This is a genomic window from Sporolactobacillus spathodeae (genome assembly GCF_016908935.1).
Classification (GTDB): domain Bacteria; phylum Bacillota; class Bacilli; order Bacillales; family Sporolactobacillaceae; genus Sporolactobacillus; species Sporolactobacillus spathodeae.
On record NZ_JAFBEV010000002.1, the window covers coordinates 1 to 115,343 of the forward strand.

At 44.4% G+C, this 115,343-nt stretch carries 96 protein-coding genes, 4 tRNA genes, 1 riboswitch and 1 other annotated feature (1 of these 102 running past the window's edge); of the genes, 66 read left to right on the forward strand and 34 right to left on the reverse strand.

The window, feature by feature from the left end:
* Nucleotides 1-112: 112 nt before the first annotated feature.
* Nucleotides 113-329 (reverse strand) — a binding site (T-box leader).
* Nucleotides 330-377: 48 nt separating this feature from the next.
* The 12 genes from pdxT to dnaA all read right to left on the reverse strand — a co-directional run bounded on the left by pdxT (nucleotide 378) and on the right by dnaA (nucleotide 15,881).
* On the reverse strand, nucleotides 378-950 hold the full coding sequence (gene pdxT / locus JOC27_RS01025; RefSeq protein ID WP_338062755.1) for a pyridoxal 5'-phosphate synthase glutaminase subunit PdxT: 573 nt from the start codon (nucleotides 948-950) through the stop codon (nucleotides 378-380).
* A gap of 19 nt (nucleotides 951-969) precedes the next feature.
* On the reverse strand, nucleotides 970-1,854 hold the full coding sequence (pdxS, locus tag JOC27_RS01030) for a pyridoxal 5'-phosphate synthase lyase subunit PdxS (RefSeq protein ID WP_205005144.1): 885 nt from the start codon (nucleotides 1,852-1,854) through the stop codon (nucleotides 970-972).
* Nucleotides 1,855-2,250: 396 nt separating this feature from the next.
* Nucleotides 2,251-3,591 (reverse strand): D-alanyl-D-alanine carboxypeptidase family protein, encoded by a 1,341-nt coding sequence (locus tag JOC27_RS01035; protein ID WP_205005145.1) that lies wholly within the window; start codon nucleotides 3,589-3,591, stop codon nucleotides 2,251-2,253.
* 121 nt (nucleotides 3,592-3,712) lie between these two features.
* Complete coding sequence (gene guaB / locus JOC27_RS01040) at nucleotides 3,713-5,179, reverse strand: IMP dehydrogenase (RefSeq protein ID WP_205005146.1); 1,467 nt, start codon at nucleotides 5,177-5,179, stop codon at nucleotides 3,713-3,715.
* Nucleotides 5,180-5,450: 271 nt separating this feature from the next.
* A complete protein-coding gene (locus JOC27_RS01045; RefSeq protein WP_205005147.1) occupies nucleotides 5,451-6,536 on the reverse strand; it encodes an HD-GYP domain-containing protein in 1,086 nt (361 codons plus the stop codon).
* A 39-nt stretch (nucleotides 6,537-6,575) separates the two neighbouring features.
* Nucleotides 6,576-9,050 carry a DNA gyrase subunit A gene (gyrA, locus tag JOC27_RS01050; RefSeq protein WP_205005148.1) on the reverse strand — a complete coding sequence of 825 codons (2,475 nt, stop codon included), beginning with the start codon at nucleotides 9,048-9,050 and terminating at the stop codon, nucleotides 6,576-6,578.
* A gap of 244 nt (nucleotides 9,051-9,294) precedes the next feature.
* Nucleotides 9,295-11,220 carry a DNA topoisomerase (ATP-hydrolyzing) subunit B gene (gene gyrB / locus JOC27_RS01055; RefSeq protein WP_205005149.1) on the reverse strand — a complete coding sequence of 642 codons (1,926 nt, stop codon included), beginning with the start codon at nucleotides 11,218-11,220 and terminating at the stop codon, nucleotides 9,295-9,297.
* A 222-nt stretch (nucleotides 11,221-11,442) separates the two neighbouring features.
* Nucleotides 11,443-11,691, reverse strand: coding sequence for an extracellular matrix regulator RemB (gene remB, locus JOC27_RS01060; protein ID WP_205005150.1), 249 nt, complete (start codon nucleotides 11,689-11,691; stop codon nucleotides 11,443-11,445).
* Between the two features lie 4 nt (nucleotides 11,692-11,695).
* Complete coding sequence (gene recF / locus JOC27_RS01065; RefSeq protein ID WP_205005151.1) at nucleotides 11,696-12,820, reverse strand: DNA replication/repair protein RecF; 1,125 nt, start codon at nucleotides 12,818-12,820, stop codon at nucleotides 11,696-11,698.
* A 16-nt stretch (nucleotides 12,821-12,836) separates the two neighbouring features.
* The gene (gene yaaA, locus JOC27_RS01070) at nucleotides 12,837-13,061 is read right to left on the reverse strand and encodes a S4 domain-containing protein YaaA (protein WP_205005152.1); all 225 of its coding nucleotides are present in this window, start codon (nucleotides 13,059-13,061) and stop codon (nucleotides 12,837-12,839) included.
* A gap of 45 nt (nucleotides 13,062-13,106) precedes the next feature.
* Complete coding sequence (gene dnaN / locus JOC27_RS01075) at nucleotides 13,107-14,288, reverse strand: DNA polymerase III subunit beta (protein ID WP_239529273.1); 1,182 nt, start codon at nucleotides 14,286-14,288, stop codon at nucleotides 13,107-13,109.
* A 171-nt stretch (nucleotides 14,289-14,459) separates the two neighbouring features.
* A complete protein-coding gene (dnaA, locus tag JOC27_RS01080) occupies nucleotides 14,460-15,881 on the reverse strand; it encodes a chromosomal replication initiator protein DnaA (RefSeq protein WP_205005153.1) in 1,422 nt (473 codons plus the stop codon).
* 1,118 nt (nucleotides 15,882-16,999) lie between these two features.
* Here dnaA and rpmH point away from each other — a divergent pair.
* The 11 genes from rpmH (at nucleotide 17,000) to JOC27_RS01135 (ending at nucleotide 26,741) form a co-directional block, all read left to right on the forward strand.
* Nucleotides 17,000-17,134: a 50S ribosomal protein L34 gene (gene rpmH, locus JOC27_RS01085; protein ID WP_010630846.1), complete on the forward strand. Its 135-nt coding sequence runs from the start codon at nucleotides 17,000-17,002 to the stop codon at nucleotides 17,132-17,134.
* 169 nt (nucleotides 17,135-17,303) lie between these two features.
* Complete coding sequence (gene rnpA, locus JOC27_RS01090) at nucleotides 17,304-17,645, forward strand: ribonuclease P protein component (protein ID WP_205005154.1); 342 nt, start codon at nucleotides 17,304-17,306, stop codon at nucleotides 17,643-17,645.
* Nucleotides 17,646-17,663: 18 nt separating this feature from the next.
* Nucleotides 17,664-17,933: a membrane protein insertion efficiency factor YidD gene (gene yidD / locus JOC27_RS01095; RefSeq protein WP_205005155.1), complete on the forward strand. Its 270-nt coding sequence runs from the start codon at nucleotides 17,664-17,666 to the stop codon at nucleotides 17,931-17,933.
* A gap of 4 nt (nucleotides 17,934-17,937) precedes the next feature.
* Nucleotides 17,938-18,708, forward strand: a complete 771-nt coding sequence (gene spoIIIJ, locus JOC27_RS01100; protein ID WP_205005156.1) for a YidC family membrane integrase SpoIIIJ — start codon at nucleotides 17,938-17,940, stop codon at nucleotides 18,706-18,708.
* On the forward strand, nucleotides 18,705-19,343 hold the full coding sequence (gene jag / locus JOC27_RS01105; protein WP_205005157.1) for an RNA-binding cell elongation regulator Jag/EloR: 639 nt from the start codon (nucleotides 18,705-18,707) through the stop codon (nucleotides 19,341-19,343). The genes spoIIIJ and jag overlap by 4 nt, the downstream gene beginning before the upstream one ends.
* Nucleotides 19,344-19,520: 177 nt before the next feature.
* Nucleotides 19,521-20,900: a tRNA uridine-5-carboxymethylaminomethyl(34) synthesis GTPase MnmE gene (gene mnmE / locus JOC27_RS01110; RefSeq protein WP_205005158.1), complete on the forward strand. Its 1,380-nt coding sequence runs from the start codon at nucleotides 19,521-19,523 to the stop codon at nucleotides 20,898-20,900.
* 34 nt (nucleotides 20,901-20,934) lie between these two features.
* Entirely contained in the window at nucleotides 20,935-22,827 is a 1,893-nt protein-coding gene (gene mnmG / locus JOC27_RS01115) for a tRNA uridine-5-carboxymethylaminomethyl(34) synthesis enzyme MnmG (protein ID WP_205005159.1), read from the forward strand.
* Nucleotides 22,828-22,848: 21 nt separating this feature from the next.
* The gene (gene rsmG / locus JOC27_RS01120) at nucleotides 22,849-23,559 is read left to right on the forward strand and encodes a 16S rRNA (guanine(527)-N(7))-methyltransferase RsmG (protein WP_205005160.1); all 711 of its coding nucleotides are present in this window, start codon (nucleotides 22,849-22,851) and stop codon (nucleotides 23,557-23,559) included.
* Between the two features lie 123 nt (nucleotides 23,560-23,682).
* A complete protein-coding gene (noc, locus tag JOC27_RS01125; protein WP_205005289.1) occupies nucleotides 23,683-24,540 on the forward strand; it encodes a nucleoid occlusion protein in 858 nt (285 codons plus the stop codon).
* A 583-nt stretch (nucleotides 24,541-25,123) separates the two neighbouring features.
* Nucleotides 25,124-25,885, forward strand: a complete 762-nt coding sequence (locus JOC27_RS01130; RefSeq protein WP_205005161.1) for a ParA family protein — start codon at nucleotides 25,124-25,126, stop codon at nucleotides 25,883-25,885.
* On the forward strand, nucleotides 25,878-26,741 hold the full coding sequence (locus JOC27_RS01135) for a ParB/RepB/Spo0J family partition protein (RefSeq protein ID WP_205005162.1): 864 nt from the start codon (nucleotides 25,878-25,880) through the stop codon (nucleotides 26,739-26,741). Before JOC27_RS01130 ends, JOC27_RS01135 begins: the two co-directional genes overlap by 8 nt.
* A 35-nt stretch (nucleotides 26,742-26,776) precedes the next feature.
* Here the strand turns inward: JOC27_RS01135 and yyaC are convergent, their stop codons facing one another.
* Nucleotides 26,777-27,373 (reverse strand): spore protease YyaC, encoded by a 597-nt coding sequence (gene yyaC / locus JOC27_RS01140; protein WP_205005163.1) that lies wholly within the window; start codon nucleotides 27,371-27,373, stop codon nucleotides 26,777-26,779.
* 609 nt (nucleotides 27,374-27,982) lie between these two features.
* Here yyaC and JOC27_RS01145 point away from each other — a divergent pair.
* From JOC27_RS01145 to rpsR, 6 genes are all read left to right on the forward strand, one after another.
* Nucleotides 27,983-29,365, forward strand: a complete 1,383-nt coding sequence (locus JOC27_RS01145) for a glycine--tRNA ligase (RefSeq protein ID WP_205005164.1) — start codon at nucleotides 27,983-27,985, stop codon at nucleotides 29,363-29,365.
* Nucleotides 29,366-29,398: 33 nt separating this feature from the next.
* Nucleotides 29,399-29,611, forward strand: coding sequence for a DUF951 domain-containing protein (locus tag JOC27_RS01150; RefSeq protein WP_338062751.1), 213 nt, complete (start codon nucleotides 29,399-29,401; stop codon nucleotides 29,609-29,611).
* Nucleotides 29,612-29,680: 69 nt separating this feature from the next.
* On the forward strand, nucleotides 29,681-30,781 hold the full coding sequence (gene ychF / locus JOC27_RS01155) for a redox-regulated ATPase YchF (protein WP_205005165.1): 1,101 nt from the start codon (nucleotides 29,681-29,683) through the stop codon (nucleotides 30,779-30,781).
* Between the two features lie 162 nt (nucleotides 30,782-30,943).
* Nucleotides 30,944-31,249, forward strand: coding sequence for a 30S ribosomal protein S6 (rpsF, locus tag JOC27_RS01160; RefSeq protein ID WP_205005166.1), 306 nt, complete (start codon nucleotides 30,944-30,946; stop codon nucleotides 31,247-31,249).
* A gap of 21 nt (nucleotides 31,250-31,270) precedes the next feature.
* Complete coding sequence (ssb, locus tag JOC27_RS01165; RefSeq protein ID WP_205005167.1) at nucleotides 31,271-31,789, forward strand: single-stranded DNA-binding protein; 519 nt, start codon at nucleotides 31,271-31,273, stop codon at nucleotides 31,787-31,789.
* Between the two features lie 31 nt (nucleotides 31,790-31,820).
* Nucleotides 31,821-32,051, forward strand: coding sequence for a 30S ribosomal protein S18 (gene rpsR, locus JOC27_RS01170; protein ID WP_205005168.1), 231 nt, complete (start codon nucleotides 31,821-31,823; stop codon nucleotides 32,049-32,051).
* Between the two features lie 248 nt (nucleotides 32,052-32,299).
* Here the strand turns inward: rpsR and JOC27_RS01175 are convergent, their stop codons facing one another.
* From JOC27_RS01175 to JOC27_RS01190, 4 genes are all read right to left on the reverse strand, one after another.
* The gene (locus JOC27_RS01175; RefSeq protein WP_338062752.1) at nucleotides 32,300-32,872 is read right to left on the reverse strand and encodes a DUF420 domain-containing protein; all 573 of its coding nucleotides are present in this window, start codon (nucleotides 32,870-32,872) and stop codon (nucleotides 32,300-32,302) included.
* A 74-nt stretch (nucleotides 32,873-32,946) separates the two neighbouring features.
* Complete coding sequence (locus JOC27_RS01180) at nucleotides 32,947-33,597, reverse strand: HD domain-containing protein (RefSeq protein ID WP_205005170.1); 651 nt, start codon at nucleotides 33,595-33,597, stop codon at nucleotides 32,947-32,949.
* A 113-nt stretch (nucleotides 33,598-33,710) separates the two neighbouring features.
* Nucleotides 33,711-34,193 (reverse strand): chemotaxis protein CheW, encoded by a 483-nt coding sequence (locus JOC27_RS01185; RefSeq protein WP_205005171.1) that lies wholly within the window; start codon nucleotides 34,191-34,193, stop codon nucleotides 33,711-33,713.
* A gap of 45 nt (nucleotides 34,194-34,238) precedes the next feature.
* Nucleotides 34,239-35,192 carry a cation diffusion facilitator family transporter gene (locus JOC27_RS01190; protein WP_205005172.1) on the reverse strand — a complete coding sequence of 318 codons (954 nt, stop codon included), beginning with the start codon at nucleotides 35,190-35,192 and terminating at the stop codon, nucleotides 34,239-34,241.
* Nucleotides 35,193-35,861: 669 nt separating this feature from the next.
* Between JOC27_RS01190 and JOC27_RS01195 the strand changes: the two genes are divergently transcribed.
* The 29 genes from JOC27_RS01195 (at nucleotide 35,862) to JOC27_RS01335 (ending at nucleotide 69,978) form a co-directional block, all read left to right on the forward strand.
* The gene (locus JOC27_RS01195; RefSeq protein WP_205005173.1) at nucleotides 35,862-36,794 is read left to right on the forward strand and encodes a YybS family protein; all 933 of its coding nucleotides are present in this window, start codon (nucleotides 35,862-35,864) and stop codon (nucleotides 36,792-36,794) included.
* Between the two features lie 78 nt (nucleotides 36,795-36,872).
* Nucleotides 36,873-38,849 carry a DHH family phosphoesterase gene (locus tag JOC27_RS01200; protein WP_205005174.1) on the forward strand — a complete coding sequence of 659 codons (1,977 nt, stop codon included), beginning with the start codon at nucleotides 36,873-36,875 and terminating at the stop codon, nucleotides 38,847-38,849.
* Nucleotides 38,849-39,292 carry a 50S ribosomal protein L9 gene (gene rplI, locus JOC27_RS01205; RefSeq protein ID WP_205005175.1) on the forward strand — a complete coding sequence of 148 codons (444 nt, stop codon included), beginning with the start codon at nucleotides 38,849-38,851 and terminating at the stop codon, nucleotides 39,290-39,292. The genes JOC27_RS01200 and rplI overlap by 1 nt, the downstream gene beginning before the upstream one ends.
* 39 nt (nucleotides 39,293-39,331) lie before the next feature.
* The gene (dnaB, locus tag JOC27_RS01210; protein WP_205005176.1) at nucleotides 39,332-40,699 is read left to right on the forward strand and encodes a replicative DNA helicase; all 1,368 of its coding nucleotides are present in this window, start codon (nucleotides 39,332-39,334) and stop codon (nucleotides 40,697-40,699) included.
* A 296-nt stretch (nucleotides 40,700-40,995) separates the two neighbouring features.
* Nucleotides 40,996-42,282 carry an adenylosuccinate synthase gene (locus JOC27_RS01215; protein WP_205005177.1) on the forward strand — a complete coding sequence of 429 codons (1,287 nt, stop codon included), beginning with the start codon at nucleotides 40,996-40,998 and terminating at the stop codon, nucleotides 42,280-42,282.
* A gap of 377 nt (nucleotides 42,283-42,659) precedes the next feature.
* Nucleotides 42,660-44,213 (forward strand): ABC transporter substrate-binding protein, encoded by a 1,554-nt coding sequence (locus JOC27_RS01220; protein ID WP_205005178.1) that lies wholly within the window; start codon nucleotides 42,660-42,662, stop codon nucleotides 44,211-44,213.
* Nucleotides 44,197-45,216, forward strand: coding sequence for an ABC transporter permease (locus JOC27_RS01225; RefSeq protein ID WP_239529299.1), 1,020 nt, complete (start codon nucleotides 44,197-44,199; stop codon nucleotides 45,214-45,216). The genes JOC27_RS01220 and JOC27_RS01225 overlap by 17 nt, the downstream gene beginning before the upstream one ends.
* Nucleotides 45,217-45,219: 3 nt before the next feature.
* Nucleotides 45,220-46,044, forward strand: coding sequence for an ABC transporter permease (locus tag JOC27_RS01230; RefSeq protein WP_338062753.1), 825 nt, complete (start codon nucleotides 45,220-45,222; stop codon nucleotides 46,042-46,044).
* Nucleotides 46,045-46,049: 5 nt separating this feature from the next.
* Nucleotides 46,050-46,805, forward strand: coding sequence for an ATP-binding cassette domain-containing protein (locus JOC27_RS01235; RefSeq protein WP_239529275.1), 756 nt, complete (start codon nucleotides 46,050-46,052; stop codon nucleotides 46,803-46,805).
* Nucleotides 46,798-47,556 carry an ATP-binding cassette domain-containing protein gene (locus JOC27_RS01240; RefSeq protein WP_205005181.1) on the forward strand — a complete coding sequence of 253 codons (759 nt, stop codon included), beginning with the start codon at nucleotides 46,798-46,800 and terminating at the stop codon, nucleotides 47,554-47,556. Before JOC27_RS01235 ends, JOC27_RS01240 begins: the two co-directional genes overlap by 8 nt.
* Nucleotides 47,557-47,573: 17 nt before the next feature.
* Nucleotides 47,574-48,626: an aminotransferase class V-fold PLP-dependent enzyme gene (locus JOC27_RS01245; RefSeq protein WP_205005182.1), complete on the forward strand. Its 1,053-nt coding sequence runs from the start codon at nucleotides 47,574-47,576 to the stop codon at nucleotides 48,624-48,626.
* Nucleotides 48,616-49,767, forward strand: a complete 1,152-nt coding sequence (locus JOC27_RS01250; protein ID WP_205005183.1) for an amidohydrolase family protein — start codon at nucleotides 48,616-48,618, stop codon at nucleotides 49,765-49,767. Before JOC27_RS01245 ends, JOC27_RS01250 begins: the two co-directional genes overlap by 11 nt.
* A gap of 99 nt (nucleotides 49,768-49,866) precedes the next feature.
* Nucleotides 49,867-49,943: transfer RNA gene (locus tag JOC27_RS01255), tRNA-Met, on the forward strand.
* Nucleotides 49,944-49,945: 2 nt separating this feature from the next.
* Nucleotides 49,946-50,021, forward strand: a tRNA-Asp gene (locus tag JOC27_RS01260).
* Between the two features lie 8 nt (nucleotides 50,022-50,029).
* Nucleotides 50,030-50,102: transfer RNA gene (locus JOC27_RS01265), tRNA-Phe, on the forward strand.
* 522 nt (nucleotides 50,103-50,624) lie between these two features.
* Nucleotides 50,625-51,341, forward strand: a complete 717-nt coding sequence (gene yycF, locus JOC27_RS01270) for a response regulator YycF (protein ID WP_205005184.1) — start codon at nucleotides 50,625-50,627, stop codon at nucleotides 51,339-51,341.
* Complete coding sequence (gene walK, locus JOC27_RS01275; protein ID WP_205005185.1) at nucleotides 51,338-53,185, forward strand: cell wall metabolism sensor histidine kinase WalK; 1,848 nt, start codon at nucleotides 51,338-51,340, stop codon at nucleotides 53,183-53,185. The genes yycF and walK overlap by 4 nt, the downstream gene beginning before the upstream one ends.
* Nucleotides 53,166-54,509, forward strand: a complete 1,344-nt coding sequence (locus JOC27_RS01280; protein WP_205005186.1) for a YycH family regulatory protein — start codon at nucleotides 53,166-53,168, stop codon at nucleotides 54,507-54,509. The genes walK and JOC27_RS01280 overlap by 20 nt, the downstream gene beginning before the upstream one ends.
* Nucleotides 54,506-55,318 (forward strand): two-component system regulatory protein YycI, encoded by an 813-nt coding sequence (gene yycI / locus JOC27_RS01285; protein ID WP_205005187.1) that lies wholly within the window; start codon nucleotides 54,506-54,508, stop codon nucleotides 55,316-55,318. Before JOC27_RS01280 ends, yycI begins: the two co-directional genes overlap by 4 nt.
* A 27-nt stretch (nucleotides 55,319-55,345) precedes the next feature.
* The gene (locus JOC27_RS01290; protein WP_205005188.1) at nucleotides 55,346-56,140 is read left to right on the forward strand and encodes an MBL fold metallo-hydrolase; all 795 of its coding nucleotides are present in this window, start codon (nucleotides 55,346-55,348) and stop codon (nucleotides 56,138-56,140) included.
* A 273-nt stretch (nucleotides 56,141-56,413) separates the two neighbouring features.
* Nucleotides 56,414-57,658 carry a S1C family serine protease gene (locus tag JOC27_RS01295; protein WP_205005189.1) on the forward strand — a complete coding sequence of 415 codons (1,245 nt, stop codon included), beginning with the start codon at nucleotides 56,414-56,416 and terminating at the stop codon, nucleotides 57,656-57,658.
* Between the two features lie 535 nt (nucleotides 57,659-58,193).
* Nucleotides 58,194-58,673 carry a 23S rRNA (pseudouridine(1915)-N(3))-methyltransferase RlmH gene (gene rlmH / locus JOC27_RS01300; protein ID WP_205005190.1) on the forward strand — a complete coding sequence of 160 codons (480 nt, stop codon included), beginning with the start codon at nucleotides 58,194-58,196 and terminating at the stop codon, nucleotides 58,671-58,673.
* A 497-nt stretch (nucleotides 58,674-59,170) separates the two neighbouring features.
* The gene (locus JOC27_RS01305) at nucleotides 59,171-59,986 is read left to right on the forward strand and encodes a response regulator transcription factor (protein WP_205005191.1); all 816 of its coding nucleotides are present in this window, start codon (nucleotides 59,171-59,173) and stop codon (nucleotides 59,984-59,986) included.
* Between the two features lie 100 nt (nucleotides 59,987-60,086).
* Nucleotides 60,087-61,016, forward strand: coding sequence for a HEAT repeat domain-containing protein (locus tag JOC27_RS01310; RefSeq protein ID WP_205005192.1), 930 nt, complete (start codon nucleotides 60,087-60,089; stop codon nucleotides 61,014-61,016).
* On the forward strand, nucleotides 61,013-62,452 hold the full coding sequence (locus tag JOC27_RS01315) for a glycosyltransferase family 2 protein (protein ID WP_205005292.1): 1,440 nt from the start codon (nucleotides 61,013-61,015) through the stop codon (nucleotides 62,450-62,452). Before JOC27_RS01310 ends, JOC27_RS01315 begins: the two co-directional genes overlap by 4 nt.
* Before the next feature lie 5 nt (nucleotides 62,453-62,457).
* On the forward strand, nucleotides 62,458-65,682 hold the full coding sequence (locus JOC27_RS01320; protein ID WP_205005193.1) for a hypothetical protein: 3,225 nt from the start codon (nucleotides 62,458-62,460) through the stop codon (nucleotides 65,680-65,682).
* Nucleotides 65,683-65,796: 114 nt separating this feature from the next.
* Nucleotides 65,797-66,996, forward strand: coding sequence for a sensor histidine kinase (locus JOC27_RS01325; protein ID WP_205005194.1), 1,200 nt, complete (start codon nucleotides 65,797-65,799; stop codon nucleotides 66,994-66,996).
* A gap of 15 nt (nucleotides 66,997-67,011) precedes the next feature.
* A complete protein-coding gene (locus tag JOC27_RS01330; protein WP_205005195.1) occupies nucleotides 67,012-67,653 on the forward strand; it encodes a response regulator in 642 nt (213 codons plus the stop codon).
* Between the two features lie 138 nt (nucleotides 67,654-67,791).
* Nucleotides 67,792-69,978: an MMPL family transporter gene (locus JOC27_RS01335; RefSeq protein ID WP_205005196.1), complete on the forward strand. Its 2,187-nt coding sequence runs from the start codon at nucleotides 67,792-67,794 to the stop codon at nucleotides 69,976-69,978.
* 340 nt (nucleotides 69,979-70,318) lie between these two features.
* Here the strand turns inward: JOC27_RS01335 and JOC27_RS01340 are convergent, their stop codons facing one another.
* The 3 genes from JOC27_RS01340 to JOC27_RS01350 form a co-directional block, all read right to left on the reverse strand.
* Nucleotides 70,319-71,014 carry an ABC transporter ATP-binding protein gene (locus JOC27_RS01340; protein WP_205005197.1) on the reverse strand — a complete coding sequence of 232 codons (696 nt, stop codon included), beginning with the start codon at nucleotides 71,012-71,014 and terminating at the stop codon, nucleotides 70,319-70,321.
* A 4-nt stretch (nucleotides 71,015-71,018) separates the two neighbouring features.
* Nucleotides 71,019-72,092, reverse strand: coding sequence for an ABC transporter permease (locus JOC27_RS01345; RefSeq protein ID WP_205005198.1), 1,074 nt, complete (start codon nucleotides 72,090-72,092; stop codon nucleotides 71,019-71,021).
* 99 nt (nucleotides 72,093-72,191) lie between these two features.
* On the reverse strand, nucleotides 72,192-72,797 hold the full coding sequence (locus JOC27_RS01350) for a TetR/AcrR family transcriptional regulator (protein WP_205005199.1): 606 nt from the start codon (nucleotides 72,795-72,797) through the stop codon (nucleotides 72,192-72,194).
* A gap of 252 nt (nucleotides 72,798-73,049) precedes the next feature.
* Here JOC27_RS01350 and JOC27_RS01355 point away from each other — a divergent pair, with 252 nt between their 5' ends.
* Nucleotides 73,050-74,429: an MATE family efflux transporter gene (locus JOC27_RS01355; protein WP_205005200.1), complete on the forward strand. Its 1,380-nt coding sequence runs from the start codon at nucleotides 73,050-73,052 to the stop codon at nucleotides 74,427-74,429.
* A 261-nt stretch (nucleotides 74,430-74,690) separates the two neighbouring features.
* Here JOC27_RS01355 and nrdG read toward each other — a convergent pair whose 3' ends face one another.
* Together nrdG and nrdD are read right to left on the reverse strand one after the other, a co-directional pair.
* Nucleotides 74,691-75,281, reverse strand: coding sequence for an anaerobic ribonucleoside-triphosphate reductase activating protein (nrdG, locus tag JOC27_RS01360; protein ID WP_205005201.1), 591 nt, complete (start codon nucleotides 75,279-75,281; stop codon nucleotides 74,691-74,693).
* 15 nt (nucleotides 75,282-75,296) lie between these two features.
* Nucleotides 75,297-77,504, reverse strand: a complete 2,208-nt coding sequence (gene nrdD, locus JOC27_RS01365) for an anaerobic ribonucleoside-triphosphate reductase (protein WP_205005202.1) — start codon at nucleotides 77,502-77,504, stop codon at nucleotides 75,297-75,299.
* 631 nt (nucleotides 77,505-78,135) lie between these two features.
* On the opposite strand from nrdD, the gene JOC27_RS01370 reads away from it, so the two are divergent.
* Entirely contained in the window at nucleotides 78,136-79,632 is a 1,497-nt protein-coding gene (locus tag JOC27_RS01370; protein WP_275587756.1) for a malate:quinone oxidoreductase, read from the forward strand.
* Nucleotides 79,633-79,941: 309 nt separating this feature from the next.
* Here JOC27_RS01370 and JOC27_RS01375 read toward each other — a convergent pair whose 3' ends face one another.
* From JOC27_RS01375 to JOC27_RS01400, 6 genes are read right to left on the reverse strand one after another with little or no spacing between them, the layout of a single operon-like run.
* Nucleotides 79,942-80,466, reverse strand: coding sequence for a shikimate kinase (locus tag JOC27_RS01375; RefSeq protein WP_205005204.1), 525 nt, complete (start codon nucleotides 80,464-80,466; stop codon nucleotides 79,942-79,944).
* A gap of 3 nt (nucleotides 80,467-80,469) precedes the next feature.
* Entirely contained in the window at nucleotides 80,470-81,582 is a 1,113-nt protein-coding gene (locus tag JOC27_RS01380; RefSeq protein WP_239529277.1) for a prephenate dehydrogenase, read from the reverse strand.
* Nucleotides 81,579-82,880 (reverse strand): 3-phosphoshikimate 1-carboxyvinyltransferase, encoded by a 1,302-nt coding sequence (gene aroA / locus JOC27_RS01385; RefSeq protein ID WP_205005294.1) that lies wholly within the window; start codon nucleotides 82,878-82,880, stop codon nucleotides 81,579-81,581. The genes JOC27_RS01380 and aroA overlap by 4 nt, the downstream gene beginning before the upstream one ends.
* The gene (locus JOC27_RS01390; RefSeq protein ID WP_205005205.1) at nucleotides 82,880-83,434 is read right to left on the reverse strand and encodes a hypothetical protein; all 555 of its coding nucleotides are present in this window, start codon (nucleotides 83,432-83,434) and stop codon (nucleotides 82,880-82,882) included. Before JOC27_RS01390 ends, aroA begins: the two co-directional genes overlap by 1 nt.
* A gap of 13 nt (nucleotides 83,435-83,447) precedes the next feature.
* A complete protein-coding gene (gene aroC / locus JOC27_RS01395) occupies nucleotides 83,448-84,614 on the reverse strand; it encodes a chorismate synthase (RefSeq protein ID WP_205005206.1) in 1,167 nt (388 codons plus the stop codon).
* Nucleotides 84,611-86,071 carry an MFS transporter gene (locus JOC27_RS01400; protein ID WP_205005207.1) on the reverse strand — a complete coding sequence of 487 codons (1,461 nt, stop codon included), beginning with the start codon at nucleotides 86,069-86,071 and terminating at the stop codon, nucleotides 84,611-84,613. Before JOC27_RS01400 ends, aroC begins: the two co-directional genes overlap by 4 nt.
* Before the next feature lie 543 nt (nucleotides 86,072-86,614).
* Between JOC27_RS01400 and JOC27_RS01405 the strand changes: the two genes are divergently transcribed.
* Complete coding sequence (locus JOC27_RS01405) at nucleotides 86,615-87,913, forward strand: L-cysteine desulfidase family protein (RefSeq protein ID WP_205005208.1); 1,299 nt, start codon at nucleotides 86,615-86,617, stop codon at nucleotides 87,911-87,913.
* A 683-nt stretch (nucleotides 87,914-88,596) separates the two neighbouring features.
* Nucleotides 88,597-89,694 (forward strand): PTS sugar transporter subunit IIC, encoded by a 1,098-nt coding sequence (locus JOC27_RS01410; protein ID WP_205005209.1) that lies wholly within the window; start codon nucleotides 88,597-88,599, stop codon nucleotides 89,692-89,694.
* Nucleotides 89,695-89,941: 247 nt separating this feature from the next.
* Here the strand turns inward: JOC27_RS01410 and JOC27_RS01415 are convergent, their stop codons facing one another.
* On the reverse strand, nucleotides 89,942-90,436 hold the full coding sequence (locus JOC27_RS01415; RefSeq protein ID WP_205005295.1) for a hypothetical protein: 495 nt from the start codon (nucleotides 90,434-90,436) through the stop codon (nucleotides 89,942-89,944).
* A 259-nt stretch (nucleotides 90,437-90,695) separates the two neighbouring features.
* On the opposite strand from JOC27_RS01415, the gene JOC27_RS01420 reads away from it, so the two are divergent.
* The 3 genes from JOC27_RS01420 to JOC27_RS01430 all read left to right on the forward strand — a co-directional run bounded on the left by JOC27_RS01420 (nucleotide 90,696) and on the right by JOC27_RS01430 (nucleotide 95,902).
* On the forward strand, nucleotides 90,696-91,961 hold the full coding sequence (locus JOC27_RS01420; RefSeq protein ID WP_239529323.1) for an EAL domain-containing protein: 1,266 nt from the start codon (nucleotides 90,696-90,698) through the stop codon (nucleotides 91,959-91,961).
* 749 nt (nucleotides 91,962-92,710) lie between these two features.
* On the forward strand, nucleotides 92,711-94,645 hold the full coding sequence (locus tag JOC27_RS01425) for a fructose-1,6-bisphosphatase (RefSeq protein WP_205005211.1): 1,935 nt from the start codon (nucleotides 92,711-92,713) through the stop codon (nucleotides 94,643-94,645).
* Between the two features lie 387 nt (nucleotides 94,646-95,032).
* Nucleotides 95,033-95,902, forward strand: a complete 870-nt coding sequence (locus JOC27_RS01430) for an EamA family transporter (RefSeq protein ID WP_205005212.1) — start codon at nucleotides 95,033-95,035, stop codon at nucleotides 95,900-95,902.
* 188 nt (nucleotides 95,903-96,090) lie between these two features.
* Here the strand turns inward: JOC27_RS01430 and JOC27_RS01435 are convergent, their stop codons facing one another.
* The gene (locus JOC27_RS01435; RefSeq protein ID WP_205005213.1) at nucleotides 96,091-96,492 is read right to left on the reverse strand and encodes a DoxX family protein; all 402 of its coding nucleotides are present in this window, start codon (nucleotides 96,490-96,492) and stop codon (nucleotides 96,091-96,093) included.
* Between the two features lie 85 nt (nucleotides 96,493-96,577).
* On the reverse strand, nucleotides 96,578-97,033 hold the full coding sequence (locus tag JOC27_RS01440) for a MarR family winged helix-turn-helix transcriptional regulator (RefSeq protein WP_205005214.1): 456 nt from the start codon (nucleotides 97,031-97,033) through the stop codon (nucleotides 96,578-96,580).
* 273 nt (nucleotides 97,034-97,306) lie between these two features.
* Between JOC27_RS01440 and JOC27_RS01445 the strand changes: the two genes are divergently transcribed.
* The 9 genes from JOC27_RS01445 (at nucleotide 97,307) to JOC27_RS01485 (ending at nucleotide 108,209) form a co-directional block, all read left to right on the forward strand.
* The gene (locus JOC27_RS01445; RefSeq protein ID WP_205005215.1) at nucleotides 97,307-98,491 is read left to right on the forward strand and encodes a pyridoxal phosphate-dependent aminotransferase; all 1,185 of its coding nucleotides are present in this window, start codon (nucleotides 97,307-97,309) and stop codon (nucleotides 98,489-98,491) included.
* 354 nt (nucleotides 98,492-98,845) lie between these two features.
* Nucleotides 98,846-99,640, forward strand: coding sequence for a hypothetical protein (locus JOC27_RS01450; protein WP_205005216.1), 795 nt, complete (start codon nucleotides 98,846-98,848; stop codon nucleotides 99,638-99,640).
* Between the two features lie 478 nt (nucleotides 99,641-100,118).
* Nucleotides 100,119-101,144: an NAD(P)-dependent oxidoreductase gene (locus JOC27_RS01455; protein WP_205005217.1), complete on the forward strand. Its 1,026-nt coding sequence runs from the start codon at nucleotides 100,119-100,121 to the stop codon at nucleotides 101,142-101,144.
* A gap of 508 nt (nucleotides 101,145-101,652) precedes the next feature.
* Complete coding sequence (locus JOC27_RS01460; RefSeq protein ID WP_205005218.1) at nucleotides 101,653-102,606, forward strand: ketopantoate reductase family protein; 954 nt, start codon at nucleotides 101,653-101,655, stop codon at nucleotides 102,604-102,606.
* Nucleotides 102,607-102,901: 295 nt separating this feature from the next.
* Nucleotides 102,902-104,101 (forward strand): phosphopentomutase, encoded by a 1,200-nt coding sequence (locus JOC27_RS01465; protein ID WP_205005219.1) that lies wholly within the window; start codon nucleotides 102,902-102,904, stop codon nucleotides 104,099-104,101.
* Nucleotides 104,102-104,107: 6 nt separating this feature from the next.
* Nucleotides 104,108-105,409 carry a pyrimidine-nucleoside phosphorylase gene (locus JOC27_RS01470; protein ID WP_205005220.1) on the forward strand — a complete coding sequence of 434 codons (1,302 nt, stop codon included), beginning with the start codon at nucleotides 104,108-104,110 and terminating at the stop codon, nucleotides 105,407-105,409.
* 11 nt (nucleotides 105,410-105,420) lie between these two features.
* Nucleotides 105,421-106,071, forward strand: coding sequence for a deoxyribose-phosphate aldolase (gene deoC / locus JOC27_RS01475; protein ID WP_205005221.1), 651 nt, complete (start codon nucleotides 105,421-105,423; stop codon nucleotides 106,069-106,071).
* A gap of 387 nt (nucleotides 106,072-106,458) precedes the next feature.
* Nucleotides 106,459-106,530: transfer RNA gene (locus JOC27_RS01480), tRNA-Glu, on the forward strand.
* A gap of 476 nt (nucleotides 106,531-107,006) precedes the next feature.
* Nucleotides 107,007-108,209 carry an NAD(P)/FAD-dependent oxidoreductase gene (locus tag JOC27_RS01485; protein ID WP_205005222.1) on the forward strand — a complete coding sequence of 401 codons (1,203 nt, stop codon included), beginning with the start codon at nucleotides 107,007-107,009 and terminating at the stop codon, nucleotides 108,207-108,209.
* A gap of 133 nt (nucleotides 108,210-108,342) precedes the next feature.
* Here JOC27_RS01485 and JOC27_RS01490 read toward each other — a convergent pair whose 3' ends face one another.
* From JOC27_RS01490 to rpiA, 3 genes are all read right to left on the reverse strand, one after another.
* The gene (locus JOC27_RS01490) at nucleotides 108,343-109,644 is read right to left on the reverse strand and encodes an O-acetylhomoserine aminocarboxypropyltransferase/cysteine synthase family protein (protein WP_205005223.1); all 1,302 of its coding nucleotides are present in this window, start codon (nucleotides 109,642-109,644) and stop codon (nucleotides 108,343-108,345) included.
* 130 nt (nucleotides 109,645-109,774) lie between these two features.
* Nucleotides 109,775-109,881: riboswitch (SAM riboswitch) on the reverse strand.
* Between the two features lie 229 nt (nucleotides 109,882-110,110).
* Complete coding sequence (locus JOC27_RS01495; RefSeq protein ID WP_205005224.1) at nucleotides 110,111-111,607, reverse strand: aldehyde dehydrogenase family protein; 1,497 nt, start codon at nucleotides 111,605-111,607, stop codon at nucleotides 110,111-110,113.
* Between the two features lie 232 nt (nucleotides 111,608-111,839).
* Nucleotides 111,840-112,517: a ribose 5-phosphate isomerase A gene (rpiA, locus tag JOC27_RS01500; protein ID WP_205005225.1), complete on the reverse strand. Its 678-nt coding sequence runs from the start codon at nucleotides 112,515-112,517 to the stop codon at nucleotides 111,840-111,842.
* A 132-nt stretch (nucleotides 112,518-112,649) separates the two neighbouring features.
* Between rpiA and JOC27_RS01505 the strand changes: the two genes are divergently transcribed.
* The 4 genes from JOC27_RS01505 to JOC27_RS01520 all read left to right on the forward strand — a co-directional run.
* Entirely contained in the window at nucleotides 112,650-113,609 is a 960-nt protein-coding gene (locus tag JOC27_RS01505; RefSeq protein ID WP_205005226.1) for a sugar-binding transcriptional regulator, read from the forward strand.
* Nucleotides 113,610-113,738: 129 nt separating this feature from the next.
* A complete protein-coding gene (locus tag JOC27_RS01510) occupies nucleotides 113,739-114,524 on the forward strand; it encodes a transporter substrate-binding domain-containing protein (protein WP_205005227.1) in 786 nt (261 codons plus the stop codon).
* Nucleotides 114,525-115,220, forward strand: a complete 696-nt coding sequence (locus JOC27_RS01515) for an amino acid ABC transporter permease (protein WP_205005228.1) — start codon at nucleotides 114,525-114,527, stop codon at nucleotides 115,218-115,220.
* 18 nt (nucleotides 115,221-115,238) lie between these two features.
* Nucleotides 115,239-115,343, forward strand: partial view of an amino acid ABC transporter ATP-binding protein gene (locus tag JOC27_RS01520; protein WP_205005229.1) — the 5' end (the start) only. 642 nt of this gene lie beyond the right edge of the window; the window shows 105 of its 747 coding nt (coding positions 1-105); its start codon is at nucleotides 115,239-115,241; the stop codon falls past the right edge of the window.

Below are 115,343 nucleotides of genomic sequence, written 5' to 3' on the forward strand. Positions count from 1 at the left end.
GCAGACACCCTTGTCCTCAGCTAACAGTTCCTACTGCCAAGCCTGTAGCGGACTTTCACCGCCTAGCTGTCACCCATGCCGGGCGCACTAAAAAATCCCGTCCCTTAAAAAAATAAGGGACGAGATTGAACCCGCGTTGCCACCCAAATTGCTCCCGGCGCTTCAACCGGTAGCCTCTTGAACATTCTTTAACGGAAATGAACCGTTTATGCCGAATCAGACATTTCTCTCAAGGATTGGATTCATGCCACACGACATCGCCGCTTCGCACCCCCAGCGGCTCTCTGTGCAGGCCTTGCAGCATTACTGTTTCCCGTCATCAAGCTTGTTTTGCATTTAATAAGAATTTACTATAACCATCCAGAAAATGCAAGTTGTCAGCGATATTCTGTAACCATTTCCACAAAATAACGATGCAAGCGCCAGTCTGTCGTCAGTTCAGGATGAAAAGCTGAAACAAGAAAGCGGTCCTGGCGACAGGCAACAATATGGTCCTCATACGTTGCAAGCACATCAACATTTTTAGCTACACGGTTAATATAAGGTGCGCGAATAAAGACCCCGTTATAAGGTTCTGCAAAAGGCTTGAGTTCAAGCGAAGCCTCAAAGCTATCGACCTGTTTGCCAAACGCATTCCGTTTCACATCAATATCCATCAGCTGGAGATGTGGTGAAGGTTCGCCATCAATACTTTTTGCCATCAAGATTAATCCGGCGCATGTCCCAAAGATTGGATGTCCTTGCTCAGCGAAAACCCGGATTGTGTCTATCAACCCATACTTTTCCATCAGGCGCCGCATCGTTGTACTTTCGCCGCCCGGAAGAACAATGCCGTCTAAACCGACCAATTCTTCAGGCCTCTTCACAATTGCCGTCTCAGCCCCTGATTCTTGAAGCGCGCGCACATGCTCGCTGACTGCTCCCTGAACCGCTAAAACACCAATTTTCACAGTCATTTCAGCACACTCCTCACTCGCCGCGATCTTGCATGCGATCAGCAGCTGAGAGCGTACCCATATCGATGCCCTTCATCGGTGTACCAAGACCCTTAGACAATTCAGCAATTCGCTCATAGTCTTGATAATAGGTCGTTGCTTCTACAATGGCACGAGCAAATTTTGCTGGGTTCTCTGATTTAAATATTCCAGATCCAACAAATACGCCATCGGCGCCCAATTCCATCATCAGCGCAGCATCAGCGGGTGTTGCCACACCGCCTGCAGCAAAATTAACAACTGGGAGGCGTCCTGCTTCTTTAATCTGCAATAGTATTTCGTATGGTGCGCCCAATTCCTTTGCGAAAACCATCAATTCGTCCGGAGACATGCTAATGGCTTTGCGTACCTGGCTGTTCACAAGCCTCATATGACGAACGGCTTCAACGATATTTCCAGTTCCCGGCTCACCTTTTGTTCGCAGCATGGCTGCGCCTTCGCCAATACGGCGTGCAGCCTCGCCAAGATCGCGACAACCGCAAACGAAAGGAACGGTAAATGCTTTTTTATCAATATGATAGATATCATCTGCCGGCGTCAAAACTTCACTCTCATCAATATAGTCAACTTTCATGGCTTCAAGCACCCGCGCCTCGACAATATGACCGATACGCGCTTTCGCCATGACCGGAATGCTGACGGCTTTCTGTACAGCCTCAACAATCGTTGGGTCAGCCATACGAGCAACGCCGCCTGCTTTTCGAATATCCGAAGGCACACGTTCCAGCGCCATAACCGCTGTCGCACCCGCTTCTTCAGCAACTTTCGCTTGTTCTGCATTGACAACGTCCATAATGACGCCGCCTTTTTGCATCTCGGCCATACCGCGTTTTACTCTCTCAGTTCCTGTCTGTGCCATTTCAATCCCCCATTACTCGGTTGGAATTAGTCTACTACAAGTAAATCTAGTTTACACCAAAGCCCAGTAAACGGATAGATATTATTCAAATAAAATAATTTTTTGAAGATAAGTATTGAATATTTTGAAATTTTTTTCTGAAAAAAAGAGCCGAAAACTAAAATTCGGACTCTTTTTTGATTAAAGCATTGTTAAAACTTAATGTTTAATTGATCCATAGGCAATGTGTGCTTGCACCATGCGGGAACAGCGTGCCGGACGGACCTCGCAGACTTTTGTCTGTACGAGGAGGCTCGCGGGAAGCGTCCGCGGCAAGCGAACACAGGGTAATAAACCATTAAAAACAACAAGATATATTAAAAGCCATGATTTAAAAAAACAGGATAACTGATTGGATTAGAACAGGCCAGCAATCCAATGGAAAAGACCAGAGAACAGGCCGCCAATTGCTTGAAACATCCTAACAAACCAATTGTTTTTATCAACTTGATCAGCAGCAACAACAGGTACTTTATCGATATTCGGATAAAGCGAACCGTAAGCGCCATTTGATGTTTTCAATACAGCATAACCAATTTTTTCACCTTTTTTAACAGGTGCTTCAATGGACCCATCTTTATTCAGCTTACTGTGATCCAATACAACTTTATAGGTTGCATGAACTTTTTCGCCATTCGTCACCGTTGTCTTCACTGGCTGACCAAATGCAAGACCGACCGAAGACTGCTTGCCATTGTGAACCGCAACGGTTTTCTGATCTTTTAATTTTTGTCCTTTTTTGGCAATCGTTTTTAGCGAATACGTCTGATAACCAAAGTCGAATAATGCACGCGTTTGTTCAAAGCGCTGCGAATCCGATGTTGTTCCCATGACGACGCTGACTAGACGATGGCCATCACGGTTAACAGTACCGGTAAAGCAATAACCTGCAAGATCGGTGTGGCCTGTTTTCAGTCCATCAACACCTGGATAAGTAAATTTAGCCATATCCGCGCCGAATCCAGGTAACATATAATCCCAGTTAACCATTTGAATCGGCGTCTTCACGCCAGCAGTAAAGTTCTTGAGTGGAATTTTCGAAATCTGGAGTGCTTCAGGATAATCTTTAATCACGTGATAAGCCAGCTTAGCAAGATCACGCGCAGCTAATTCATTCGAATCATTCTTGCTGCCATATGGCGCATATTTGCCAAGATCAACATTATCAAGGCCACTGCTGTTAATATAGTGCGCCGTCGTCATGCCCAGCTTCTTAGCTGTTTGATTCATCATATCAACGAAATGTTTTTCCGTACCGCCGACCTTTTCGGCAAGCGCGATCGTCGCACCGTTTGCTGAGTAAATCGCCATGGCTTCATACAGGTCGCGAACCGTATACTGATAGTCCTTACGAAGAGGTACGTTGGAGAATGAACGGTTTTGAGAAATTGTATACGCATAATCGCTGATTGAAACTTTTGTATTCCAAGTTAATCGCTTCTGGTTCAGCGCCTGCATCACCAGATATTCGGTCATCATTTTTGTCATGCTAGCTGGCGGATACACCTGATCAGCATTTTTCTCGTATAATACTTTTCCACTGTTAAAATCAACAAGAATCGCTGATTTTGCCTTTAGACCAAGCGTATTTGCGGCTTCTGCATTTTTGGCGAAGGGTGCCTGGAAAGAGACCGCTAATGCCAAAGTAAAAATGAGACCGAATGCTGCCAGATGCCGCAGCCTTTTCTTGAAATTCAATCCTTACACCCCCGAATAAATTAATGCGGGCATTGCCCGCATTCACAGAAAAACAAGGCGAACTAATTCGCCTCAAAAAAACCATTCATTTCTCTCAGTGCCTGCATAAACACTCAATAAATTATTTAATAGAATAATTCGGTGCTTCTTTTGTTATTTGAACGTCATGCGGATGACTTTCCAATAATCCAGCATTGGTAATTCTTGTAAACCGAGCATTTTGACGCAAGTCCTCAATGGAGCCTGCACCGCAGTAGCCCATACCTGAACGTAAGCCACCAATGAGTTGGTAAATAGTATCTACCAGTCTGCCCTTATAAGGCACACGTCCCTCAATGCCTTCTGGAACAAGCTTCTTCTGATTTTCCTGGAAATAGCGGTCTTTACTACCGTGTTCCATTGCGCTTACCGAACCCATGCCACGGTAAACTTTGAATTGCCTTCCTTGATAAATTTCTTTTTCACCTGGTGTTTCATCAACGCCAGCAAGCAACCCGCCAAGCATCACAGCGCTTCCGCCGGCTGCCAATGCCTTGACAATATCCCCGGAGTATTTAATCCCGCCATCGGCAATAATTGCGACACCATGCTTGTCTGCTTCATTGGCACAATCATAGACAGCCGTGATTTGCGGCACACCAACGCCAGCAACCACACGCGTCGTACAAATTGAACCCGGTCCGATACCCACTTTGACAACATCAACCCCAGCGTCAATTAACGCTTTCGTGCCTTCAGCCGTTGCCACGTTGCCGGCGATCAGGCTGACCTTCGGGAACTGTTTCCGGATTTCGGCGACTTTTTGTAAAACGCCTTTTGAATGACCATGCGCTGTATCAATAACAAGTGCATCGGCTCCCGCGTCTACAAGTTTCTCAACGCGAACCATCGCATCAGATGTGACACCAACGGCGGCAGCTACGAGCAATCGGCCATGTTCATCTTTTGCTGAATTAGGGAATTCGACGACTTTCTCAATATCCTTCGTCGTGATGAGACCTTTTAAAACGCCATTGTCATCAACAAGCGGCAGTTTCTCAATACGATTACGATTCAGAATTTCTTCCGCTTCTTTCAGGCTAGTTCCTACCGATGCGGTTACAAGATTATCTTTCGTCATCATCTCGCCAATCTTTGCCGAGTAATCTTTGACGAAACGCATATCACGGTTAGTCAGAATGCCAACCAGATGCTGATCCTTTACGTTATCGACAATCGGGACACCAGAAATACGGTATTTATTCATCAAATGTTCGGCATCGAAAATCTGATTCTCTGGAGTCAAAAAGAAAGGATTTGTAATGACGCCGCTCTCAGAGCGCTTGACCTTGTCCACTTGCTCTGCCTGTTCTTCAATCGACATGTTCTTATGGATGACACCCATGCCGCCTTGCCTAGCCATAGCAATTGCCATGGCTGCCTCTGTTACCGTATCCATGCCGGCGCTGATAATCGGAATATTAAGATGCAATGCCTTTGTCAGCGACGTGGCAACCGATACATCTCGCGGCAGAATATCCGACGCTGCGGGAATTAATAATACATCATCAAATGTCAATGATTCTTTGGCGAACTTATCTTCTCTCATCAACGCTTATTTCCCCCTATAATAAGGTTTATCCGAAAATTTTATTGCTAGCTTATCAACTGGTCTGCAGAGTGTCAAGGTAACCTGCCAAAATAACACTATTCTAAAAATAACTGCTTTTTTGGCTATTTATACTTAACAAAAAAGTTGAGAAATATTGCCGAAATAATCTGTCCATAAACAACCGTCTTGATTATTATAAAAGCTTTTTCTCATTTGTTGAAGAATGATTTTATTTCCATTCCTTAAGCAACTGCATTCATTACATTGATTACAAGGTGGAAATAATTTTGATAGAACGATTCATCGATAAGGCAATCACCTGATTGTTCGCTAGACTCACCATCGGCCGTGTTGGACTGTCCGCCATGACAAAAGTAATTCTGCCTGATTGACCATTCGATAATTTAACATCGGTCCCAATGAACAGCGTCATCAATTCTGTTTCAAGTTTCTTAAAAACGACTCTGGGAAGCCTTTGGAACTCGTTGATCGACAGCCAATCAAGCGCTGGAATAATCGCACCGGGAACTTTAATTTTTACCAATTGATTCAACAGATTGGCACAGGCAATCAAATATTTTCCAAAGGTATTAATTTGATTACCTGTCAGGTGGAGGGGGTAACCACTGCCATCTTCGTATTCATGATGCTGCGTCAGCGCAATAATGAATTCTTCTCTGAAGGCTGGCACATTCTTAATCATATTATAGCTGTCTGCCACATGTCGTTCATAAAGGGATTCTTCATGACCGATAAAATTGCCTTCACGATCCAGCAGTGAAGGTGCAAGTTTGGCAAGCCCGGAATCAGCGAGCATTCCGATTAAGCCTATCTGATAGACATCACCCTGAGGTTCCTTCATCTTTTTCGCAAGAAATGCCGACAGAAGACCCAAAGTGACCGAGCGATCAGAACGGCTCCGGCAAGGCAAGGTGCCTAGCAGAAATTGAGCTAGCCATTTCGGGTCATTCAGCGCATCAATTAACATGGGGAGCATCACTTTGCGAAACGAAGAAATATCCAGAGCTGTGCCCGCTTGCCAGTTTTTAAAAAATTGCGTATAGTGGCTAACTGCCCAACGATATTTCTCATCCGTCGTCTCTGGAGCTATTTCTTTGATAGTCGCTCTATTTGACTGTACATCTCTGCTTTTATCCGCTTTTTTTGCGTTTACGCGTTGGCCGTTTGATAAATGCGATTCAACTTCAATTTTTTCTATCTGAAAAGCTTTTAAAAATTCGATGTGCCGCTCAGTCAACTCTGTTCCAGCAGCTATCAGCGGATCGACAGCCTTGGCGAAAACATCCTTTTTTACAATGTACCCAGCCTGCAGCATCGGCGTTTCAACAAGCATCGTTCTCCCCCCCCTTGAGTTAATTCGCGATGATGTCGCTCAATTATTCTCTTCCGGCTCTATGTCTGATTGTATCTCTTCGTCTTCCTCATTCCGTTGAATCCTAGCTATTGTTGCCAAACTATCCTTATCATCGATTCGGATTAATGTCACACCCATGGTGTTTCTACCGAGTCTCGAAATGCCCGATACAGGGGTACGAATAATCACGCCGTTCGCTGTAATGATCATCAAATCTTCGTCTTCTTCAACGGTCCGCATTGCAATCATTTCACCGTTCTTTTCAGTGATATTACAGGTTTTCAAACCTTTTCCGCCGCGTGTTTGCAGGCGGTATTCACTGCAGGCTGTCCGCTTGCCAAACCCTTTCTCCGTGACGATCAGTACGTCTTTCGCGTCATCAGCTATACCCATGCCAACCACTTCATCGCCTGGATCTAATGTGATCGCTTTGACGCCGGCTGCGGTTCGCCCCATGGCCCGTACATCGGTTTCATGGTAGCGGATAGCCATGCCTTTCTTTGTGCCGACGATGAGATCCTGGCTTCCGTCTGTCAGACGTACGCCCATTAATTCATCTTCTTCACGTACTGTTATGGCAAATAAGCCGCCTTTACGAATATTCGAGAAATCAGAAAGTGGCGATCGCTTCGTAATTCCTTTCTTGGTCAAGAAGACGAGAAAATGCTTGTCATCAAATTCAGTAACTGGGAAGAATGCTGTAATATATTCGTTCTTCTCAATCTGAATTAAATTGATGATCGGGATTCCTTTGGCTGTTCTACCAAGCTCTGGAATCTCATAGCCTTTCAACTGATAAACACGTCCCTTGTTGGTGAAAAAGAGGACATGATCATGCGTGTTGGTCTGAAAAAGATGCTCAACAAAATCATCTTCATTCGTCCCCATTCCTTGAATCCCGCGGCCACCCCTGTTCTGAGTTTTATAGGTGTTTACTGGCATCCGCTTCACATAGCCATTGTGAGAAACCGTAATAACGATATCTTCTTTCTCAATTAAATCCTCATCTTCTAACAGATCGAATCCGACTGTGATTTCCGTACGACGCGTATCGTTGTACTTCTCTTTAATTTCACTCAGTTCTTTACGGATGATATGCAGCACTTTCTGCTCATCGGCAAGAATCGATTTGAGTTCAGCAATTCTTTGAACAAGCTCTGCATACTCCTGTTCAATTTTTTCTCGTTCCAGACCAGTCAAGCGTTGAAGACGCATATCCAGAATGGCCTGTGCCTGAATCTCTGTCAGATTGAAATTTTCCATCAGTCCGGCGCGGGCAATATCCGCAGTCTTGGACTGGCGAATTAAAGCGATAACCGCATCCAGATGATCAAGAGCCACACGCAAACCTTCAAGAATATGTGCCCGAGCTTCTGCTTTCTTCAAATCGAAAGCTGTCCTGCGTCTGATGACTTCCTCCTGATGTTTCAGGTAGTAGTCCAAACATTCTTTGAGTGTCAGAATCCGCGGTGTTTTATCGACAAGTGCGAGCATGTTGATCCCGAAACTCGTCTGTAGCGCAGTATGCTTATAAAGATTATTCAACAAGACATTGGCGTTGGCATCGCGGCGTAGTTCAATGACCAGACGCATCCCTTCGCGGTCTGATTCATCGCGTAGATCAGTAATGCCATCCAGTCTTTTTTCCTTAACCAACTCTGCGATTCGTTCAATTAATTTTGCTTTGTTAACCTGGTAAGGTATTTCTGTCACGACAATATCTTGCTTGCCGTTGGCTTTTTCTTCAATCTGGACTTTGGCGCGGACAATTATCGATCCACGTCCCGTGCGGTAGGCACGCTTGATGCCATCACGACCGAGAATCAATCCTCCAGTCGGAAAATCAGGACCCGGGATATAGCGCATCAAGTCATCTACAGTGAGATCCGGATTTTTGCTGAGCTCAAGCAACGCATCAATGACTTCCCCGAGCTGATGCGGCGGAATATTCGTTGCCATACCGACCGCGATACCAGCGGCACCGTTGACAAGCAAATTAGGAAAACGGGCAGGCAGAACAACCGGTTCTTGCTCCGATTCATCGTAGTTATTGACGAAATCGATGGTATCTTTGCGAATATCGCGCACCATTTCCATCGATATTTTTGACATTCTTGCTTCCGTATAGCGCATCGCTGCCGCCGGGTCGCCGTCGACCGAACCGAAGTTGCCATGACCGTCGACCAATTCATAGCGATAGCTGAAGTCTTGAGCCATGCGCACCATCGTTTCATACACAGCGGAATCACCGTGCGGATGGTATTTACCGATGACCTCACCGACAATTCGCGCTGATTTCTTATGCGGCTTATCTGATGTGATGCCAAGTTCATTCATCGCATACATAATCCGCCTGTGCACCGGCTTCAATCCGTCGCGGACATCCGGAAGCGCGCGGCTGACGATAACACTCATTGCGTATTCAAGAAATGAATCGCGCATCTGTTTGCCTAAGTCGACCGGCTGAATTCTTGATTCGTCTTGTTCTGCCATCTTGCATCCTCCTTAAGAAAAACTTGGCGTCGCCAAGTCTTTTTTGTAACATTGCGCTTCGGCTGCTCGCCGCGGCCGCCGCGCATCCCCTCAGTCAGGCGCGATCCTGCATGGTGGGGCTCACTTGGCTCGCTTTTCACGCAAGACGCCAGAGCGCCTTCGCTGCATTTTTTGCGCCAATTTTATACATTCTTATCCTTTTAAAAAAATCAGTGACTGCTCTATCGATTCAGCAAATCCCAGATCAAAAATCAAGTTTATCCGGATTCACATACTGTGCGTTTTCTTGGATGAAATCACGACGCGGCTCGACGTGATCGCCCATTAACATCTCAAAAATCTGATCGGCTTCAATAGCATCTTCCAAATTCACTTGAAGCACCAGACGATTTTCCGGATCCATTGTTGTTTCCCACAACTGCTCGGGATCCATTTCACCAAGACCTTTGTAACGCTGTACCGTTGCCTTTGCATTCTGCGGTACCTCATCCATCAGCTGCTTCAATTCATTTTCGCGATAGGCATATTTCAGTGTCTTGCCGTACTGTACGCGAAAAAGGGGAGGCTGCGCAATATAGACATAGCCATTTTCAAGCAGTGGACGCATAAAACGATAGAAAAAAGTCAATAACAAAGTACGAATATGAGCACCGTCAACATCAGCATCAGTCATAATAATAATCTTGTGATAACGTGCTTTTTCTAATGTGAACTCTTCGCCAACGCCTGTACCCATGGCTGTGATCATCGCCCGTATTTCCGCATTGGAAAGAATCTTATCGAGGCGGGCCTTCTCAACGTTCAGAATTTTGCCACGCAACGGCAGAATCGCCTGATAAAGCCGATCGCGCCCCTGTTTTGCCGAACCACCGGCAGAATCACCCTCGACGATATAAAGCTCGGAAATACTGGCATCCTTTGAGGAACAATCGGCAAGTTTCCCCGGAAGTGAGGAGCTTTCTAGGCTATTCTTGCGCCGCGTCAATTCGCGCGCCTTTTTCGCCGCCGTACGTGCTCTTGCCGCAATAATCCCTTTTTCTACGACCAGTCGGGCAATATCCGGATTTTCATAAAGAAAGCGCGTAAAGGAATCCGAAAATAAATTATCCGTTATTGTTCGTACTTCTGGGTTGCCCAGTTTTGTCTTAGTCTGGCCCTCAAACTGCGGATCGGGGTGCTTAATTGAAACGATCGCTGTCAGACCTTCGCGCACATCTTCACCGGATAAATTCTGATCATTGCTTTTGATGATCTGATTTTTCCGTGCATAATCATTTATTACCCGTGTCAGTGCAACTTTAAAGCCGTATTCATGAGTGCCGCCTTCATGGGTATGAATATTATTCGCAAACGAGTAGAGTTGACTTGAAAATCCTGTATTATACTGCATCGCAATTTCAACTTTAATGCCGTCTCGTTCACCTTCAAGATCGATCGGGTCATGGAGGTTTTCTTTGGAGCGGTTCAAGTATTCGACATAGGAGCGAATACCGCCTTCATAGTGGAACGTTTCCTTTTTGTCTGGCTCACGTTTGTCTTCGATTGAGATGCGGATATTTTTATTTAGAAACGCAAGTTCTCTGACGCGTACACGCAGCGTATCATAATCAAAGGTTGTGGTTTCTTTAAAGATTTCCGGATCAGGAATAAAGTGGGTAACCGTGCCGGTTTCTTCAGCTTTACCAATAATTTTGATATCTTCAGCGGGCTTGCCGCGATGGTATTCTTGATAGTAAACATTTCCATTACGGCTAACCTTAACCCACATTTCCGTTGATAAGGCATTAACAACGGACGCGCCGACGCCATGCAGACCGCCAGAAACTTTGTATCCGCCACCGCCGAACTTTCCGCCGGCATGCAGCACAGTCATGATCACTTCAAGCGCAGGACGCCCAACTTTCTTCTGGATATCCACGGGAATACCGCGGCCATTATCTTTTACCGTAATGCCGCCGTCCGTATCAATACTGACCTGTATATGGTCGCAAAATCCCGCCAGTGCCTCATCAATGGAATTATCAACAATTTCCCAGACGAGATGATGCAATCCCTTCTCACCCGTTGTTCCGATATACATGCCTGGTCTTTTTCGTACGGCTTCAAGCCCCTCTAAGACTTGAATCTGGCTCGCATTATAGGATTGTTTGGCTTGCTGTTCTTCACTCATACTACCCCACCTAACTTCGTGTCAATGGACACATAATCAAACAGACTTGCTTTCTGTTTTTTTCTGCACATTGAAACAGAAAAAAGAGGTTTCTGCATCGCTAAGTCAACCGTGCGAGACATTCAAACAGCATGATGATCATCAAGCTGTCCACATTGCCAAAACTTTCAGCTGCCCGTCTGGTCTGTCAGCACGAACGCCATTTTCTTCGAACCTGCAACTCTAGAAAATGGGGCGGCCAATGCCTGCGTGTGTTCGTTTTTTTATTGTCTCACAGCTGAATGTGCTGAGATACCATCCGTTATCTGTCACTATAATTGACTTTAGCAGTTGTCCGCCCCTATCTATCCAGACGACTTCGCGTCTTAATTCGTCTGAGCCGAGACCACTGTTTTTCGCCTTCTGATAATCCAGCACGGCAATAAATTGATTAGAATCAATGATCATTTCCTTGCCTATATGGACAAACATGGCCTCAATCCTTTAGTGAAACTGCAGTTCCCCGCTCGATTTTAAACAATGTTGCACGATTCACTAGCTGTGCATCAAGTCCATCAATCGATGTCGTCGTCACGAACGTCTGCACTTTATCCTTAAACGCGGCAAGTAAATGCGTTTTCCGGATGTCGTCAAGTTCGCTCAGCACATCGTCCAAGAGCAAAATGGGGTAGTCGCCGACTTCGTATTTAATCAATTCAATTTCTGCAAGTTTGACAGAAAGTGCGGCTGTACGCTGCTGTCCCTGTGAGCCAAAGGTCTGTACGTCATAACCGTTGACAACAAATTGCAGATCATCGCGATGCGGACCAATCAAAGTCGTGCCCCTATCAATTTCGCGCTGTCTCAGTTTTTCGTAACTTTTCTCATAAGCTTCTACTATTTTTAACGGATCCTGGCTTTCTAATACCTCTTGAACCGCCGATTGGTAGTTCAGGACAAGTTTCTCTCTTCCTTGGCTGATCTCCGCATGAATCGGCCCTGCCCAATCATTCAATTGCTGAATAAACCTCAGCCTTCTACTGACTATTTCTGCCGCTAAGGCAAACAATTTTTCTGTTAGAATATCAAGGAATGAGTCAAGCCCTGACTTTCTTCGATCAAATTCCCGCAATAAAGCGTTTCTTTGCTGAAGCACTTTCTGATACTCGCTGAGACTATGGATATAGACGGGAGCTATCTGTCCCAGTTCCATATCGATAAATTTGCGGCGCAACAAAGGACCGCCTTTAACCAGACCCAAATCTTCCGGAGCGAACATCACGGCATTGCAAAGCCCGATATATTCACTAAGCCGGCGCTTCTCTAAATGATTGGCTTTTGCTTTTTTCCCTTTTCGAGAAATAGTGATTTCAAGTGGCAGCGAATGGGTAGGTTTCACCAGTCTACCACTTATTTTACCATAATCTTGATCCCATTTGATTAAATCTTTGTCATGGTTTGTCCGTGCGGATTTGGCCAGAGACAGCACATAAATAGCTTCAAGAAGGTTGGTTTTTCCCTGTGCATTTTCTCCTAGAAAAATATTGACCGAATTTGAAAAAGACAGCTTCAAGCTGTCGTAATTTCTGTAATTGGTCAATTCAATCGATTCGAGATACAAAAAGCAGGGACTCCTCTCATGACCCAATTATAGAAAAGCTGTCTTGGTCATTAATCAGAATTTTATCTCCCACATGCAATTTCCGTCCTCGGCGTGACTCAAGTTCTCCATTAACGAAGATAGTTGCTTCGTTTAAGAAATGTTTGGCCTCGCCCCCGGTTTGAATCAACCCAGCAAACTTTAGAAATTGACCAAGGGTTATGTATGTTTCACCCTGGTTTAATCGAATCTTTTTCTCCATGCTTGGTCCTCTTTTACTCTGAGATTCTGTTTTTCTTCAAATTGATCAAAACGTACGAACAGGCAAAATCAGCATGAGTATGTGTTCATCTCCGATAGGGCGGATGATAATCGGACGCATCGGTCCAACAAAATGGATGCGTACGCTCTGTGCATCGATCCGGCTCAGTGCTTCCATCATAAATTTTGCGCTGAAAGAAATTCGCTGATTCTCGCCTTCAAATTTATCGATTGGAATCGTCTCGAACACACGCCCAAGTTCAAGCGACTGTGAAGATATTTCGGCTTGATCGCCTTCAGTCACCAATTTGACGACATTGTTTTTTTCTTCTTTTGCCAAGAGTGATGCACGTTCAATCGCTCGATACAATTCCTTGGTGCTGATTGTGATTGTTGTTTTGCTTTCGCTTGGAATCAGACGGCTCGTATCCGGGTAGTTTCCGTCAAGCAATCGGGAATAAAACTGAACATGATTCACTTTAAATAGTATCTGATTTTCGGTCATGATCATTTCCACCGTCTCTTCGCCGTCATCATCCAAAATCTTCGAGAATTCAGAAAGACTGGTTCCTGGGATAACTAATTCCTGGTTCGTAGCGGATGGTCCGTGTTCAATCGGAATCGTTCTCTGTGCCAGTCTGTGGCTGTCCGTTGCAATACATGTGAGTGTATTGTCTTGGATGGTCCATTTGACACCGGTCAGAACTGGCCGTGTTTCAGAAACAGAAACTGAGAAAACGGTTTGTTTAATTACATCTTTAAGTAAATCTTTGCGGATAGAACAGCTTTCTTTTTCGGTTATCACTGGAAGATTGGGATATTCTTCAGGATCCATACCGTTTAGATTAAATTCAGATGATCCAGAGCGAATGACTGCGGTCAATCGGTTGTCCGCATTAATAAACACTTCATCATCTGGCAATTTACGGACCAGTTCGGAAAATAAACGAGAGGGCAGAACAATACTACCTGGAATATCAATTATTGCGTTTTCACTGCCTTCCTCTTCTTTAGGGATAAATGATTTGATGGATATATCTGAATTGCTTCCGGTTAAAGTAATTCCTTCATGTGTCGCAGTGAGTTTGATTCCAGTCAGAATCGGAAGCGTGGTTTTGTTGGATACAGATTTCATCACCTGATTGACAGCTTCACTCAATTTGTCTTTCAATACCATAAATTTGAGCACAAGTGTACCTCTTTGATTCATTTCTTGCGTTTCTTGCATGTTCAGGTGCCTCCAGTTGTTATTAATTACTTTAAAAAATAGTAAATACAGTAATAGGGGTCGTGAATATGTGGATAAGTCACTTTTTAACTTCGAACGTAAGATATCCACATGTGAATAACCTGTGTAGCAATTTGAGATAATTCAAGTGCTTATACACAGACCTGTGATTTATTTGGACTTGATGGGTGCCTTTAAACGATCGATCAAACCGTTAATTTTCTGCTGTAGTTCCCGATCCGCCGCGAGCTGTTTCGTTATCTTTTCATGCGCGTGAATAACCGTTGTGTGATCACGACCGCCAAATTCCTCACCGATTTTTGGCAGGGAATAATCAGTCAGTTCTCGTGCAAGGTACATGGCAATTTGACGGGGATAAGCGATTGATTTCGTTCGTTTTTTTGCCGAGAAATCTTCGAGTTTGAGACGATACTCTTCGCCGACTGCGAGCTGAATATCTTGGATCGTGATTGTTTTCGGTCGCGCGGCTGGAATAATATCCTTGAGCGCTTCAGCTGCAAGGTCAACATTAATATCCTCATTGTTAAGCGATGAGAAGGCGATTACCCGGATTAAGGCTCCCTCAAGTTCACGAATATTCGTATCAATCTGATTGGCGATATAGATCATTACTTCGTTTGGAATATCAAGCCCTTCGGCTTTTGCTTTTTTTCGTAAAATGGCGATTCGCGTCTCAAGATCAGGTGGCGTAATATCCGTGATCAAACCCCATTCAAACCTTGATCGTAAACGGTCTTCGAGCGTTGGGATCTCCTTTGGTGGCCGGTCACTCGAAATCACAATCTGTTTGTATTCCTCATGCAGCGCGTTAAAGGTATGAAAAAATTCCTCCTGGGTCGATTCTTTTCCGGCCAAGAATTGTATATCATCAATTAACAACACATCGACACCGCGATATTTATTACGGAATTCAATCGTTTTATTGTCTCGAATTGAGTTAATAAACTCATTTGTAAACTTTTCTGAAGACAGATAAACGACTCGCGCATCTGGATTGTGTTCAATCACGTAATGACCGATGGCATGCATCAAGTGCGTTTTGCCGAGACCGACACCGCCATAAATAAAAAGCGGATTATAGGCTTTCGCCGGCGCTTCCGCTACTGCAAGCGAAGCCGCGTGCGCGAAACGGTTGCCGCTTCCGATGACGAATGTTTCGAACGTATTTTTGGAATTGAGCATGGTATTATTGGTAAATTCGTCAATTCTGCGATTTTGAACCTGTTTATTCCGCCGGTTGTCTAACGCCAGCCCATTCTCATCTCTCATCGAATCCCTCTCTTTTTTCACAGGAACTGCGTTTTTTCCGGATGGAACAGAGCCTTTTGCAGAAATGACAAACTGGATGCTGTATCGTACACCGGTGATATCAAAAAGAATCTCTGAAATTAGTCGAGAATAATGTTCTTCGAGCCAATCCCTTGAAAATTCATTCGGCACACTGATGATCAACGTCTGTCCGTTGATCGATTGTGCGCGCGTTTCCTTGAGCCATGTCTCGAAACTGGGTTTGCTCAGTTTCTTTTTAATCAGTTCCAGCGCCTGAGCCCAAATTTCCTGAAGGTTATTCAACTGCGGCGATCCCCCTTAAATAAGCAATAAAAAAGTAAAAGTATCAAAAAAAAATTGTCTTATTCCTGCCTTCTAGGCGCAGTCGGATTCCCTAAGATTGCTGCCTAAAAGCAGGCAAGAGGGAAAGAGACGACGAACCTCAGCTAAAAAGTAATTGCTGAGCGGAAAGCGGGCACAAGAACCGAGTGACTATTCCGGACAAGTTGGAGATACACACTGAAGTATTTTAAATGGACTTATGCTAGGAGGCATAATTCTGCTTGAATCGGAATATATTTCTATGGTTATGCAGACAAATAATGAAAAACAGAAAAAACAATCAGGCGAAATAAACTATGCCCGATGGCTTTAAATTGTTTCAATAGTATTCTCAATATTATCCACAAGAAAAAACAAATAAGAAGTAGGGTGATTATTGGATATCCACATAAGTTAACATCTTGTGGATAAAATCATACACCCCGGTGAACAGATGTCCACAAAGTTATGCACAAGAAGTGGATAACTTTGTGCTGCCTGCGTGTTTCTTCGAGAATCATGCACACAAATCATATCAAAAAACCCCTGGCAACGCAATGATGGCTAACGTTATCCACAGTGGATAACGTTAGGAACCGTTCAATTGTTAACAGAGGGCGTATTTGTTTAAATCATGTCGATATTTGCTGAATAAAAGAGAAACATGCCGTCAAATTATCCACAATTTGTTCAAACGGGAGTAGGATTAAAAAACACCGAAGTTTTTTTGTGGACAAGAACTTTGAGAAACACGCAAACACTCAGCCTTACACACAAGCGAGTAACCCAAGCGCAATTGTTAAAAAAGGATTTGACTATGCCCAATTTATCTAACTGGGACAATTGAACAGATCTTTGTGGAACGCGAAAGGCTATTCAATTCGTTTGATTATGAATAAAACTGGATACACTTAATACGTTCTTTTCATTGCAGTACAATTTTTGTTGCGTTTGACTTATCCGCCATATCTCCGTATAATTAGTCAGACTGGTTTTCATAATAAAAAAAGAACAAGCGCCAATGTCAGAGCAAGTTTCATCAACACCGATAAATGGAGCGAGCGTTTCTTTGAATATCTTATTTAGGAGGTGGAGGACAATTGAAACGTACTTATCAACCGAATAAACGCAGCAGAAAAAAGGTTCATGGTTTCCGTGCACGGATGGCAACTGCTAACGGCCGCAAGGTATTGGCAAATCGTCGCCGCAAGGGAAGAAAAGTTCTGTCTGCATAAAGCCACTGTATGATTTGCAGTGGTTTTTTTTCAAAAGCAACTGCGGTCAATATTAATACGCATATTTAACACCACTGGACAAGCAAGCCGGGCAAAATAACGTCTGGCTGCTTTGTAACGAAAAAATAAGCTTCCGTTATTTGGATCGGTCCCATTATGGAGGGACAAGATGAAAAAAATCAGGCGATTAAAAAAGAATAAAGACTTTCAAGTCGTATTTAAAGACGGACGATCAATGGCGAATCGCCAGTTTGTTGTTTATGTACTTGCGCAACCAGGTCAAACTTATGCTAGGCTCGGTTTGTCGGTCAGTAAGAAAATGGGTAATGCAGTTATGAGAAATCACATCAAGCGCCTGATCAAAGAAAGTTTCCGTGAATTTGCGGAGAAACTGGAAACCGGCAATGATTATATAATTATCTCTCGTCGTCCGGTGCGAACAATGTCCTATCATGAGGTTCAAGGAAGTTTGAAGCATGTTTTGAAAAAAGCAGGCGTCATGACGGATTAAAGGACGTAAGACAAGATTATGAAACATGTGCTCATTTTCTTCATACGTATTTATCAGAAATTCATTTCTCCGCTGACACCGCCAACGTGTCGTTTTTATCCGACTTGCTCGCAGTATGCGATCGAAGCAATTGCAAGATTTGGTGCGCTACGAGGAGGATGGCTGACGATAAAACGTTTGCTAAAATGCCATCCCTTTCATCCGGGCGGTTTAGATCCGGTACCGGAAAAAAAGGTTGCTACGCTTAAAAAATTTGATAACCATCGTTCGGATCGATCGAGGAGGTAACGTTTTGCGCAAAAGATTGCTTGGCGTAGGGTCCCTTCTATTTCTGACCTTGCTGCTTACGGGCTGTTCCAATGTTAATCAACCGATAACCAAAAATTCAACGGGTTTTTGGAGCCACTATTTTGTGTTGCCGCTGTCTGAGTTTATTACGTTCATTGCCCAACTTTGCGGGAATAGCTATGGACTAGCGATTATTATTACGACGATTATTGTCCGGCTCGTGCTGATGCCATTGATGGCGAAACAAGTGAAGAGTTCTAAAGCCATGCAGGATATGCAGCCAAAGATCAAAGAACTTCAGCAGAAATACAGTTCAAAAGATCAGAAGACCCAGCAGAAACTTCAGGAAGAACAGATGAAGCTCTTCCAGGAAAATAATATCAATCCATTGGCAGGCTGTCTGCCACTTTTGATTCAAATGCCAATTCTCTTTGCCTTTTATCAGGCGATTATGCGTACCGAAGCGATAAAAACGCAGTCATTTCTTTGGTTTCAGCTTGGACATGCCGATCCCTTCTACATTTTACCGGTTGTTGCAGGGCTGACGACTTTCCTGCAACAGAAGATTATGATGGGACGAATGGGAACAAGTGGAAATCCACAAATGGCGATGATGACATATTTCTTCCCAATAATGATTGCAATTCCTGCCTTTTATTTTCCATCCGCACTGGCGCTTTACTGGGTTATCGGTAATATATTTATGATTTTCCAGACTTTCGTTATCTATGAGAAGCGAGATGCGACGAAAGTAGGAGGCGCTAAGGAAAGTTGAGGGAAGTCACAAAATATGGAAAGACGGTTGATGAAGCTGTTTCTTTCGCACTTGATGAGCTGAATGCATCTGCTGATCAGGTGACGATCCATGTGCTTGAGAAGCCGCGCGTCGGCTTTCTCGGTATTGGTTTGAGACGAGCGCTCGTCCATGTGACTTTAAAAAAAACACCTTTTGATTTTGGAATCGAGTATCTTGAAAATGTGATAGAAAAAATGAATGTGAACGCTAATGTTCAGGTGATCGATAGAAACAATCGTCTCTGTCATTGTCTGTTTTCAGGAAGACAAGCGTCAGAATTGATTGGCCGGCATGGGCGTACCATTAATGCGTTGCAGTTACTTGCCAATCAAGTGGTTAATGAGCAGGCGGCGCATCAGATGCATTTGCTTGTTGATGCTGAAAATTTTCGTGAGCAACGGAAAAAGGCATTAATCGCCTTAGCCGGTCGAATGGCTGACCGTGTCGCGCGGTCAGGGCACACTTATCAGTTTCCCCCGATGCCAGCTTTTGAGCGAAAAATGATTCATCGTGTCTTATCGAATCATAGGGGTGTGAAAACTTTCTCATCCGGTAATGATCCCCACCGTTGTGTTGTGATTACAAAGAATAAGGCTGTACAAGCAAATATATGAAGGGAAAGCACGTGCAGGCTGGCGTGCTTTTTCTTGTATCAATTGTTTAATTGGTTGATTTTGCCCTTTTTGCTTTTCTAATCGAATCATGTATGATAAATGCAGTGTGAAAAACGATAAATCGGACGACGGAAGCTATTTCTTTAGCAAAGACATAGGACGGAAGGGGTGATAGAATTGGATTATGATACAATCGCAGCCATTGCAACGCCGCTTGGCGAAGGGGCAATTAGTATTATTCGATTAAGCGGACCCGAAGCCATAGCAACAGCGGATAAATTATTTAAGGGCGCAAAGTCACTGAATGATGTGGCAAGCCATACGATTCATTATGGGAAAATAATTGATCCGGAAAATGGACGGGAAATTGAGGAAGCAATGGTTTCGGTGATGCGGCAACCGAAAACTTTTACACGCGAGGATGTTGTGGAGATTAATTGTCATGGCGGACTTGTGAGTGTTAATCGTGTTCTTGAGAAAGTGCTGCAGCAGGATGTGCGTCTGGCAGAACCCGGTGAATTTACGAAGCGTGCGTTTCTAAATGGCCGTATTGATTTGTCTCAGGCGGAAGCTGTTATGGATTTGATTCGTGCGAAATCAGACAAAGCCATCCAAGCTGCACTTGGCCAAATGGACGGGCATCTCTCACGAAAAGTCCACGAACTGCGTGCGCAATTGCTTGCGATACTTGCCGCTGTTGAAGTAAATATTGATTATCCCGAATATGATGATGCGGAAGTGATGACCAATCGGTTGCTCTGTGAGAAAGGAGCAGTTGTCATTGCTCAATTAAAGAATTTGCTGGCCACGGCGAAACAAGGCAGAATTCTGAGAGACGGGTTGGCCACTGCGATTATCGGTCGGCCGAATGTCGGCAAATCGTCATTGATGAATCAATTGACGCATGAAAACAAGGCAATTGTGACGGATATTCCTGGTACGACACGAGATGTTATCGAAGAGTATGTCACGTTGAATGGAATTCCATTGAAATTAATTGATACGGCAGGTATTAGAGATACAGACGATATCGTGGAAAAAATCGGTGTTTCTCGATCGCGCGCTGCTTTAAAATCGGCTGATTTGGTTTTGTTTTTGCTGAATGCGAGTCAACCACTCGACGACGAGGATCGGCAATTAATGGCAATCATCAGAGATATGCCGGCGATCATCATTGTTAATAAAATTGATTTGCCCGCAAAGTTGTCCTTCGCAGAAGTCGAAGCGCTTGCTGGAGCGCATCCTGTGCTGCGGTTGTCGCTTCTCAATGAAACGGGCATCTCTGCATTGGAAAATAAAATCAGTGAATTATTCTTTGATGAAGGTATTGAAAAGAATGAGGCGGATTACCTGAGCAATCCGAGGCATATCGCGTTGATTCGTAAAGCAGAGAAGGCACTGGTTGAAGCGGTAAACGCTGCAAAGAGCGGATTGCCTGTGGATATGGTGCAGATCGATATCCAGAACGCATGGAATTTGCTCGGCGAAATTGTTGGGGAAACTGTATCGGATCAATTGATTAATGAACTTTTTAGCAAATTTTGTCTCGGAAAATAAAAAGATGAATGTTTTTAATACAGGAGGATGGAACATGAAAGGATACGAGGCCGGTAATTATGATGTCATTGTCGTTGGTGCCGGTCATGCAGGCGTCGAGGCGGGTCTGGCCGCTGCACGATCAGGCGCCAAGACATTAATGCTGACAATTAGTCTTGAAGGCGTAGCCTTTATGCCGTGCAACCCATCTGTTGGTGGTCCGGCAAAAGGCGTTGTTGTCCGTGAGATTGACGCGCTTGGCGGTGAGATGGCACGCAATATTGATAAAACGTATATTCAGATGCGTATGCTCAATACGCGAAAGGGACCTGCTGTTCGGGCGCTTCGCGCTCAGGCAGATAAGCAACTCTATCAACGGGCAATGAAACAGACCATTGAAGAAACGGATAATCTGACGCTGCGACAGGGCATGGTCGAACGGCTAATTGTTGAGGACGGTATCTGTAAAGGCGTTATTGTGACAACAGGTGCAGCGTACCGAGCGAAGGCTGTTGTATTAACAACTGGTGTTTATTTGAAGGGAAAAATAATTATCGGTGAGCTTCAATATGAAAGTGGACCGAATAATATGCAGGCTTCAGTTGCTTTGTCGGAAAATCTGCAGGAATTAGGGTTTGACATTGTTCGTTTTAAAACGGGCACGCCGCCGCGAGTAAACGGACGGACTGTCGATTATTCGAAGACGGAAATACAGCCTGGTGATGAAGAAGATCTGGCTTTTTCCTATGAGACAAAACAATTTGTCAAAGATCAGATCCCATGTTGGCTAACCTACACGAATACGAGAACCCATGAAATTATTCAGGAAAACATTGATCGATCACCGATATATTCGGGGGCTATTGTCGGAACGGGGCCGCGCTATTGTCCTTCGATCGAGACGAAAATTGTTCGTTTTAATGATAAGGACAGGCATCAGCTTTTTCTGGAACCAGAAGGTCGTGAAACAAGAGAAGTCTATGTCGATGGACTGTCGACAAGCATGCCTGAAGAAATTCAGCGACAGATGCTTGAGACAATTCCAGGGCTGGAAAAAGCGGAATTGATGCGGCCGGGTTATGCAATTGAATATGATGCGGTGGTCCCCACACAGCTGTGGCCGACCCTTGAAACAAAAAGGATTAAAGGATTGTTTACGGCCGGCCAGATTAATGGAACTTCCGGTTATGAAGAAGCTGCGGGACAGGGATTGATCGGTGGCATTAATGCTGCGCGTCAAGCATTAGGAAAGGATCCGGTTATTCTGGATCGTTCGCAGGCTTATATTGGCGTGCTGATCGATGATTTGGTGACAAAAGGGACGAAAGAACCTTATCGACTGCTGACATCCCGTGCCGAATATCGATTACTCTTACGTCATGACAATGCAGATTTGCGCCTCACAGAACTCGGACATGAAATTGGCCTGATTTCAGAAGCACGCTATCAGCACTTTGTCGCTAAAAAAGAGCAAATTGAAAATGAGAAACTCCGGCTGCGGACTGAATCGATCAAACCGACAGAAGCAGTCAACACACTTCTATCAGAGAAAAACTCTACACCATTGGCAGAACCAGTTAAAGCTGCCCAATTGCTGAAACGTCCGGAACTTTCTTATCAGGATATTGCCGCGCTTCTTTCTGATTCAGATGAAACAATTTCAATGGCAGTCGGTGAGCAGGTTGAAATTCAAATTAAGTATGAAGGCTATATTGCCAAGCAATTGCAGCAAGTTGAGAAGATGAAGCGGATGGAAAAGAAGAAAATCCCACAGAATCTTGACTATCAATTGATTGACGGCCTGGCAACCGAAGCACGGCAAAAGCTGGAAAAAGTACGGCCGTTGTCGGTAGGGCAGGCGTCACGGGTTTCAGGCGTCAATCCAAGCGATATTGCCATTCTGCTTGTTTATCTCGAACAAGGTAAGCGAACGCGGATCACTGGTTAAATCCATTCGGAGGAAAAATCTATGTCTCTAATCGCACAGCTGCTTGAGGAAAAGGGAATTATTTTGAGTGGCGAACAAGAACAGCAGTTTCAAGACTATTATCAGTTGCTTGTCGAATGGAATAACAAGGTTAATTTAACGGCAATTACAGAAAAAGAAGAAGTTGCGATCAAACATTTTTTTGATTCGCTGACACCTGCTTTTTATCTTCATTTTGCTGGGGGCGAGACGCTCTGTGATGTTGGGTCTGGTGCAGGGTTTCCTGGAATCCCATTAAAAATACTTTTTCCAAAATTGAAATTGATTATTGTCGATTCCTTGAATAAGAGGCTGTTGTTCCTGGAAAAGGTGAGAGAAAAGCTGCAATTGGAAGATGTTTTTCTGTACCACGATCGGGCAGAAACCTTTGCACATCGACAAGATATGCGTGGACAACTTGACTGGGTAACTGCACGTGCTGTAGCCAATCTTTCTGTTCTCAGTGAGTATTGTCTACCACTATTACGTGTCGGCGGAACATTTATCGCTTTGAAGGGCAGTCATGCCAATGAGGAAATAGAAGAAGCATCAGGCGCGTTGCGGCTACTTGGTGGAAGATTACGTCAACAAATTAATATTGAACTTCCGGGAGATTGTGGGAAACGTTCGCTTGTTCTAATAGAAAAGGAAAAGGCGACTCCAAAAAAATATCCGAGAAATCCGGGGTTACCAGCAAAAAAGCCATTACACTAATAGGATATGTTTCACGTGAAACAATAAGCAACGATTTTGAAATTTGTTTAAGTGATTGCAGGAGTTATTGAAGTAATAGAGAATTGTTTAGAGGGGCAGATTGACAAAGGTGGTGTTGTGATGATGAAGCATCCTTTCTCAAAAATATTTAATACATCGAATGAGCCGAATGATTTGGCCGAACAACCAAATGATATTGGAGACAAAGTCCAGGAAATTCCTGTTTCAAAAATAGTTCCCAATCAATATCAGCCGCGCTCCATTTTTAATGAAGAGAAGATTCATGAACTTGCAGCAACGATTAGCGAACATGGGGTCATTCAGCCGATCATTGTTCGCTCGTTTGAGGATAAATATGAGATTATTGCAGGAGAAAGGCGCTGGAGGGCAGTCAATTACCTCGGCTGGGAGAAGATACCAGCAATCATCAAAGTGTTTAGTGATAATCAGACAGCATCGATTGCTTTGATTGAAAATCTGCAACGTGAAGAATTGACCGCAATTGAGGAGGCTATGGCTTATTCTCGCTTAATTGATATACATGGATTAACACAGGAAAGTTTGGCACAGCAACTTGGTAAAGGTCAATCAACGATAGCCAATAAATTGCGCCTATTAAAGCTTCCGCTCTCTGTTCAGAGCGCCATTCTTGAGAAGAAAATTTCAGAACGGCACGCACGTGCACTTATCATTTTAAAGGATGCTGAGAAGCAGGAAAAATTACTTCAGGTAATTATCGAGAAGCAATTAAATGTGAAACAAACTGAACTCCAAGTCAAGGCAATGCTTCAATCTGAAGAAAAGAAAGACAAACAGGAAAAAACAAAGCGTATGTCGCTCAGTAGAGATACACGAATTGCGGTCAATACCATTCGTCAATCGATTCACATGGTTTCGGATACAGGTTTAACGATTAACTCGGATGAAGAAGATTTTGAAGACTATTATCAATTTACGATTCGCATACCCAAGAAGAAATAACGCTAATACGAATAAATCGTGTTCGACAAGCGATTCCGACGTCTTGCGAAATTTTATATAAATCTTTTCCCAGAAAACAGGCTCAACCAGCGAATAAGCAGGCTGAGCCTATATTTTATGGCTTTAGTAGAATACCAGGATTTTTCGCTCGTTTTAAAGAAAATAATGGAATTTGATTCGACTCATAATCAAAGCTATCTCTTTCTGTAGAAAAGATGTATTCAAACACGTAAACGGGTGTGCCATGCGAGAACAACGGGACAGTACGAGACGCCCGCGGGAAGAGCAGGACAAGGGAGACCCCGCAGATTACTGTCTGTCCGAGGAGGCTCCCGGATCGCCCGCGGCAAGCGGGTAACCGAAGCGCATTTAATGCTTAGCACACAGCCAAGCTTTTCTTAAAAGAATCATCAATCAATGAATATCCTGGAGAAATTATGAAAAAAATAAGCTGAATCAAACCAAAAATACCATTATTAAAGATTAACGATAGCAAAAGAAAACATTCTTTCGATAATTACTCAACCTCTCTCCTTTTCATGATAAAATGAAAGATAGCAATTGATTGAGAGTAGGTGTAAATTTGAGTAAGATTTTAGCGGTTGCCAATCAAAAGGGCGGAGTAGGAAAAACGACAACGGCGGTTAATCTGTCCGCCTGCATGGCAACACTTGGCTGTAAGACACTTTTGGTGGATATCGATCCACAAGGTAATGCGACCAGCGGCTCCGGAGTGGACAAAGGCGAGGTTGATGAATGCATCTATGACGTTCTTGTTGAGGAAAAAGATATAAAGGATGTCATTAAACCATCGACAGTGGATAATTTGGATGTTGTTCCGTCGGCAATCCAGTTAGCAGGCGCTGAGATTGAACTGGTATCCACGATATCGCGTGAGGTTCGATTAAAGCGTGCACTTGAGAAAGTGAAGGACATTTACGACTATATTGTCATTGACTGCCCACCCTCTTTGGGGCTGTTGACACTGAACGCATTGACGGCAGCGGATTCGGTAATTATCCCTGTTCAATGTGAGTATTATGCACTGGAAGGCTTGAGCCAGCTGTTAAACACGGTCAGGCTTGTACAAAAGCATCTGAATCACCATTTGGCGATCGAGGGTGTTTTATTGACGATGCTTGATGCCCGAACGAATTTGGGTCTACAGGTCATTCAGGAAGTAAAAAAATATTTTCAGGATCGGGTATTTCGAACAATTATTCCAAGAAATGTTCGCCTGAGCGAAGCACCTAGTCATGGGAAACCAATCATTATCTATGATACGCGTTCAAAGGGCGCTGAGGTGTATTTGGACTTTGCAAAGGAAGTGACGATGCATGAGTAAGGCATTAGGAAAGGGCCTTGATGTATTTTTTCCCTCTGCGTTCGCCAATGAGCTTGACAGTAATGTTGATACGATTGCTCTTACAGAGTTGAGACCGAATCCGTATCAGCCAAGGAAAACTTTCGATGAACAAGGACTTGAAGAACTTGCGCAGTCAATAAAGGAACACGGCATCATCCAGCCATTGATTATACGAAAAAGTATTAAGGGCTACGATATTGTTGCTGGAGAGCGAAGGTTTCGAGCAGCCGCCCGTGCTGGATTGAAAGAAGTTCCGGCAATTGTCAAAGAATTGACCGATCAAGCGATGATGCAAATCGCGCTTATCGAAAATCTGCAGCGTGAAAATCTCAATCCGATTGAAGAAGCCACAGCATATAAGAAGCTAATGAAAGGGCTTGGTCTGACGCAAGAAGAATTGGCGACAAAATTGGGGAAGAGTAGACCACATATTGCTAATTACCTGCGCCTGTTACAATTGGATCGATCCGTTCGTAATCTGTTGGAAGATGGGAAACTAACAATGGGCCACGGGCGTGCACTCGCGGGTATTAAGGATAAGAAAAAGATTCCGCTTATTGTTGATAAAGTTATAAAAGAACAATTGAATGTACGCCAGTTGGAAGCATTGATTCAACAAATTAACCATCATGTTTCACGTGAAACAACAACAAAAACGCAATGGAAAATGCCGATGGAAATGAAGGACATGGTCAGCGGTCTGCAGGACCGATTCGGCACAGATATAAAAATACGTCCGGTAGCCAATGCGGATAAAGGCAAGATTGAATTTAATTATTATTCATCAGATGACCTTTATCGACTGCTTGAGATGCTTAAGGGACACACCAGGTGATTGGTAGCCAGCAACTTAGGTAAGAGGCTGATAACTCAAGAACCATAGCGGATTATCGGTGGTTCAATAACATGTGAAGTGAGCGCGAGCAACAGTGACTGGCTGATGACTTGCGACAGTTTCATAACAATGCCGAGCCGTGTATTTTGAAGGACCGAATATTCCATATAGCCGCTGACATTAACAATTCCAGTGATATTCATATCGCCGACCGGAGTAAGTTTTTTATTGACACCTGCTCCGGGGAGAACCGGACCACTAGCAACACAGATATTACCAACGTTTGATAGTTTCCCCAAACAAGCATCAATAGCTATGATAAAAGGGGAGTCATAGACTGTGTGAATAGTAGTGATTGTTTCCTCGAGATTTACAGCATGAACTGGATTGTCTAATGTCCCATAGACGGCGGCATTGTTTAGGCCATGATCCTGAAGATGCATACCAACAAGCGGTCCCAGCGAATCACCAGTGGAACGATCGGTTCCAATACACACGACCACAATCTGTGCGACCGATGATTTCGGAATTAGTTTGCGGATGGCGGTGGCGATTGATGGGTGATCTTCGGTATTTTGATAGTGAATGGTTGTTTGAAAACGTTTCGTTGCTCCGTCTTCTTTAAGTTTCATAGTCTCCGCTCCTTAAATGAATTCATCAACAGTATACGGAGATCTAACGAAATCTATACCTCTATCAAGGGATATTATTTATCGGGATCTGTTTCAATTTAATATTGTTTTTCCGATAGAAATGCAATGGTGGGCGCCTTGTGGAGAAGGCTTGCTGATGTTTCCACAAGGATGACAATGAACTAAAGTAGATTTAGAAAACAGATCGCGAAAGCGCTTGATCAGAGAAATTTTGAAAAGAGCGTGTGAAAAACTATTTATTTTGAATAAAATGGTCTATACTATAAAAAAGAATTAGTTGAATATACCTTTTGCGACGATGATGGAAACGAGTATTTAAAGAAACTGACGACAAGCGAGTCGGGGACGGTGGGAGCCCGAACGACAGGCTTTAAAGAAGGCATTCCTGAGAAGCGATATAATAAAGCGGACACAGAAATAGTGTGTCAATTAGGGTGGAACCGCGTGAGCAGATACAGCTCTCGTCCCTAGGTGTTATGGCCTAGTGGACGGGAGCTTGTTTTTTTTATAAGTTAGCAGTTTAAAAAAAGATAATGTTCCGTCGTAAATATTTTGTCGGAGCTGAATTCTCCAAAAGGAGCAGAAAAAATGGCAAAAACAATGGATCAGATTGTCAATCTGGCTAAACAAAGGGGCTTTATCTTCCCAGGTTCAGAAATATACGGTGGCCTGGCCAATACATGGGATTACGGTCCTCTTGGCGTTGAATTAAAAAATAATGTTAAGAAGGCCTGGTGGAAGAAATTCGTTCAGGAATCGCCGTATAATGTCGGTCTTGACGCAGCCATTTTAATGAATCCGAAGACATGGGAAGCCTCCGGACACCTGTCGAATTTCAACGATCCAATGATTGACTGTAAAAAATGCCGTTCCCGATTCCGGGCAGACAAACTTATTGAAGCATATATTCCAGCTGAAAAAATTCCAGGTCCTGTGGATGGGCTTGATTTCGCGACAATGGAGAAATTAATTGAAGCTGAAGACGTCAAATGTCCGGATTGCGGCGAACATGATTTTACACCAATCCGTCAGTTTAATCTGATGTTCAAGACATATCAGGGTGTGACTGAGACAGCAAAAGATGAGATCTATCTTCGTCCGGAAACAGCTCAAGGAATTTTCGTTAATTTCAAAAATGTCCAGAGGACGATGCGCAGGAAAATTCCATTCGGTATTGGTCAAGTCGGGAAATCCTTCCGTAACGAGATTACTCCGGGCAACTTTACTTTTCGTACCCGTGAGTTTGAACAATTGGAACTTGAATTTTTCTGCAAACCGGGTGAAGACAAAAAGTGGTTCCAATACTGGCGGAGCTTCGGTTTCGAATGGTTGAAATCGCTCAATGTTCAGGAAAGCAACTTGCGTCTACGCGATCATGAACCGGAGGAATTGCCGCATTATAGTAATGCGACCACGGATATCGAATATCTTTTCCCATTTGGTTGGGGCGAGCTTTCCAGTCTTTCCTCACGAACGGATTATGATTTGCGCCGGCATATGGAAGTATCCGGGCAAGATCTGCAATATATCGACCAGAACAATAATGAACGCTACATTCCGTACGTGATTGAGCCTTCTTTAGGTGCCGATCGTGTCACACTGGCTTTCCTTGCCGATGCCTACGAAGAGCAGACAATCAGTGAAAAAGATACGCGTACGGTGCTGCATTTCCATCCGGCACTTGCCCCATATAAAGCTGCCATTCTTCCACTTTCGAAGAAGCTTGGTGAACAGGCAACAGCGATTTATCAGGAGTTGGCTAAAGAATGGAGTGTGGACTACGACGAAACCGGATCAATTGGCAAACGCTATCGCCGGCAGGATGAAATCGGTACGCCGCTTTGCATTACATTCGACTTTGATTCACTTGAGGATCACCAGGTAACGGTCCGTGATCGGGATACCATGGATCAGGTGCGTCTGCCGATTGAAAAATTGGGTCAGTTTATTAAAGATAAAACACAATTTTAAATCTTTGTTGGCTCAAAGGAGGCAATTCAATTCGTGAACCCTCAGCTTCGCTTTGGTTTAAATGATGTCGTTGAGATGAAGAAGGCGCATCCATGCGGCGCCAATGAATGGAAAGTGATTCGAATGGGCGCCGATATTCGAATAAAATGTCAAAATTGCGGTCATAGTGTGCTGATGCCACGAGCAGAATTTCAAAAGAAAATAAAACGAATTCTCGCACAGGGTCAAGAAGAGATATCCGATTGAAGTGAGTATGAGGTTGCTACGAACAAGTAAATGTAATGAAAGTTGTATGAGTTGGGGAGTTGACAGAAAATGAGTTTAACAACAGGAATTGTGGGTTTGCCAAATGTTGGGAAATCAACGTTATTTAATGCCATTACCCAGGCAGGAGCGGAAATGGCTAACTATCCTTTTTGCACGATTGAACCAAATGTCGGCATCGTCAGTGTCCCTGATAGAAGGCTCGATAAACTAACAGAGATGTATCAACCGAAAAAAACAATACCGACAACGTTTGAATTCACTGATATTGCTGGCCTCGTTAAGGGGGCAAGTAAAGGTGAAGGATTAGGCAACCAGTTTTTGGCGAATATTCGCCAGGTTGATGCGATTTCACATGTGGTACGCTGTTTTGATGATAAAGATATTACACATGTCTCCGGTAAGGTCGATCCGATCGATGATATTGAAACAATTAATCTTGAACTTGTACTTGCAGATTTGGAGCAGGTCAATAAACGTTACGACCGCGTATCAAAATTGGCAAAGCAGAAAGATAAACAAGCGATCACCGAATTTTCGGCACTAGAGAAATTGAAGGCAGCCTTTGAAGAGGGAAAGCCGGCACGTCATGTTGCTTTGACAGAAGAAGAAGAGGCAGCTATAAAACCATTCAATTTTCTAACACAAAAGCCCGTTCTTTATGTGGCGAATATTTCTGAGGATGAGGTGTCAGAACCAGAATCAAATGCCTATGTCCAAGCGGTTGAAGCTTTTGCTAAGAAGGACGAGGCGGAGGTTGTTGTCATTTCGGCGCGAATTGAGTCCGAAATCGCTGAATTGGAAGGGGAAGAAAAAGCTGCTTTCCTTCAAGATTTGGGCCTTGATACGTCAGGATTGGATCGACTCATTGCCAAATCCTATGCATTGCTTGGTCTTGCTACCTATTTTACTGCTGGAGAAAAAGAAGTTCGTGCCTGGACGTTCCGAAAGGGTACGAAAGCACCGCAAGCCGCTGGTATCATTCATTCCGACTTTGAGCGTGGCTTTATCCGCGCGGAAATCGTTTCCTATGAAGATCTCATTGAAGCGGGTTCGGAAATCGCTGCAAAGGAGCATGGTAAGCTGCGTCTTGAAGGTAAAGATTATGTGATGCAGGATGGGGATATTGTCAACTTCCGATTTAATGTTTAAGCAGTGTTTAAATTTAGTGTTATTTTTTGACCCAAGTCAATGTTGAACAAGGGGCAAGTCTTGCAGTAATTTTGATTGTGTGATAACATAGATACCTATGAGTGATTAAAATTGCTCTCTGCTCCATTAGGAGCCGCTTAGTCCAAGGGGAGGTGAACAATCGTGCGTAAATATGAAATCATGTACATTCTTCGTCCAGATATGGAAGAAGATCAGGAAAAAGCAGTAAAAGAAAAGCTTGCTGCAATCCTGACTGATAATGGCGCCGAAATCAATGAGGTCAAAGAGATGGGCAAACGCCGTCTTGCTTATGAAATCAATGATTTTAACACTGGCGTTTATACGGTTCTTTATGTAACCGCAGGCAATGAAGCCATTAATGAATTCGATCGTCTCGTGAAGATCAATGATGATGTGATCCGTTTCATGACGATCAGAGATGAACGTAAACCGGAAGAAGCAAAATAATCATTAAAGGAGGGATTTTTGATGATTAACCGGGTTATTCTTGTCGGGCGTCTGACGAAAAATCCGGAATTGCGCTATACACCGAATGGGGTCGCGGTGACCAGCTTTACGATTGCTGTTGATCGTCCGTTTTCTAACCAGCAGGGTGAGCGTGAGGCCGATTTTATTCCGGTTGTTGTTTGGCGCCGTCAGGCAGAAAACGCGGCCAATTATTTGGCTAAGGGCAGTCTGACGGGTGTAGACGGACGCATTCAGACGCGTAATTATGAAAATAATGAAGGTCGCCGTGTTTATGTGACTGAAGTTGTTGCAGACAGCGTTCAGTTTCTTGAACCGAAGGGCTCACGGCGAGCAGCTGCGGGTGACAATTATGGCGCTTCGATGCCGGCTGGACCGACATCAGGAAGTACGCCAAATTATGGTCCGACAGATTCGCAGCAGAATGCGGCTTCCCGCGATCAAAACCCTCCTTCATTTAATGATCCTTTTGCTCATGACAGCAAGCCTATTGATATTTCAGATGATGATTTGCCCTTTTAATTAGGGCGATTAATGAGGAGGTGCTTTCGAAATGGCAGTACGTCGTACACGTGGCAAGCGCCGCAAAGTATGCTATTTTACGGTAAACCACATTACTTATATTGACTATAAAGATGTTGACATGCTGAGACGCTTTATCTCAGAACGCGGGAAAATTTTGCCGCGTCGTGTCACAGGAACGAGCGCAAAGTATCAGCGTCAGCTGACAACAGCGATTAAACGCTCGCGTCAAATGGCTCTTCTTCCTTATACAACGGAATGATGAAGCAAATGAAAAACTGCCGATGGGTGCATAACCATCGGCAGTTTTTTTTGCAAATAAAGACTTGGCCTAGCCAAGTCTTTATTAAAGAGATAAGAAAGTATAAAGTTTTTCGCACAAAAATGCGCGAGGTGCGCTGGCGCCTTTCAGGAAAAGCGAGCAACCGAAGCGCAATTGTTAAAAAAAAGGACTTGGCTATGCCAAGTTTTTCTGACGTATTATACTGGGACATGCACTAAGACTGACTATTAATAGTAAGGTGCCATCATCAAATAAACAACGACGCCAGTAATGCTGACGTAGAGCCAAATAGGCAGGGTCCAACGGACGATTTTCTTATGTTTGCCAATCTGGAAAGTCCATCCCCAGACAATCGTGAAAGGAACGAGGAAAACAACACTAGCTGCAAGAAAACTATGCGTAATCAGCACAAAGAAATAGAGTGAACGCACAAAACCGGTACCGCCATAATGCGGTGTTGGCGTCAGAAAATGGAAAGAGAGATACGAGAGCAGAAAGAATGCTGTCGATGTGCAAGCAGCAAGAATAAATCCACGATGCAGGTTAATTTTCTTCTGTTTGACGGCAAGTAACGCAGCGACAAGAAAAATAAAAGTAAAGCTGTTAAAGACGGCATTCAGCTTTGGAAGCACATATATAGAAGAACTAATTTTTCCATGATAACTCATGAAGGGTGCGAAAAACAATAAAAGGATCAGAATATTTGCGATGACGGCGACGGTAATAATGAGGCCAGTATGATTTTTATTACTCTTTGGTTTGTAGGTTGAGACACTTTTTTTATCTGATAGATGTGCCAAAATAGAACCTCCCATGATAAACTATTCACAAATCTATCATAGGGGGTTATGCGTTTAGAAGCAAATTTTAACGATTATGTGTCGCTTTTTGTCACATCGGCAAGCAATCGGTCGGTGATTAACTGTACTTGTGGGTGGACGAACGACACATCTTTGATCATATCCTTTAAGATGATGTCCCGAAAATACTGAACGGAAGGCAAGTCGTTGAACTTCAGAATGGAGGCCAGCGCTTCTTCGTAGATTTGGAGAAAAAGCGGTTCAGGATTGCCTTTTTGAATCTCTCCGAATGCTTCATAAAGCAGGTCTATTTTATCAGCAACAGATAGAATTTTTCCTTCAAGAGAATCGTCCTTCCCGGCGCTGAATCGCTTCAAATAAATTGACTTGAATGCTACTGGGAATTCAGCATCCAAATATTGACGAATCATTGTTCCCTCAACTTGTGAGAGTAATTGTCTTAGTTTCGGCAAGGCATACTTGACAGGTGTTTTAATATCTCCGGTAAAAAGCTCCGAATAATCGTGATTAATCGCCCGTTCATACATCGTTTTCCAATCGACTGCATTCCCAGCCGACGCTTCAACGGTTGCCAAAAATTGCGCAATCGTTGCGACTTTAAACGAATGACTGGCAACAGAATGTTCCTGGTATTTAAAAACACCTGGACAGCGATAAATACCCTCCAGGTCTGACAAACTTTGAAAGTATTTATGAATTCCCATTCTGACTCCCCCCAACCATTGGTCTTTATTTAAAGAAAAAAAGACTTGGCTACACCAATTTTTTTTGGATGGAATATTCAGACCAGTATAGTACGTTGGCGGAATTGCGTCAATCAAGAAAGAGAATATCCTGCCTGCTTTCTAATTTGTGTATTTTTTTGAGCGATTGTCGCAAAAAGCTGGTGGAGGTTGATCAAAGGTATGGCTATTCCGTTGACAATAATCTGTCCGGAAAACAGCGAGGAGTCCGTTGTTCCGGGTTCAGATGGTAAAAGAGATTTGCTCGTATACGTTTGGGTTTCGCCGACTGCATCGACATGAAGGGCAGCTGAAAGATCACCATTATGGGCAATCAGATACTTTTCTTCAAAAAGTTCTGTCGATGTGGAAGATGTGCCGAATAGTTCAGAAAGACGAACTAATGGCAAGATTTGATTACGAAGCGAAATAAAACCTTCAAGCGCTTTGTCTGTTACTGGAACATGTGTGGGAGCAACAGGTTCAATAATTTCGTTAATATCGCTAATGGATAGGCACATCAATTTCTTGCCCACCCGAAAGGTCAGAATGGTTAACTCAGTGTTCGTTTCAGTCACGCCAGTCACCTCGTTAGATGTTTTGCTTGCTCAATGTTCACCTATTTATCGGTACTTTTTGATTTTATTGTTATTCAGATGTGGAACGGATTCGGGTTCGATGATTTCGCGGTCGGCATACCATGGATTAATATGGATGAGCACCTCTTCCACATCAGGAAACTCCTGCATGACACGTTGACGAATGGCTTCTGTAATATCATCCCCCTGCTGGATATTAAAAGAAGCGGGGAGACGGATTTGCGCATCGATCAAAATTGCATTCCCATGTTCTCGCGCGCGGAGAATGTCGACTTTTTTGACTTCGGGAAATGACATAAATACCTTGATATAATGTTCTTGCTGATCCTGATTGACACTACTTTCCATCAATACATTCGTTGCTTTTATCATCATGATGAAGGCGATTCGCAGGACTAGTATAGAAACGACGATGCCGGCGATCGGATCACTATAATTGGTATAAGGCAAATGCAGGATTTGGCCAATCCAGCCAATACTGAGACCAATAGCGGCGGCAAATGACGCGTAAATATCAGCCAAATGATCGGATGCCGTGGCGGCTAGGCTTTTGCTATGGTAAGTAATGGAAGCTTTGTACGTGTAGACGTATAGGAACCATTTCCAAATAGCGGAAACGAGAGCGGCAAGCAACGCCCAGATGCTGACAGCATGCTCTGGACTAAACAACGATTTGACGGCATCGTAGACTAGGAAGGTAACCGCAGCGATCAAGATCAGGCCAATGAATGCAGTTGAGACATCTTCTGCTTTTCCGTGCCCGTACGGATGTTCACGGTCAGCAGGATGACTGGAAAGCTTCATCGATCCAATCGTGGCTATTGAGGCAATCACGTCACCGCCGTTATGCACGCCATCAGCGATCAATGCTGTACTTTGGAAAAACAAACCGAATATAATTTTAATCAAAGTCAGAAAGAAGTTGCTGATCAGACTGACCCAAGCAGCAAATAGGGCTTTAGAATTCTCATAGGCCATGGTCATTCACCACCGCTGAAATGTTTACCGGAGGAAAATCAGGCACTTGAAAAGGCAATCCCGGTTTGGATTGCCTTTGATTGAGTGTATTTAAATAACGTAAAGTCATCATGAGCACCAACTCTCTAAAAAGGATAACCCTTTTTTCGTGCAATAAACGAGTGTTGTATGATTGATAATGGTCACAAGCATCAAAACTGGCGCATAGAAGCATGAATAATCAATGAGTCCTATTGATTTATACAGAATTCGGAAGAACAATATAAAACGCTTACCTTTATCAATTCGAATACTTTCTATTATACGTATGCGCTTGTATAAATGCAACTTTTGTGTCTTTAGGCTTCAGCTGGAAACACCGGTCATCTATTTCTAATCAGATGAAGTTATATTATAATGAAAATTATGAGAAGACATGAGGATTTAGAACGTTCTTAGGGCGTTTCTGATATGGATGATTCATAATTAGTGGGCTCTTCAATCATCAAGACTATGGGCATCGTTCAAAAAGGGACCATTTTCGCCGGGCGTTATGACATAATTAATGAATCGTGTGGATTTTCTTAGCGTTCGATTTCGACATCTAGCCGTGTTCTTCTCCAGACCCGTTTTTCCGGTGTTTAAAAACAATAATTAGACAGAGTGCTGATTTTGCCAAGAGGTGTGATTATGAAAGATAAGCACGCTCTGATTTCCAGAGCGCTAGCCATTGGGATTTTATTTATAATGCTCTTACTGACGCTTTTTACAAGCTTTTCGCTATTGACTATTTGGTTCCTGCCCATTCCTTTAATGTATCTGGCGGCCCGCTTTGGGTGGCGTACCGGACTCAGTGGCTTTGCTGTTTCAATGCTTTTTCTTGCGGCAATCTGCTGGAATCTTCAGGCATTGTTGCCATTATTTTTACTATGTATGGGTACGGGGATGGGCGTTGCCATACAGAAAAAAAAATCAGCTTTTGCGACCTTGCTTACAGGTAGCTTGGTAAATAGCGCAGTGCTGATTATTATTCTTGCTATTTCCGTTTTCCTCTTTAACTACAATCCGATCCAGTCTGGCGTTGCGTATTTAACTCAATCTTTTAATGAAACGATAAAAGAATTGGGTCCGTCGCTTAGCGCGCAGAACCTTGTAACGATACGCCAATATAAAAGTACGCTTTCCGACCTTATCTATCTTGCACCATCCATGCTTGTTTTAGTGTCCGTCTTTTACGCATTGATTATCGAGCTGATAAGTCTGCCGATTTTACGCAAATTGCATGTAACGGTGCCTCGGTGGGTGCCTTTTCGTAATTGGCAGTTACCCAAAAGTATTGTATGGGTCTATTTGCTCGTGTTGATTGTCCGCGCGGGTCAATTGGATGGCGGGCAAGGAACCACGCTGTTCAACATTGTCATTAACTTTGAATACATATTGCAAGTCTTGTTAGCGATGCAGGGTTTCAGTTTTCTTTTTGCGTTTGCGCATCGGCGGAAGCTACCGCTTGTCGTTCCGATACTCTGCAGCTTACTGGGATTTGTGTTACTGGAAATGATAAGGATATTAGGTATAATTGACTTAGGTTTTGATCTCCGCAAACGAATTGCTGAGAAACACTAATATTGGCCGGCTGTTCCTTCCGACCATTCTGCAGACAATAGATACGACTAACCTATACGGCCCCGGGAGCTGAAGAAGTTGGCAAACCAATTTAAACATCGATGGCGCAGCGATTTGTTGATCGTTATTGGCTTGCTGTGTCTTCTCTTTCTTGTCTTCGTGGCCTTTCTGAATTGGATGCTTGCGCTAGCAGGCGTTGTTATCTTGGCGCTTGCCATCACTTGGTTCATTGTCAATGAGACACAATTTGATAAAGAATTAGTCGAATATATCGCGGGATTGTCCTACCGTCTGAAGCAAGTGGGCGATGAAGCGCTGCTACAGATGCCCGTTGGGATTATTTTATACAATCGTTCGGAGCGCATTGAGTGGTGCAATCCCTATCTGGCTACTATTCAGACAAGTGGTGACGCGCTGATTGGTCGCCCACTTCAAGATTTATCAGTTTCTTTGATCGAATTGCTCCATTCAGATAAGGACTCATCGATCGTTTTAATTGGCGGCCGAAAATTTCGCGTGCGGATAAAGCGCGCCGACCGCCTGCTTTATTTTACCGACATTACCGATTTGTTAAAAATTAAGAAAGCATATTACAATGAGCATGTTGTTCTGGCATTAATTTTTCTCGATAATTATGACGAAGTGACTCAAGGGCTAGATGATCAGGTGCGTAGCGCGATCAGTAATAAATCAACGACAGCAATAAAGAAATGGGCATCAGCCCATGGAATTTATTTGCGCCGGACGGCGGCTGATCGTTTTCTTGCAGTCATGAATGAAAAAGTGCTGAAAGAGATTGAGGAAGGCCATTTTTCAATTTTGGATCAGGTCAGGGAAATAACAATCCCGCTCAGCCATATCCCTTTGACGCTCAGCATCGGTGTCGGCGCTGGAACGGCAATGTTGGAAGACTTAGGTGCCTTCGCACAATCGGCGCTTGATCTCGGCCTCGGGCGTGGCGGTGATCAAGCGGTGATCAAGCGTCCCGATGGCGATGTTAAATTTTATGGCGGCAAATCAAATCCAATTGAGAAACGAACACGCGTGCGGGCACGGGTCATTTCTCATGCGCTGTCTGAGTTGATGCTCGAAAGCGACCAGGTGCTAATAATGGGACATCGTTCACCTGATCTTGACTCTGTGGGAGCCTGTATTGGTGTAATGAAAATCGCTCATGCCAATGGACGTAGCGCAAAAATCATTCGCGATCCGGGAGAACGTCTTTCGGGGGTTGTCCGTCTGATGGAGGAAGTCCAGAAAGATCGGCATCTCTGGAGCCACTTTATTTCTAAAGAAGAAGCACGTGAACAAGTGACTAAGAGGACGCTGATCGTTGTCGTTGATACGCACAGACCGTCAATGGTAGTTGCCCCGGAATTGCTGCAGGAAGTCCATCGCGTGGTTATTATTGATCATCACCGCCGTGCTGAGGAATTTATTAAAGCGCCAGTGCTCGTTTATATGGAGCCTTATGCGTCTTCAACATCTGAACTTGTCACAGAATTGCTCGAGTATCAGACGAATGAGCGCCCGCTTGACGTTATTGAAGCAACGGCGATTCTTGGCGGCATCGCTGTTGATACAAAAAATTTCACGCTTCGGACCGGTTTCCGGACATTTGATGCCGCATCTTATTTGCGGGCGCATGGAGCGGATACGATTCTGGTACAGAAGTTTCTTTGTGATGATCTCGATCAATTCAATCAGCGTGCCGATCTGATTCGCCGAACGGAAGTTTACCGCTCAGCAATCGCCTTGACGGCGGGTGAGGAGAACAGAACATATGATCAGGTGCTAATCGCTCAGACAGCTGATACATTGCTGACGCTTGAAGGGATTCGCTCGTCGTTTGTCGTCGCCTTGCGCGACGATGGGAAAGTCGGCATCAGTGCGCGTTCACTGGGAGAAATTAATGTTCAAATCATCATGGAGAGTCTGGGCGGCGGTGGTCATCTGAATAATGCCGCGACTCAGCTGAGCGGACTGACTGTTCCAGAAGCTACAGATAAAGTAAAGAAAGCCATTGATACGTATTTTGAAGGAGGTTTGTCTTAATGAAAGTCATTTTTGTGAAAGATGTTAAGGGTAAAGGCAAGCAAGGCGATATCAAGGAAGTTTCAGAGGGCTATGCACACAACTATCTCTTCCCACATCATCTTGCAGTCGAAGCGAACAAGGGAAGTATGAGTCAGCTTGAGGCACAAAAAAAGAGACAGAAGAAAGAAGCAGCGGAAGAACTTGCCGAGGCGAAAGCATTAAAAGAGAAAATAGAACAGCTAACGATTGAGCTGCAGGCTAAATCCGGAGAAGGCGGCCGGCTTTTTGGTTCAATAACGAGTAAACAAATTGCCCAGGAATTAAAGAAACGCGGCATTGACGTAGATAAGAGAAAGATCGACTTGGCCGAGCCGATTCGCACGCTTGGCTTTACGGATGTTGCCCTGAAACTTCATCCTCAGGTAACGGCCACAGTCAAGGTACATGTTCAGGAAGTCTGAGCCGGCGTTTTCACTTGAGTTCAGGGGAGGGATTGGTTCATGAGTGATTTGTTCGCCGACCGGACACCGCCGAATAATATTGAAGCGGAGCAGGCCGTATTAGGTGCCATTTTCCTTGAGCCTTCTGCAATTATTGCTGCATCAGAAGACTTGGTGCCTGAAGACTTCTATCGAACGAGTCATCAGCTAATCTTCTCGGTGATGCTTGAGCTTTCCGAACAAAACGAACCCGTTGATGTCGTGACCGTAACGAATGCGTTGCAATCGGCAAAGCACCTAGAGGAAGTTGGCGGCGTTTCGTATCTCGCTGAGTTGGCGGGTTCCGTTCCAACTGCGGCAAATCTCAGCTATTATTGTCAAATTGTTGCTGAGAAGTCACTTCTGCGCCGACTGATCCGTACGGCCACGCAAATTGTTTCAGAAGGGTACACGCGCGAAGAGGAAGTTGAGCGTATTCTCGCCGATGCCGAACGAAAAATCCTTGAGGTGGCTGAGCGGAAGCGTGGCGGGGAATTCCAGTCTATGAAGGATGTCTTGATCGAAACGTATGATACGATTGAGCTCCTGCAAAACCGTAAAGGTGATGTGACCGGAACAGGGACAGGCTTCATTGAGTTGGATCGCATGACCGCCGGTTTTCAAAAGAGTGATTTGATCATTGTTGCTGCCCGCCCATCTGTCGGAAAGACAGCCTTTGCGCTCAATATAGCGCAGAATGTTGCAACCAAAAACGAAGCCAATGTGGCGATCTTCAGTCTTGAAATGGGCGCCCAGCAGCTGGCGATGCGTATGCTCTGTGCTGAAGGAAATATTGACGCACAGAAACTGCGAACGGGACGATTGGAAGACGAGGATTGGCAGAAGCTGACGATGGCGATGGGCAGTCTCTCACATGCTGGTATCTATATCGATGATTCACCCGGTATTCGTGTGAATGATATCCGTGCCAAATGCCGGCGCCTGAAGCTGGACAAGGGACTTGATTTGGTTGTTATCGACTATCTGCAATTGATTCTCGGTTCGGGCGGGAATGGGCGTCAGGAAAACCGCCAACAGGAAGTGTCGGAGATATCGCGAACTTTGAAGGCGATGGCCCGTGAGCTTAATGTTCCTGTGATTGCTCTTTCACAGTTGTCGCGTGGTGTCGAATCACGCCAAGATAAACGGCCAATGATGAGCGATATCCGTGAATCGGGAAGTATTGAGCAGGATGCCGATGTCGTTGCTTTTCTTTATCGAGATGATTATTACAATAAAGAAAGCGAAAAACAGAACATCATCGAAATTATCATTGCGAAACAACGAAACGGTCCGGTTGGTACTGTCGAACTTGCTTTTATCAAAGAATATAATAAATTCGTCAATCTTGACCGGAAACATGAGGATGATGTGCCAAGAGGGGCGTAAGCACAGCCAAAAGCGACCGGAACATATTTGTTACAAAAGGACTTGGCTAAGCCAAGTTTACAAAGCATTTTGTCAGCAAAAATGGGCTGAACGCAATTTTTTGGGGACTTTCTAATTTCATTTCCGAACGAATCATAATGTTCCGAAAAGAAACGTTCGCTTTTCTTACATTGATTTTAACCGATTAAACTGATAAACTATACGATGGTTTGACAAAATAAAAATGATGGTTAAGACGATGCAGACGAACAGTCAATAACGTAAAGGCGAAAAACAATGTGCAGGGGGTTTGATGCATGTCGTCAGTAGTAGTTGTCGGTGCCCAGTGGGGCGATGAAGGAAAAGGCAAAATCACGGATTATCTTTCTGAAAACTCGGAAGTGGTCTCTCGTTATCAAGGTGGGGATAATGCCGGTCACACGATTGTGTGGGACGGTAAAACTTATAAATTGCGTCTGATGCCTTCTGGGATCTTGTACAAGGATAAAATCTGTGTTCTTGGCAATGGGATGGTCATAAACCCGAAATCGCTTTGCGGGGAACTGGACTACATGAAAGCGAACGGTGTTTCGACAGACAATCTGCGAATCAGTAGCCGGGCGCACATCATTCTTCCTTATCATCTGAAGCTGGACGTACTCGAAGAAGAGAGCAAAGGGGCGTCAAAAATCGGCACAACCCAAAAGGGAATTGGGCCAGCTTATATGGACAAAGCAGCGCGAATCGGGATTCGTATGGCTGATTTGCTAGAGCCGGAGACATTTAAGGAAAAGCTTGAGAAAAACCTGGCGGCTAAAAACAGGCTTTTTGAAAAAATGTATGAATGCGAAGGCTTCAACATCGATGAAATTTATGGCGACTATCTGGCTTATGGCGAACGGTTGCGTCCTTTGGTCTGCGATACTTCCGCTGTGCTGAATAATGCGTTGGATGCTGGTAAACGTGTTCTCTTTGAAGGGGCACAAGGCTGTATGTTGGACATTGATCAAGGGACCTATCCTTTTGTCACCTCGTCCAATCCGGTTGCCGGCGGGGTTACAATTGGTGCCGGCGTCGGACCGACAAAGATTAATCATGTCGTTGGCTGTGCAAAAGCCTATACAACGCGTGTTGGCGATGGCCCATTCCCAACGGAACTGAATGACGCAATCGGTGATCAGATCCGCGAGATCGGTCATGAATACGGCACAGTCACTGGCCGTCCGCGTCGCGTCGGCTGGTTTGACAGTGTAGTGCTTCGCCACTCTCGCCGCGTGAGCGGATTAACGGACCTGTCGCTGAATTGTGTCGATGTACTGACTGGCCTTGAGTCAGTTAAGATCTGCACGGCTTATGAATATGAGGGACGTGTCATAGAGGAATTCCCGGCGAGCTTGAATGTTCTAGCCAAGTGCAAGCCGATTTATGAAGAAATGCCAGGCTGGAGCGAAGATATTACGCAGGCAAAAAGCCTCGCCGAGTTGCCGGTAAATGCGCGTCACTATATTGAAAGAATTTCACAGCTTAGTCAGGTGCCACTGACGATGTTCTCAGTCGGACCCGATCGCAAACAGACGATTGAAGTGCGCAGCGCCTTTGCCTGAATGTCTTATAGAAAAAGCAGCCGAAGCGATTGGCTGCTTTTTTTAATAAGAATGTATAAGATTTCGCACAAAAATGCAGCGAGGTCCGAGATGCCTGCGGGAAAAGCGAGCCAAGTGAGCTCCCGCGGCAAGCGAGCAGCCGAGGCGCAGTTGTTAAAAAAGCACTTGGCTTATGCCAAGTTTTTCTGAAAAAAAGAATGTATAATCGAAGGTAACAGAGCAGCAAAAGCGAGGGGGAAATACCTACGAAAAAAGCGCGTATGATATTTTGCTTTAACTTGACAAAAGATATAAATCAAGGTAAATTTTGAAAAACACAGTAATTAATAGTAAATACATAAGAATAGTTTCAAAAAGATTGGGAGGTAGTGCTGAACATGAGTAACCATCGAACCATTTCAAAAAAGGGAATTATAGCTACCGCGTTGGCGTTGATCCTTTTGCTTTCGGGATGCGCAGCCGGTCAGAATGCAGGATCTAAAAAAGCGATCAAGGGTGGCACGCTCACTTATGGACGTCCTGCTTCGGTCACGTCTTTTGATTTATTCAAAGAAATCACATCGAATAACGCATTTGCCATCGACAAAGTGTTCGAACCACTCGTCTCTTTCGATAAGAACGGAAAGGTTATCAACTGGCTTGCGAAATCGTATAAGGTAAGCAGCGATGGTTTGACCTATACATTTGTCCTACGCGATGGGCTGAAATTTTCAAACGGAAAACCCGTAACTGCTAGGGATGCTGCCTTTTCGATCAAGCATCACTTGTCCGCTGGCGGACCATTGGCTATTGAGGCGAAAGTAGATAGCGTGATAGCAAACAATAAGCAGACGCTTGTCATTAAGCTGAAAAAACCTTTTACACCGTTCCTCGCGCAACTTGCTAATTTTTCCAATGGGATTATTCCTTATAATTTCGATGGAAAAAGTGAAAAACAGTTCTTCAAAAAGCCAATAGGCACAGGACCTTTTGCGGTTGAGAAGTGGAATCCTGCGGGTGATTTAACATTCAAGAAAAATACGTATTATTGGCAGAAGGGTAAGCCCTATATTGATAAACTAGTCTTCAAAACGATTTCTGATGATACGCAAGCGGTCAATCAGTTGAAGTCTGGTGAAGTCGATGCCATTGAGTCTGTTCCGCTAGAAAACGCGAAGGCGTTGTCGCAGGGATCAGATACGAAAATCCAGACAGACGGGAGCTGGGTGACCGAGCAAGTATTCTTCAATACACTTGATAAAAACCTTTCCGATGTACACGTACGTCGCGCGTTAGCGCTTGCGATTAACCGAGACGGACTGACAAAGGCAGTTACATTTGGTTACGCTAAGACAGCTCACTCGTTACTGCCGACGACGATTACCTACAATTCAGATGCTTCAGTGAAGGCGCTGAATTATAATGTGGCTGCGGCAAAAAAAGAATTGGCAAAGTCAACCCATCCTAAGGGGTTCACAACGACGTTGCTCATTGCGTCAGGGAACAGTGCAGTTAAGCAGGAAGCTCAGATCATTCAGGCTGCTGGGAAAGCGATCGGTATTCATATCAAAATTCAATCCGTGGAACTGGCGACTTTTCGTGAACGTTTCTTTGCTTACAACTATTCGATGATGATTAACAGTGGTCAGGCCGATTTTCCTGATGCTGATTCGATTCTCGCTTTCCAAACAGATCCGAAGGGATTCAGTAAATCTTATTGGACACATTATACAAATAATACAGTTACCAAACTGCTATATGCAGGCGAACAGACAGCAGACGGTCCGAAACGTGCGAAAATTTACGCACAAATGCAGCAGATTCTCGCAAATGAAGTGCCGTATATCCCGCTCTATTATCCGGATATTGTGATTGGTCACCGCTCAAGTGTTAAAGGGCTTGTCGTTCTCCCGAATGGGAGTGTTCGTTTTGAAGATGCATATGTTAAATAAAAGACGCATCTTTCGTAAGGGAATATTGTCAAACAGGGCTGCCGGTCATACGGCAGCCACTGTTTCTATAAGCATATTATCAGCATTGTTGAAAGCCATGGCTACCGTTGCCTGTATCATTGTTGCCGTTTTCTTTATTATACGGATTGTGCCGGGTGACCCAGTAAAGATGATTCTTGGTGAACACGCCTCGCCAAGTGAGATCATTCAAATGCGCCACAGCTTAGGTTTGGACCTTCCCCTAGGGCAGCAATTTGTTCGTTTTTTGCATCATTTGTTTATGTATGGGGACACAGGGACTTCGATTATCTACAATGTATCGACTCGAACGTTGATTGCCGAGCGTACGCCGGTCACCCTTTTACTGATCGTGATGGCAATTGCGATCACCATTGTTGTTGCCGTGCTTCTTGCAATGATCGCAGCCACCCATAAGGACGGGCTTGTTGATCATCTGATACGCATATTCCCAACAATTACGCTTGGCATGCCTGTGTTCTGGGTGGGCCTATTGCTGATTTTAGTTTTCGGCGTTTGGTTGCATTGGTTTCCTGTTGGGGGGACAAGCGGTGGTTTGTTTGGTACGCTATACAGCCTAACCCTTCCCGCTATTACAGTAGCCTTCTCACAGATTCCGTCACTTGTTCGCTCACTTAGGGCGCAACTTTTGGATGTCTTGGGATCAGATTTTGTTGTGACATTAAAAGCCGCAGGCATCCCTAATCGGGTGATCCTGTTCCGTCATGTACTCCGTAATGCATCGATTCCAACACTGATGCTGCTCGGCGTCAATGTCTCTTATTTGATTGGTGGCACATTGGTTATTGAACAAGTGTTTGGTTTGAAGGGCATTGGCAGCCTGCTGTTCTCAGCTATCTCGAGCAGGGATTTTCCGGTAATTCAGGGCATCGCCCTTTACTGCGCAGTGGCGGTGGTTCTGATCAACCTTTTCATTGAAATCCTATCCGGTTATCTGGATCCTCGGCTGAAGGGGGACGATTAGAACGTGAACGGATCCATTTTTAAAAAGCGTAGAATTTCACCGACGCTTCTTGGAGGAGGCATCATGCTGCTTCTCCTAGTTAGTTTGGCTGTCTTTGCTCCGCTAATCAGTCGCTATCAACCAGCCGCACAGAATTTAGCAGATATTCTGCGGCCGTCGTCTGCAAATCATTGGCTTGGGACCGATCAGCTCGGGCGCGATTTGTTTACACGGTTGATCTACGCTGCGCGGACAGATCTCAGAATTATGATCCTGGCTGAAATACTCCCTTTTTGCACCGGCATTTTTCTTGGCATGCTTGCCGGTTACTACGGAAAATGGATTGATGCACTTGTGACCCTTATGACGAATACGCTCATTGCCTTCCCATTCTACCTGATTGTGATCGTCGTCGCCTTTGCAAGTGGTGCGGGTGAGCGCGGGATCTATATTACATTCGCATTAGTTGGATGGATTGTATTTGCACGTGTCGTGAAGGGATTGAGTGCGTCACTACGGAAACAGGAATGGGTGGCCTCAGCAAAGGTGCTGGGTCTGCCGGATAGTCGAATCTTGCTGTTCCATATTTTGCCGAATGTTTTACCGCAGGCGATTGTGGTTCTGATGACAGATATGGTTGGCCTCCTTGTTGCGATTGTGACGCTGGGCTACCTCGGAATCGGAATCGCGCCTCCGACACCGGATTGGGGAACGATGATTTCAGAAGGGCAGACATTTATCTATAGCAAGTGGTGGCTTTCGACGATACCTGGGTTTGCGGTTGTCTATACAGGTATTGCGTTGTCCTTGATTGGGGACGGCCTAGCGGATCTTTGGAGAAGGAAATGATGTCTATGTCGACAATCTTAGAAATCAATCAATTGTCGCTCGCAACAACAAATAAAAAGCAACTGGTCACGGATGTCAGCCTCGCTGTTGGAAAAGGGAAAACGATCGGTATTGTCGGCGAATCCGGGTCAGGAAAGTCATTGACCCTTCGCGCCATCATTCAACTGCTGCCGCCGACAATTATCAAAGTTGGCGGCACGATCCGGTGCGAAAGCAGCTGCGCCATGATCTTTCAAGATCCGGTAAGCGCACTGGATCCGCTATGTCCGGTTGTCCGTCAGGTTGCAGAGGTTGTCTCTTACAGACAGCATCTCAGCCGAAAGACATCAAGGACAAAGGCTCTTGAACTGTTAGCACTCCTGGGGTTGCCCGAGGATTTGAAGAGAAATGATCGCTATCCGCACCAGCTCTCCGGTGGTCAGCGTCAACGCGTTCTTATCGCTATCGCGCTTGCGTGCAGACCAGGCATCCTTCTTTGCGATGAGCCGACGACTGCGCTTGATGTAACGGTACAGAAGCAGATTCTTGAGTTGCTTGCTAAATTGCAGCGTGAACTCAATTTTGCACTTGTATTCGTAACCCATAATTTGGCCATTGCTTCTGCGCTGTGTACAAAGCTTTATGTGATGAAAGAAGGACGCATCGTTGAGCAAGGGAGGACACAGGACATTTTAGCCAATCCGCAGCATGCCTACACCAAGATGCTGATCGATTCTGTGCTGCACTTACCAGATTTGAAAGGAGTGATTGCGGGTGAGTGACGCGTTGCAGATTAAAAATATAACTGTTAACTATGGAGGATTCATTGCGCTCAACCAGGTGAATCTTCAAATCGATGCGCACACGACACTCGGGTTGGTTGGCGAATCAGGATCGGGGAAATCAACACTGGCAAAGGTGGTTGCCGGATTAGTTACCCCGGATGAGGGGGAGGTGCGGTTCAGCGAACAAGTCCTTCGCAAGAGACGCACGCGAATGCAGCATAAAGCGATACAGATGGTGTTTCAAAATCCTGACGCTTCCCTCAATCCGAAGCACACAGTCCGACAGATTCTGTCGGAAGGTTTGCTGTTCCACCATATTGTGCCTCGCTCGCAGTTGATGGATCGTTGCAGAGAATTACTCGCTCTTGTGCATCTTGATGAGGACGCATTAGTTCGGTATCCGTACGCGTTCTCGGGTGGTCAGCGCCAGCGTATTGCCATTGCGCGCGCTATTAGTGTAGAACCCAATCTTCTTATTGCGGACGAACCAACGAGCGCGCTTGATGTTTCCGTTCAGTTAAGTGTTCTGGAGTTACTGCATCGTTTGAAAGAAAAGCTCAATCTGACAATGCTATTCATTTCACATGATATGGGTGTGATCAACGCCGTTTGCGATACAGTTGCTGTGATGCGCCAAGGAAGAATTATTGAGGTCAGTCCCAAAGAACAATTTTTCTTACATCCGAAGGCAGACTATAGTTATCAGCTTTTATCTGCCGTTCCTAGAATGCCTATATTTAATAGATAAAGCAGGTGATCGCTAAGATGGGCCAATTGATCCCTTTAACACCAGCGGAACTTGACGAATTGTCCGATCAATTTGCGTGGGCGTTGTCCACTCGGGAAACGCCTGTTATTGTGCCCGGAGAGGCTATTCTTGGGATTGAAGCCATTGCAGCCGGAGTCGCTGCCCGTGGACGTACCATTTTAAATATCGTGACCGGTCCGTACGGTGAGCAATTTGGCGATTGGCTCTCGCGGGGTGGCTCCCATGTTGTAGAATTGCGAACGCCTTATGATGACGTTGTTGCTGTCGCCGCGGTGGCAGAAGCGATTGAACGCCATCATCCGTGCGCTGTGGCTTTTGTGCAGGGTGAAGCAGTTACGGGAGGATCCAACCCGACCCAAGCGCTTCTGGACCTTGCTCGGCAAAACAATCTGATTACCATCGTCGATGCCGTTTCGGCTATTGGTGCGGAGCCGGTATTGATGGATGAGTGGGCGATGGATTTCGTCGCCGTTGGTGCGCAAAAAGCACTTTCCGGCTCAAATGGCATCAGCGCTGTCGGCATATCCGCACGTGGTTGGGAATTCTTGTCACGTAATGCCTCTGCGCCACGTCATTCAGCGTTATCGTTGCTCGATTTAAAGCGTGCGTCAGGAGAAGCGGAACCCGTCCCCGCCAATATACCGGTTTTGGAAGCAAGAGCTGTCATTAAAGCATTTCATCAAATTCAAACAGAAGGCATAGCATCGGTGAATCACCGGCATCAACTGGCCGCTGCATCAACGCTAGCAGGAATAAAAAGTCTCGGTCTTAAAGCCTGGCAACGACAGGAAAGTGCCTGTTCACCACTCGTGACCACCGTGCGGCTCCGGCAGGGCGAACCGATCATCAGACAGTCTAGAGGCATTCTAGCTCCTGGCGATGGAGAGCTATATGGTAAATTGCTGCGAGTCAATCATTTTGGTTCACAGGCGAGTCTGAAGAGCGTGGAAAAAGCGATCGGCACACTTGCGGGCTTACTGAATGCGGCTCAACCTGAAGTTGCAATTCATGCGGTAAGAAAGGTATGGTTGGCATCCAATGACTCATGATCAGACATATCATCACATTTATATTGCAGGAATTAAAGATAAACTATTTGATATTAAAGTCAGCAATGGCCGTTTCACCTCTGTTGCGGAATCGTCAGATATTGAGACGTGTCATGATTGCGAGAGCAAATGGATTGCTCCGGGCTTTGTTGATCTTCATCTTCATCTCGCATGGACAGACTTTGATAGCGCCGATCAGGCAAAAAGGGCACCGCAAGAGATTGAGCAGATGCAGGCACAGGCGTTTGAAGCAACTTTGCGAACCGGTGTGACTACGGTGCGGGATGCTGGCGGCCTTCTGCCTGACGCGGCTGCCCGGCTTGCACAAAAGTATGACATGCCTCTGTCTGTCACTTCCTGCGGTGCCATGCTCGGAGCTGGCGACGCGAAGGGCAGCCGGCATCTTCAGCAGAGCATCGATGGAATCAGTCATAGCGGAGCAAAATGGATAAAGATCTTTGCAACCGGCGGCCTTGGATCACCGGCTGAGAAGGTGCTTGATCCGCTTTTTTCAAAAGAAGAATTTGTAACAGCGGTGCGCGCTGCACATGCGCATCATATGAAAGTCATGGTTCATACATGGGGCGGTGCAACTTTAGATTGGGTGATAGAAGCGGGTGCCGATACAGTTGAGCACGGTGTTTTTATGACGGCTGATCAGGCTGCTTTGCTGGCGCAGCAACGTATTCCGCTGATCCCGACTACAGCCATTTACCGCATTGCAGCCGATCCCCATGGTGCGTTTGCTTTGCCAGAAATACTCTGCGAACGTGCAGCGCGTGCAGCGGACGCACATCAGATATCTGTGCTTGGCGCAAAACGCGCGGGCGTCCAAATTGGCTTTGGTACGGATTTTGCGACACCTGCGCTGCACGGTCTTAACTTAGATGAGTTAGATACATTGGTGGACTGTGGCTTGACACGCATGGAAGCTTGGCAAGCGGCAACGGTTGTTGGACGCCAGATTCTGACATCCGGTAAATCCGGAGAAGTCATTAGGACAGGTAGTCCTGCAGATGCCGTGCTCTATAATGCTGATCCACTTACAGCACCTAATGCTGAAGCGCTGCGCAACAGTATGTTGGCGGTCATCAAAGGGACAGAGCAGTTTCGTGCGGGTTTGGATCGTAAGGGACGGTAAAAGGCAACGTGTGATCATTTTCAATTCTTGACTTGCATTTTATCCTAAGCGGTGGTAGAATATTTCTTGTGCCGCAAAAAGGCGCCGCTTAGATAATATCGCGGGGTGGAGCAGTCTGGTAGCTCGTCGGGCTCATAACCCGAAGGTCGTAGGTTCAAATCCTGCCCCCGCAACCAATGGGTCCGTGGTGTAGTGGTTAACATGCCTGCCTGTCACGCAGGAGATCGGCGGTTCAAGTCCGCTCGGACCCGCCATTACATATGGCTCGATAGCTCAGTCGGTAGAGCAGAGGACTGAAAATCCTCGTGTCGGTGGTTCGATTCCGCCTCGAGCCATGTTTATCGAAAATGAGCGTCGTGGCGCTTTTAACTGACATAAAGAAAAGCCTCTGGATAATATCTGGAGGCTTTTCGTTTTAGACTTACGCGTTCACATCTGATTGTGACACGTTCGCCTGCTTTATGGTAAAATAGCAATGATTCGGGCAAAAGTGCCGTCACAGGGTGTGGCATGAATAATGTTGGCAGGTTTTCGGGTTGCATTTTTCTCAAGGCAGTTGATCATTGAGGACTTTCTGTAAAACGGATAGGATGGATGCTCCTGATCCTCGCTGTTGTCAGCTGGCAGGCTGCTTTGCACGAACCCTCTATGAAACCAAGTCTCTCCAAAATGCCCCTCCCTCATTTGTTTTATCCGGTAACCGATCAGTAAAAACGTGAAACAATCAACGAATGTTATAAATTGGAACAAGCAATGACTGCTTATTCTTGAGACTGGCGGGCGAAAAGCACGGCAGCCATTGACTTTTCACGATCAGCGAATTTTGATTCGAAACAATCTATTGTGGAGGAACGAAAATGGGAAATCGTATACTTGTAGTGGATGATGAACAACCGATTGCCGATATACTGCAATTTAATCTTGAAAAGGAAGGCTACGAAGTTACCTGTGCGTATGATGGTGAAGAAGCCTTAGAGAAAGTGGAAGAAATGAATCCGGATATGGTGTTGCTGGATGTCATGCTACCGGTTAAAGATGGCATGGAAGTCTGCCGGGAAATTCGAAAAACGCATAATATGCCGATTATTATGCTGACGGCGAAAGACTCAGAAATCGATAAGGTGCTGGGATTGGAAATGGGCGCGGATGACTATGTCACCAAGCCATTCAGCAATCGTGAATTGATTGCACGTGTCAAAGCCAATCTCAGGAGGCACAGGCAGGAAACATCTGAAGAAGAGCGGCCCAAGGAAAATAACATTGAAATCGGCGATTTGGTGATTAATCTTGATGCTTATATTGTTACCAAACGCGGCAAGATCATTGAATTAACACATCGTGAATTCGAATTGCTTCATTACTTGGCCGATCACATTGGTCAAGTGATGACCCGTGAAAATCTGCTTCAGACTGTCTGGGGCTATGATTACTTTGGCGACGTGCGGACCGTTGATGTGACCGTTCGCCGCTTACGGGAAAAAATCGAGGACAATCCAAGTCGGCCAATTTGGATCATAACCCGACGCGGTGTCGGTTACTATCTGAACATGCCTGAACAGGAGCCGTCGGAATGACGAAGGTCGGTTTTTTCAAATCGATTCAATTTAAAATTGTTTTAGTCTATACCCTGCTTATTTTGCTCGCGATGCAGCTGATCGGTGTTGTCTTTTCTGATCGACTGAAAACGATGCAGCTGAATAGTTTTGAAACGGCACTTGTTAATCAAAGTAAATTGATTGCCGTCAATATTGGCGAGGCGGTGCGGGAGACACGTGAAACGAACGTAGATGACGCGACTGTTACCGGACAGGTGCGTAACCAAATTTCTGAAATTAGTGACAGTAGTGTGAAAGAGATTGAAGTGGTCGATGAGAATAATGTTATCTTGGCAGCTTCCGGGGATAAGCGTACGGAGATTCAGGGGAAGCGTAATACCAATGAATTGATTACGCAGAACTTAAGTTCAAACGTCGCGAGTAAGTACCGAAAAACGGATGGCAGCAGCGGTGAGCGTGTGGATATTGTCATCGTTCCGATTAAGGTAGGCGGACAGCGGTTCGGCATTTTGTACGTGGAGAAGAGTCTAGAAGGTGTGTATAGTCAACTAACGACTATCAACTCGATTCTAGCAACGGCGACTATTTTTGCGCTACTCGTGACAGGCATTCTCGGTTTTTTCCTGGCGCGCACGGTAACCAAGCCTTTGGTTCAGATGCAGCGTCAAGTACTCGCGGTCTCTCAAGGAAATTTCTCACGCAAAGTCGAAATGATTGAGAAAGATGAAATTGGCCAGTTGGCCAACGCATTCAACAATATGACCAATAAATTGCGAGAAGCGACGGCGACTACCGAGTCTGAACGACGAAAATTGAAGTCGGTGCTGACGTTTATGACGGATGGTGTCCTTGCTACTGATCGAAAGGGCAATGTCATTCTGATGAATAATCGTGCCGAAGAGCTGCTCGATGTTTATCGTCATGATATCACAGGTAATTCGGTGCTCGATTTATTAAAAATAAGAAAAGAATACAGGATACGTGATCTTTACGAGATGCCGGAATCCATAGTTTTGGATTTCAGCACGAACCAGGAAACCGTGCTGCTACGCGCGAACTTCTCTGTCGTTAAGAAAGAAAACGGGTTAGAGAATGGTTTAATTTGTGTCATTCATGATGTAACGGACCAAGAAAAGGTGGACAGTGAGCGACGGGAATTTGTTGCGAATGTGTCGCATGAACTTCGAACGCCTCTAACGACGATGAAAAGCTATCTTGAAGCTTTGCAGGACGGTGCGGTTGACGACGCGGCGTTGGCCAAGAAATTCCTTGGTGTGACTCAAAGAGAAACAGAACGAATGATTCGGTTGGTCAATGATTTGCTGCAATTGTCACGTTTGGATTCGAAAGAAGTAAAAATTACTTTGCAGCGGACCGATTATATTAAATTCTGTGAGAATATTATCGACCGTTTCGAAATGACGAAGCGTCAGAACATCCAGTTTATCCGCAAATTTCCGCGGGGGCGTTTTTATGTCTTGATTGATCGTGACAAACTGACACAGGTCATTGATAATATCATTTCTAATGCGATTAAGTATTCGCCGGAAGGCGGCATAATTACCTTTCAGGTTTTCATGAAAAAAAATCGAATTCGTACGATGATTAGTGACCAAGGTGTGGGAATTCCGAAAGAAAACTTGTCTAAAGTCTTTGATCGATTTTATCGTGTGGATCGGGCACGCTCCAGAAAGCTTGGCGGAACCGGCCTCGGTTTGGCTATTGCCAAGGAAATGATAGAGGCGCAAGGCGGCGAAATCTGGGCGGAAAGTGAATGGAATCAAGGTACGGCGATTCATTTTATTCTGCCGCTGGATCAGGGAAAAGGAGGCGCTGGCAGGAATGACGCGAGAAGTATTTAAGACGCTGCTGCTTGGCCTGCTCGTACTCTCCAGTGTCGCAATGACGTGGAATATCTTGTTCTATCGATCAGATTTTGAAAATTACAAGAGCCCTTCAGGCTCAGCGAAATCAGTGGCTATTTCTGAGAACGGGTCGCGTTCGGCTTCAAGTGTCGTGGCGCCGACCCTCTTTCTGCAGCATTCAGCAGGCGGCGTATTGGGGGAGACAAGGACAAGCCAAGTGCAAGGCGCGTATGCGTTAATCCAGCGAGCCTCGTTCAGTGATCTTGTACCGGTTGCCTATCGCCTGCAGGTTCCGGCACGGAAAAATGATTTATCTTATGAAGTGATTTTTCCCGCACCATTAATGCACGACACGCTCAAAAAAATATTTGGTTTTAATGAAAAGAACACGGCGATTCCTCAGAATGTACTGATTGATCGAATCGAATTCTACACGGCTGAAAAGGGCGGCTTAATCGCCTTATTTTCTTCCCAGGATGGACGAAATCAATTCTTTGCAACGGCCAATCGGATCGATTTGAGCGTATTGAAGCATCTGTTTGCGCGAACCAGCAGCACGTCCTATGAAAGGGAACATTTGAGCGGGAAAATCGCTTATGTACCGGCAAAGAAGACCGAATTGCCAACCGTGATGTTTTATTATAATCTAAAAAAATTAGATGCTTTTGTTCCGATACTATTTAATGATCCAGAGGAAAATATCTTTCATAATCGGGGAAAGTTGATGTATACCGATGGGCAGAGTCAGCTGGAACAGACCGGGAACGTGCTTCAGTATGTGAACGTCAACCCTGGAATTTCGGATAATAATCAACAACTTACGGATCCCATTTTTCACAGCTATGATCTGTTAAATAATTTCAAGGAGTGGACCGATGATTACGGTTACGCGGGTCTTGAATTATCGAAAAATCGTAAATCGGAGACTGTGACTTTTCGCATGCGTATCGGTGATTATCTTGCTTTTAATACAGACTACTACCCCAATCCGTTCTTGACACAGATTGAACTGACATGGAAAAATGGACAATTAAGTAGTTTTAATCGTACGTTGCTTGACTTGAATCCAATTGATCAGCCGGGTAGCGTCTCTTTAGATTCTGGTAAATCTATTTTGCAGAAGCTCAAAGCAGCCGCTGTTCCGGTCAGCCGCATTCAGGACTTAACCATTGGCTATCAGTTAGCTGCCCCTAAAGGAAATAACAATTATTCGCTTGAAGCAACGCCCGATTGGTTTTATAAATTGGACAACCGCTGGTATTCCGCGACTGATGCTATCATTCAGAAAGGAATGCTGGGGAAGGAGAGGCGTTCATCGTGAACTGGAGCAAGACAAAATCCATTTTTATCATCTGTTTTTTGCTGCTCGACGCCTTTCTTATCTTTGAGCTTTATATGCGTCAGCATAATGAAGAGGTGCAAACGATTGACGGTCCAAATTCCGGCATTCACAATAGCTTCCGAATGGACACCCAGGTCTCGGCAACGCCGCCAAGTGGGGTGACTTTCTTAAGAGGATCTCGCATTGATTTTAACAAACAAAAGAATTTTCTTTCGCTGCTTGCTAGCTCAGCCCGTCCTGTCAGTCAAAAAATCCGACTGAGTAGCAATGGCATGCAGTTAGACAGCACACTGAAGCAGCCCATCAACAGTAGCAGTCTTGAGGGTGCCGATCTGCAGAAAAACATCTTGGGTATCATCTATCAAGGGCAAAATTATACGTATTGGCAAACGGATCATAAATCAGGAACGGTTGACTTTGTTCAGCTCTATAATGGTCATCCTGTTTTTGTCAGCCGTAGAAGCAATATCCCGATGCTTCAGTTCTTGATCAAAGACGGAAATATTATCAGCTATCAGCAAAGTTTTTTTCGCTTCAAACAGGTGAACCATGTCGATATTATCAGTAGCGAACGCGCGCTAACGAATCTAGCGGAAAATACAAATATTATGGAATTCTATCGGCCGACAGTGAAGACAGTTGAATTAGTGTATATTAATCTGGTCGGCGATTCCGGATCGGATCCGCTGATATTCATGCCGGCTTGGCATATTGTTGTACATGTCAATGGCCACACAGAAGAATATTTCGTTAACGCGATGTCCGGAAATATTCAACAGCTGAATTGAGAGAGAACCAATGGGGAGAGAGAATAAATGACCATGCAAATGAGCGTTTTAGCGAGCGGCAGTACGGGGAACTCGCTCTATATTGAGAATGGTGAACGGCATCTGCTCATTGATTGCGGATTAAGCGGAAAGAAAATGGTGGAATTGTTGGCACAAATCAACCGCAAGGCGGAAGATATTGATGCCATTCTTGTTACCCATGAGCATAGTGATCATGTAAAGGGACTCGGTGTATTTGCGCGGCGTTTCCACACACCTGTTTATGCCAATACAAAGACGTGGCAAGCCATGTCAGCATCTATTGGCGAGATACCCAATGACCAAAAGTTTGAATTTCAAGCCAATACAATTAAAGATTTTGGTTCCTTGTCGATTGAATCCTTTTCTGTCTCTCATGATGCAGCAGATCCGATGTTCTATATGATTCACGAGGACGACAAAAAGATTACGTTGTTGACGGATCTCGGCTATGTGTCGGAACATATTAAGGGTATGATATCTGATTCAGATGCCTATATTATGGAGGCAAACCATGATACGGAAATGCTGATGATGGGCCGTTATCCTTGGAGTGTGAAACAACGAATTCTTGGCGATACCGGTCATATTTCTAATGATGAATCAGCTAGGGCACTCACAGAGGTTATTGGCAACAAGACCCGGAGAATTTACTTAGCGCATTTAAGCCGCGACAACAATATGAAAGAGCTCGCTCGATTGAGCGTGGGGCAGAAGCTTGAGAGCATCGGCTTACGTTTAGATCATGATCTGTCGTTGGTTGATACCGATCCAGAACAGGCCACTTGTTTGACAGCCATCTGAGTCAAAGCCCAGTGCTTTCGGAACAATTACATAACTGTCAAAAATTTTGCGGTGCTTATCGAATTAGTCACATAGTTTTTAATAATGGGTCTGTTCGTGGTAAATTAAGGATAATAAGGGAATTCGGGTGACGGCTTATGTTCCAATCGCCATGATTGAAACGCAGGACAAAGCGAGACCATCTTTTCTCATACGCAACTATCGCTTGTCGGCATAAGCGTTTCATCGATTGCGATGTCGCACTTTTCAATTCTAATAGAGGAGGAACAGTCTATGGGTTTTTACGACGATAACCAGCAACAGGATAATTCGCCGGAATCGGGTCAGCTGAGCCGAAGCAGCCGACGCTCAAGTCGTGGCGGGTGGTTCTTCGCAGGTTTTATCGGCGCGATTGTGGGGATTGTCTGCTTCTTGATTTTCGCTCCTATTTTATCCAGTCTTGGCATTTTGCCTTACTCCGTAACGACAGGCTCGCAAACCGTCAACAATTTTGGAAGTGCTGGAACCGTCAATCGTTCAGTTAACGTGAAGGTGACTTCATCCGTAACGGACGCTGTGGCGAAAGTTTCTCCAGCAGTTGTTGCTGTCATTAATTTGCAGAAGGCGAACTTCTTCGATAATAAATACACAGAGTCAGGAATCGGATCGGGAATTATTTATAAACGCGCCGGACCCTATGCCTATGTGGTGACCAATAATCATGTCGTTGCCGGGGCGGGAAAAGTTGAAGTGCGCTTGAATGACAAGACGAAGCTGGAGGCAACCGTGCTTGGTAAAGATTCACTTTACGATTTGGCGGTGCTTCGCATTTCCTCTTCAGACGTCCAAACGATTGCCGAGTTTGGCAATTCTTCGATTTTAAAGCGCGGGGAACCAGCTATTGCGATCGGCAACCCACTTGGTTTCTCCGGATCCGTTACAGAGGGCATCATCAGTTCGACGAATCGGACGATCCCGGTACAGACAAGCAATGCATCTATTGAGGCGCAAGTCCTGCAGACGGACGCGGCAATTAACCCAGGTAATAGTGGCGGCGCGCTTTGCAATATTGATGGACAGGTCGTTGGCATCAACTCTTCAAAAATTGCCTCAACGGGTTCCGGATCCCAAAACGATCAGGTTGAAGGTATTGGCTTTGCGATACCGATTAATGTGGCGAAACCGGTCATTGCGGAATTGGAGAAGAAAGGCAAGATTGTTCGTCCATTACTGGGCGTTAGTATTGTCGATTTGTCCATGGTACCGTCCAATGAAGTGAAACAATTGCAACTGCCGAGCAGTATTAAGACCGGCCTTGTTGTTACCGATGTACAGGCGGGCAGTCCTGCTGCACAGGCCGGATTACAGGCTGGCGATGTGATCACGAGCATCAATGGACAGAAAATTAGCAGTTATATATCCTTCTCAACCTATATGTATACAACGCTCCACGCAGGTCAGAAGGTTAAGGTTGACTATTACAGGACGGGCAACCTGCATCATACAAAATTGACACTTGGAAGCAAAACATTCTCATAAAGATATCGTTTTCTAAGGGCGCATCTGATAATTCTTCGGGTGTGCCCTTTTCGTCTATGATTTTACACGACAAAATGGAGCGCAGGCGCTAGAAAATGACTTGGCTATGCCAAGTTTTTCTGACACATATTGCTGCGCAATTTGTGCATAAAGAGCAGTAATTATCCACAAGTTATCCACTTTTGGTGATTAATTGTGAATAAGTGCAATGCTTTTTTGGGGAATATGCTAAAATAAAGAGAAGAAAAGCGCTTGTTACTCGTATCCAGAAAGTAAAAAAGCGGTTAGAAAGCAAATGAAAGCGCATAGTTGTGACTTTCTTGGAAACTGGGTGACTTGAATGATAGCAGTTATTGAATTAAGCGTTCGCCGCCTGTTACCAGGAAATAGAAGGTTATCCACACGCGTATAAGAACTGTCTTTTTATTGGCCGATATATAGTGGCAAACGTATGTATCTATACATAATGTGGACAACAATTGTGGATATGTGTATAAGTTCTGTGTATAACTCTCTGGATAAGAAGGGATAAACTGTGAATATCACATTATTAACTGTGGGAAAATTAAAGGAAAAGTATTTTAAACAAGGTATTGAAGAATATCTCAAACGGTTGCAACCTTATGCGGCCGTTTCCATTATTGAAGTAGCCGATGAAAAGGCACCGGAAAATCTATCCACAGCCGAGATTGAGCAAATAAAGGATGCCGAAGGGGAACGACTACTTAAGAAGCTCCCGGATAGTACATACGCCATTGCTCTCTCTATACCGGGTAAGCAGCTGACTTCAGAAGAACTGGCTGGAAAGATTGAAACGTTGACTACTTACGGCCAAAGTCATCTTGCGTTCATTATCGGTGGCTCCAATGGCCTCAGCAATGCCGTGCTTCGCCGCGCGGATTTTCAGCTTTCTTTCTCAAAATTCACCTTTCCCCATCAACTAATGCGCCTAATTCTTGTCGAACAAATCTACCGAGCTTTTAAAATCATCAAACGAGAACCTTATCACAAGTAAGTCGTTCTTTTTATGGCTTTGCTAAAATCTGCTGTTGTTTTAATCGTTTATTGCCCTGTGTTTGCTTGCTGCGGGCGCACCGTGAGCCTCTTAGATCGAACCCTCGTTTTTTAACCGGTTACTTCCAATAACTGATAATCTACCTCTTTAGAACTTCCCGATGATGGTATCAATTAATTTCTTAGGGGGGACGCTACCTTTTTTTAGATAAAAAAGTATAAGGATTATTGCACAAAAATGCAGCGCGGCGCCCGCGGCAAGCGAGCAGCCGAAGCGCAATTGTTAAAAAAGGACTTGGCAATGCCAAGTTTTTCATTAATTTCTGTAAATTGATTATCACGGTCCATTTCCTAGGGCTATAGGTTGTTCAGAATTTGTTCATATAGCTGTAGTAATATGGGATAAATGAACTATTTAAGAAAAATGAAAACTTACAAAATGCTTAAAATAATCATTTTTCTAATATATTTTGAAGATGTAAAAGAGGTGAGCTTAAAATGACGGCGGAGGGCCCGATGCTGATTCCTGAACTTTTGCACTTATTCAAGATTAATCTAGCGTTTTTGAATCACTCGAATTTAACTTATTATGTGGTGATTATGCGTGAAGAGGATCGTCAATCCAATGCTGAAAAATCATTTTTTACGCATATGCATGCGCTTTTTTGTTTACCCGTAACCCATTCGGTGACTCTTTTTATTTTTCTAAACTTGACGCAAAAAAATTTACAGGACATTCATCGCTTCAACTCCGATCAATCAAGCGTAAGGATCACTGTATTTGATGACAGGACTAAAGATCTTGAAAATAAATTGATTCAAATAATCAATGAGTACGATCCCGAAATCTTTTATGAATCAAGCAGAATCAATAGTTTGGTAGCTGCCGGGTCAAACATAGAGCCATTACATTTTTCAGTGGTCGACGATGATCAGATTGTACGGTCTTTCCTTAAAGAATTTATTGAACGGCAGGATTGGAACTATCCGTCAGATGTTGAAACTTTTAGAGAAGGACAATCTTTTTTTGAGAGTAAACGTCTTGAAAAAGCTGGGAAGCACGTTGTTCTTCTGGAGAGTATACTTCCTCGCATAACTGGCCTTGAAATTGTTAAGCAAATCAGGAAAAATTATTCCGATGATACAGTCTCGATAATGATGTTTTCAGGTAGAAAAAGAGAAGATGATGCACTAAGCGCATTTAAATTCGGTGTAAATGACTTTATGGAGAAACCGATTAGGATCCATGAACTGGCTCTAAGAATTATGAACATGACGAAAAGGATGAGAGAACTTGTTTCCTCTTTCAATTAAGATCGTTGCCTGTGCGGTGATCACTTTGATTATTATACTGTCGTTTCTATTTATAATTCTCGTATTTCATAAAATTTATGAGAACAGCAGTCAGGCCAGGGTGGAACAACTAAAAAGAAAGATACAACCTTTGGTCTTTCAGAATTTATTTTGGGGTCAAGATCAATCACTGGAATGTTATTCAAAAAAAAGGCTGTTTGGTGATTCGATACTGGAACTACTTAAAGAAATTAACAATCAATTTGATTTAAGTTCGTTAAACATCACGCAATCAAAGATGTTCGAAGGATACATTGTTCCAGTTATAAAAAAGAGATTAAGGGTACAAAGCTGGAGTAAGCGAATGAATATCTTATATCTGATTGAAAATCTTAGACTCACATCTTCATGGATTGATTTATGGCAAATCTACCACGGAAAATATACCTCCAAGCAGGAACAATATATCATCTTAAGAATAACTTCGCAGGCAAACGACCTGCGAGTCATTAGCCATTTAATGAAAAATCCACCTTATCATTCTGTCTATTTTTATAAACAAGTTATCTCAAAAATGGATGGGCAACTATTTAAATATCTGGTTGATCAATTCGATGACTGTTCACAAGAACTGAGGATCTCTATTCTATCTGTAGTTGGGGAGAAGCGTGAACTACAATACCTTCCATTTATTGAGAATCATTTGTCCAATCAGAGTAGTGACATTCGGATCCATGCCCTTAAGACAATACGTGACTATGCGTATATCAGCAAGTATGAAAAGCTTCTGCCTTTTGCTAAGTCAGATTTTTGGCTTGAACAGATGATCTTTTGCCAGATTGCAAAGAATCTGCGAAAGCCTGAGTATCTTCCGGCACTGAAAAATCTTCTGATTAGTAGAAACTGGTGGGTTCGCTACTATTCGGGCGAGGCAATCGCCCATACACCGGGAGGAATTGACTTGTTAAGACAAATAGTCCTTGGAAGCAAGGATAAATTTGCCCAAGATATGGCGGACCAATGGATCCAAAGGACGGAACTTGGCATATGACCGATGCACTCAACCAATTTATACCAACCATTATCGATACGGTAGGCCTGCTCATTCTTATTTATATGTTGTTCGTTGTCTGTTTTTATTTCATTATATTTATTGTTTCGGCTTTTGAGTTGAAAAAGCTTCAGGAACTGGATGACGTTGACCCTTATGGAGAACTGATACGGTCCTATGATACCAAACCCATCTCTATCCTTGTCCCGGCACATAATGAAGCAATCGGGATAACAGAAAGTATTAATTCCTTGCTAAGCCTTATTTATCCTGAATATGAAATTATTGTGATCAACGATGCTTCAACAGACGATACCTTAAGCGTAATGATTGAACAGTTTCAGATGGAAAAGGTTCCGTTCGTGATCAGAAAAACCCTAAACAGTGCGCCAATCCGTGCCGTTTACAAGTCTAAGTCATCGCCCAATGTGCTCATGATTGATAAAGATCATGGCGGAAAGGCGGATGCCTTGAACGCTGGGATTAATTTGTCCAAGTACCCGTATTTCTGCACCATTGATGGTGATTCTATTCTTGAACGAAATGCGCTTTTAAAAGTCATGAAACCGATTATTGATTCAGACGAATCAGTCATCGCTGTCGGGGGATCAGTACGAATTGCAAACGGTTGTTCAATCACTGCGGGCGAGGTGATGAAAATCAGACTTGATCGAAACCCAATTGTCATTATGCAAGTGATTGAGTATTTACGCGCTTTTTTGATAGGGAGAATAGGTTTAAGTAAATACAACATTCTAATGATTGTATCCGGAGCATTTGGTGTTTTTAATAAAAGCTGGGTCATTAAAGCGAAGGGTTACAACACAACAACTGTCGGAGAAGACATGGAACTTGTCGTTCACCTTCATGAGCTTATTAAGGATGAAAAGCTAAAAAAGCAAGTTAAATATATACCTGATCCAGTTTGTTGGACGGAAGCCCCTTCGAGCATAAGAATGCTGTGGCGTCAACGTGCGCGCTGGAATAGAGGACTTCTCGAAGTGCTTTGGATGCATAAGAAAATGCTTCTCAATCCGAAATATAAGAGTGTCGGGCTCATTTCATTGCCCTATTTTTTCTTTATTGAATTACTCGGAACATTTGTTGAATTTATTGGCTACTTAATTTTGATTTTCGGATCATTATTCTCTCTGATCTCAATGAACATGGCGTTGCTTTTATTTTGTTTCAGCTTGCTCTTGGGATCTCTTTTATCCATGTGTGGCGTGCTCCTTGAAGAGTGGAGTTTAAAGAAATACCCTAGAGTTACTGATTTAATTATTTTATTCTTCCTTGCGGTTACTGAAACATTCTGGTATAGACCTCTGATCACATTTTTCCGCTTCACAGGAATTTTGCAGATTTTCTCTAAGGGGAACAAGTGGAAGAGTATGGAGCGAAAGGGCATTTCATCAAAAAGTAAATTAAATAGGTGAGAACTATGAAAAAATGGCTCTTAATTATTATACTGTTCTTGATTCCTATCATACCCGTCGTTATTTGGTATTTCAAACCGGCTACGCCACTAAACGTAGTCATCTTGGATAAGACTGTACCGACCGTTAATTACCGTGAACATCAGTCAATCACTTGGTTATTGAATTATTTAAAAATTGTCCGGACGAATAACAAAGAATACTCAGTATTAAATTATATGGGCTATCATCCCGAGAAAAAAAGCGGTTCGAAGATCGTACCGCTTGAAAATGAGAAACAAAAAGCTGATCTAATCTATCTCGCTGATACGTATGGAGTATACCATCATCAAGAAGAACGCTACCAGAAGCCGATATATGGGGGCACCACTTCCAAAGAAGTATCATGGATCGATCAGCAAATTAAAAAGAACCATTCAACCGTCATTGCTGAATATAATACATTAGAAAGCCCTACCTCAGCAAAAACCCGTGCAGATATGGAAGGATTGTTTGGGATTCATTGGACCGGATGGATTGGCCGATATTTTCCTAATCTCCAGGCTACAAACAATCCTGATCTGCCGTCTTGGGTGCCAAGGGATTACAAAAATGAGTATGGGAAAAACTGGGCATTCAAGGGATCAGGGTTTGTCCTCTCAAAAGAGAATGGTGATATTCTTGTATTACAGCAAAATAAGCACGTAAAAGGTCAAGGTATTCATGTTTCTTTTACTGCTGAGGGCAGAAATATTTTTCATTTGAAACAGTCGCCTAATTATAATTATTGGTTCGATATTCTTAATACAAACGGCGCAGAAAAACTGGCAACATATCAATGGCAATTAACATCCAGCGGGAAAGATCTTTTACTTAAAAATGAAATTCCACTTTCATTTCCGGCAATTACAATGCAAACGGATAATCAAAGCAGACAGTATTATTTTGCCGGTGACTATGCCGATTCTGGCCAGGCTCTGTCGCTTCATCAGTATGAGGGAATCCCAACGATGCGCCGCTGGTTTGCCTCAGGGAGCAGAGGAAATACAGACGCTTTCTTTTGGAAGACTTACGTTCCATTAATGACCACAATTTTGAAAAACAAACAGTTAGAAAGTACATCATCACATGCGCAAACAGGACAAACACGGCCTTACTACGCAAAAGTTAATCAACGATCTTTTTCCGTCCTCCAAAATGGTAAGTGGAAAAAGATGCAGATTAAGGGTGTCAATATAGGGATCAGTAAACCCGGAAAGTTTCCCGGAGAAACAGCCATAACGCAAGACGAATATTACCGCTGGCTGACTGAAATTCGAAAGATGCATGCAAATACAATTCGCGTTTATACGTTAAATCCACCCGGCTTTTATCAGGCACTTTATCAATACAATAAAAAGCATTCCAAAAACCCAATCTACCTGTTTCAAGGTGTCTGGGTTAATGAACCCGAAATGATTAAAGCAAACGATGCCTATAACAGAAGTGTATCGTCAGCATTTCAGCATGCGATCAAACAGCAAATTGACGTGATTCACGGGAATGCAAATGTACGATATGTGCCGGGGAATGCCAGTGGTATTTATTCGGCTGATATTTCCCAATATGTCATTGGCTGGATTATCGGAATTGAGTGGGACCCTGATATGGTGGTGCACACAAATGCATTGCATAAAAACGATCCACAATATAGAGGAGATTTTATTTATACAAAAGGGGCAAGTCCCTTTGAATCATGGCTGGCAGGGATGATGAATACAACCGTTAAATACGAGCAATCTCGCTACCATGTGATACGCCCGCTCAGTTTTACAAACTGGGTAACCACCGATCTGCTAAAACATCCTGGCGACCCTCTTCCAAAAGAAGATGAAGTTAGTGTGAATCCAGATCACATTTATCTCAAAAAAAATATGCCAGCAGGAGAATTTGCATCCTATCACATCTATCCGTATTATCCGGATTCTCTCAATCTGGAGAAAAAATATCTAAATTTCAAAAATAGTCGAGGTAAAAAAGACAATTATGCCGGTTATCTTAAGGAATTGGATAACGCGCAGCATCTGCCTATCTTGGTCGCTGAATTCGGTGTGCCAAGCTCGAGAGGAAAAACACATAATAATCCATTTGGTATGAACCAGGGTCAATTGTCAGAAGAACAACAAGGGAAGATTGATGCCTCGCTTTATCAGGATATAAAGGCTGAACATCTGCTCGGCGGATTAATTTTTTCCTGGCAGGATGAGTGGTTCAAACGCACCTGGAACACGATGGATTACGACGATCCGAACCGTCGTCCATTTTGGTCAAACGCACAAACTAGTGAACAGCAATTCGGAATGCTAAGCTTTGACCGACTGAAAATAAAAGTTGATGGTCTAGATTCTGATTGGAAGCATTCTCCGTTCCTTTACCGACAGAAATCGCAAAAAAACTCGGGTCCTCAGCTTGTTAATATGCAAGTTGATCATGATGAACGTTATCTGTATCTAAAGTTTAAGGTAAACGGTCTAGAAAAAGTTTCCGCCAGAAATAGGAACAATCCGCTGCTCATTTATTTTGATACACGAAAAAATGCCGGAAATCAAAAAATGGGTAATGTACACTATTCGGGCGGCAGTGAATTTGTACTCTATCTAGATAATAAAAATAATTCCCGAATCCTTGTCGATAGCTACTATGACATGTTTTATTATCAGTACACCCATTTAAATCTGCTGAAAAAACAGCCCTATGGAGGGAAAGATAATACAGGTATTTTTAATCCGGAGAAGCTCGTTCTAAACAAAGTCGACCCAAAGTCAGCTAATAATCCGCTGACATATGAGACTGGGAAATTAACATTTGGAAACGGTAATCCAGACAGTAAAAATTACAATTCCCTGTCAGATTACTTTATGAATCGCTCGAATGGGATCATTGAGATACGGATACCCTGGCTGATGCTTAATTTCAGAGATCCAAGTCAACTGGAAATTATGGGAGATATGTGGCAAACGGGATTAACAAAGGGCGAAAAAATTAAGGGTATTAAGATTGGCGCGATGCTTCTCAATAAGCCATTAAAGAACGAAAATCCGTTAAATTTAAAGGCTTCATCAGTGATTAACAGTTTTCCAAAATTATCAAAGAATAGACTAAGCGTCAAACAAACACAAATATACAGTTGGAAGCCATGGAACACGCCACAATACAGTGAACGCCTGAAGAAATCTTATTATATTATGAAAAAGGAGTTTGAGACGCCCTAAATATTTGTTTGCTTTTAGGCTTGGCACGGGGGACCATACTATAAGTAAATGAGTTTTTTTATCCCAGAAAGTGAGAAACATTTTAATCTACATTGGTAAAAAGGAGGTGGGAGAATGAAGAAGGATAATCGGCCAATAATGTCATTTAATAGTGATTCATATATGGTATCACCATTGAGAATTGCTACTGTTCTCTGGTCAATAGCTATATATATCGGTTCTTTGATGCTCCAACATATTTTTGATAAGTCTATGATCGGTATTCTTTTTTTTACCTTACTTCTTGTGGTGCCCTTAAATTGTTTTTTGTTTTGGTTCTCGTTTTTATTTACAAAAAAATGGGTGTGGTTATACTTTATACTTCATGGCGGACTCGTTTTCACTTCTGCACTTTTGATCCCGAATGGTTCTCCTGTTCTATTAATTGGTCTGATTCCGATATTAGTCGCTCAGAGTATGACGGTCTTTCAAAAGAAAAGAAAAGCTTTGGTCATTTTTTGTATCTTTTATTCTCTCTACTGCATCGTTATTAGCGCAAACTATGGACTGCAAAGATTACCAATGTTTATTTTGATCTTCTTATTAATTTTAGTCATTGTTAGCTTCTATTCCATAATTTATAGCAGGCAAGTTGACGCAAGAATGCGAATGGAATATTACGTGCGTGAATTAGAGGCTGCACAGCTGAAAGTTGAAGAATTGACTTTAGCTAATGAACGACACCGTATCGCCAGGGATTTACATGATACATTAGCACAGGGTCTCGCGGGCCTGATCATGCAGTTAGAAGCGGTTGATGCGCATCTGCAGAAAGAAAATTATATGCGTGCCGAAGAAATTATTAAACAGTCAATGATTAGGGCAAGGGAAACGTTGAGCAATGCCAGATTGGCAATTGATAATTTAAGAGCAGAGGTGATTGAAAAAGTCAGCTTTGAACAGGCTGCGCTAAAAAAGATAAAAGAATTTACTAATCTAACTTCTATTCAGACCAATTATAAAATTGATCCTTTGCCGAAGTTGTCTCCTCTTAAATTGGAACATATGTTATATATATTTAGTGAATGCTTGACAAATGTGGCTAAACATGCGAATGCGCAGAAAGTAAAAATCGTGATAAAAGTTCAAGACAAGAAAATAATGATGCTCATTGAAGATGATGGAGTCGGGTTTAAGATGAGAGCGAGCGGCAACAATGAAGGAAAATATGGATTGTTGGGGTTAAGAGAAAGAACACGATTGGTTGATGGTAAAATAGATGTAAATAGTGTAATTGGAAAGGGAACCAAAATTGAAATTTCTGTACCCATTTGATATGGAGTTGGTAATTTGAAATATAAGGTATTAATTGTAGATGACCATCTAGTTGTTCGCGAGGGTCTGAAGTTAATTTTAGAAACCAATGATCTTTTTCAAGTCATAGGCGAATCAGAGAATGGTAAGGTGGCCCTATCTTTTTTAGAAAAACAAAAACCAGATGTCATTTTAATGGATCTTGTTATGCCAGTTATGAACGGACTGGAGACCATGAAGGCGATAAATGAAAAAGGCCTTTCAATTCCCATTGTTATTTTGACGACCTATAACGAAGATGAGCTTATGCTTAAAGGGTTAGAATTAGGTGCTAAAGGCTATTTATTAAAAGATACTGGGCGTGAGGATCTTTTCAATTCCATTATCTCTGCAGTCCATGGTGATACATTACTTAAGCCGGAAATTATGGCTAAATTATTGTACTCAAAAGAAAGAAAATCAAATATTGAGATTAAAACATTTAATCTGACGAAAAAAGAATTGCTCATTTTAACAGCAGCAGCCAAGGGAGCTCAAAATCGAAAGATTGCCAGTGACATGGGCATTGCAGAACGAACCGTTAAGGCCTATCTTACGAATATTTTTAACAAGCTTGGCGTGAGCACAAGAACAGAAGCAGTTGCAGTTGCTCTTGAACATAATCTCATTCATCTCTAAGAAAAGACAGAATGAATATGCCCTTTCGTACATTAGGAAGTTGCCCCGATGTACGATTTTTTTTTTACTTAGCTATTATAAAATGAAAACTACCAATTGTAGAAAGATGAGCTGATGAGCTTATGAGAGGAGATTTTGATGGCAAAATATTTATATAGGCTAGGAAAATGGGCAGCAGATAATAGAAAGAAAGTGCTCTTGGGTGCATGTGGGGTATTAGTGGTTCTTGTTGTCCTTGCTTTAAGTATGGGACCATCCTTTAGTGATAAGATGACCATACCGGGTACGGAATCCCAAAAAGCATCGAAGCTTTTGACAAAGGCATTTCCTTCAACAAAAAATGCAAAAGCGCAAGTACAAGTACTATTTAAGGCACCAAAACATAAAACACTGGAGTCTAAAAAAGAGCGAAAAATCATTTCAGAAACTATAAATGACATTAAAAAGGACAAGGCCGTATCCTCGGTTGCTTCTCCTGTAGTACTTCAAAACTATAGTAAAAATAAAAGAATTGGTTACGCGCTTGTTACGTACAAATCTACAGCAAAAAAAGTTAGTGAAATATCCAAAAAGAAAATTTTAAATGTAGTAAAAAAAGCAAGAAAAGCAGGGATTCAAACCGAATTAGCCGGTGATGTTTCTTTTTCAAGTATCGAAGTGGGCGGAGTAACAGAAGGAATTGGTGTTTTGGTTGCTTACTTGGTTCTTGCAGTAACCTTTACATCCTTTTTAGCAGCAGGTATGCCTATTCTCACCGCTTTAATCGGACTTGGCATCGGATTGATGGGCATTATCACTGCAACCAATTACATGGATATTGCCTCATACGCTCTTTCTCTATCGGCAATGCTCGGATTAGCCGTCGCGATCGATTATGCTTTATTCATAATCACCCGTTTTAGGAGAGAGTTAGGGAATGGGTACTCAATTAAGGAATCTGTAGGGATAGCCATTGGAACAGCGGGAAATGCTGTTGTCTTTGCAGGGATGACGGTAGTTGTTGCACTATTAGGATTGTCTGTTGCAAAGATTCCCTTTTTAACCATGATGGGTCTATCGGCGGCATTCAGTGTCTTCATCGCAATATTGGTTGCTATCCTTGTTGTTCCTGCATTATTGGGATTAATTGGAGGGAAAATTGGTCCATCACGACAGAATCGGTTATTAAAAAGATTGAGCCGTGTGAATAAAAAGGCGGATTCATCGGGTTGGGGTAATTTTGTCACGACTCATCCACTCCTGGTCACCATTCTATCAGTGGCCATACTGATCAGTATGAGTACTCCTGTTTTTCATATGAATCTTGGGCTTCCTGATAATGGAATGAAGTCAAAAGTTACAATGGATCGAAGAGCTTACGATTTACAAACTGAAGCATACGGCAAAGGCGTTCATGCACCATTAGTCATTTTAGCGCAAACAAGTACGAAGACAAAGAACGCTCAAGAAGCGATGAATGCTACAGTTAAAGAGCTTCGTTCCTTGGCTAATGTCAAAAGTGTGACGCCGGCTGCCCCAAGTTCATTGCATCGTGTATCTATGATTTCACTGATACCAAAAACAGGACCGAATGATCCCAAAACAAGTGCGCTTGTTCATGCAATTAGGAAAAAATCAATGAGCTTACAAAAAAGTCAGCATGTGAAATTGTATGTAACGGGTGCAACTGCGGTTAATCTTGATATCTCACAAAAGTTAAGCGATGCATTGCCGGGATTTTGTCTCTTAATTGCAGGCTTTGCGTTTATATTATTGGTCGTTGTCTTTCGGTCGATTCTTATTCCATTAAAAGCGGTACTTGGCTTTATTCTCTCTCTCGCTGCAACATTAGGATTTTTGGTTTTTGCCATTCAGGATGGCCATCTCATCAGCATGTTCGGTTTTCCTACGAGCGGACCGATCTTAAGCTTTTTACCAGTTATAGTGGTTGGTATACTGTTTGGTTTAGCAATGGATTATGAAGTCTTTCTCGTTAGTCGAATGCGTGAAGGATTCATCCACTCAGGAGATACAAAAAAATCGGTTCTAATTGGAATGAGAGAAAGTGGTAGTGTGGTCACAGCAGCAGGCTTAATCATGGTGGCGGTATTCGCAGGATTTATGATGACTTCAGAACCGATCATCAAATCCATGGGTCTGTCTCTAACTGTGGGTGTTTTGTTTGATGCCTTCATCGTTCGTATGACCATGGTCCCTGCGGTTATCACTTTAATGGGAAAATCTGCTTGGTATTTGCCTAAATGGCTGGATAAGCTTTTGCCGGATATAGATATTGAGGGGAAATCAATTTTAGAAGAGGAACAAAAGAGAAAAAAGATTAGTTAATAGGGCGCTTCGTCAGTTTCTGTGGGGTTCACACCTGCCTGTCGCTCAATGGTCTAAAAACCATATAAAGGTTAAATTTGGCAAGCCTAAGGGCAAACGGATGCCCTGTTTCACTCGTAAATTCCTTCTTTTGGTAACGATGACCAAAGGTGACAGGGATTTACGAGTTTTTTTTGTGTTTCTCGTTTCACTGAAGGGTTCAGACATGGCTTAAGTACTTTGAAAAATACATTCATTTGATTCTCTAAAGAAAAGGCAAAAGCTCTCATGATACAGAACCCTTGCCTTATACTTATTTAAAAGATGTGACGAAAAGCAGGTGAATCTTAATCTGAAGCGCTCAAGGTGTCTCTGTCTGGTCTTCATTTACGGTCTGACTTAATTGGCCATCAACAATGGTGAATACCTTATCACAATACTTTGTTAAACGGTGATCATGTGTCACCATAATCGCAGCCTTGTTTTTTTCTTTGACCTCTAGTGACAGAATAGACATGACTTCAAAGGCTCGATTTGAATCAAGAGAAGCTGTAGGTTCATCGGCTAACAGGAGGCTGGGCTTGGTGTAGAGTGCTTTAGCAATTGCTACTCTTTGCTTTTCTCCTCCTGAAAGATCAGCAGGATATTTCTTTACTAAATCTTCAATGCCCAACTGTTTGAGTAGGTTCTCTGTCTCATTTGGCTTCATATTTCCCTTTTTAACTTTATCAAGCAGACGAAACTGATTCTCGACTGTTAAATAAGGGATGAGATTAGAAGCTTGTAGAATAAACCCAACTTCACGAAGACGGATTCTTGATCTTTTTCGCTCATTCAGTTTTGTTACATCCTGATCATTAATCAATACGGAGCCTTCGGTTGGTTTCTGTAGTCCACCCGCGATCGTCAGAAAAGTGCTTTTTCCAGATCCTGAAGGGCCAATGACTGCAATCAATTCACCGCTTTCTGCAATAAAATGGGTGGGCTTCAATGCGTTCACTTGTGTATGCCCGCTACCGTAAATCTTTGAGGCATTCTGAATCTGTAAGATACTCATTGGATTAGCCTCCTATCGCTTGAACAGGATCAATTTTCACAATCGTTTGAACAGAGAACAAACTACCAAGCGTTGCTACAAGGATAAAGATTAATCCGTAGACCAAGAGCGCTGGAAGGTTTAGTTGAATGGGTACAGCTGCGGGTAAGAATAAGCCTGTGATTGTCGTCAATACAAATCCGACAACAACGCCAAAAAGTGCGAGCAGGAATGTTTGCGCCATAACTGACCGGATTAGAAATCCTGAAGAAATACCCTGAGCCTTCATCACGCCAAATATACTGACTTTCTGAATAGTTAGCACATAGAGAAAGATACCGATCGTCACGGAAACAATCACAAATAAAAAGTAAATCATGAAATCTAAGCTTATCTTTTGAGGGGTATATCCGGGCATATTCTCAATAAACGTTTCAATCGGTGTGAGTTTAAGTTTAGAATTGACTTTTAAGTGAGCAAAGTTAGGATCTCGGAGGACAACACCGTTAATCAAGCCTTTTCCACTGGCATTTGCCTTACCGTATTTTATTTTTTGAACAGTTGATTGTGTTGTATAAAGTACTGAAGCAGCATTAAATTTTGCATTTTTAGTAAAGCCAACAATAATCAGTTTCTGATTTGAAGATGAAATGTTTAATTGATCCCCTATTTTTAATCCGTCTGCTTTCAATGAATCATCCGCAACAACTTCATTGTTTGTAGTAAAGGCGCGGCCCTCAGATATTTTGGGCATCAGAAATTGATCCTTTTGAATGCCTGTAATTGCCACGCTTTCCTTAATTTTGGTACCACTTTTTCTTGCAACAAGAAGAATCTGGGCGATTTGAGCCTTATCTTTTGCTGAGATATTTTGGGCAGCTTGGATGGTCATGCTGGATTGTGGCAAATTAATATTGGATTCATCGGATAAAACAATTGCATCTGCTCCCCATTGATCAACCGCTTCTCGGTTTAATTCAGCTAATCCGTTGGCTAGACCTGATAAAAGAAAGACAAGATAAGACATTAAAGTTAGAACGCCGATAATGAGTAAAAAACGCAATTTGGCACTTTTCATTTCATTCCAGGCTAAAAACATACCAGTCCCTCCTCGCTTTAAGCACATTTGGTTTAACTTATCAGCTGATAAGTGAAATGGGATAAAAAAAGTACTTTGTCAATAACTCAAAATACATACTTATTTTAGCAGGCCATGAAGTAAAAAATCAATTGTTGTGTTCAGCCTGTTGGCGAGAGCGGGTTCTTGTGCACTTATTGGGTGTTTGGAGGTTAGTGGAACAATAGATGAAAGGCAAAAGCGTGCAGCTGCATCAATGTTTAGATGCTCTCTGATTAGGCCATGCTTGGCCCATTCTTTAAATAATTCTTTAAAGGGCATTAAATAGGTTTGCTGCCAAAGTTCGTAAAGGATGTATTGATTTTTGGAATCGAATTCTGTAAAAATATCTTCGATCATCATCATTACATTTGTCGGATGTTTTTCAATTAAGATAAGAAACATTTTATTTAAAATCATTTGTGGCGATTGACGCAGACTGTTGTCGTCTAGTCTTGAGAACTCTTGTCTAATATCAGTGGTCATCTGATGGATCACTGCTAAGTAAATACTTTCTTTGTCGCGAAAGTGATGGTATAACGCAGGTTGTGTTAAGCCACATTCTTTTGCAATTCTACGAGTGGACACGCCATTGTATCCCTGTTTCATAAATAGCTTGTTTGCGGTCTGAATAATTTTTTGTTGTGTGTGTTTATACGCTTCTGCTCGAGTCAACTTTTTCTCCATCTTTATTTCTCCATTATGATCGTCATTCTAAACATAGTTACATCTATTATTCATAATGATACAACGTCTAATCTTTTAAAGATATCCATCAAACGGAAAAAAGTGAGTGCACAACATGCTAAGTGAGGTTTTATCCCTGCTCGGCGATATAAAATAAGTACGGATCAATTTATCAATTCCAGAGAAAAAAATAACCTTAATGCGATCGGATGGTGTATCATGAAGCTATTGTTCGCTTAGAGGTGTCATTTGATGTGGGATCTAACGAAAGGCAGTCCGATCAAGAAGATTATTATGTTTACGATTCCACTGCTTATCGGCAATTTGTTTCAGCAACTTTATAATGTCGCCGATACGCTGATTGTCGGCCGTACAATTAGTGTCCATGCTTTAGCTGCTGTTGGTGCTACGGATAGTTTATTTGCTTTAATTATTGGATTCGCACAGGGAATGACTGCCGGACTCACGATTCTTACGGCACAGTATTATGGATCACGTGATGTAAAGAGTGTGAAACAGAGTTTTGCAACGAATATTATTATTAGTGTCGTTGTTTCTGTGCTGTTAACCGTATTGGGTGTGCTTTTCGCTCGCCCTATTTTAGAGTTGATGGAAACGCCTCGGGATATTATTAATGATGCCCAGCAATTTATTGTCTATTGTTTTTGGGGAATCACAGCCACGGTTCTTTATAATCTCTTCAATAATACTTTGCGCGCCTTAGGAAACAGCCGCACGCCTTTATTTTTTTTGGCTTTGGCCTGTGTGGTCAATATTGTTTTGGATTTTATTTTCATCGTGACTTTTCATATGGGTGTAGCCGGAGCGGGACTTGCATCGGTTGTTGCGCAAGGATTTTCCGGGATTCTATGCCTTATCTATATCAAGCGATACATTCCCTTACTCGTTTTATCCAGAGAGGACTTTTCATATAATAGGCATAAAGTGAAGCGTCATCTGCAGCTAGGACTGCCAATGGGGTTTCAAACCTCCGTGATATCAATCGGTGCCGTGATCGTCCAAATTATGTTGAATACTCTGGGCTCTGATGCGGTCGCTGCTTATACGGCGGCGGGACGGATTGATTTTCTTGCCACCCAGTTAACGCTCTCCTTTGGCATGACAATGGCAACGTTTGCTGCGCAGAATCTAGGGGCTGGACAATTTGAACGTATTCGCACCGGTGTGAAACAAACCGTGCTTTTCTCAGGCACATTAAGTGTAGTGATGGGGGCGCTGATCATAACGTTCGGTGTTCCCTTATGCCATCTGTTTTTGGGTGATCAACAACCGGCCGTTACACAAATGGCACAGACTTATTTCTACTACAACAGCAGCGTATACGTCTTGCTTGCCCTTTTATTTATTATACGATACACCTTGCAAGGATTAGGTTATAGCTTGGCTCCGACACTTGCCGGTATTATGGAACTACTCATGCGATTATTTGCCGGAATGATCTTAATCAGACAATTGGGTTTTGCAGGTGCAAGCATGGCGAATCCGTTGGCGTGGCTTGGTGCATTGCTCGTACTCATTTATCCGTATTTCAGCACCACGAGGCGACTCAAACAATCAGCTTTGAGCCATGCGGGTGATACGCGTGTCGCTATGGTTTCAAATTCACGCTAGACGCTGTTTGCTTGGTAGGCAGGCATACGCTATAAAAAAACCTGACCAAACTTTGAGCAGGCTGATAGAAAGCACTTGATTGTTTACATTCTTTGGCTTCCAACGCCTCTGTCGTTTGATACTTACCCAGCTGTTCTTTTGAAGCCCAAAATCGGGCCATCGGAGCAATAAAAAAATCGTCCGAGCAAAAAGCACGGACGATTTCATGTATCAATTATTTTTTTTAGAAGCCATTTATCAAAAATTCGAGAAGTTACGTCATTATTTAACGAGTCGATCCCAGATGACCACCTGACCGTTCGTCAATGATTTCTGGACGTCAATGATCCGCTGGTTGCGGCTGCCGCGAAATTGCAAGGTCAAATCTTTCTGAGCCAATTCAAAACGACCATCGACCAATATATTGATTTTTGCCAAGAGTTCCCTTTTGTCTTTGGAATCTCGCTGCAGTTCTTCCCATGTATAACCCGTCCATGCCCAAATATCTTTGGCGGGACCAAAGGTTTTTCGGATCCGGTTCACCAGTGAAAGGCAAACACCCGTATTCAAAAAAGGTTCTCCGCCGAGAAGCGTTAGTCCCTGAACAAAGGGCTGGCCCAGGTCTCTGATAATTTGATCTTCCAATTCTTGCGTGTAGGACTGCCCATATCGGAAATTCTGAGCGGCTTTGTTGTAACAGCCGGGGCAATTGAACGGACAGCCGCTAACATATAAGCTGCACCGCACGCCTTCACCATCCACAAAATTGAATGGCTTATAGCTAGCGATATAGCGCTGGCTTAACTTTTCAGCCAGCCAAGTATTCGGACTTGGATCGCGTGGCCGTTGTGTTTTTTCTTCACCCTTAACCATCATAAATCCTCCTGTTTATTGCCGGGCGATCGTGTTATGGTCATTACCACATGTTAAATGTTTGACGCGAGACGCGATTTCAACGTGACGGCCGTGGATCATCGGCCGTTGCTGCGGATTCCCTAGATAGCCGCATGTGCGTTTGACAACATCACAAGATTGCGGATCGGTGTTGCCGCATTCCGGACATTCAAAACCGCGTTCGGTCGGTGTAAATTCTCCTTTGAATCCGCATTTGAAGCATTGATCGATCGGTGTGTTGGTCCCTAGATAACCGATGCGGTCGTACGCATAGTCCCATACGGCTTCAAGAGCCTTAGGATTTTGCTTGAGATTTGGATATTCGCAGTAGTGAATGAAACCACCGGAGCAGTATGGCGGAAAGTCTTTCTCAAAGTCAAGCTTCTCAAAGGGTGTCGGCGCTTTGCGGACGTCGTAGTGAAAGCTGTTTGTATAATATTCCTTGTCGGTTATATCCTTCACCTTGCCAAATTTCTCCGTATCACGTCGGCAGAACGTGTCGGTTAGGCTTTCGCTTGGGGTGCTGTATACACTAAAATGGTAATCGTATTCCTTTTCCCAGTCCTGGCAGTGTTCCCAAAGTGTTTTGACGACGCGAATCGCGAAATCCTTTGCTTCTTTGTTTGTTTCCCATGCATTGCCATAAAAGACAGTGCCGACTTCGTAAAGGCCAATGTAGCCGAGCGAAACCGTCGCGCGCGAATGATTGAACAACGTATCAACGGAGTCCGTCCGTTTCAATCGCTTGCCGAAGGCGCCGTATTGGTAAAGGATCGGCGCGTTCTCCGGACTCGCCTGTTTGGCGCGCTCTACCTTAAAAACGAGCGCTTCTTTACAGATTTGTAAGCGTTCTTCGAATATTTTCCAAAACTTATCTTTGTCTCCTCGTGACTCCATAGCGATCCGCGGTAAATTGATGGTGACCACACCGAGATTCATACGTCCGGAATTGACTTCCTTACCATTTTCATCTTTCCAACCTTGCAGGAAGGAGCGGCATCCCATCGGTGCTTTAAAGCTTCCGGTAAGCTCAATCAGCTTGTCATACATCAAGACATCCGGATACATTCGTTTGGTGGCACATTCGATGGCGAGCTGCTTGATATCGTAATTCGGTTCTTCGGGATTCAAATTCAGTCCACGCTTTAAGGTGAACACTAATTTAGGAAAAATCGCGGTGCGGTGTTCTTTTCCCAGTCCTTCGATGCGGATGCGCAGAATCGCTTTTTGGATGGCGCGTTCGATCCAATCGGCGCCAAGACCGAATCCTAAAGTCGTAAAAGGCGTCTGTCCCTGGGAAGAGTATAAAGTATTGATCTCATATTCTAAGGCCTGCATGGCATCGTAAATATCTTTCTTCGTTTTTTTACGCGCAAAGGCTTCCTGCCGTTCGGTCCCTTCAACCCATTCCTTGGCGTCCGCCAAATGCTTCTGATAATTTTTTTCTGCAAACGGAGCGAGCAGCTCGTCCACGCGGTCAGCCGAACAGCCGCCGTATTGACTGGATGCCACGTTGGCAATGATTTGTGCCATTTGCGCTGTTGCCGTTTGGATCGAATGCGGTGGTTCAACATCAGCATTGCCGATTTTAAAACCATGATTGAGCATCTCGTTAAAATCGATCAAGCAGCAGTTAGTCATCGGACTATATGGTTGGTAATCTAAATCATGCCAATGGATTTCACCTTTTAAATGCGCGTTGGCCACTTTCGGCGGCAGCATTTTTAGTCCAATCGCTTTGGCAACGGTGCCGGCGGTTAAGTCGCGTTGAGTATTAAAAACCTGACTATCTTTGTTTGCATTTTCGTTTACAATCGTTTTATCTTTATGTAGTAGTTTTCGAATAGTAAAATTGATGTCAGTCGCCTGATTACGTGAAAAATCACGTTGCGTCCGATAATTGATGTACTCTCGGGCGATATCATATTGATGATGCGTTAACAGCGTTTGTTCAACAATATTTTGAATCTCGTAAATTTTAATATTCTCGTGAAACCGTGATCCGATTTCAGCAATGACGTCATCCGTCATGTCTTGGATTAATTGATGCGTCAGTGGATCGAGTTCTCCAAGAGCGTGTCGTGCAGCCTTTTGCAGAGCAGTTGTGATCTTCTCGATGTTGAAATCGATAATACGGCCATCTCGTTTCAACACCTTGATGGCCAATTGATTTGGCGTAGACCTTTTTTGTGTCTCGAGCATGATAAGCATCCCCCTTGAATCGTTACTCACCTATCATAGGATATTGATAGGCAAGTTTCAATTCCATATCTTGAGCGTTTATGCGAATATATCATTAATTAAATACTATATATTGAAATATTTGTGTCTAGAATAGGGAGAATTTGATTTGTGACAAGCGTGTGACGAATGCAAGCACGAGTATCGCATTGACCCAATCGTCATTCTGGATGTAAAGCTATCTTTTTGCCTGATTCGATAAATAGAGTAGGTTTTGTCACCCTCAAGTAGTTTCTTGCTTTTGTAACAGCTTTAATTAGTTTATAATAATGAGACAAAAGAAAGTTGTAGCGTGCGTGTGGTATTGCCTTTTTTTGAAAGGGCTATCATTATTTGCTCGCGCTTTGCCGCTACGGATTGAATCGAAGATGTGGCTTCTTTTTGCAAAGTTATGTTTAATTTGAATGTTGTTTTTTTTCGACTAAAAAAGCCTGTGTGAGACACCTACGGGAACAATGTGCCGGACTGGCCTCCCAGATTTCAGCTTGTCTGAGCAGGCTCTCGGGTAGCGCCCGGGGGCAAGCGAATACAGGGCATTAAACAATTAAAGACAACAGCAGATTTTAACAAAGCCTTTTGCAAACTATATGGGATGAGGAAGGTTGGCATGAGCAGGATGCAGGCAAATTCAGACGTTATCTTAATTGGTGCCGGTATTATGAGTGCGACCTTAGGATCGCTGTTGAAAGAGCTGGCGCCTGAATGGAACATCAAAGTGTTTGAGAAGCTGTCAGGCCCAGGAGAAGAAAGTTCGAATGAATGGAATAACGCCGGCACGGGTCATTCCGCGTTGTGTGAGCTAAATTACACAAAAGAAAAATCCGACGGATCGATAGATATCAGTAAAGCGATCGCGATTAATGAGCAATTTCAGCTTTCCCGGCAGTTTTGGTCCTATCTTGTCAACAGCGGACTGATTTCGAATCCCCAGAATTTTATTCGGCCGATCCCACACATGAGCTTCGTCGAAGGGGAAAAGAATACCGCCTTTTTGAAGAAGAGATTCAAAGCACTGTCAGCGAATCCGTTGTTTCAAGGTATGGAGTTTTCGGATAAACCGGAAAAACTGCGGGAATGGGTGCCACTGATTATGGACGGACGCTCGGCGAATGAACCGCTAGCCGCAACGAAAATCAACGCAGGTACGGATGTCAACTTCGGCGCGTTGACGCGCCTGTTATTCGACCATTTAAAGCGTGAGAACGTTTCAGTGAACTATAAGCAGCGTGTGAAGGCTATCAAAAGGACAAGCAGTGGGGCGTGGCAGGTGACCGTTCAGAACCTTGAAAACGGCAAAAACGAAAACCACCTGGCGAAATTCGTTTTTATTGGCGGCGGTGGCGGCAGTCTGCCTTTGTTGCAGAAAACCGGAATTCCAGAGTCGAAACACATCGGCGGGTTCCCAGTTAGTGGTTTGTTCATGGTTTGCAAGAATCCGGAAGTCATTGCCCGTCATCACGCGAAGGTCTATGGAAAAGCAAAGATTGGTGCGCCGCCGATGTCTGTGCCGCATCTAGATACCCGCTATATTGATGGTCAGAAGGCTTTGCTGTTCGGACCTTTTGCTGGTTTCTCACCCAAATTTCTAAAAGCCGGTTCCAATTTCGATTTATTCAGTTCCGTTAAACCGAATAATGTGTTGACGATGCTGTCAGCTGGGATAAAGGAGCGGGCATTGACGAAATATTTGGTTCAGCAAGTGATGCTGTCCAACGAGAAACGAATGGAAGCATTGCGAGAATTTATTCCCAACGCGAGAACTAAGGATTGGGAAATCGTCGTTGCCGGTCAGCGTGTTCAAGTGATTAAAGATACGACAGCTCACGGCAAAGGAACCCTTCAATTCGGCACGGAAGTTGTCACAGCGTCTGATGGCTCAGTCGCTGCCCTGCTTGGCGCTTCTCCGGGCGCTTCGACAGCAGTTTACGTGATGCTCGACGTTTTGCGACGCTGCTTCCCGCAGCAAATCGAAGCCTGGCAGCCAAAAATCAAAGCAATGATTCCTTCCTATGGTGTGTCTCTGGCAGAGAATCCAGCGCTTTTTGATAAAATCCATCGCGCAACGACGCGAACATTAGGGCTTCGTTAAAAATATCTTTGAATGCAGCTTCTAATCGAATGAAAGAATCCCTCGTCGAAGGCATCTTGACGAGGGATTTTGATAATATTAAAGGAAATACCATTCAGAGCAATGTCTATCAACTTATATAAGAATTTAATTTTTTTCAAGGCTCTGTTAAATTTTAATGTTGATTTTCTCGAAAAAAGCAATGATTGAGACGCCTTTGGGAACAGCGTGCAGCGAGATCCCGCAGATTATTGCCTGTTCGAGGAGGCTCATGGGTAGCGCCCGCGGCAAGCGAACACATGGCAATAAACGATAAAACAACAGTCAGTTTTAACAAAGTCTTTTCAAAAAATAGATACCGATTTGAATTAGGATCTCATGGGCGATTTCAGATGGCGATTTTTGATCGGTGTCGACGATGATATCAGCCGATTGCTGATAATAAGTCTTGCGTTTCTGATAAAGCTCAATAAACTGATCGTTGTCCATGGATTGAAGCAGTGGCCGCGAGGCATCGTTCTTCAGTCGATTGACGATGACTTCAGGAGAAGTCTGAAGAAAGATAACGGGGCTACCGGATGATGCCAACAACTTACGATTGACTGAACGTACGGGTGTACCCCCGCCAGTTGACAGGACACCTTCTTGCCGTATAGCGGCAGAGAGTGCTTCGGATTCAAGGTCGCGAAAAAAAGTTTCACCATGATCGGTAAAAATTTGTTTAATGGATTGGCCCGAATGTGCCTCGATCCATGCGTCAAGATCAAGATGGGGCTGATGCAGATACTCAGCCAACTGTTTGCCGACGGTTGTTTTTCCGCTTCCCATGAAGCCGATTAATAGGATAGTTGCCATGAATTAATCACCTCGTACTACAGATAGCCCGCGCCGCTGCAGTTCTTTTTTCGCTTGCGATAGGTCACGCTGATTGGCAAACGATAATTGCAGGATGCCGTCGATTTCCTCGCGAATTTCTAAAATATGAATATTAACCAAATTGATTTCAGCTTCTTGAAGAATACGCGTCACTAAAGCAACGGCACCGATCTGATCGGGAATATTGACGAACAGATCAAAGAAATTAGCTGCGGGATCGTTTGGCAGCGCCTGAATATGGTCTCTTGTGATTTTTGCATGATGAAAGTAGCGACGGATGGAGTCTTGATCATGCACGCGCAGTGCTTCCTTGATTTGCAAGAGACGCTCAGTAAATCGATCAATTCTATCAATTAGTAACTCACGATTGCTCAAAAGAATATCCGTCCACATCTCTGGATCAGATGAGGCGATTCGTGTGATGCTTTTGAAGCCGCCTGCGGCAAGCTTCAATGACAGCGGCGATTGGCTGAACGTGTCTTGAGACATATTGACCAAGCCTGCGGCAAGGATATGAGGTAAGTGGCTGATTTGAGCCGTGATCTGATCATGATCGGTGGCTGAAAGAATCAGCCACTTAACATGCAGGCCGGCGAGCAGGGCTTGCAAAGTTTCGATTGCTTGCTGATGTTGCGTGTGACCCGCAATGCCGGGAATCAAAAAATAATAGGCGCTTTGAAACAAATTGGCTCGTGCTGCTGTGACCGTTGATTTATGCGACCCAGCCATGGGATGACCACCAATAAAACAAATGCCCCTGTGATTGAATGATTCCGCCTTATCCATGATCTGTTTCTTCGTACTGCCGACATCTGTGATGATCACGCCGGGTTTTAACTGGATGTTTGCCAGTTGATCCATATGCGCAAGGATGACTGCGACCGGCGCGGCGAGCAGAATGATGTCCGCTGCAGAAGCAATGTCCGGGAGTTGGGCACAGCCGTCATCAATAATCCCCTTTTCTTTCGCGTAGCGCAGCGATCGTTCATCGATATCCACGCCAATGATGCGGTAATTCGGCCACTGTTCCCGAATCGCTAAAGCGATTGATCCGCCGATTAACCCTAGTCCGTCGATAACGATGGTTTTCATCATCGAGCAAACCCTCCTGTTAATTGATCCAGATCAGCAAAGAAATCAGGGTATGAAATCCGAATCGCAGCGTCATTTGCTAGGCTAAGATCGCCCGCGACGGATAAGGCAGCAACCGCCAGCATCATCCCGATGCGATGATCACCATGCGAGTCGACGCAGCTTGTTCCTTGAGGAACGATCGGAGTCCTTCCTTTAATAATCATACCATCAGGCAGCTCGGTGATCACCGCCCCGAGCTTGCGCAATTCTTCGGTAACAACAGCGATCCGATCCGTCTCTTTGACGCGCAGCTCTTCAGCGCCAGTGATGGTCGTCGTCCCTTCAGCTTGTGTCGCCATCAAGGCGAGCAGCGGCAGCTCGTCAATGATATCAGGAATGTCGGAGCTAGTGATCTGAACTGAATGAAGCGCAGAGCTTCGAACGATCACATCACCGGCGAATTCTCCATGCATCGTTTGATTCTCAATAGCGATCGTCGCACCCATACGCTGCAAAACCCTGAGAAAGCCAGTTCGTGTCGGGTTTAAGCCAACATGTTTCAATACGATTTCACTGCCCGGTTGGAGGACGGCGGCCGCGATAAAAAACGCGGCGGAGGACATATCGCCTGGGACCGTTACCCGCTGGCCTGATAATTGAGGGTGTCCCTTGACTTGAAGAATCAGTCCATTCTTCTGAATTTCGCCACCAAAAGCGTTGAGCATGATTTCTGTATGGTCTCGTGTTTGCTGTTTCTCGATGATAGTCGACCAACCATCAGCCTGAAGCGCAGCAAGAATTAAAGCGCTCTTCACTTGCGCGCTGGCAACGGGCAAGTGGTAGTTGACCGGACGAAGCGTTGGGCAGCCGTCTACCGTGATTGGTAGCCGGCCTTCTGTGGTGGAAAATCCGGCCCCCAATTGGCTGAGCGGTGTGGTCACCCGTTTCATCGGCCGTCTGCTCAGGGACTGATCGCCGAATAACTTGGTGGGAAAAGGCTGACCACTTAATAAACCGATCATCAATCGAGTCGTTGTTCCGGAGTTGCCCATATTCAATGGCTGACGCGGCTGGCTCAGCCCCTTTAACCCGACACCATGAACGAGAACTTGATCATCGCTGTGTTCGATTGAGACACCTAACGCCTGAAATGCATGAAGGGTTGTCATACAATCTTCCGAAGACAGAAAATGGCTGACTTCCGTGTCACCGTGGCTGATTGCGCCGAAAATAATGCTTCGATGAGAGATACTTTTGTCGCCGGGAACCTGGAGCACACCGTGCAAGCCGTTTTGGTGGTTCGTACTTAAAGCTTTCATCATTTCACCTGGTTTTCATTCTTTATTTTATAGAGACACCAGATCATATCTGGTGTATAGGTGCGTTCGATTTTCTCTTGACTGGTCAGGCGGATGTTTTGTTGATTAGTGATCACATATTGTGCCTTTGTTTCGTTATATTGTTGATAGGCGAGATATTTGCTGTCCGTGTATTTAATAAGCGGCTGCACGTTAGCTTGCTGCATATAATTTTCTAACAAAGCCGTGGTCGACGGATGGGTATAGGCTATTTTGTTAGCCGCGTTCTGACGTCGGATCAGGACAAGCGTATTCAACCGATACCGAAAGCAGCTGATCAACGTCAGTTGATCCAGATGGGCATAATGAAAGTCGGCCCAGTCGATGTGCGCGCGGTAGGACTTGAATGCGGCGGGAATCACGAAGTAATCGCCTGGATAATCCATCAGATGATCAATGATTTCTTCAAATCGGCAATGGAGTTGAACACGACCGCAGACGGCATTCTCTTTTAAATAATAACGTGCGGCCTGACAACTATCTGTCGCCTCAGGCCCCAAGGTATGAATGATCAAAGAGGAACGCTCCTTAATAGTTTTTCAGTTCGTCACAATACGCGCGATATTGTCGCTTTAGGCGTTCCATATTTGAACTATCGAAGGTATCCAGAACAGCCTTAGCTAATTCGATAGCGACCACAGATTCAATTACAAGCGATGCCGGGACAATTGCGGTAACATCCGAACGTTCAATGCTGGCTTTGTTCTCTTCCTTCGTGTCGATAGATACGCTGTGCAGCGGTTTATAAAGCGTCGGGATTGGCTTCATCGCCACATTGATAACAAGCGGCATGCCATTGGTCATCCCGCCTTCGAAACCGCCAAGATGATTACTGCTCCGAAACCAGCCTTGATCAGCTTCCCAATAAATCGGGTCCATAACCTCGCTACCGGGTTTTGCGGCGAGATCAAATCCATCACCAAACGTGACGCCTTTCATCGCATTAATGCCGATCACTGCCGCAGCAATTTTTGCGTCAAGCTTCTCGTTCCAGCTTGTATAGCTGCCAAGACCGGCGGGAACGTTTTCGGCAACCACGCGGATCACACCGCCCAATGTATTGCCTGCCTTTTTCGTTTGATCAATGTATTCGTGAATGGCTTCTACTTTATCCTGATTGACAATCCGCAAGTCATTCTGACGAATTTCCTGTTCAATCTGTTCCGGCATCAGCAGTTGATCGGTGTCTGCGTCAATCGTGCCAATTTGCCGGACATAGCCGGCAAGCTGAATGTCCAGCTGGCTTAATAGCTGCGCGCAAACGGCTCCTATCGCTACGCGCATGGCAGTTTCACGGGCTGAAGAGCGTTCGAGGACATTGCGTAGGTCACGATGACCGTATTTCATGCCACCGACTAAATCAGCGTGTCCGGGTCGCGGATATTTGACCTCCCGCAAATTGATCTCGGGATCAGGCGGGTTGAGCGGGTCCATGATTTCGCCCCAATGTTTATGATCAATATTGGCAATTTTTAAGGTGATCGGTGAGCCGAGTGTGACGCCATGCCTGACACCCGAGCTGATCCGCACCTGATCATGTTCGATTTTCTGCCGATAGCCGCGTCCATAGCCTTTTTGACGGTCGCTCAGTTTCTGATTCAAATCATCGATAGACAAGCGGAGTCCTGCTGGAAACCCTTCAATAATTCCGGTTAACTCAGGACCGTGAGACTCTCCTGCTGTAAAATAAATCACTCGATTGTTCCTCCCTTTTTTATCTGAGACTGACAATGTTTCGAATGCATCAATATCGATTGGAAAATGGCCTGATAGTAGGCCCGATTCTCAACGTCTGTAATCTGTCGGTCAATTTTATTGAAGATTTCTTTTTCACGTGCGGGATCGAAAATCACGGCGTTATCTTTCAATTTCTTTCTGCCAATTGATTCGACGAGTTTAAACCGCCGCTGCAGCAATTTCAGAATCCAGAAATCGATCCAGTTGATTTGGTTGCGTTCCTTTTGGAAAGATGGATCCGTAGCATCCATCAGGCGTTTGCCAACAATCCAGAGGACAAAAGACAAAACGGCAATGATCAGATTGCTGCGCAGGGCAGCTGCTGTGCTCATTTGAGAAAGCATGCCAGTAATTATCGGGACCGAGAATGAGGCGAGGCTTCCGAATGAAAAATAAATACCGGTTACACGCCCCTTTGCCTGAGGGAATAATGAAAGAAAAATGTTCAAGCCAACCTGCATCACACCGCCTGCTGCCGTCAAGCCAAAAATAAAGGATGCAATGCTGACAACTAATGGATTGGTCGCGTAACAAATAATTAAAAGTGTCAGTAGCGATAAGCCGTTCAACCAGACAATCAAGGTCTTGTCCTTGAACAACGCGCGTTTTAGTAAGGTGAACAGCACCAGGACGCCCGTGATCGAGCCCGCGCTATAAAGGCTTAGCAGGAAATGCGCCTGCATATTACTCAGATGCAACACGTCGGTGCCATAAAGCGTGATCCACTGGGTGAACAGGATCATCAGCGCCATCGATGTGTATCCATAAACCGATAGGATAGCGATTAACCCTAATTTTGTTCGCGTCATTTTTGTTCCGTCAATCAGTCGATGGGTACTTTGCCTATCTGGTGTTGTTTGCTTTGGAAACGTTGTTCTGCTGATCAGTAGAAAGTTGATCAGCAGAAGCCCAGCGGCGATAAGAAAAGCGAAGCCGTACCAGCCGCCAAGATTTTCATTCATGCCAATGAAGATTGGCAGCACAAACTCGCCGAGAGAGAGGGCGGCTTTAATCAGAATGTTTGCCGCGCCATTCTTGTCTGCCATTTCCATAAACGTCGGGTAGGTTCCGGAATCAAGCGCTGAGTTTGCAACTCCAGCCAAGATCGCAAGCAGATAGGCGACTTGGATGTCTTTTGTTAATGGGATGCCGACAAAAAAGATAAAGTAGCTGATCATTCCAAGAACGACAAAAACTTTTCGCCCGTAGCGATCTGAGAGGCTGCCGAGAAGATAATAGGCGACCAGGCGACCGATGCCGATTCCGGATATGACATAAGATACGGTGGCTATCGGCGAGGACCAAGCGCTGCTTAAAGCTTTCATATTCTGTGTCAGTATAATCAAACCCATGCCATGAACAATATAGTTCAGATATAATACAATACTTAACTGTTTTCTGTTTGCCACCATCATTTTCGTGAGCTCCTTTGAAAAAAAATGAAAAAAATAACCAATTAGATTATAGAATCTAATTGGTTACCTGGTTTCTAGAAAATGAAATCATGAAAAAATGGCGATGGCAGCCAATTAGATTCGATTTCTCGCCTCTAGTTGGTCTACCCTCTACGGTTTCCCAACTCTAGACACGTACGCAGCGCTTGCGTTCGCATCCGAAGTTGGATACGAACGCTATCTAAAGTAATAGAAACCGTAATAATAAGCTTGATTCGCTAACCATTGATTCATGAGTGATAGTCCTCTCAATGTGGATTATGTCTCATTTAATCACCGCGACACACTTTTGTCAATGCCTGTTACAAAAAAACAGCAAAAAGTCCAGCTCTAGGCGTGTGAAAGTATACAGAAGACGGTTCTAAAAGTACAGAATGTTCTTGAAATCGACCCATTTTTCCTAAGCATGAAATGCTATAGTTTATAACATCTTCAAAGAAGCTTGTTTAATTGCTTAATTGTGCTAATGGAATTATTGACAGAAAAAGGGGGCTGCAACAAACGTTGAAACCGGATGATAAAATCTATCAGGATTATCTGAGTATTTTGCAGGAGGAATTGATTGCTGCAACAGGGTGTACCGAGCCGATTGCCATCGCTTATGCGGCGGCAAAGGCGAGGGAGGTCCTGGGCGCACGACCTGAAAGCTGCATGATAAAAGCAAGCGGCAACGTCATTAAAAATGTCAAAAGTGTCGTTGTGCCCAACACAAACGGATTAAGGGGCATTCCGGCAGCGGCGGCAGCGGGAATTGTCGCAGGCGATGCATCGCGTAAACTTGAAGTGCTAGGAATAGTCAGCGCTCAAGACAAAACGCGGATTCAAAACTATCTGGAGACGCATCCGCTGACAGTCGAGCCGGCGGTTAATAAGAGTATTTTCTATATTGAGGTAACGGTTAAAGGCTATGGAAATGAAGCAACTGTTATGATTCAACATTACCATACAAATATTGTCTGTATCACGCGGAATCAAGCGGTCATCTATCAATCCCACTCGGAAACGGATGACAAGAATGGACTGACAGCTCGTGACTGTCTCAATGTACGGGAAATTGTTGACTTTTGCGAGAGTGTTCGGCTTGAAGATATCGCGTCTGTCATTGGTCGGCAGATCGACTATAACTCGGCGATTTCCGCTGAAGGGCTGGAAAATACCTGGGGGGCGAATATTGGTAAAGTGCTTCTTGCTGCTTATGGCAACGATGTGCGAACACGTGCCCGAGCAGCGGCTGCTGCCGGATCGGATGCGCGAATGGGGGGCTGCGAGAAGCCAGTTGTTATTGTCTCTGGCAGCGGCAATCAGGGCATGGCGGCTTCACTTCCAGTAATTGAATACGGCAAGGAATTAAAAAGTTCACGTGATAAACTTTATCGAGCGGTCGCCCTTTCCGATCTTGTGACAATCCACCAAAAAACAGGGATCGGCCGACTCTCCGCGTATTGCGGCGCGGTCAGCGCAGGTTGCGGCGCCGGCGCGGGGATTGCCTACCTTCATGGCGGTGACTACGATATGATCGCCCACACGATTGTCAATTCAGTTGCGATCACGTCGGGGATCATTTGCGACGGAGCCAAACCTTCCTGCGCAGCGAAAATCTCTGCCGCCGTTGATGCCGGTATTCTCGGTTTTAATATGTACAAGAATGATCAGCAATTTATAAGTGGTGACGGTATTGTAACCAAAGGTGTTGATAATACGATCCACAACGTCGGGTTACTGGCTAAAGAAGGCATGCGGCAAACAGATCAAGAGATTATTAAAATCATGCTGAATCAGCCGCAGACGGCAAATAGTAAATAAATAGGATTCTAGATTTCAAAGACTGTCTCAAAAAACAATTTGTCTAAACATAAAATAATTTTGGGATGGTCTTTTTTCGTGTCCTTGGTTCGTTACGTGCAAAAGCGAAGAGGAAAGCCACCACGCGGCAAGCGAGCAACCGAAGCACGTTTGTTCCGAATCAGGATCAGACCCAGTTTGTCTTACGAGTAGAGAAATATCATTTCACGTGAAAAATGCAGCGAAGGTGCGAGACGCCTGCGGGAACAGCGTGCCAGCGAGACCCCGCAGGTTATAGCCTGTTCGAGGAGGCTCGCGGTGCGCCCGCGGCAAGCGAGCAGCCAGAGCACATTTGTCACAAAAGAGGACCGGGCTAATTTTTTCTCCAAACATAAGCGAGTCTATGATTTTTGCCGAAAAATGCAGCGAAGGCGCGAGACGCCTGCGGGAAGAGCGAGCCAAGTGAGACCCCGCAGGTTAATGCCCTGTCTGAGGAGGCTCCCGTCCTGCCCGCGGCAAGCGAGCAACCAAAGCGCAATTGTTCCGAATCAGGATCAGGCCCATAAGAGTCCTTTAACAAAAAATACTTTAATGGATAGACGCGTTGTATCGACAAATAGAATTAAAGCTGTTATACTACTTTTCACAAGCTTAAATGATGACGCATAGAGAGACTGCAAAACAGATGAAAGGGTGTTTAAAGCGTGGAAAAAGAAAGGATGACAGTAAAAGCGTTCGTGAACAATGTCCTCGAAGGTCATGCCATCGGAATTGTTGCCGGGTTGATCCCTTCGGCTCTGCTTGGCGAGGTAAGCAAAGCATTAATGACTAATCTGCCGGTATTTGCCATTATTAATCATCTTGTAAACATTTATATGCTAGCTGTTCCTTTACTAATCGGCGCCGCGGTCGCTTTCCGTTTCAAAATGAAGCCGATTCCGATGGTCTGTGTGGCTGCAACAGCGTGGGTTGGATCAGGAGCGGTTGGCTTCACACCAACAGGTATCATTCTTTCCGGAATGGGCGATCTGGTCAATATTCTTGTAACGATCAGCTTGACTTGCGCGATGATTCTACTAATCGGTGATCGCCTGAAGTCATTTGAACCGCTACTGATGCCAATTATTGTCTGTACCGTTGGCGGCGGCATGGGACTTGCCGCATTCCCTTATGTGCATGCGATAACACTCGGTCTCGGCCAGATGATTAACAGCTTCTCTGCACTGCAGCCAATCCCGATGGGCATTTTGATCGCTGTATGTTTCTCGGTGATCATGATCTCGCCAGTATCGACAGTTGCCATTGCGACGGCGATCGGTATGAGCGGCATCGCCTCAGGTGCTGGAAATCTAGGCTGCGTGGCTGCAGCTGTCGGCATGTTCGTCGGCGGGCTGCGTGTCAATAAGATCGGTCTGTCACTTTCCATTGTGCTTGGCACACCGAAAATTATGATTGCCACGATGATCCGTCAACCGAAAGTGTTGGCTCCGATTATGATGAATGCAGCTGTACTGGGCACGCTCGGCGCATTATTCCATATTCAGGGCACACCAATCAGTGCTGGATTCGGATTCTCCGGCATGGTCGGTCCAATCAACGCGATTCGATTCATGGCAGGCGGACCGAACCTTTCCAATTTACTGATCATTGGTCTTGTTTTCATCGCTGTTCCATTTGTTGGTGCCTTCTTCTTTGAATGGTTCTGCCGCCGTGTGCTGCATCTTTACGAACCGGAGGATTACAGCACAGAAATGGCTGATTTGAAAAAAGAAACGTCAGGCAAGCAACCACAGCTCGCTTGATGCCAGTACTAATAGGAGACTTCAAAAGACCGGGTGTGTTCCGGTCTTTTTCTGTAGGTTACCAATTTATAAGATTTCAGAAGAATTAAGTATGAAGCTTTTGCGTAAAAATGCAGTGCAGGTGCGTTGGCGTCCGCGGCAAGCGAGCGACCAGAGTGCATTTGTTACAAAAAGGATTTGTCTAAGCCAATTTTTTCTAATTCAGTCATCAATCAAGAGGATAAGTAAAGCGAGGGATGCGCGATCTTTAGTGACAAAGAAGGATCATTCGATAGGGCGAGGTTTGTGCAGGGATGCTTTTTGTTGCGACACTATAGAGGACGATCCAGTTCCGATTTGCAGGGTCTCCAGTAAAAGACTGGCCATTTGTCAGCAGCAGCTGTGTGAATGGAGAAAGATTGATCTTTAATTGGCCGTCATGGCTTACGAGCTGGCTATTAAAGAAATCTACCTTGACATGTTGTGGCGGGTTGATTTTCACCATGACGAGCGCGTGGTATTGTGGCGGATAGATGAGCGGAACTGGCGCATTGCCGTCAAAGTAGCCGGTCACCCAATCGCCGATTTGGATCAAGGCTTGGTCAACGACATACGTCGTGGGTGAAACAATAAAATTGACGGTGCCACCTTGAGCATCTGTAACAGTGATAAATTTGGTACAGCCGCTGTCCTCATGACCTGCCGTTGTCGTAAAGTCGCTGATTTCAGTCACACGGCCACTTATAGGTAGAAATTGAATCATTTTTGTCATCACGTCCTGTTTGTAAGAAACCATTTGTTACAGCCTATGCACGGCAGTCTAGGTGGTGAATTTCACAGTGGAGTGCTTTAAAATGCTCCTGTTTATCGGATAATTCGTGAACACTCTGATCGGGTCGACACTCTGTTCTCGTTCTGATTTGCAATTATTAGCGAAATATATTCAAATGAATGAATCTTCAGCCGATAATTAAAGAGAAGTATATGTATAAGGATTCGGGGAAAAGGCGGGGCAGCATGTGATGCATGATGGAATGGAGCAGAGCCTAAAACAGGCATTATCTGATGTGCGCAATATAAAAGCGTATTTTCAGCCAATACTGACGCTCGACCGGCGGGAAATCATCGGGTACGAGGTTCTTGGACGGATTAAATGCGGGGAGAGGATCCAATCACTCGGACCGTTCTTTACGAACCCGCATGTTTCTCCCGAGGAACAATTACGTGTGGACTTGCAGATACGTCAGGATGCTCTAGCGAAACTTGCCTCGAGTGGTCATGCAGCTAAATTATTCATCAATATTAAACCTTCATGGATGTATTATTCGGGTCAGAGTAAGGAGGACTTGCTTACTCTAAAGATTTTGGATCAATACGGTATTAAGCCGGAACAGGTCGTTATCGAGATTACCGAAGATAGCTTTACCGGGTCAATCAAATTGCTGGATCGGCTTGTTGAGAAATATCGCCAGAAGGGTTGCCTGATCGCTATTGATGATATTGGCACAGGATTCAGCAATATGGATAGAATTGTTGCGATGAAACCGGATATTATCAAAGCGGATATACATATGATGAAAAAAAGCGCGACGAATTATAATTATTACGGCGCGCTTCTCTCATTCTCAATTCTTGCCGAGCAAATCGGCGCTTCATTCCTTATTGAGGGTGTAGAAACCGAAGAGGATTTGCGCCGTGCGATTGCTATTGGTGCCCGATACGTACAGGGATATCTTTTTTCTCCAGCGGTTGCAGATTTTCAAGAGGACAATTCATTTGTAGCGTTAATGGATCAAAGTATGGCGGCCTACAGGGCTAATCTGTGGCAGGATGAGCAATCTTGGGAACTTTTTTGTGCTCAAATCATGTCTGACTTGAAGCTTGCCGAACGCCCCTGTTTCCGTAGAGATGTGAGAACAACGGCTCAGGAAGGATCTAAATCAGCAGACAACTATATTGCCAAACTCTTGCCGCTTTTGAAATGGCCGTGTGTCTGTGTCTATATATGCAATACAGACGGGTTACAGATTTCTTCCAACCACGAGCTGCTCGCGGATCACACGTGGGAGAAGCAAAAAGAATTCTACGGAATAAATTGGAGCTGGCGTCCCAATTTTATTTCGAGTATGCTAGCCTGCAAAGGGAGGCGCAAGGGCTATTTATCACGGAGTTACATTGATTTAATCTCACAAAGAAATACGCGGACATTCTCCACGATGCTTGCGAATGGAACGATTTTTATGATCGATATCAATGTGGATACGAACACGGAGGTATTTCGTGTCTAGTTCTTGCTATCCAGTCGATACGGGCTGCCCGCTGATACATAAGGATAGGGTGAATAGCTATAGCACTGATCATCACCTATAAAAATAAAATTTTTGACCAATAATTAGTCGACATTGCAAATGTCGGCTAATTTTGATCTTTCTGCGGAAAGTAAGTTTCCAAGTATTTTGTTAGAAAAAAGACAGTTTAGTCGTCAGTAGAGCCTGAATTATCGTCAATGAGTCATTAGTATATATTTAATTGTATAAATAAGCTATACTAATAAGTAACAAGACGCGCAAAAAAGCGTATGACATTGCACGGAAAAATGCAGCAAAGGTGCGAGATGCCTTGCGGGAAGAGCAGGACAAGTGAGCCCCCGCAGGTAACAGGCCTGTTTGAGGAGGCTCACGTCCTGCCCGCGGCAAGCGAGCAGCCAAAGCGCAATTGATATAAAAAAGAGCTTGGTGAAGCCGTGTATTTTTCAAGAGAAAAAAAGTATATGACTTTTGATGAAAAATGGAGCGAAGGCGCGAGACGCCTGCGGGAAGAGCAGGACAAGTGAGACCCCGCAGGTAACAGGCCTGTTTGAGGAGGCTCACGTCCTGCCCGCGGCAAGCGAGCAGCCGGAGCGCAATTGATATAAATAAGAACTTGGCTAAACGAAGCGATACTTAAAGGATTTTCAGATCGTTTACAAAGTAAAGAGACTACCATATAGAAAATTTAAAAGATCTTATAAAGAGAATTATTCGGGGGGATGAGATGAATGGACAATAAGTATCTGGATTTGCTAGCCAAGAAATATGATTGCGAGGAAAAGGTCGCAACGGAAATCATCAATCTCGAATCGATCTTAAACCTTCCCAAAGGCACGGAACATTTTGTCAGCGATCTGCACGGCGAATATCAAGCCTTTCAACATGTGCTGCGAAATGGATCGGGCAATGTCAAAAATAAAATAAAGGATTGCTTCATGGATCGCTTGTCCGGGCATGAAATGGACGAATTTGCCACCCTCGTCTATTATCCCGAGGATAAACTGCAACTTGTCGAACGTATGGCGGAAAATGAGGTAAGACTTCATGAATGGTATGCAGAAACAATCAGTAGGCTAATCGAACTGGTTGCTTTTTCTTCGACAAAATACACACGTTCCAAAGTGCGTAAAGCATTGCCGAAACAGTTCGTCTATATTGTTGAAGAACTGCTTTATAAGACCGATGAATTTCAAAACAAGAGGCAGTACTATACCAAAATCGTTCAGCGCATTATTTCGCTTGGTCAGGCGGATAAGTTAATTACCGGACTCGCCTACACGATTCAGCGCCTGGTCGTTGATCACCTGCACGTGGTCGGCGACATTTATGATCGTGGACCGGCTCCGGATAAAATCATGGATACATTGATGACTTATCACTCAGTCGACATTCAATGGGGTAATCACGATGTGCTGTGGCTCGGGGCTTACGCGGGCTCAAAGGCATGTCTGGCCAATATTATTCGTATTTGCGCGCGGTACGACAATCTGGATATCATTGAAGATGTGTATGGCATTAATCTCCGACCGTTGTTGAATCTAGCTGAACGCTATTATGATGATAACCGCGCGTTTCGTCCGAAATTGAATGACAGTGGGAAACGGATCTCAGAAGAAGAAATTGTTCAAATTACAAAGATGCATCAAGCGATTGCTATGATTCAATTCAAATTGGAAATGCCAATTATCCATCGTCGCCCAGATTTCCATATGGAAGACCGGCTCGTGTTGGAACGGATTGATTACGCGCATCGGACAATAGAAATTCACGGAAGGACCTATCAGCTTCGAAATACGTGTTTTGCAACTGTCGATCCTGAAAACCCAGGGAAACTGCTTGATGAGGAGCAGGAAGTCATTAATAAACTGCTGTTTTCTGTTCAACATTCAGAGAAGTTGAGCCGGCACATGAACTTTCTGATGCGAAAAGGGCGGCTCTATCTGAAGTATAATGGCAATTTACTAATCCACGGCTGCATTCCGCTTAACGCGGACGGCAGCATGAAAAGAATGGAAATTGAAGGGCAGGTGTATGCGGGTCGCGGACTGCTTGACACATTCGAAAGCTTTATGCGCGAAGGATTCAATCATTTGGATGTCACCGATGATCTAGCAACGGATATGATTTGGTATTTATGGACAGGTGAGAATTCGTCGCTTTTCGGAAAAAAAGAAATGACAACATTTGAACGCTATTTCATCGCCGAGAAAGAAACGCATATCGAGGAGAAGAATCCTTATTACACACTGCGGGAAGATGAGGAAATCTGTCGCAAACTCTTAAGAGAGTTCCACCTGAACCCTGACCAGGGGCATATTATTAACGGGCATACACCGGTCGAAGAAAAAAACGGCGAAAACCCGATTAAAGCAAACAGTAAGATGATTGTGATCGATGGCGGTTTTTCAAAAGCCTATCAACCGAAAACAGGTATCGCCGGTTACACGCTCCTTTATAATTCATATGGCATGCAGTTAGTGGCGCATAAACGCTTTACCTCAAAGGAAGATGTCATTCAGAGCGGAACCGATGTCTTGTCCGTCAAGCGCGTGGTTGATCGCGAGGTGCAGCGGAAAAAAGTGCTGGAGACCAATATCGGAAAGGAATTGATCCAGCAAATTTCCGTGCTGAATCATTTATTGAAATACAGGTATCGGCACTAAAGTCCAAAAATTTTTTTATTATTTAGCTATGTTTAAGTTTAATGTTGTTTTCTGACGAAAAGGCAATGTGTGAGACGCCTGCGGGAACAGCGTGCCAGACGGGCCTCGCAGATATTAGCTTGTCTGAGGAGGCTCGCAGGTAGCGCCCGCGGCAAGCGAACACATGGTAATAAGCGATTAAAAAAACAACAGCAGATTTTAACAAAGCCTATTATTTTATAATTAGACTATGTTTCCCTTATGATTAGAAAGAAGGGAAACAAATGTTGCATGCTCCACGCTTTGAAAACGATGTACCAATGGCGCTTCTCCATCCTTAATGGAGGAAGCAGCAGCCTCTCTCCGTTAAGGCAGTATGATCTGATTAACTAACGGAGGGCATGAGACGTGAAAAACACAGGGTTGGGTTCACTATATTTAGCTCTAGCCGCCAGTATTTGGGGCGGCATGTACGTTGTTGTTAAAGTTGTTGTAGCGGTGATACCGCCAATTGAGCTCGTATGGATGAGATATTGTGTCGCGTTTATTACATTACTTATCATCAGCATATTCACGAGACAATCATGGAGAATGCGAAAACGCGATTTCTTACGCGTTGCTTTAATTGGGATCATTGGCAACACGATTTCTATTGTTACTCAAGAATTTGGCACCATGTTTTCTTCGGCACAAATGGGGGCCATTATCACTTCATCAACACCGGCATTTATGGTTGTTTTTTCCTGGATGTTGCTTAAAGAGCGCCTGAGCTTAAAAAAAGTGTTTTCTGTCTGCTTAGCCACAACGGGCGTACTGCTTATTGTTGGAAACGGACATGTAAACTTGTCGAGTCAGAAAGGCGGTGTTTTTCTTCTGATTGCGGCTTTAACGTGGGCGCTGATGTCTGTTCTCATAAAGCGTGTCCCCAAAAATTATTCATCAATTGAAGTGACGAACTACTCTATTTTAGTAGCCATTATAATACTCACTCCTTTTGTCTTGGGCCAGTTACATGAAATCGATTCTGCTCAATTGACGCGACCGACGATTTGGGGTGGTGTTTTATATTTAGGAGTGGTTTCAACTGCTTGTGGCTTTTTACTTTGGAATCGTGGTTTGCAGCTGTTGAACGCTTCAACCGGCGGGTTGTTTTTCTTTTTTCAACCTTTAATGGGAACATTCTTGGGATGGCTTCTCTTGGGAGAAAGCATAGGAGGAACATTCTGGATAGGGACAACTTTAGTTCTCGTTGGTGTTCTGCTCGTGATCAGAGAATAGTTAAGGGCAAAAAATTTTTAAGGTCATTAACTAATGACAACAAGTTGACTTTTGTTGGCTGTAAATGGATAACTCGGTAAAGATAGGGTATTGATACAAATTTTTCTTATCTGTCAAAGGAATAAAAAGAGGCTGCCTTTTCAGGCAGCCTCTTTGATTAGGAAGGATAGCAATTCAATTTGGTTCTATTAACCAAATAACAGGTGATCAAGCCCATAAACACCCGAACCGGTCACAGCAACACCAATGGCCACAGCCATGATAAGAATGTTGTATTCATAGCCGTTTTGAGTCGCCCAATAACCATTTTTTCCATGGACAGTGGCAATAGCGACAACCATTGTTCCTGCAATAATGAGTCCAGCTAGAGGGGTAAGGAGCCCAACGGTAAATAATGCGCCGCCAATCAATTCAGACAGTCCAGCGAGAGATGCCATGAGAAAACCTGGCTTGATTCCGATTGATTCAAAAAAACCCGCAGTGTTTTTTAATCCAGGACCGCCGAACCAACCAAACAACTTTTGGGCACCATGACCGACAAAGGATAATCCTAATACCAAACGAATGATTAATAGACCTAAAGCCATCAATTAAATCTCTCCAATGCTAAAAATATTAATAAGTACAATACGAATTCGAGATAATAGGTAAAAAATAAAAACAATTAAGAAATGATTATTTAAAATTCTCTGCGTAGCGGTCTAATTTCTTTAACGTTGTGATGAATTCTTTTTTTTCATCAAAGTTAAGTCCATCTAGAACCTTGTGAACGGCCGCTGTATAGTTCGGGAAGATAGCGTCCATTAACTGTCTGCCCTTTGGCGTTAATGATGCCCATACAATGCGTCGATCATTGGGACATGGGATGCGCTCAAGCAGCACCTTTTTTTCCAATTTATCAATAACATAGGTTGTGCTACTGCTAGCAATCGATATTTTATCCCCGATTTTTTGGATTGGCTGATTCCCCATTGAATAGAGCAGACGCACAACAGAAAACTCTGTCGCATTGAGACCGTAGCTCCTAATCGCCGTTTCCAATGATTTCTGGATCGTGCGTAACGTCTTATTCAAGGAATAGAACAACATTAAAGACACGTTCATTTCACTTTCGGGAGGATTTAACGTCATTTTTGTTATCTTCCTCTATCGATTATCTCGAATTCGTACTAATTTTAAAATTTATTTCTTGCGATGTCAAATAATGTGTAATTTTATTTACTAATACCTTATGATCTTCTTGCCTTAATTAAACAGGATTCGTGGAGCGGACGCAGAAATTATTGAGTTTGCGGTGCTTGTTTTATCTGGCGCGTTTTGCAGGTATAATGAAATCAACGTAGCATAATTGAAATGACGGACGTAAGCGCATTTCTTGATTGAATTTGAAAAGGAGTGTCATGAATGATTGCAGAAGAATTTAAACAGATGCTCGGTCAAAAATCTGTAATTCGTCAGCTCGCCGAATATGGCAGCGAACGAGCGAAAGAAATTGGTTATGAAAACGTTTTTGATTACAGCCTCGGTAATCCATCCGTGCCGGTTCCACAGGCATTTACGGATCATCTGGTTGCTTTAGCAACGAGCAAAGACCCTGGGGCCGTCCACGGCTATAGCCCCAGCCTTGGTATTACTTCTGTACGCGAAAAGGTTGCTGCTTCGTTAAAAAAAAGGTTTGCCCTCGACTATACAAAAGAGGATATTTTCATGACCTCTGGCGCGGCTGGCGCTTTGGCGCACGCACTGCGCGCCGTGACACAAGAAGGCGACGAAGTAATCACATTCGCTCCGTTCTTCCCTGAATATACGCCGTATGTAACCGGAGCGGGCGCTGTTCTGAAAGTGGTTCCGGCTGATACGGAAACGTTCCAAATTAACTTCGAAGCATTTGAACAGATGTTCTCGCCAAAGGTGATGGCTGTATTGATTAATACGCCGAATAATCCTTCGGGCATTGTTTATTCATCGCAAACGATTCAAAGGTTAGCAGCTTTTCTGGAACAAAAACAGAAAGAATATGGTCATGAAATCTATATTATTTCCGATGAACCGTATCGAGAAATTGTGTTCGAAGGGGTCGACGCACCCTGCGTCGCGAGCCACTATCCGAACACGCTGACCTGTTATTCCTTTAGTAAGTCACTTTCACTGCCTGGCGAGCGCATCGGTTATGTCGCTGTCAATCCGCAATGCAAGGATGCGGCGCTGATTGTTGATATGTGTGGGCAAATTTCCCGGGGGATCGGACATAACTGTCCGCCATCCATTATTCAGTTGGCGGTTGCGGAAGTTCTTGATCAAACATCGGATTTGTCTGTTTATGAAACCAATATGAATATTCTCTACGACGAAATGACACGGCTTGGTTTTTCAATCGTCAAGCCTGGCGGCACATTCTATATGTTCCCAAAAGCGTTGGCGGAAGATGCAACGGCTTTTTGCAAACACGCGCTGAAGTATGACTTGATTCTTGTTCCCGCTGAAAGTTTCGGTTGTCCGGGTTATTTCCGGATGGCTTATTGCATCCCAACGGAGAAAGTTGAACGATCATTGGAAGCGTTCCGGAAGCTAGCCGCAGATTATAAATAATAGCGATGATTGGAAGCGTGGCCAGCAACGATGGCTCGAGAAGCAATTAAGAAAAAGTACTGAACAGGCAGGAATGCATGCTGTTTCAGTGCTTTTTTCATAAGCAATACTTAAATTTAATGCTGTTTTTCTGATCAAAAGGATCTGCATGCCATTTCACAAACTTTGTTAAAAAGAAGCCTGAAAAAACCGATAAATAAAATAAGAGTAGGCGTTTCGAACCTGCTCCATTGACCTGTTTGTCTATCCGCTTTTTGAAAATGAGACAAAATAATCAGTAGCACATTCGAAAATATGAGAGTAGAAGGCGGCGAAATATGAATAAATGCCGCATTTTTCGGATCGGAGGATACGATGAAAAAATTATTGATACTACTTCTTGCGGCACTGGTGCTCGCACTTGCAGCGTGTGACAATGATATAAGCAACACTTATGATCAGGTCATGAAAGAAGGGCGCACGGCCATTCATCAGGGCAACTATGCTAAAGCGGCGGTTTTTTTTGAACAGGCTCAAAAGATTAAGAAGGGCGATTCAACCGCACATGCTTTGTATATTCAGACGCGTTATCTGGTGTTGGGCAAAAAAGAAATGAAACGTGATCGTTTCGCAAACGCAATTCGAGATCTGAACCATGTGCTCATGCAAAAGGGCGGATCAGGTATGTTGATTAAAGAGGCAAGGAAAATAAAACAGCAAGCAGAGGCGGAGCAGACGGGGCAGGCAGCTGGATTTTCTGAGGAAGGCTCGCAGCAGTCAGTCGCTTCGTCTTCAGGAACAGCTGCTTCGTCTGCCGTTTCACAAACGACATCTGTAACGACGATTCAGGCGGGAACGTCGACGCAAAGCGGATCAAGCGAGCGTGCATCGGATTCAAGCACGCAGACCGCTTCGTCTCAGGTCAGCAGCATTCAGGAAAAGGCAGAGATCGCCGTTGCTCAGGTAGCTGGCTATACACCTAACAAAGTTTATTTTCTGACGAAGGATAACGGCACATACTATTCAATTGAGCTGCGAGAAAATAACAGTGGCAATAGTGCGGCTGATCCGGAAACAGCACCGTCGATTGGGTTTTTCCGCTATTACAAGGCAACGGGAAAAATCATGCAACTCGATCTGATTTCAAACAAGTATCAGGAAGTCAAATAAATTGCGTAGTATCTAAACACGAAAATAAATTTCAAACATACGGTATAAAAAACCCTTTCTCTGCTGAAAGGGTTTTACTATTGGTTGCTTTTTTCAATGATGTTTTTTTTGGCAAATGAACGGGTATATATGGATCGTAGAGCATATCATGAAATAAATGTTGATAGAAGTGGTAAAAAGGAGTGTTCTCATGATTGGCAGGCATTGTCACAAAAAGCTCACTTTTTCAGCTTGGCGCCGGATTGTTGTTAATAATTTTCCGTGCTATAATCTTATTGTGAAAAAAGATTTCGGAATATTTTTTCCTCAATGGGAAAAGATACGACTGAAAGAGAGACGTTTTTTATTTGGAGGCAAGGATTTGGTGAAGTTGCTGATTACATTGTGAAAGCAATCACGTAATCTTTCATTCAATGAAACTGGCAGATCACTCGTTTAGTCAATGGCTAACTAAAAAATTTTAGGAGGATGTTTCAACATGGCTTTTAAAATTATTGCTTATGGTGTCGAACCTTATGAAGAACACTTGTACACGGATCTAAACAAATACGGCTATCAGGTAACTTTGGTTAATGATTTGCTGACTGCGGATAATGGTGATTTGGCTGAAGGACATGACGGTGTTCTGCTTTTCGTGAACTGCCTCGCTGACCGCGCAAACTTGAAAAAATTCAATGACTATGGCATCAAATATGTGTTTACACGTACGGCTGGTTTTAACCACATCGACCTTCAAGCAGCGGCTGACTTCGGCATGAAAGTTGCCCGCGTCCCTGCTTATTCTCCGAACGCAATTGCCGAACTCGCAGTAAACCTTGGTACGGCATTGTCCCGTAGTATGGTTTATACAACGGGCCGCACGGCAAAATTGAATTTTGCAGTAACAGAAACAATGTTCAGCCATGAAATTCGCAAGAGCACAGTAGGTATCGTTGGTACCGGTCATATCGGCTGTGTCGAAGCTGAACTGTATAAAGGCCTTGGCGCGAAACTGCTCGGCTACGATATCTTCCAGAGCGATTTTGCTAAGAAACTGGTTGAATTCAAAGAACTTGATGAACTGCTTGCTGAATCGGATATCGTCAGCCTGCATCTTCCTTACTTCCCAGGCAAGAACGAAAACTTTGTTGGCGAAGAATTCATCAGCAAAATGAAAGACGGCGCAATCCTCGTCAACACGGCTCGTGGTGAAATCGTTGACGAAGCTGCCGTAGTTAAAGCAATTAAGAGCGGCAAGTTGGCAGGTTTCGGCGCTGACGTATTGACGGATGAAGCACGTTTCTTCGGCAAAGACTTCTCAAATGGCGAAGCCTTCCCTGACGCAACAATCAAGGAATTGATTGAACTGTATCCGCAAGTGCTGATTACGCCTCACGTTGCCGCGATGACGGACGAAGCCGTATCCAACATGATTTCGACAAGCTATGACAATTTCAACGCAGTTCTGACAGGCGGCGACCTTGGTCGCGCAGAAGTTCAGCTACCTGAACCGGCTGCAAAATAATCTGAAACATTACTCTTTATCAGATACAAAGGGCGGTATGACCAATTACTTGGTTATACCGCCCTTTTTGGAGAGATAAGAAAGTATAAGGATTTTTGCACAAAAATGCAGCGGAAGTGCTCTGGCGCCTTGCGGGAAAAGCGAGCAACCGAAGCGAATTTGTCATAAATAGAGATGGAAGATTCCAAGCTTACTAATTTATCAATCCATACGCATATATTGACAGAAAAGATTGAATAAGCTAAAATAAACGCACTTATCAATAAATTAATATCTACTGAGAAGAGGACGTCTCGTGAAAACGAAAAGAATGAGCGGCGAATTGTTGGTCATTTTGATTCAATAGGGCTCGGTGGCATTAGGTGTTATGCTGCCTGAGTCCTGTTCGTTTCCGTGGGACTTCAGGTAAAGCCCCATTCAGAAATTTTTCTGAATGGGGCTTTCATTTCGCTGAAGCAGACAATCTTGATAAGGAGTATCCATTAGAGAAAAAGGAGACGAAAACAGAATGAAAATTGTATGCATTGGTGCTGGGGCAATGGGATTGAGGTATGGCGTTCTTCTTCAAGAGGCAGGTAATGATGTTCAGTTTGTCGACACGTGGGAACCCAATGTCGCAGCGATTCGAAAACAAAACGGCGTTTATGTGACCCGTGATGGCAAGAATGAGCATTTAGTCGAAATCAATGTCTGTTTCCCAGAGGAGTATCATGACGAACCAGAACTGGCAATTTTTTTCATCAAAGACATGCATACAAGAGAAGTGATGGATCGCTGCAAGCATTTTATCGGCAAGAAAACACATGTGCTGACAAACCAGAATGGTTGGGGCGGCGCGGAAATGATTGCCGAATATGTGGACAGGGAAATGATTATTGCCGGTACGGCAATGATTGCAACGGTTATGCGGGGACCAGGTAAGGTGGACTTTATCGGTAAACGCGGTGAAGGGCACGTTCATATTGTACGCGTTGCGGGTGAACCGGATGAATTTATTCAGCGTGTTGCCGCTGAGATGGACAAAGCAAAGATGAACCCGACAGTCTGCAATGATTATCGCGGGACTGTTTGGACTAAGCTTGTCTTCAACGCAGTTGTTAATACACTCTGCACATTAATAAATGTCAAAATGGGCCAGTTTGCCGAATATGAAGGTGCCGAAAATCTGACGCGCCGCCTAATGACTGAATCCTGCGCAGCGACCGCTGCGGAAGGAATTAAACTGGAACTCGACTGTGAAAGCCTGGTCAATCAGGTGATGTATGTATCCAAAGTGGGTAATCCGCTTCACTATCCATCGATGCACCAGGATATGAGTACCAATCGGCCGACTGAGGTGGATTACATGAATGGCGCGATTGTCCGTCTTGCAGAAAAGCACGGCCTTCAAGCGCCTAATCATGCATTGCTCGTTGACCTCGTTCACCTGAAAGAGGCTTCACGAAAATACACAGTGGAATGATAGGCACAAGTCAGATGACATCGTGGCTTATTCCTAAAGAAAAATCAATCAAGGATTTGGAGGCTCACGGATCGCCCGCGGCAAGCGAGCAACCGGAGCACAATTGTTGAGAAAGCCAAGTTTTTCTAATGATGCAGAAGCTCTGTACAAGCTCTTTACTAGAGCATACAGAGCTTTTTTGCGGGGATATTTTTTATGCGGTAAAATAATGGAAGATTCAAGGGAACTATTTTTGGATGAGGAACGGGCGGCTTGATAGAAGTTGGCGGACGTCCACTTTTAAAGGAGAATGAAAATGACAAATCAGTTTGAACGCGTCCACGTTATTGTCATGGATTCGGTTGGAATCGGCGAGGCGTCGGATGCCGCGCAGTATAACGATCAAGGCTGCGATACATTGGGACATACAGCGGAAGCAATGGGCGGTCTGCAAGTACCGGTGCTTGAGCGGATGGGACTGTCCAATATCCGCCCGGAAAAGCCGATTCAAGGGGTGGCGCTGCAAGAGAAACCATCTGCTTTTTTTACCAAGATGCATGAAATATCCGCTGGAAAGGACAGTATGGACGGTCACTGGGAAATGATGGGTCTTCCTGTGATGACGCCGCTGCATACATTCCCGAACGGCTTTCCAGACGAATTAATAGAGAAAATTGAAACGTTTAGCGGACGTAAAGTGCTTTGGAATAAGCCGGCAAGTGGCACCGAAATTTTAAAAAAATTTGGCGAGCGTCAAATGAAAACTGGTGAACTGATTGTCTATACTTCGGGGGATTCGGTGCTGCAGATTGCGGCGCATGAAAATGTTATCCCGTTGGAAGAACTTTATGCAATTTGCGACTATTGCCGAAAGCTGACCATTAATGAACCCTACCATTTAGGCCGGATCATTGCCCGTCCGTATATCGGTGATGACGCCGCACATTTTGAGCGAACCGCGAACCGGCGCGATTTGACATTGGAGCCGACCGGCCCGACTGTGATGGATCGGCTTAAAGACGCGGGTCTGGATATATTGGCCATTGGTAAAATTAATGATATTTTCAGCGGTCATGGCATCACCGAGGGTTGGCATACGGTGAGCAATGAAGACGGGATGAATCGCTGGACCGAAATTCTCGATCGACCGTTTCACGGCTTGTCTTTTACCAATCTTGTCGATTTTGACGCAAAATACGGGCACCGACGCGAACCGGTCTTGTTCGGCAAAGCGATTGAGGCCTTTGATCGTCAGCTTGGCGCGGCGCTCACGAAATTAACGGATCAAGATCTGCTGATCGTTACAGCCGATCACGGCAATGATCCTGGTTTTCGGGGAACCGATCACACGCGGGAATACGTTCCGCTCCTAATTTTTTCGCCCCGCTTTACAGCAGGCTCCGCGCTTCCCGTACGCGGAACCTTTGCGGATATCGGTGCAACGGTTTCCGAGAATTTCGGCGTCCGGCTGCCGGAAATCGGGACAAGCTTCTTAGCTGAATTATTTAAGAGGTGATTCTCTATGCGCATGGTTGATATTATTACAAAGAAGCGTGACGGCGGGACATTGACCGAAGAAGAGATTCGCTTTTTTGTTGCGAACTACGTATCCGGGAACATTCCGGATTATCAAGCCAGTGCCTGGGCCATGGCCGTTTACTTTCAAGGAATGAATGACAGCGAAACAGCAGCTTTGACACGAGCGATGATCGATTCGGGAGAATGTGTGGATTTATCGTCTATCAATGGGATCAAAGTGGATAAACATTCCACAGGCGGTGTTGGCGATACAACAACACTGGTACTCGCGCCGCTTGTCGCATCACTCGGCGTGCCTGTAGCCAAAATGTCTGGACGTGGGCTCGGGTTCACAGGTGGTACACTGGATAAACTTGAATCGATTCCGGGTTTCCATGTCGAATTGCCCATCGGCACATTCATGAATCTCGTCAAACGGAGCGGCATTGCAGTGATAGGACAGACTGGTGATTTAGTTCCGGCAGATAAAAAACTTTATGCACTGCGTGATGTCAGCGGGTCAGTCGAATCGATTCCCCTGATTGCCAGTTCGATCATGAGTAAAAAGATTGCCGCCGGAGCAGATGCGATTGTCCTCGAGGTGACAACGGGAACAGGCGCTTTTATGAAGGACGAAGCCAGTGCTGTCCGTCTTGCGGAGACGATGGTTCGTATCGGCACTCAAGTTGGCCGCCGGACGATGGCAGTCATAACAGATATGTCGCAACCACTTGGATTCGCTATCGGCAATGCCTTGGAAATTAAAGAAGCGATTGACACGTTACGAGATGCAGGACCAAGTGATTTGAAGGAATTAGTCCTAACCCTGGGTAGTTTGATGGTTTGCGCGGCTGGCAAGGCAGATGATCCAGCGTCAGCTCGTCATTTGCTGCTTGAATCGATCGAGTCGGGACGTGCTTTCAGCAAATTCCGATCATTTATTGCCGATCAGGGCGGCGATGTCTCCTTTGTTGATCATCCAGAAAAGCTGCCGCAAGCGGCACATCAAATTGATTTTTTGGCTCCCAAAAGCGGGTTTATCACTGGACTTGCAGCCGATCAGATCGGTCTTGCGGCAATGCTGCTCGGTGCTGGTCGAGCGATGAAAACATCGACCATTGATTATGCGGCAGGCATTGTCCTTCACAAAAAAATCGGTGATACTGTAAAACAAGGGGAGCCGATTCTGACGCTGCATACGAATCAGAACAACGGCGAAGCAGTCAGAGAAAAATTGCATGCTGCTGTTAAAATCGGTGAACAGGCAGCAGCGCATCGACTAATCCACCGAATCATTGAAGAATAGGGGACGAGCAAATGAACGATTTAGCGAAGTATATTGATCATACGGCTTTAAAGGCGAATACAACAGAAGAGGATATTATCAAATTATCAGCAGAGGCTCGCAAATATGGCTTTGCTTCGGTCTGCATTAACCCTTGCTGGATCCCGCTTGCTGCACAACAATTAAAGGACTCGAGCGTCAATGTCTGCACGGTGATAGGTTTTCCGTTAGGGGCGAACACATCGGAGACAAAGGCCTTTGAAACACGCGATGCGATAGAAAAGGGTGCTGGTGAGGTCGATATGGTGATCAATGTTGGCGCGTTGAAGGCAGGTCTTAACGCCAAAGTTGAAGAAGATATTCGTGCAGTCGTCGATGCTGCGGATAAAAGGGCATTAGTCAAAGTGATCATTGAGGCATGCTTGCTGACAGATGAAGAGAAAGTGACAGCTTGCCAGTTAGCGGTTCGCGCCGGGGCTGATTACGTCAAAACATCGACAGGCTTCTCAACTGGCGGGGCAACGGCCGCTGATGTTCGTTTGATGCGCGAAACAGTTGGCCCATCGATCGGCGTCAAGGCAGCCGGAGGCATTCACACAAAGAGTGAGGCACTCGCGATGATTGAAGCGGGAGCAACCCGTATCGGCGCAAGTTCGGGTATCAAAATTGTCGCGGCGGATTAAGAATCCGCTGACAAAATTTAAGTAACAGAAAGCAGCCCGGAACGAGCGGCGTGTGTTTTGCGCACTGCTTATTCCGGGTTATTGATTAACTCGGGAAACGCTATTTCAACAGTAAAAAAGCATATGAATTTGCGTGAAAAATGCAGCGGAGAAGCGAGACGCCTGCGGGATCAGCGTGCCGGCGAGACCCCGCAGATTCTAGCTTGTCCGAGGCTTGCGGTGCGCCCGCGGCAAGCGAGCAGCCGGAGCACATTTGTTACAAAATCAGATCTGGTTAATCCAAGTAATTCAAGAGATCAAAAAGGAAGATAAAGGCATTGAAATTATAGCTGCAAATATGTTATAATCTTATTTGTGCTTATTGGAATAGAGCCGAATGATCAATATAGGGCGTTGGGCAAGTGGTTAAGCCAATGGATTCTCATTCCATGATCGCGGGTTCAATTCCCGTACGCCCTCCTAAACTTTAAAAAGCTGTCATCCTTATTGGGTGGCAGCTTTCTTGCAAGTAAAGAAGAAAGTATCTGATTGTCGCGAAAATACAGTTAAGACGCCTTTCGGAAAGGCTCTGAAAAATTTTAATGTTGATTTTCCCGATAAAAACAATGTGTGAGACGCTTGCGGGAAAAGCGAGCCAAGTGAGACCCCGCAGATTCTAGCCTGTCTGAGGAGACGCGCGGCGCCCGCGGCAAGCGAGCAGCCGGAGCACAATTTTCGCAAAAAAAGACTTGGCTAAGCCAAGTTTTCTTGAATTTTTCTCACACAAGTTTGCTGCTGCGCAGGACTATAAAAAATTTTGAACATTTTTTCACAATTTATTGAAAGCGCTATCAATAAGAGGTACAATACAAATGGAGATTATGTGAACAAAATGTGAACGTTAGTTATTATACCTCGGTAAAGCGTGTGAAAAAATGAACGAGAGGATGATAATGATGCCAAAAAAGAAAATCGTGATTTTAGGCGCAGGTTATGGAGGTTTGAGAACGCTAAAAAAATTGCAGAATATGCACCCGGAAGCGGAAATCTTTATCGTCAATAAAAACGATTACCATTGCGAAACAACCTCTCTTCACGAAGTGGCAGCTGGAACCGCGGAAGCGGAGCAAATCTGCTACCCGATTGATAGTGTCATTGATTTGCGACAAACTCAGTTCATTAAAGACAAGGTGGCTGCCATCGATCGGCCAAATAAACAAGTGATCTTGGAAGCACATGAAGCATTGCCCTATGACTACCTGCTGATCGCATTGGGCTTTGAATCGGAGACTTTTGGCATTAGTGGCATCAATGAACATGCTTTGGCAATTTCCGATATTCCGTCCGTCGAAAAGATTCGAAAGCATATTATACATGAATTTGCCTGTTGGAAGAAGGATCGTGACGATCGTCATCTCAGTATTGTTGTCGGTGGCGCGGGTTTTACAAGTTTTGAGTTTTTGGGTGAGGCAACAAACCGCATGCCGGAGCTTGCCCAGCAGATGCAGATCGATCCACGGAAAGTACGGATATTCTGCATCGAACCATCACCGAATGTACTCCCAATGTTCGATCGAAAGCTCGCTCAGTACGCTTCAGAGCAATTATCCGAGCGGGGTGTAGCATTTGTCATCGGACGTGTCAGCCGTGTTCGGGCGAACGAGATCTACTATAAAAATGGCCAAGAAGAACAATGTCTTCAGGCAGGTACCTTCATCTGGACGGGCGGTGTTCGCGGCAGTTCGGTCATCGATGCCTCTGGATTCCAGCAAACACGCGGCCGTGTCTCTGTTCATGAGGACTTGTCTGTGCCTGGTAATCAGGAAATTCTGATCATCGGCGACTGTTCTGAGATGATTGATCCGAGCACAGGGCGTCCTTTCCCTGCAACAGCGCAGATAGCGATGCAGCAGGCGGACATTGCTGCCCATAATCTAAACGCGATGGTCAATGGCGAGCCGCTGCTTCCTTTTCGTTATAAATTTAAAGGAACGGTTTGTTCACTTGGCAAGAACGATGCGCTTGGCGAAGTGATGGGGCGCAAAGTTAAGGGATTACCAGCAGCTTTTATGAAAAAGGTTATTGATAACCGCTCGCTGGCAAAAATCGGCGGCCTTGAAACGATGCTTAAAAAAGGCAGATTCAGTTTCAACAAATAAGAAGATAAAATTGGAAAGGCCAAGTTCTTTGGTTTGTGGTCAAATCATACCTGATTTCACTGAAAATTGATACGTGCTTTACGCATAAAAAGAGCTCCAGCAGGTTGCTGGAGCCCTTTCATTATCGAGGATTTTATTGATTAACAGGAACGGGGATTTTGGCGAGCGCTTGATTAAGATCATAGATAATATCATCTATCGTTTCAACACCGATTGACACGCGAATCAAGTCAGGTGTTACACCGGCTTCCGCTTGTTCTTCAGGTGTCAATTCAGCGTGCGTTGTGCTGGCTGGATGAATAATCAGTGATTTGGCATCAGCTACATTTGCCAGCAGGGAGAATAATTTGACGTTGTTAATCAGAGTTTTGCCGGCTTCCAGACCGCCTTTGACGCCAAAAGTGAAAATTGATCCGGCACCCTTTGGCAGGTATTTTTTCGCCAAGTCATGATATGGGCTGTCTTCAAGTTCTGGATAATTGACCCAGGTAACTTTCGGGTGGTTTTTCAAGAATTCAACGACCTTGCGTGCATTTTGAACGTGACGTTCGACGCGTAGTGAAAGCGACTCGAGCCCCTGAAGGAAATAAAATGCGTTTTGCGGGCTCAGTGTGGCACCAGTATTGCGAAGCAGCTGTACACGCGCCTTAGCTGCGTAGGATGCAGGTGCGAGATCCGTATAGACGAGACCGCCATAACTCTTATCAGGAGTCGTGAAATCAGGAAATTTCCCGCTGGCCGCCCAGTCAAATTTTCCACCGTCAACGAGAATGCCGCCGATTGCTGTTCCGTGACCGCCGATGAACTTTGTTGCTGAATGGACAACAACATCTGCGCCCCATTCAATTGGCCGAATCAGGTAAGGTGTGCCAAACGTATTATCGATGATCAATGGAATACCGTTTTCATGGGCGATTTTGGCGACCGCTTCGATGTCGAGTACGTTGATCTTCGGATTGCCAAGCGTTTCGCCATAGATTGCTTTCGTGCGATCATTAATGGCAGTGCGGAAGTTCTCCGGATCGTCGGGATCAACGAAGGTGACGTCGATACCCAGTTTTCGGAGCGTGACGTTGAACAGTTCATAAGTGCCGCCATAGAGTGTGCCAGCGGCTACGATATTGTCACCTGCGTTGGCAACATTGAGAATGGAATAGAGTATAGCTGCCAGACCTGAAGAAGTTGCGAGAGCAGCTACACCGCCTTCTAGCTCGGCAACGCGTTTTTCAAAGACATCTTCCGTAGGATTCATGATACGCGCATACACATTGCCTGGTTTTTTCAATTGAAAAAAGTCAGCTGCTTCATCGGCATCTTTAAAGACAAAAGAAGTCGTTTGGTAAATCGGTACTGCCCGTGCGCCTGTCGCCGGATCCGGCACCTGTCCTGCATGAACTTGCAACGTTTCAAAACCCAGTTTTCTTTCTTCAGTCATCTTGATCTCTCCCTTGACCTGATTTTGTCATTAAATAAAATCTTAGATTGGAAAGAGTCACAGATTGAAAAGGATGCAAAATAAAATGCTGTTTCCGCAGATGAGAGGGAAACAGCATTCGCCGATGCTTTTCTTATCTGCCAGGATGAATATCATCCTGCTGGAATTAACACCATACACTCACGTGCTGGTTGTCGGGCTTCAATGGGCCAGTCCCTCCGCCGCTCTTGATAAGATTTATTTAATTGAGGATATTCTATATCCACATTGGTTGTTTGTCAATCAAAAAATACAAGTAAATGGACTGTATTTAGTATTTTTTTTTCACACATTTTTCATTCGAGTCTCAATTGGCTCATTTTTCCATGGACACCAAAGCGCCTTTATTGTTTTTTTACCTTGAATTATATACAAAAAAACAGCCGGATGATCAAGCCGGCTGTTCGCAAGATGAAGGTGCAGTGGATTAATACAGACCTTCTGTTTTTTCTTTTGTGCTGATATAAATATTTTTTGTCTGCGTATATGCATCGAGGATACTCTTGTATGTCTCGCGCCCGATTCCTGATTTCTTGTAACCGCCGAAAGGCGCGCCCGCAGGAAGTTGGTTGTATGTGTTCACCCACATACGGCCCGTGCGCACACCACGCGCAACTTTCAAAGCTGTATTCAAATTGCTCGTCCATACAGCGCCGCCCAATCCATATTCAGATTCGTTAGCCAGTTTAATCACATCGTCAACATCTTTGAATTTGATGACAGTGGCAACTGGTCCAAATATTTCTTCCTGAGCAATACGCATATCGTTCGTGGCATCGGCAAGGATCGTTGGTGCCATAAACACGCCATTTTCAAGACCGTCGTTTGCCAGTTTCTTGCCGCCGGTAACGAGCGTTGCGCCTTCATCCTGTCCAATTTTTACATAGTCCAGAATTTTCTCCAGTTGACGTCCGTTGACCTGTGCACCCATCTGAACGCCGTCTTGCCATGGCAGACCGACCTTCACTTTTTCGAAGGCATCCTTGAGAGCAGCGACAAATTTGTCATAAATACCTTCCTGAACAAAAACACGTGAACCAGCGCAGCATACTTGACCTTGGTTGAAGAGAATACCAAGTTGGGCACCTTCAATTGCGCGTTCCCATGGCGCGTCGTCAAAGTAAATATTTGCTGATTTGCCGCCTAATTCCAATGTCGCTGGAATCAGACGTTTCGCTGCGGCTGCGGCGACTTCGTAACCAACCTGCGTAGAACCTGTGAATGCAAGTTTTGCAAAGCCCGGGTGCTGGAGCATATAATCGCCGGAATCCGATCCGCGGCCTGTAACAACGTTCACAACACCGGCAGGAAGCACTTGATCCAATAATTTGGCAAATTCAAGCAAGCTGAGCGATGTCGATGATGAAGGATGAATCACAACCGTATTGCCGGCGGCGATTGCCGGAGCGATTTTCCATGCAGCCATCAGGAACGGGAAGTTCCAAGGAACGATTTGTCCAACAACACCAAGTGGTTCTTTCAAATTAATTGTCAGTGTATTTTCGTCGAGTGCTTGAGCCGTACCTTCTTCGGAACGGATAACACCGGCGAAATAGCGGAAATGGTCGGAACTTGCAGGAACATCAACGGCTTTTGTTTCTCTGAGTGGCTTGCCGTTATCCAATGTTTCAACCAAAGCCAGATGATCGGCATTTTCATCAATTAAATCGGCGATTTTCAGCAGCAAAGTGCTTCGTTCCTGAATGCCGACCTCTTTCCAAGTTTCAAACGCTTTTGTTGCAGCTTCGACAGCTGCGTCCACATCGGCGTGCGAGGCATCGGTGAAATCTGCCAATTTTTCCCCATTGCTAGGGTTATAGCTAGAGATCATACGGCCCTCAGAACCGGCAACCCATTTGCCTCCGATATATAACTTATAGGATGAGTCTACAGCTGAGCCAATTGCGGATTCATTGATACTCATGACGATGACTTCCTTTCCAATTTGTAAATTTGATTACTCGTCTTATTACACTTTTTATTGTAAAACACAAGCGCAAAAATTGGAATGAAAACGCTTATTAAAAATTATTCATGAATTATTCATGGATTCTTCATCAATTACTCATAGTTGATGAATTGGATAGACTTAATTATTCGAATGGATAGCGGAAATCTCAATTGATCACCAATGACTATGCCTTATTCCGGGAACGTCATTTTTCTAGGATCTTACTTCCTGAAGGACTGGTGACGATAATTTTTGTTACGCAACCGACAAAAAGGGAGGTATCGACGATTCCGTGAATCTCTCGCAACTTTTGATCGAGCGACGCGATATTCGGAAATTTTGCGAAGCTGGCGTCAAGAATGATATTGCCGTAATCACTGATCGTAAAGCCGTCTTTAGCCGGACTTTTTCTAGGAACGGCATGTCCACCTAGCTGCTGAATTTCACATTGCACATAGCTATAGGCATCGGGTAAGACTTCGAGAGTAACGGGCACGTCAAATGTCAGACTGTCAACGAATTTTGATTCATCGACAAGTAGAATATAATCATCAGCCATGGACGCAACAAGTTTCTCGCGTGTATGGATGGCGCCGCCACTTTTTAAAGCATTGAAATGCTGATCCACCTGATCGCAGCCGTCGAAAGCTACATCAACCTTAGACACATCTTGGAGATTAAGGACGGTGAAATCTTTTTGCAAACAGTAGTCCCGCGTAGTTTGGGAAGGGGTAACAACGCGGACATCAGTCCTGTCCGCCTGGCTGAGCAAATCAACCAGATGGCTGATCGTTGTTCCCCCGCCCAGCCCAATGGTCATTTTCTCTGATATCAGTGGCAATGCGGCCTGTGCGCATGCCCATTTCAAATCGGGTGCATTCATCTCGTCCATCTCCAATAAAATTGCACAAACGTGCAAAATATTATAATATGTGCTTGTTGCGCTTTAAGTATACAAAGATCCTGAAATACCGTCAATTGACGAAGGCCAGTTGATTAAAGGAGCAGTCACTGAATGGTGAAATCAAATAATCGCGAGTTGCTCGTTAAAATTGCACAAATGTATTATCTAGAGAACATGACACAAAGTCAGATAGCCAACGCGCTTGGCATTTATCGAACAACGATCAGCCGTTTGCTGAAACGTGTTCGTGATGAAGGAATTGTGACAATCACGATCAATTACGGCTCAAATCGTGAGACGGAACTTGAGAAAAGCCTATGCGAACGATTCGGGCTCAAAGAGGCAATCGTTGTTTCGACATGGAATCTTCCGCACAATCAGGTGGAAAAAAGTCAGGTGATGGGGAAGGCGGCCGCAAGCTTTTTGAAACGTATTACGGGCGATGGTGATGTGATCGGATTCTCGTGGGGAAGCAGTCTAGCGGCAGTTGCTGAACAGCTTGATCCAGACGAAAGAAAAAACGTGCTTTGTGTTCCGATGATTGGCGGAGCTTCCGGCCGATTGAAAAGTCGCTTTCACGTCAATACAATTTGCTATCAGGTGGCTGAGAAATTCAGAGGCGATTCACTATTGGCTGACTTTCCCGCTGTTTTTGAGAGTGAAGCAATCAAGCAGGCAATGATCCAGACGAAACATTTTCGTGAAATTGAGTCTGTTTGGGAACGATTGTCGATTGCCCTGTTCGGCATTGGATCAGTAATTTTGCAAGGCACGGAAAATTGGCAAGCATTTTATGGCAGCGGTACTGTCCATTCACTCGTCGATAGGCAGGCGGCAGGTGATATTCTTTCTTCATTTTATGACGCATGGGGTATTCCGGTTGAAACAGATCTGTCCGCCCGTACAATGGCGCTGCCGCTCGAACGACTGAAGCAGTTACCTTATTCTATTGGTATTGCCGAATCATCAGCAAAAGTTCCGGCGATTATCGGCGCGTTGCGCGGCAATTATATGAATGTATTGGTGACAACGGATGAAACGGCACGAGAAATTCTGGAAGCTGATGCCTAAGCGTTTGCTTTTTCTTGGAAATATGATAGAATCAATAAACCCACCAAATTATATAAAATTACTTGGAATTAAATCAGATAAATTGTTGGGCATCATAGAGAAGAGAAAAAGGTAAGAGGAGGAAGTTTTATGAAAAAAATTATTTCTTTGCTGGTTGCTGCTTTTGCAGTTGTATCACTGACAGCTTGTGGCTCTTCCACAACAGCAACGAACACTTATGATCAGGTTAAAAAGAGCGGTGTTTTGCGCGTCGGGACAGAAGGTACATATGCCCCCTACACTTATCATGACAGCAAGACCAACAAACTTGTCGGCTTTGACGTCGCTGTCATTCGTGAGGTTGGTAAGCGTTTGGGCGTTAAAGTGAAGTTTGATGAATCGAATTGGGATTCGTTATTTGCCGGTTTAAATGCTAAACGATTCGACACGATTGCCAATGATGTCGGTGTTACGCCGGATCGACAGAAAAAGTATGATTTTTCCCGGGTCTACACGACGTCGCAATCGGTGATTGTGACCCGCAAAGAGAATCAGTCGATTCACTCCCTTAAAGATTTGAAGGGTGTCAAAGTCGCTCAGGGTCTCTCCAGTAATTACGGAGCGATGACGAAAAAGGCCGGCGCCATTATCACAGGTGAAGATGATATGTCGAAAGCGCTGAAACTTGTTAGTCAGAAACGGGTCGATGCCACTGTCAACGATCAAGGTGCAGTTCTGCAATACTTTAAACAGACAAAAGATAATCAATTGAAAGTAGCGGCGGTTGTTCCCTCGAACGCAGCCGATATCGCTTTTCCGGTCCTCAAAGGAAGCGGACTCGCCAAGCCGTTCTCTAAAGAACTGGCAGCAATGAAAAAAGATGGAACTTTGAAACGCATTTCCGAACAGTATTTTGGAAAGGATATCAGCAAGTAAATGCCAAGTTTCGTTTTCGGGGCGATTACCGTTGACTGGGATCTGGCTGCCCGGTCCTTCTGGCCAATTTTGCAGGGAGGGTTGATTTATACCCTGCCCCTGACCCTTATTTCATTCGTCTTTGGTTTTATCCTGGCGCTTATGATGGCGCTTTTTCGCCTTTCGAAATGGGCCGTATTACAGTGGATCGCCCGCATCTATATCTCAATTATCCGCGGGACCCCGCTGATCGTTCAATTGGCTATTGTTTTTTATGGCTTGCCGGATCTTGGGATACAGCTTTCGCCAATTCCAAGTGCGATCATTGCGCTGTCGCTAAATGTCGGCGGCTATGCGGCTGAGGTTATCCGCGCCTCAATTTTATCGGTGCCACGTGGTCAATGGGAAGCCGGTTATACAATCGGTATGAGCGAAGCACAAGTCCTAAGGCGCGTCATTCTACCGCAAGCGGCACGCGTTTCTGTGCCACCACTTTCGAACACGTTTATCAGTTTAGTGAAAGATACGTCCTTAGCCTCAACAGTTACGGTTACGGAACTATTTCGGCGTGCACAGGAAATTACAGCAACGAATTATGATTTTCTCTTGCTTTATTCAGAGGCAGCACTTATCTATTGGATTTTCTGCTTTTTTCTTTCGCTTGGGCAAAGCTGGATGGAAAGTCGACTGGATCGCTATGCTGCGCCTCGCGCGTAAAGGGGGGTGGAAAAGGCAATGCTTCTTTCTATAAAAAATGTACACAAGACTTTTTCCGGCCACGAAATATTAAAAGGAATTGATTTCTCACTTGATGAAGGCAAGGTACTCGTGCTCATTGGG

What these genes read in the sequence shown, in the direction of transcription:
- pdxS (WP_205005144.1), bottom strand. Translation starts at nt 1,854, where the DNA reads ATGGCACAGACAGGAACTGAGAGAGTAAAACGCGGTATGGCCGAGATG.
- guaB (WP_205005146.1), bottom strand. Translation starts at nt 5,179, where the DNA reads ATGAGAGAAGATAAGTTCGCCAAAGAATCATTGACATTTGATGATGTA.
- JOC27_RS01045 (WP_205005147.1), bottom strand. Translation starts at nt 6,536, where the DNA reads ATGCTTGTTGAAACGCCGATGCTGCAGGCTGGGTACATTGTAAAAAAG.
- gyrA (WP_205005148.1), bottom strand. Translation starts at nt 9,050, where the DNA reads ATGGCAGAACAAGACGAATCAAGAATTCAGCCGGTCGACTTAGGCAAA.
- gyrB (WP_205005149.1), bottom strand. Translation starts at nt 11,220, where the DNA reads ATGAGTGAAGAACAGCAAGCCAAACAATCCTATAATGCGAGCCAGATT.
- remB (WP_205005150.1), bottom strand. Translation starts at nt 11,691, where the DNA reads ATGTTTGTCCATATAGGCAAGGAAATGATCATTGATTCTAATCAATTT.
- yaaA (WP_205005152.1), bottom strand. Translation starts at nt 13,061, where the DNA reads ATGGAGAAAAAGATTCGATTAAACCAGGGTGAAACATACATAACCCTT.
- dnaN (WP_239529273.1), bottom strand. Translation starts at nt 14,288, where the DNA reads ATGCAAGAAACGCAAGAAATGAATCAAAGAGGTACACTTGTGCTCAAA.
- rnpA (WP_205005154.1), top strand. Translation starts at nt 17,304, where the DNA reads ATGAAAAAAATCAGGCGATTAAAAAAGAATAAAGACTTTCAAGTCGTA.
- yidD (WP_205005155.1), top strand. Translation starts at nt 17,664, where the DNA reads ATGAAACATGTGCTCATTTTCTTCATACGTATTTATCAGAAATTCATT.
- mnmG (WP_205005159.1), top strand. Translation starts at nt 20,935, where the DNA reads ATGAAAGGATACGAGGCCGGTAATTATGATGTCATTGTCGTTGGTGCC.
- rsmG (WP_205005160.1), top strand. Translation starts at nt 22,849, where the DNA reads ATGTCTCTAATCGCACAGCTGCTTGAGGAAAAGGGAATTATTTTGAGT.
- noc (WP_205005289.1), top strand. Translation starts at nt 23,683, where the DNA reads ATGAAGCATCCTTTCTCAAAAATATTTAATACATCGAATGAGCCGAAT.
- JOC27_RS01135 (WP_205005162.1), top strand. Translation starts at nt 25,878, where the DNA reads ATGAGTAAGGCATTAGGAAAGGGCCTTGATGTATTTTTTCCCTCTGCG.
- yyaC (WP_205005163.1), bottom strand. Translation starts at nt 27,373, where the DNA reads ATGAAACTTAAAGAAGACGGAGCAACGAAACGTTTTCAAACAACCATT.
- JOC27_RS01145 (WP_205005164.1), top strand. Translation starts at nt 27,983, where the DNA reads ATGGCAAAAACAATGGATCAGATTGTCAATCTGGCTAAACAAAGGGGC.
- ychF (WP_205005165.1), top strand. Translation starts at nt 29,681, where the DNA reads ATGAGTTTAACAACAGGAATTGTGGGTTTGCCAAATGTTGGGAAATCA.
- ssb (WP_205005167.1), top strand. Translation starts at nt 31,271, where the DNA reads ATGATTAACCGGGTTATTCTTGTCGGGCGTCTGACGAAAAATCCGGAA.
- rpsR (WP_205005168.1), top strand. Translation starts at nt 31,821, where the DNA reads ATGGCAGTACGTCGTACACGTGGCAAGCGCCGCAAAGTATGCTATTTT.
- JOC27_RS01180 (WP_205005170.1), bottom strand. Translation starts at nt 33,597, where the DNA reads ATGGGAATTCATAAATACTTTCAAAGTTTGTCAGACCTGGAGGGTATT.
- JOC27_RS01190 (WP_205005172.1), bottom strand. Translation starts at nt 35,192, where the DNA reads ATGGCCTATGAGAATTCTAAAGCCCTATTTGCTGCTTGGGTCAGTCTG.
- JOC27_RS01195 (WP_205005173.1), top strand. Translation starts at nt 35,862, where the DNA reads ATGAAAGATAAGCACGCTCTGATTTCCAGAGCGCTAGCCATTGGGATT.
- rplI (WP_205005175.1), top strand. Translation starts at nt 38,849, where the DNA reads ATGAAAGTCATTTTTGTGAAAGATGTTAAGGGTAAAGGCAAGCAAGGC.
- dnaB (WP_205005176.1), top strand. Translation starts at nt 39,332, where the DNA reads ATGAGTGATTTGTTCGCCGACCGGACACCGCCGAATAATATTGAAGCG.
- JOC27_RS01215 (WP_205005177.1), top strand. Translation starts at nt 40,996, where the DNA reads ATGTCGTCAGTAGTAGTTGTCGGTGCCCAGTGGGGCGATGAAGGAAAA.
- JOC27_RS01220 (WP_205005178.1), top strand. Translation starts at nt 42,660, where the DNA reads ATGAGTAACCATCGAACCATTTCAAAAAAGGGAATTATAGCTACCGCG.
- JOC27_RS01225 (WP_239529299.1), top strand. Translation starts at nt 44,197, where the DNA reads ATGCATATGTTAAATAAAAGACGCATCTTTCGTAAGGGAATATTGTCA.
- JOC27_RS01235 (WP_239529275.1), top strand. Translation starts at nt 46,050, where the DNA reads ATGTCGACAATCTTAGAAATCAATCAATTGTCGCTCGCAACAACAAAT.
- JOC27_RS01245 (WP_205005182.1), top strand. Translation starts at nt 47,574, where the DNA reads ATGGGCCAATTGATCCCTTTAACACCAGCGGAACTTGACGAATTGTCC.
- JOC27_RS01250 (WP_205005183.1), top strand. Translation starts at nt 48,616, where the DNA reads ATGACTCATGATCAGACATATCATCACATTTATATTGCAGGAATTAAA.
- yycF (WP_205005184.1), top strand. Translation starts at nt 50,625, where the DNA reads ATGGGAAATCGTATACTTGTAGTGGATGATGAACAACCGATTGCCGAT.
- walK (WP_205005185.1), top strand. Translation starts at nt 51,338, where the DNA reads ATGACGAAGGTCGGTTTTTTCAAATCGATTCAATTTAAAATTGTTTTA.
- JOC27_RS01280 (WP_205005186.1), top strand. Translation starts at nt 53,166, where the DNA reads ATGACGCGAGAAGTATTTAAGACGCTGCTGCTTGGCCTGCTCGTACTC.
- JOC27_RS01290 (WP_205005188.1), top strand. Translation starts at nt 55,346, where the DNA reads ATGACCATGCAAATGAGCGTTTTAGCGAGCGGCAGTACGGGGAACTCG.
- JOC27_RS01295 (WP_205005189.1), top strand. Translation starts at nt 56,414, where the DNA reads ATGGGTTTTTACGACGATAACCAGCAACAGGATAATTCGCCGGAATCG.
- JOC27_RS01305 (WP_205005191.1), top strand. Translation starts at nt 59,171, where the DNA reads ATGACGGCGGAGGGCCCGATGCTGATTCCTGAACTTTTGCACTTATTC.
- JOC27_RS01315 (WP_205005292.1), top strand. Translation starts at nt 61,013, where the DNA reads ATGACCGATGCACTCAACCAATTTATACCAACCATTATCGATACGGTA.
- JOC27_RS01320 (WP_205005193.1), top strand. Translation starts at nt 62,458, where the DNA reads ATGAAAAAATGGCTCTTAATTATTATACTGTTCTTGATTCCTATCATA.
- JOC27_RS01325 (WP_205005194.1), top strand. Translation starts at nt 65,797, where the DNA reads ATGAAGAAGGATAATCGGCCAATAATGTCATTTAATAGTGATTCATAT.
- JOC27_RS01335 (WP_205005196.1), top strand. Translation starts at nt 67,792, where the DNA reads ATGGCAAAATATTTATATAGGCTAGGAAAATGGGCAGCAGATAATAGA.
- JOC27_RS01340 (WP_205005197.1), bottom strand. Translation starts at nt 71,014, where the DNA reads ATGAGTATCTTACAGATTCAGAATGCCTCAAAGATTTACGGTAGCGGG.
- JOC27_RS01345 (WP_205005198.1), bottom strand. Translation starts at nt 72,092, where the DNA reads ATGTTTTTAGCCTGGAATGAAATGAAAAGTGCCAAATTGCGTTTTTTA.
- JOC27_RS01350 (WP_205005199.1), bottom strand. Translation starts at nt 72,797, where the DNA reads ATGGAGAAAAAGTTGACTCGAGCAGAAGCGTATAAACACACACAACAA.
- JOC27_RS01355 (WP_205005200.1), top strand. Translation starts at nt 73,050, where the DNA reads ATGTGGGATCTAACGAAAGGCAGTCCGATCAAGAAGATTATTATGTTT.
- nrdG (WP_205005201.1), bottom strand. Translation starts at nt 75,281, where the DNA reads ATGGTTAAGGGTGAAGAAAAAACACAACGGCCACGCGATCCAAGTCCG.
- nrdD (WP_205005202.1), bottom strand. Translation starts at nt 77,504, where the DNA reads ATGCTCGAGACACAAAAAAGGTCTACGCCAAATCAATTGGCCATCAAG.
- JOC27_RS01370 (WP_275587756.1), top strand. Translation starts at nt 78,136, where the DNA reads ATGAGGAAGGTTGGCATGAGCAGGATGCAGGCAAATTCAGACGTTATC.
- JOC27_RS01375 (WP_205005204.1), bottom strand. Translation starts at nt 80,466, where the DNA reads ATGGCAACTATCCTATTAATCGGCTTCATGGGAAGCGGAAAAACAACC.
- JOC27_RS01380 (WP_239529277.1), bottom strand. Translation starts at nt 81,582, where the DNA reads ATGATGAAAACCATCGTTATCGACGGACTAGGGTTAATCGGCGGATCA.
- aroA (WP_205005294.1), bottom strand. Translation starts at nt 82,880, where the DNA reads ATGAAAGCTTTAAGTACGAACCACCAAAACGGCTTGCACGGTGTGCTC.
- JOC27_RS01400 (WP_205005207.1), bottom strand. Translation starts at nt 86,071, where the DNA reads ATGATGGTGGCAAACAGAAAACAGTTAAGTATTGTATTATATCTGAAC.
- JOC27_RS01415 (WP_205005295.1), bottom strand. Translation starts at nt 90,436, where the DNA reads ATGATTCAATTTCTACCTATAAGTGGCCGTGTGACTGAAATCAGCGAC.
- JOC27_RS01420 (WP_239529323.1), top strand. Translation starts at nt 90,696, where the DNA reads ATGCATGATGGAATGGAGCAGAGCCTAAAACAGGCATTATCTGATGTG.
- JOC27_RS01425 (WP_205005211.1), top strand. Translation starts at nt 92,711, where the DNA reads ATGGACAATAAGTATCTGGATTTGCTAGCCAAGAAATATGATTGCGAG.
- JOC27_RS01440 (WP_205005214.1), bottom strand. Translation starts at nt 97,033, where the DNA reads ATGACGTTAAATCCTCCCGAAAGTGAAATGAACGTGTCTTTAATGTTG.
- JOC27_RS01445 (WP_205005215.1), top strand. Translation starts at nt 97,307, where the DNA reads ATGATTGCAGAAGAATTTAAACAGATGCTCGGTCAAAAATCTGTAATT.
- JOC27_RS01450 (WP_205005216.1), top strand. Translation starts at nt 98,846, where the DNA reads ATGAAAAAATTATTGATACTACTTCTTGCGGCACTGGTGCTCGCACTT.
- JOC27_RS01455 (WP_205005217.1), top strand. Translation starts at nt 100,119, where the DNA reads ATGGCTTTTAAAATTATTGCTTATGGTGTCGAACCTTATGAAGAACAC.
- JOC27_RS01460 (WP_205005218.1), top strand. Translation starts at nt 101,653, where the DNA reads ATGAAAATTGTATGCATTGGTGCTGGGGCAATGGGATTGAGGTATGGC.
- JOC27_RS01465 (WP_205005219.1), top strand. Translation starts at nt 102,902, where the DNA reads ATGACAAATCAGTTTGAACGCGTCCACGTTATTGTCATGGATTCGGTT.
- JOC27_RS01470 (WP_205005220.1), top strand. Translation starts at nt 104,108, where the DNA reads ATGCGCATGGTTGATATTATTACAAAGAAGCGTGACGGCGGGACATTG.
- deoC (WP_205005221.1), top strand. Translation starts at nt 105,421, where the DNA reads ATGAACGATTTAGCGAAGTATATTGATCATACGGCTTTAAAGGCGAAT.
- JOC27_RS01485 (WP_205005222.1), top strand. Translation starts at nt 107,007, where the DNA reads ATGCCAAAAAAGAAAATCGTGATTTTAGGCGCAGGTTATGGAGGTTTG.
- JOC27_RS01490 (WP_205005223.1), bottom strand. Translation starts at nt 109,644, where the DNA reads ATGACTGAAGAAAGAAAACTGGGTTTTGAAACGTTGCAAGTTCATGCA.
- JOC27_RS01495 (WP_205005224.1), bottom strand. Translation starts at nt 111,607, where the DNA reads ATGAGTATCAATGAATCCGCAATTGGCTCAGCTGTAGACTCATCCTAT.
- rpiA (WP_205005225.1), bottom strand. Translation starts at nt 112,517, where the DNA reads ATGAATGCACCCGATTTGAAATGGGCATGCGCACAGGCCGCATTGCCA.
- JOC27_RS01505 (WP_205005226.1), top strand. Translation starts at nt 112,650, where the DNA reads ATGGTGAAATCAAATAATCGCGAGTTGCTCGTTAAAATTGCACAAATG.
- JOC27_RS01510 (WP_205005227.1), top strand. Translation starts at nt 113,739, where the DNA reads ATGAAAAAAATTATTTCTTTGCTGGTTGCTGCTTTTGCAGTTGTATCA.
- JOC27_RS01515 (WP_205005228.1), top strand. Translation starts at nt 114,525, where the DNA reads ATGCCAAGTTTCGTTTTCGGGGCGATTACCGTTGACTGGGATCTGGCT.